Raw genomic sequence first — 112,489 nt, 5'->3', positions numbered from 1 at the left:
CGTGCGTCCCGCGTGGAGCCGTAGACATGGCCGGAGTTTTCCCGGATATTCGCGCGCATGAACACCGCCGCGGCGCGGACCACGGGGTCCGGCGATCGGGCGCCGTCGGCGAACAACCTGGCCGCGTTCGCACCCGAAGCGTCCCCGCAGCCCATGACGCCGAGAAAGCGGGCTCCGCTATTGAGATCGATTGCGGTACTCAGCAATCGACGGATCCGCGCCCGGGTGGTCGCCACCTGACGCAGGCCGCCGCCGAGGTACACCATGTGCATACCGATCTGCAGGTGTGCGAGCATCTGCAGATCGGCGACCGTGCCGCGCACCGGACCGGGTTCCGGTGCCAGGGTGATGATCCGGCTCGCCCAACCGCTCAGCTCCATATGCGCGCCACGCATGACCCACAGCGTTCCCACAACCGGAAAGACCCGGTACACCGTGCGGGCGTCCCTGCGCTCCAGCGCATATCGCAGTACCGTGACCAGATTGTCGAGCTCCGCGCCCACCGAGAGCACGGTGGCCACCTGTGCGTCGGAGAGATAGCGCTGCACGGCCGAGATCGAATAATCACGGGCCCAGCGCGACATTCGATCCATGACCACGGGACGCTCGTCGATCGCGCCCGCAATGCCGGCCGCCGCATCGGATCCGGTGCGCGCGAGTTGTTCCTCGCCGAATTCGCGGACCGTTTCCAGCATGCGGTAGCGGGTTCCGATGAGACTTTCGTCATCGTCGAGGACGGTGAGCAGTGACTGGCTCACCAAACCGTCGACAGCCGTGGCTACGTCGTCGACATCCGGCCCACCGGCCACCACTTCGGCGGCGTCGAGGGTGAACCCGGCCGGAAAGCGGCACAGTCTGCGCAGGGCGATCTGCTGCGGCTCTTCGAGCAGATTCCAACTCCACGCGATCACCGCGTACAAGGTGCGATGCCGTTCCGGCGACGAGCGATCTCCGCTGCGCAGCAAGGCGAAGCGATGTTCGAGCCGGGTTTCGATCTCCTCGACGCTCATGGTCCGCACCCGCGCGGCCGCGAGTTCGATGGCCAGCGGCAGGCCGTCGAGCGTGCGACACAATCGGGCAACGACTTCGGGATCCAGCCCCACCGTCGGCCGCACGGCCCGCGCCCTGGCGTTGAACAGCTCGGTGGCGGGCGATCCGGCCGCGTCGATCGCCAAGGGTGCCAGCGGATATACCGTTTCGGCGGTGATCGCCAGTGGCGCCCGGCTGGTGGTGAGCACGCTGAGCTGGTCACAGCTGCCGACCAGATCGGCGACCACCTCGGCCACCGCATCGATCAGATGCTCACAGTTGTCCAGTATCAATAGCATCGGGCGGGCGGCGAGCGCGTCGCGCAGGCGGCGACCGGCATCGCTGTAGCCGGTGGTGCGCCGCCACGCCGTCTCCCGCACGATCTCGCCGAGGCCGAGTGTCGTGCTGATCGCGGCCTCGATATCGGCACGCGGATCGGCGTCGGCGGCCGGATCGGCCCGCACCGAGGCCAGCTCCACGAGCACCACGGATTCGCTGCGCGCGATCCGGGCACCCAATTCGTTGGCCACCCTGGTCTTTCCGGTGCCGCCAGGGCCCAGGACAGTCGTCACCCGGGAGCGGTTCAGCAGTTGCTCGAGTGCGTCCAGATCCTCGGCACGTCCGAGCAGGGCATTGGGGGCCGCGCGCAAGCCGATCGCGGAGAGGGCACTCGGCGGTGCGGCAGCGGCCGAATCCGAAACTCGTCCAGTCGAATCCCGCGCGATCGAATCGCGCGCAGCGGAATCTCGTGCAGCGGAATCTCGTGCGGGCGAATCGCGTACCGCAACCGATACTGTCGGATCAGCTGTCGTGACCGAATTCACAGCGGGTGTCGCATTCGGCACGACCCCACCATGATCCGTCCGCGGCGCGAATCCGGGCACCGGATCACCGCGCAGGATGGCGGTATTCAACTCCACCAGCGCCGGACCGGGATCCGCGCCGAGTTCCTCGATCAGCCGCCCGCGCATCGATGCGAAAACATCCAAGGCCTCGTTCGGCCGCCCCGCCGCGGCCAGCAACCGCATCAAGGTGCCATGCGCGGCCTCGTCGAGCGGCTTCGCGGCCACAGTTCGGCGTGTGATCGCCACCGCGCCGTCGAGATCGCCGCTCGCGACCCGGGCCGCGACCTCGATCGCCGCCAATTCGGACAACCGGTTTGCCGCCGCGGCGCGCAGTTCCTCGGCGAGTTCGCCCGCGGGGAGGTCGGCCCCCGGCTCACCGCGCCACAGCGCTCTGGCCTGTGCGACCACGGTCAGACAACCGGCGTGATCGCCATCGGCCTGGCTGGCGCGGGCCGCGCGCAGCAGTTCGTCGGCCAAGGTCAAATCGACCTGATCCGCGGTCAAGGTGAGGCGGTACCCGGCCGGGCCGATCTCCAGCGCCGCGTCCGGCAGCGCGGACCGCAGCCGCGACACCTGGGTGTGCAGCGCGTTCATCGGTGCGCGCGGCGGCTGCTCACCCCAGACCTCATCGATCAGCGCCTGGGCGCTGCGGCTGCGACCGGGGCGCAGGGCCAGTGCCGCGAGCAGCAGCCGCGAGCGCGCCCCGGGCAGCGCCGTGAGGGCACCATCCCTGCGTAGCGCGATTTCGCCCAGCAGGGCCACTACGACCGATTCGCCTGCGGGCGTCGTGAGGGTTCGACTCCGGCCGATCGGGCCGCTCTGGTCAGGAAACATTCCGTCGCTATCGTATGCGAGCCGCGGCGTGAGCGACGGGCCCGGAGGCGGTTGCGCAGCATGACTACGCAGGGCCCCGGGAGTGCCGCAATCGAGTGTCCTCTGCTGGGCTGACATGGTTTTTCCCCCTGTTCTGCGCGGGTGCGTCGCTTAGGCTGAGCCCATGGCTGAGTTCGAAATCGTTCGGCAGGCTGTGATCACGGCCGACCCGGCGCGCATTCATGGGCTGATCGATAACTTCCACGAGTGGACCAAGTGGTCGCCCTGGGAGGATGTCGATCCGCAGCTGCGGCGGAAGTACTCCGGCCCGGACGCCGGAGTCGGCGCCCAGTACGCCTGGGACGGCAACCGCAAGGCGGGTCGCGGCAGCATGGAGATCACCTCCAGCGACGACCGGGAGATCGGTATCCGGCTCGCCTTCGAGAAGCCCTTCAAGGCCACCAATAAAACGACCTTCGAGCTGAACCCCGTCGAAGGCGGCACCGAGGTGGTCTGGCGCATGACCGGGCAGCATTCGGGCCTGATGGGAGTGATCGGAAAGGTGTTCCCGATCGACAATATGATCGGCAAGGACTTCGAGAAGGGCCTCGGCCGATTGAAGGCGGCCGCCGAGTCCAACTGAACCGGGCAGGCCAACCGAACCGCCCGAGCAGACTGCACCGCCGCCGCGCACTAGGCTGCGAACATGGCTACTGCAGCGCAATGGATCGAGGGCGCACGGCCCCGCACCCTGCCGAACGCGATCGCCCCTGTCCTGGCCGGAACCGGCGCAGCCGCCTCGATCGATGGCGCGGTGTGGTGGAAGGCCGTTCTGGCGCTGCTGGTTTCGCTTGCCCTGATCATCGGGGTGAATTACGCCAACGACTACTCCGACGGTATCCGCGGCACCGATGACGTGCGCGTCGGCCCGCTGCGGCTGGTCGGGCAGAAGCTCGCCTCCCCCGCCGCGGTCAAGAATGCCGCGATCATCAGCCTGGCCATCGGTGCGGTCTTCGGACTGGTGCTCGTCATCGCGACGGCGTGGTGGTTGCTGCTGGTCGGGGCGGCCTGCCTGGCCGGGGCCTGGTATTACACCGGTGGCAGCAAGCCGTACGGCTACAGCGGTTTCGGCGAGTTGGCGGTCTTCGTATTCTTCGGTCTGATCGGCGTGCTCGGCACCGAATTCGTGCAGGCCGAGCGCATCGAATGGGCGGGACTGGTGCTCGCGGTCGGGGTCGGGGCGTTCTCCAGTGGGGTGCTGGTCGCCAATAATCTGCGCGATATCCCGACCGATACCGAATCCGGGAAGGTCACCCTCGCGGTCAAACTCGGCGATCCGCGCACCCGCACCCTGCACTTGGCGCTGCTCGCGGTGCCGTTCATCGCCACGCTTTTGCTGGTAGTGCGCACGCCGTGGGCACTGGTCGGGCTGGTCGCGGTGCCGCTGGCGGTGCGTGCCAACGCACCGGTGCGCTCCGGTAAGGGTGGGTTGGAATTGATTCCGGCCCTGCGCGATTCGGGGCTGGCACTGCTGGTGTGGTCGGCGGTTACCGCACTGGCGCTCGGTATCGTCGGTTAGGTACTTCGACGCGCCGCACCAGGTTGACGCGGGTGGGGTCGAGCCCGCATTTTCCGGCCGAATCCGGCTATTTCCGCCTCGTTCGCTCGGGGAATGCACGCTCGGCCCCATTCCGCCATCGAACGAGCGGTTGACGCGGCGCGCAGCTGCTAGTCGTCGCCGTCCGGTACCAGGACGCCGAGAATCCAGTTGACCAACGCGACGATGACGCCGCCCCAGAGCGCGGCCCAGAAGCCGTCGACGCGCAGGCCGTAGTCGGTGGTCTCGGTGATCTTCGCGGTGAGCCACAGCATGAGCGCGTTGATCACCAGCAGGAACAGACCGAGGGTCACGATGACCAGCGGTAGCGATAGAAGTTTCACGATCGGCTTGACCAGGGCGTTCACCACGGTGAAGACCACGGCGACGGCCAGGATGACAATGACTTTCGCGCCATTGCCCTTGTCGGCTGGGCTGAGGATTTCGATCTTGTCGACCCAGGCGGCGGCCAGCCAGATGGCCACCGCGTTGATGATCAACCGAATCAGAAGCTGCATGCCACGATGCTAGGCCCGGAGGGCGGGCATGTGCTGCCACAAAACACAAATCCCGTGGCATGCGCATACCCGCCCCTCACGCGGCACAATCGAGCAGCGCGTGCACCTTCGGCCGGAGATCGTCGATCGCCTTCGCGCCGCCGAGGATGCGGGTGGTGTTCGCATTGGGCGCGCGCAGAATGCCGAGCAGCAGGTGACCGGATTCGATGGTCTTCTCCTTGCGGGCCAGCGCTTCTCGCAGTCCCAGTTCCACCACCTTCTTCGCATCCTTGGTGAACGGGATATGACCCCAGTTCCGGTCGCGTCCGAAGGCGGATCTGGATCGCTCCTCGGGGACCGCTCGCTCGAGCGCATCCGCACCGAAGGTCGCCTCCAGACTCTCCCGCACCGCGTCCAGGTCGATGCCGATCGAGCGCAGCGCCGCGGCGTCCTCTTCCCCCAGCGGCTGACCTTTACGTTGTTGGCCAAGGGTTTTCAGTGCGTCCCGATGCGTGACGCCCATCTCTTCGAGCAGCGTCTTCAACTCCGGCTCGCCCTGCGACAACACGCCGAGCAGCACATGCTCCACCTCGATCCTGGGTGAGCGCAGCTCGCGCGCGTCTTCCTGGGCGCTGATGATCGCGATCTTCGCCGCCCTGCTGAACCGTTCGAACATCAGCGGTTCCCGCCTCTCCGGTTGTATTTCTGGTGGACCGCCTGCTTGCTGACCTCGAGCGCCTCCGCGATCGCCTGCCATGACCACCCTTGTTCGCGGGCATTGGTCACCTGGATCGCCTCCAGCCGTTCGAGCAGCCGACGCAGCGCGAGCACCGCACGCAGCCCGACCCTGGGGTCTGGGCTGCCCGCGGCGGCCGCCAGTGTGGTTGCCTCAGTCATGGCGTCAATTTTGGTTGACGCCATCGGGGGTTGTCAACAAAAATTGACGCCGCCGGAGTCAGCTACCGGAGAAAGCGAAAACCCCGCCGCCCCGGCGCTACGGCCGGGATGGCGGGGTTGCGGAACTGCGTGCGGCGACTAGCCGGACCAGATTCCGGTCGCGGTGAACTTGTCCAGGACTGCCGCGGGTTCGGCCAGGCTCATACCCTGCGCCTCGACCCACGCGTCGTCGAAATACGTTCCGGCATAGCGATCTCCGCCGTCGCACAGCAGGGTCACCACACTGCCGGAACGACCGGCGCCGAGCATTTCGGCGATGAGTGCGAAGGCGCCCCACAGATTGGTGCCGGTGGAACCGCCTACCCGGCGGCCGATTACCCGACTCGCGTGCCGCGCGGCCGCGATGGATGCCGCATCGGGGACCTCGATCATCCGGTCCACCACCTGGCCGATGAAGGACGGCTCCACCCGCGGGCGGCCGATTCCCTCGATGCGCGAAGGCATTCCGGTCTCATATCCGGCGTCGGCGGTCTCGTAGCCGCCGAAGAACGCGGAGTTCTCCGGATCGACCACGGCCAGCTTCGACGGGAAGCGGTGGTAGCGGATGTAGCGGCCGATGGTGGCGCTGGTACCGCCGGTGCCCGCGCCGACCACGATCCAGTCCGGCAACGGATGCGTTTCCAATTCCATTTGCTCGAAGATGGATTCGGCGATGTTGTTATTGCCGCGCCAGTCGGTGGCGCGCTCGGCGTGGGTGAACTGGTCCATATAGTGACCACCGCATTCGGCGGCCAGCCGGGCCGCCTCGGTGTACATATCCGGCGGGCGCTGCACGAAATGACAACGGCCGCCCTGGGCCTCGATCAACTCGATCTTCTGCGGCGAGGTGCTCGCCGGCATAACCGCCACGAAATCGAGGCCGAGCAGTTTGGCGAAATATGCCTCGCTGACCGCCGTCGAACCCGAGGACGCCTCCACCACCGTGGTGCCCTCGGTGACCCAGCCATTGCAGATCGCGTACAGGAACAGCGACCGCGCCAGCCGGTGCTTGAGACTGCCGGTGATGTGGGTCGACTCATCCTTCAGATACAGCTGCACGCGCCACGCCGCGGGCAACGGGTACCGGAGCAGGTGGGTGTCGGCGCTGCGCTGGGTATCGGCCTCGATGAGGCGCACGGCATTGTCGACCCAGCCGCGCGGAGTACTGCGGTCGCAGTACTTCACGAAGCCGCCCCGGTCGAGTCGTCATCACCGCGCAGCCGCGCGCGCAGCTGCGCCTTGTCCTGACGGCGCTTGGCGTCGACGAGCGCGATGTCCTCGTTGACCCGCGCGCGCAGCCTCTTGAACACCGTCAGCGACAGCGGCATCGCGATGATCAAGGCGAACAGGGCGGCGACCACCAGCGGGATCTCCACCGAGACGAGCTGGGCGACACCCATGATCGCGGCGGTGATGACGACGACCAAGCCCAGCCTGGCGAGCGTGTACAGCACCAGATTGCGGGCCAGCCGCGCGCCGGTGCCAGCCGTTTGCTGTCTCGGGTCACCTTTCGGTGGAGTTGCGTCACTCACGTCGTCCAGCCTATGCGAAGCTATGGCCCGCGCCTCTTGCCGAGGTAGGGCCCGTATCCCATTTGTCTATTACTTCCCCTTTACCAACTGTAGGTGGTTCGAGTACCTAGGGGTCACAGTGCAACGATGGCGCCATCTGATGAGGGAACTGTCGAGAACGGAGAGGTTTGCTATGACTGCGATCACCGTCGGCGGCCAGGACACCCTGCTGACACCGGGCCAAGTGGCCGCCATGTTCCACGTCGATCCGAAGACCGTCACCCGCTGGGCCCACGCCGGGCGCCTCGGGTCTCTGCGCACACCGGGTGGACACCGCCGGTTCCGCGAGTCCGAAGTACTCCAACTGCTCAGGTCGCTGACCACCGAGGCCACCGCACGCTGATCGTGGCCGATGCGGGCCCGTAGCGATCCCCCGTCTAGGGGCCCGCACCCACCCTGCAGAGTGAATTTCGCATCTGCAGTGTTCGAAGGGTACGCACGGGACTACCCTCGTTAGCAGGAGGTGAGCGACGTGACGTACCTGTTGGCACTCATCGCAGTTGTGGCAGTCGCGGTGTTGTGCTGGAAGGCGTTCGGCCCCGAGAAGTCCGGACCGAGCGCTCGGCCCACCCGTTCACCACAACGCAAACGCATCGTGGGGCCGGACGACGACCCTGAATTCCTCTGGCGCATCTCGCGCCAGCATCGTGATGGCGACGGGCCCACCGAGCGCTGACCGCTCGGCCCCTCGACTCGCCGGGTGGCTCCAGCAGCGCGAATCCCTTGGCCGCGCAACCATATTGACCACGCGGTCTATTAAGGTGTGCGCCGTCCGGATAGCTGGCCGAACGACCGCCGGACAAGCACCACCGACGAACGCAGCCCCCGACGGCGACGCCTCAGGCCCCGCATAAGGAGTGGCTAGCTCGCACAACGTAGAGCCCGTGTGAGGTAGCCACTGGGTATGCGACAACCCTCAGACGATCACGGCTCGCCGTTGATGACCGCCATCATGGCGTCCATGAAGGATTGGCCGCCCATGATGTAGCCGCCGGCGATGGCGCCTACGACGGCGCCGATGGGGCCGGTGATGATGCTGAAGAAGAAGACGCCGACGATGGCGCCGATGATGAGGCCGAGGGCGCCGCCGAGGATGACGCCGACGATGTTCTTGTTGATTTCGTCGGTCAGCCGGGCCATGGAGCTGACCGGCTGCATCTCGCCGATGTTCTTGGCGGTCAGCTTCGGTGTGAGAGCGAGGGTTCGGCCGTTATCGGTGATGGCTTGGTCGACCGCCACATTCGTGCCGGAGAGCTGGTAGGTCAGCGGAACTTCGGCGACCACGTCGCCGGCGTCGGACTTCAGCAGGACCTTGGTGCCGTTGTCGGTGAGTTCGAACTTGCCGCTATCGACGGCGGTGGTCACCACTCGGTGAGTTTCCTTGCGTTCGTCCTTGGTGTCGGAAAGCGCGGTGTGGTAACCGATTCCCTGCTCGACGCCGGAGGCCGACACCTCTTTGGCGACTTCCGCGGGCTTCGCGTGCGCGGTTCCCGCGGCTACTCCGACGGCGGCGACGGACAAGAAAGTGGCGGCGAGCATGCCGAACTTCATCAAGGTTTCCTTCTGACAAGCACCGGCCCCGGTAGCCGATAGACGCGTCTAGCGCCACGTAGCTTGTTGCCCCGCACGGCATTTGGGAAACCCCTGACGGCCATCGTTATTCGATTGTTACCCCAGCAACCGACCCATGATCATTTCACACACGTATCCTTTTTATCCTCAAAAATGGGTAACTCGACGCGCCCGCGTCGAATGGTGTAGGCATGACGTGATCTCTCACCATTGCAACTTTCAACTTCGTATCTCGGCGCGCGAGTTCGAACAGCCCTGGAGGACGTCACAGGTGTCGCGTCAACGTATCCGTGCGGGTCTCACCTTGACGGTCTTCATAGCGGTAACCGCGCTGGCCGCGGCCGTCGTGGCGGTGGCGGCAATGTCGCTGGGCAACGACAAGTCCACCACCAGCAGTCCCTCGCCCGCGGCCCAGAACGATGCCGCGCCGACCACCGCGACGGAACCGTCGTTCCCCGAGCTGCCGCTGGGCACCTCCGAGGCGGCACCGACCACCTCCGCCATCCGCAGCACCTTCGACAAGATCGCGGGTGGCCTGAAGGTGGACGTCGGTGACTGTGTGGAGATCGGCGGCACCGGCGACAGCCCCACCCTCGGCAAGACCGCCTGTGGCGGTGCGAGTTCCACCTACAAGGTCATCGACAAGGCGGCCGAGAACGCCGCCTGCCCCAGTGACGCCGACCGCACCCTCAACGACACCCTGCGCGGCATCAACCGCGCCGCCCTCTGCTTGGACATCGACTGGGTAGTCGGCGGCTGCATGGACCCGAACAAGGACAACCCCAAGCGCATCGACTGCGCCACCAAGGGCGTCCCCAACGGCGTCCGCGTAGTCGAGGTCAAGCAGAACACCACAAACGTCAACGTCTGCTCCGCCAGCGACCGCGGAATCGTCTACCAACAACGCCAATTCGTAGTCTGCGTGCACCGGCTTTAACCAACAAGCCCGCTCTCTCGCTTCGCAGTCTCGGTTGCCCTCCCCGGCACGATAATTCGTCGGTCAGGGCCGAAAATCAGGTGGCGCAACCGATCACGACGCGCCCTGGACAAATTGCATGGATGTGAGACTCGGTCTGATCCGAGCCGTTGGCGTGAATGGTTGTCGAACCCACCCGCCGAAAGAGGTCTCCCGCACACGGCTTATCTACGCGGGTGGGCCGGACCACTACGCGGCAGTCACCACGGCATCCCGTTGCACCCCACCCAGTTGGCGGACAAGGTGCACATCGAGGTGATTCCCAGCAGTTTGAACACATTCACCATGACATCGGCAGATCCTGTGGCCGATCCCGTACCACCGGCCGTGGCAGCCGCCGTCTGTGAGGTGTTCGCCGGGGCCGGTTCCAGCGCAATGCCGGGCGACGCCGCGGCGGAACCCATTGCCGCACCGCCCCCGAGGGCGAACGCCACCACGGCCACACAACCGACAACTGCTCTCTTCATGATCTATCCTGTCATCGAATTTGCTTGTCGCGTAGCACGTTAACTCGGCCCAAAACCGGCGGAAAGCCGGATTTACAGGTGCCATGACTTCTGGGGTCTGCGCATACGTACCGGAAATCCGTGACTATTGAACTCCGGGCTCACATCCCGGATTTCACACACCGAGCCGGTCGGCCCCGGAATCGCGCACCGCGGATGCTTCCAGGCTCGTGCGTGGCGGCAGGGGAAAGGTTATGCGCGACACCGAAAGAACCCGGCGCTGCTCACGAACCGGCACATCAAGAAAATTGTTGCCGAGATCGGCGACCTTCCGCTTGCCGCCGCCCGGCGTACTCCGAACTCGGCTCGAAACTACTGCGTACTCGCTGCGTACCGAGTCCGAAAACTATCGGTTCGGAAGTACCGGAACAATCGGCATTCCTCGAGTAGATCCTGCTAGTTCAGCCCAGCGTACGAGTGCAACCCGCTGATCACGATGTTGATGATGAAAAGGTTGAACAGCATCGCTACGAAACCAGCGACGTTGATATACGCGGCCTTGGTGTCGCGCCACCCCGATGTCGCGCGGGCGTGCAAATACGCGGCGTAGAGGACCCAGGCTATGAAGGAGCAGGTCTCCTTCGGGTCCCAGCCCCAGAAGCGGCCCCAGGCGGCTTCGGCCCAGATGGCGCCGAGGATTACGCCCGCGCCGAAGAGGGGGAAGCCGATGATGGTGGTTTTGTAGGCGAGGCGGTCCAGGGTGCGGGCGTCGGGGAGGCGGCGGGCGATGGTGCCGAGGATATTGGCGGATTCGGCGCCTTCGGGCTGACGCAGGCGGTAGAGGAAGAGCAGGCTGGCGATGCCGGAGACCATGAAGACACCGCTGCCGATGCTGACGATGGTGACGTGGACGGGCAGCCAGAACGACTTCAGCGCTGGCACAACGGGTGCCGCATCGGCGTAGAGCACGGTTCCCGCCAGGAACAGCAGGATCAGGATCGGGACGAGCAGGAATGCCCACATCGACCGGTAGCGCTGTTCGCGCAGGAACACCATGCCGACGACGGCCGCCGCGGCGGTCGCCATGGTGACGAATTCGTACATATTGCCGAGCGGAAAGCGGTGGGTCGCGAAGCCGCGCAATACGATCGAGGTCACGTGCAGGGCGATGGCGACGAACAGCACCGAGAACGCCATATTGCCGGCGCGTTCCGCGAACGGCTTGGCCTGCGGTGTCTCGACCCGCCCCGGCGCCGCGGGACGTTGCGCGCCGCCGCCAGCGGTCACCAGTTCGCGCGCGACGACCCTTTGTGTCCGCGCCGCCGCGTACTGCACGATCAGCAGCACCAGCACCAGCGCGTACACGACGATCGCCGATTTGAAGGCGAGATCGCTGTACTGGGCGATGGTCTCGTCGATCGGCATGGTCACTCTCCCGGTCGGTCCATGGGCGCGGCGGATCGGTCATCGAGCAGGCGCTCGCGCAGGCGATCGAATTCGCCGCCCCAGCCCGCCTGATCGGTTCTGGCCAGCCCACCCATCTCTACTACGGTGTGTCGTTTGTCAACGGTACCGGCTTCGTCGTCGGCCGGGTAGCAGCGGATCCAGATGCGCCGCCGCTTCACCAGCAGTGACACCAGCAGTCCTGCCATCATGGCCAGCGCGCTCACCAGCACCCACTGCTGCGCCGGATCATGCGATACCTGCAGGTTCACGAATTCCTGCGCGCCGTCGAAGGTGACCTTGGTGCCATTGGGCAGGGTGGTCGACTCGCCGGGGCGCAGGTTGACCCTGGCCTCCTTGGTCAGTCGCCCCTGCTTGACCTGCTCGGGATCCAGCGCGAACAGCGACTGCGGCTTACCGGTGTCCAGACCGGTGTCGCCGCGGTAGACGTCCACCGCGACCGCCGGATCGTTCATGGTCGGGAACGACGAGGTCAGCAGGCTGCCATGGAGCAGGGCGGTCGGCGCGAACAGCCCCTCGATCGCGATCTGGTTCTTGCGGCGTTCTTCGTCGGTCGCGTACATGCCGCCGGGCGGATCGATCCGCAGCACACCGCTGGACAGGAAGGTCTGGGCGTTATCGGGCCGCCACTGGACGGTCTCGGTGCGGGTCTGCCCGTTGGGGAAGGTCACCGTGAATGTCGGCGCGAATCCGTGGCCCTGCAGGTACAGCCGATCCCCCGCGACGCGCAGTGGATGGTTCACCTGGATCTGCGCATCGCGCCAGGTATTGCTCTGCAGATCGGCCCCGGCCTGATAGTCGATATTCGAGGTGAACATCTCGGCCTGACCGTTCGTCAGGTAGTCGGCCTTGAAATCCTTGACCCGCACGCACAGCGGCGCCATACCGGTGCCGTCGTTGATATTGCCCGCCTTGAACGAGTCGAAGACCGCGGGCGAGGTGGTGCAGAAGCCGGGACCATTGTTAGCGATGACGATCACGCTGCCCTCGTAGCCGAAGAGCTTGCCGACCGCGATGGCGACGAGCAGGCCGACGAGGGCGAGGTGGAAGACGAGGTTGCCGAGTTCGCGGGTGTAGCCCTTTTCCGCGGAAAGGGTGATCTCACCGTCACGAGTGCCCTCGCGCACCTCGGTGCGCCAGCCGCGCAGTTCTTTTCGCGCGTGCTCGAGCACCGCGTCGGGGGTACCGTCGACCGTCTCGGAGTAATGGTGCGGCAGCCGCGACAGGTTGCGCGGCGCCCGCACCGGCGGCGTGCGCAGTGCGCGGTAGTGGTCCAGGCAGCGCGGCAGAATGCAGCCGACGAGCGAGATGAACAGCAGCGCATAGATCGCCGTGAACCAGAAACTGGAGAACACGTCGAACAGTTGGAACCGGTCCATCCACGGACCGAGCGTCGGGCGGTCGGCGATGTACTGGTCGACCTTGCCCTCGTTGAGATTGCGCTGCGGCAGCAGCGCCCCCGGAATCGCGGCCAAGGCCAGCAGGAACAGCAGCACCAGCGCGGTGCGCATACTGGTGAGCCCGCGCCAGGTATTTCGCATGAGCGCCCACGCGCGACCCGGTAGCGATTGGCGCGGCGGTGTCACCGGCGCCTCGGGTCTATCGATCACGGTCATATCGGCAAGGTCACCTCGGAAACGAACGCATCGCGCACCCACGCGATGAACTGGTCCCATGCCCCGGTGACCAGCGCGATGCCGACCGCGACCAGCAGCATGCCGCCGATGAGCTGAATGGTGCGGGAATTGCGCCGCAGCCAGCCGACACCGCGCAGCGCACTCGCCGAACCGAAGGCCAGGATCACGAAGGGCAGTCCGAGACCGAGGCAGTAGGCGACGATCAGCGCGACACCGCGCACCGCCGTCGTGCCCTCGGTCCCGGCCGAGACCGCCATCACCCCGGACAGCGTCGGCCCGAGACACGGCGTCCAGCCGAGCGCGAAGACCGCGCCCAGCAGCGGAGCGCCCGCGATACTGGTGAGCCGGCGCGGCTCCATCCGGGTATCGCGCTGCAATGCGGGGACCAGACCGATGAACACCAGACCCATCAGGATGGTGACCACGCCGCCGACCCGTTGCAGCAGTTCACGATTTACGTTCAAGGTCTGGATGACGCCGAAAACCGTCGCGGTGGCGAGCACGAACACCACGGTGAATCCGGCGACGAACAAACCGGCCGCACCGGCCACCCGCAGCCGACCTGTACGTGCCGCAGCCCACTCCGAAACCGCCGTACCGCCAAGGCTTTTGGCTTGTGCGGCGGTGGCAGGCGGCGCCTCGGCACCGACCAGCCCGGCGAGATAGGACAGGTAACCCGGCACCAGCGGCACCACACACGGCGAGGCGAACGAGACCAGTCCGGCCAGTAAGCAAGCGCCGAGTGCCAACAACAGCGGCCCGGTCGCCGCCGTCTGCTGGAACGAATCACCAACTGCGGCGAGCACCATCAGTCGGTCTCCACCGGGGGTCGATCGGCGCGCTCGGGCACCGGCGCCGACTCCGGAACGAAGTCCATCATGGAATCGGCTGCGGCGCTGCGCGGTACGGCGGCGACGCCGACCCATCGGTCATCGACAGTCCAGACACCGCGTACCAGACGGGCGGCCTGCCGCGGGCGACAGGCACGCGGGCTACGAGTACGGCGATCGCGATTCACGATTGCACCTTCCTACCGCTCGCTCTCGAGCGGGACGTGATTACGGCGTGGGCCGAACGGCTTGCGCGGTGTCACTGCGAACCTTCCGCGGCAATGCGTTCGACGACTGGTTGGAGGTCTTCCGCCAAGAGCGACCGGAGGAAGACAGCGGCCACCCGATGTTGCCGATCCAGCACCAGCGTGGTGGGAATGACACTGGTCGGGAAGTTGCCGCCGAGCGCGAGCAGGGTGCGCATGGACGGGTCATAGACGGACGGATAACCGACCTTGTTGTCGACGACGAAGTCCTGCGCCTTGTCCTGCTGGAAATCACGGACATTGATGCCGAGAAAGACGACGCCCCTGTCCTTTGTTGCCTCGTAGACCTTTTCGAGCGCGGGTGCCTCGGCGCGGCACGGGCCGCACCACTGCCCCCACAGATTCAGGACGACCACCCTGTCCGGGAAGTCGGCGACCGAGGTGGTCTTGCCCGAGGTCATCAGATCCGGCCCGGCGAGCTTGCCGATGGTGCCACGCGCGGCGGGCGGATCGTAGTAGATATCGGTTTTGCCGCCGGGCGAGACGAATTCGAACGTACCGCCGGAGGCCACCGCATCCTTCCCGGCCGAACAACCCGCGAGCGCGGCGACCAGGGCCACGCACGCGAGCAGGACCGGCGCACAGCGCCGGGCCAACGACCGGGAGGAAGTTCTCATGCGCCGTGCACCGTGGGATCCGAACCGCCAGCGGGTTCGGAGTAGACGATGTCGACGAGGGTGTCGCCCTGGTAGACCAGCGAGGTCAGCGAGGCGAGTGAGCACTGCCGGTGCCGCGGATCGTGCCAGAGCCGCTGGCCCTGCAGGAACCGCCGCAGCGTCCAGACCGGCAGCTGATGCGAGACCAGCACGGCCTCATGTCCGGCCGCCTCGACCCGGGCCTTGTTCACCGCGGCCAGCATGCGGTGCGCGATCTGCAGATACGGCTCGCCCCAGGACGGGGTGAACGGATCGCGCAGCTTCCACCAGTGCCTCGGCTTGCGCAGCGCGCCGTCACCGACCGACACCCGCAGGCCCTCGAAGGTGTTACCGGCCTCGATCAGGTTCTCGTCGGTGCGCACGAGCAGCCCGTGCTGCCTGGCGATCGGTTCGGCGGTCTCCTGCGCGCGCTGCAGCGGCGAGGCGATGACCAGCGCGATGTCGTGGTCGGTCAGCGAACGCGCCACCGCACCGGCCTGCGCGCGTCCGGTCACCGAGAGGCTGAACCCGGGCAGGCGACCGTAGAGAATGCCCTTCGGGTTGTGCACCTCGCCGTGTCGCAGCACGTGCACGATGGTCTCGACGGCGTCGTCATCGGGCGTCTCGACGCCGGGCACGGTGGCCTCGGCGCTCGCGACCGGAGTGTCTGGTAGTTCGCGCTCTTCGGAATCTGGCTGATCGGAACTCACGCGCTGGATCCTTCGGGGGTGGCGGCCGCGGCCGCGTGTGCGGCGGCGGGCAGGGCTGCGGCGATACGGTCGAACGCGTCCTCGTCGAGCGCCGCGGAGACGAACCAGGCCTCGAACGCGCTCGGCGGCGCGTACACGCCGCCATCTAGCAATGCGTGGAAAAAAGCGGGAAAACGCCAGGTCTGGCTGGCTTTGGCGGCATCGTAATCGGTGACCGGACGGTCGGCGAAGAACACGCTCACCATATTGCCCGCGAACTGAACCTGATGCTCGACCCCGGCCGCGTCGAGCGCCTCGGTGAACAGGCCGCCGAGTCGCTGGGCATTGCGATCGAGTGCGGCGTACACCGCGTCATCGGCCGCTCGCAACGAGGCGAGCCCCGCGGCGACCGCGACCGGATTACCGGAGAGGGTGCCAGCCTGATACACCGGGCCGAGCGGCGCGAGGTGGTTCATGATCTCGGCGCGTCCGCCGAAGGCGGCGGCGGGCAGCCCACCGCTCATCACCTTGCCGAAGGTGTAGAGATCACCGGCGACGCCGTCGAGGCCGAACCAGCCGGACCGGCTGACCCGGAATCCGGTCATCACCTCGTCCATGATCAGCAGTGCGCCGTGTTCGGCGGTCAGCTTGCGCAGTCCTTCGTTGAAGCCGGGCAGCGGCGCGACCGCGCCCATATTGCCCGCGGCCGCCTCGGTGATCACGCAGGCGATCGCATCCGGATGTGCGGCGAATGCGGCAGCAACAGCATCGATGTCGTTGTAGGGCAGCACGATGGTGTCACCGGCCTGCGCACCGGTGACACCGGGCGAGGTCGGCAGGCCGAGTGTGGCGACGCCGGACCCGGCGTCGGCCAGCAGGGCGTCCACATGGCCGTGATAGCAACCGGCGAACTTGATGATCTTGGCGCGGCTGGTGTAACCGCGGGCCAGCCGGACCGCGCTCATGGTGGCCTCGGTGCCGGAGTTCACCAGGCGGACCCGGTCCACCGGCGCCACCCGCTCGGCGATCAGCTCGGCGAGTTCGATCTCGGCCTCGGTCGGTGCACCGAACGACAGTCCGCCCACGGCCGCGCGCCGCACGGCCTCGACCACCTCGGGGTGCGCGTGGCCGAGGATCATCGGCCCCCAGGAGCACACCAGGTCGACATATTCGTTGCCGTCGACATCGGTGAGCGTGTAACCGTTGGCCGAGGCGATGAATCGCGGTGTGCCACCGACGGACTTGAACGCCCGCACCGGCGAGTTGACACCACCTGGAATCACCGAAGCAGCCCGGTCGAAGAGCTGAGCCGAGACCGGCACCGATGCCCTGGTCGCGCGCGGAGAAGAACTCACGACGTCCAGTGTCTCAGCCCGATCCGAAGGAGTCGACGACAGGGTGTAGTGGAGGTGATGCAGACCGCAGCCGCACCGGCGTCCCGCATGCAACACGCCGATCGCGGTTCGCGGCGATATCGGTGGCTGAATGATTGCTGGTGCGTAATCTCGGAGCGTCGTCGCACCATCTAGCCCACCGGGAGAGCGCCATGCGGTTTGCCGTCATAAGTGCCACGATCTGCGCCGCGATCGCCGCCGCCGTAACCTTCGGCGCCGGGTCCGCCGCCGCCGCGGATCCGATCGCCCAGCCCGACCGGGTCGGGCTGCATCTGAATCACGCGGAGACCGAGGCACTCGGCGACGGACCGGTGCCCGCATTGATCACCATGGTGGTGCCGCTCAGCCGGATCGGGGCCGGGCTGAAAAGCGACTCCGAGATCTACCACGACGAAAACGGCGGCGTGCACGCCTCACTGCGTCAGGTCATCACGGAGGCGGCCGGCCATCCGGACGGCACCGTTATGCTGTACCTCAACGCGCCGGGCACCCACAGTGGCCGCCTGCTGGACATCTACCAGAACTGGAACTAGGTGTACATGCACGGCACCGAGGCCGAGATGGTGTGCAGCTGGCACATGAAGTTGTTGTAGACACCCGCCGAACCCGAATCGGGCACGAAGATCGGGGCGGGCTGGGCCACCTCGGTCTCGGCGGGCTCGAGCGGCAGTCCCGGTGCGGCCCATGCGGGGGCCGCACCGATCGCGGCCGCCACGGCAACCGCCGCACACACTTTTCCGGCAAAACGAATCACAAGCATTTCTCCCAGTCGACACGGTGCGGATAGCCGGCCGAAAGCATAACGGCCACAACAGTATTCACCGAATGCCGACCGTTGCGACCGAGACACCTCGCGGCGCGGCACTTGCACGTTAACCGAGTCGCGGCACATCCGCTAGGCGTCGCCAAGCGGTGACGCCCACGCAGAACAGCGCGAAACCCTCAGCGCGACCGCGCGGCCCGCACCGTCCGCGCGACGGCATCAATGGCGAGTACGCCGCCCATCATGACCAGAAACGTGGCCAGGACCAACCACGGGCCGCTATAGCGGGTGGCCTGGAAGCCGGGCACCTCGCCCGAGGGGGCGAAGGTGGTGGTGATCAATCCGCTGCGCCAGCTCACCACCGCGAGGACCGCGCAGGCCAGGGCGAGCGTCAGCTCGACCAACGCGGGCAACATGCGGTCACCGAGCACGATCCATCGCTTCAACGATCCGCTCCGTTCTCGCTGTGTTCGGTTTCCTCGGTGTTCGGCGCGGCCCGGTCCACATCCTCGGCCTGGTCGGCCCCACCCAATGCCGTGGTGAGCGCGGCCCGCAGTCCGCGGTGATCCTTCGCCCAGGCCTGCACCAGAGCACCGTCGACCAGTCGCAGCCCGATGGCCTTGCGCCGACGCGGCACCCCATTCAACTCGCCGAGTGAACGCGCCGATTCCCAATCCTCATCGTCCCAGGAATCCTCGTCCCGTTCGGGCAGCACCGCATCGATGGCCGCCAGCGGCACGGTTTCGGTGCCCTCGCGCAGCGCGGTATCGGTCAGCTCCACGCTCACATGCCGCTGCCCCGCGATCACCTGCAGCACAACGAAACCCGCGATCAGCGCGGCACAGAAAATAAGGGCGAACCAGTGCACCTGGGCGGTGGTCACCAATTCGAGAATCAGAACGATCAGACACAGCAGCGGCCCGTAGGCCACCGAACGCCACCGCGCGCCCGGCTCCGCGAACAGGATGGTCGTGCCATCCCCCGTATCGGTCACACCATGCTCCCGGTCCCGCCGAGCGCGGCGCCGGGAGTCGATGTCCCGCCCCGGATCAGCCGACCTTGCCGGGCAACAGCAGCACCGCGACGGTAAGCAAGCCGAAGAGGATCAGCAGACTCAGCACGAGCAGATCTCGTCGAATGCTCTGCGGCTGTTGGATAACCACTCGCATCGATGCCTCCGATCTTCGGGAGCCATCTGGTCGACGTTCTTACGAAACGTAAGTCAACGTGTAACAAATAACTACCGGTTCCCATTTCCGCTGTGACAACCCTCACGATACATGCTGGCGTTTCCTTGACAAATTCGCGGGCGACTCCATACCCCGTTCACCTGCGGTTCATTTGGAAGTATGCGGTCGAGTCGGGACGGTGACTCAGGTACACCGCGCCCGCCGCGAGTACGCCCTGCACGATCGCGGCACCACCGGCCAGCAGCGAGGCCGCGCCGGTCACCGCTTCCAGCGCGAACAGGGTGCCGACCGCGACCAGCACCAGCCAGACGCCGATAGCGGTCAACAGCGTCCGCGCCCACAGCTTTCCGCGCACCAGCTGATGCACGAACAGCAGCGTGAACGCGGCCAGCGCCAAACCGATCACCACACCGACCACGAAAGCCAGCGAAACCATCAGCTGCGCACTGGCCATCGTGAAGTTCGGATCGCTCGCATGCACCTGGTCGTACATCTTCTGCGCATACTCACCGCGCTGCTGCACAGCCGCCAGAATCGACCCGATCAACTGCACGATCCCGAATCCGATAACCCCCCACCACAATTGCCGCGCCGTCCGCACGTCCTCCGGCGGCTCCGGCCGCGGCCCGACAACCGGACCACCCGGGTACCGGCCCGGTACGTAGGGGCCCTGCACATACGGGCCCGGTGGATAGGGGCCCGGTGGATACGGCCCAGGCGGATACGGCCCCGGAGGGTATGCCCCGGGCGAACCCCCGCCCTGCGGATGCGCCCGAGGCGAACTCCCGCCCTGCGGATGCGCCCGAGGCGAACTCCCGCCCTGCGGATGCGCCCAAGGCGAATTCGCTCCCGGCGAGTACGACTCAGCCGAACTCGCTCCTTCCGAACGCGCTCCTTCCGAACGCGATCCCGGCGCATTCGACCAAGGCGAGCCCGGCTCGGACCGCCCCACTCCGCCCGGATGCGATCCCGGCGGACTCACTTCCTGTGGATGCGACCCTGGCGAATTCGGCCCCGACAAGGACGGTTCAGCCGGACTCGCTTCCGCAGAACTCGGACCACACGGATCCGAACCCGGCGACGCCGACATGGCCAACTCCGAGCCCAACGACTCGAGCGAACTCGCTCCCACCGGATACAACCCCGGCGAGAACGGCCGAGACCGATTCTCTTCCTCCGAATACGATCCAGAGGGACTCACTCCCTGCGGATGCGACCCTGGCGAATTCGGCCCCGACAAGGACGGCTCGGCCGAACTCGCCCCGGCCGAACTCGCCCCGGCCGAACTCGCCCCGGCCGAACTCGCCCCGGCCGAACTCGCCCCGGCCGAACTCGCCCCGGTGGAACTCGGACCGTGCGGATCCGAACCCAGCAACGCCGACTCTGATTCCAACGACTTCGGCCCAGACGCTTCCGGTGCCGACGCTTCCGGTGCCGACGACTCCGAATCGGCCGGATTCGGAGCGGGCGTATTCGATCTGGACGAATTCACGACAGCCAGTGTGCGGCCTCGGTCGCCCAGTAGGTGAGCACGATGTCCGCGCCCGCCCGGCGGATGCCGATCAGTGATTCCAGGATGGCGGCGCGCCGGTCGATCCAACCGCGCTGGGCGGCGGCGGTGATCATCGAGTACTCACCCGAGATCTGGTAGGCGGCCACCGGCACGGTCGAATGGTCGGCGACATCGCGCAGGATGTCCAGGTACGACATCGCGGGCTTGACCATCACGATGTCCGCCCCTTCGGCCAGATCCAGCTGCAGCTCCCGGATCGCCTCACGGCGGTTCGCCGGATCCTGCTGGTAGCTGCGCCGATCCCCCTCCAGCGAGGAGGCGACGGCCTCACGGAACGGGCCATAGAACGCCGAGGCATACTTGGCGGCGTAGGCGAGGATGCCGGTATCGGTGCGCCCGACCGCGTCGAGTCCACGCCGGATCGCGCCGACCTGGCCGTCCATCATGCCGCTGGTACCGAGCAGATCCGCACCGGCATCCGCTTGGGCGAGGGCCATCTCCACATAGCGGTGCAGGGTGGCGTCATTGTCGACGGCGCCGTCGGCGGACAGCACGCCGCAGTGCCCGTGATCGGTGAATTCGTCCAGGCAGGTATCGGCCATGACAACTGTCGCATCGCCGACCTCCTCGGCCAGCGCGCGCAGACCGCGGTTGAGGATCCCATCGGGATCGCTGGCCTTGCTGCCGGTGGCGTCCTTGTCCTCGGGCAGCGGCACGCCGAATAGCATCAGCCCGCCGACCCCCGCGGTGACCGCCTCGACCGCCGCCTTGCGCAGGGAATCCATCGAGTGCTGGCGCACCCCCGGCATGGACCCGATCTCACGCGGCTCGTCCAGCCCATCGGCGACGAACATCGGCAACACCAATTGCCGTGACTCGAGACTTGTTTCGGCCACGAGACGGCGCAGGGCGGGAGTACGGCGCAACCGCCGCGGGCGGTCCAATCCGGTCATAATCCGCACGATACGCCCGGTCCGAATGCCCGTTGCACGCGGCGGGTGCACCGAAGGATCAGCGGGCCGGGAACCCGGGCGGCATCTCCGCCGAACGGGCCGCCACCGACCAGCACGGTGGAGCCGTATAGGCGAGATCGTCGCCACACAGCGCGGGGATCGTGCGGGCGATCTCGGCGGGCTCGACCATCCGACCCAGCGCGGATACGTTCAGCGGACCCCACGTGTCCTTGAAGACCGCCCACATCGGATCCGGCAGCCCGGCCGGGCGGATCAGCGAGGTATTCGTGGTGCCCGGGGCGATCGCATCGACCCGGATGCCACGCGGGCCCTACTGCTGCGCCATCGACCAGACCCTCGATTCCGGCCTTCCTCGCGGAGTCGGCGGGCGCGCTCGCCATCAGCGATTTGGAGGCGGCGCACAGGATCACCCCGCCGCCGGAGCGTTCCAGCAGCAGCACTTCATATTTCACCGAGAGGAAGATTCCGCGCAGATTGGTGTCGAGTACGTCGTCCCACTGCTCGACCGAAAGATCCTCGGCCGCACCCTCGATCCTGATCCCCGCATTGTTCGATGCCACATCCAGGCGGCCGAATCGGCGATCGACCAGTCGCTCGACCTCGGCCGGTACGCGAATATCGGTGCGCACGTAATGCGCGGCCCCGCCAATGGATTCGGCAACCCCCTCGCCGAGCTGCTCGCGCCGCGTCCACAGAACACCACCGATGCGCCCCCGGCGGCGAACGCGCGCACGGCGGTCTCGCCGATGCCCGACGTACCGCCGGTCACCAGGACCACCTTTCCGGCGAAGCGGCTACCGGGCGCGGCCGCCGGTAGGGTTCGGTCGGCGGAGCACGCAGCAACGGCGGTACCACAACGACCGTCGTTACCGCGCCCGCGAGGCCGCACGAACGCGCGGCGCGAACGGCTATGGCGCACAGGCGATTCGGCATCCGGCGATTCGGCATCCGGTGTCGATTCCGCAGTCATGCACCGATCATCTCGGCCGACAGATCGGGCCGCTTCCTACCAGCGGCTCGATCGTTCGGCCCACCATGTCATCACGGCGGCGTTAAGGATGTCTCGAGGATTCGATAAGGCCACGGCGCGATACTGCGACCACGCCGCCGGTGGGCGGCAGCACCGGGAATTGTGCGGTGCAGTATCGGGGGGATGATGGTGGTGAGTGGCCGGTCTGGTTCCGGGAGTAGACGATGACCGAATTCACGATTCCGCCGCGACGGACCGATTGGAGTGGTCTGCGGAAACTGGCGCGCGGCGGGGATCCGGGCATCATCGTGCAGTTGGCGCACCGGCTGTACGAGGCGGGCGAGTCGGCCGAGGCCGAACAGTGGTTCCGCCGCGCCGCCGCACAGGGCAGCGGACCGGCCATGGCGGGTCTTGGCGCACTACTCGCCGCCGACGGACGGATCTCGGAGGCCATCCGGTGGCTGGAGTTCGCCATCGCGGCCGACTGTCCCGGGGCCGATCAGCAGCTGGGCACGCTGTATCTGGAGCGCGGGGATCTCGATGCCGCCGAGCTGCGGTTCCTGCCAGCGGCCGAGGACGGGCTGCCGGAGGCGCTGTGCAATATGGGAGTTGTCGCGAATCGCCGCGGCTTCGACAACGAAGCACGGCATTGGTACGAGCGCGCGGTGCGGGCCGGAAGCGCAACGGCCATGCGCACTCTCGGGGTGCGGCTGGCGCAAGAGGGCACGGTGGAGCGGGCGATCACGCTGCTGACCGAGGCCGTTCGGCGCGGCCGCGCCGACGCCATGGCGGTGCTCGGCGTGATCTTCCTCGAACACGGCGACTGGGTCGAGGGTGAACGGTGGCTGCGCCGCGGCGCCGACGCCGGCGATGCCGATTCGATGTTCCACCTGGCGCGATTCCTGCGCGAACAACATGTGCGCGTGGATTTCCCGGACAGTCCGACCGCGGCCGAGGCAAAAGCCCAGGCGTACCAGGACGCGCGCTACTGGTTGGAGCGCGCCGCGACACTGCGCCACCCCGAAGCCATGCGGCTACTGCACGACCTGTGAACCCACGCGCCGGTCGGGGCGCACAGTGGTTGCCGAAACCCCTTGTGAGCGGGCGTTTTTGTCGGTGGGCAGTAGTAAAATCGAAGGCGTGTTCGAGGGAACTCTCCACGGTTCCCGATCGCGACGGGAGGACGCCACAGTGCCCAAAACCGCACCCGAGTCGAAGGTTATCGATCGACCCTATGTCCCGCTGCGCAAGCAGCCGCTGCCCGCCGGGCGGCCGCGCAAGTGGTACATCTCGCACAACCGCCGCCTCAAGGCGATGCGCTTGACCATCGCGCTGCTGGACTCCGGCATCTACCTGCCGAGTCAGGCCAGCAATGAAAGAATCCGGCGGACAGCCGAACTCATCGATATCCGCCCCCCGTCCGACACCACCTGCCGGTTGGTGCGGACCCTGATGCGCTACAGCCGCTGATCAACGGCGCTCGACGGTTGCGGCGGCTCCGGTTGCGCGACGAGGGGCGACGCCTTCGTCGCGCAACCGGGTAGGCCAAAGCTACCGGCTGCGGCGGCTCTTCTTACGTGGCGGCGGCAGCAGCCCCTCGGCACGCAGGCGGGCCGCATGTTCGGCCAGCGCCTCCACCAGCGGGCCGACCTGGGCGACCTCGGGCTGCACATCCACGCGCAGACCGAATTCGATGGCCGTCTCGGCGGTCTTCGGTCCGATGCAGGCAACGATGGTGCGCGCGTGCGGCTTACCCGCGATGCCGACCAGGTTGCGGACCGTGGAGGACGAGGTGAACAGGACCGCGTCGAAGCCGCCGGTCTTGATCATCTCGCGGGTCTCGGCGGGCGGCGGAGAGGCGCGCACCGTGCGGTAGGCCGTGACGTCATCGATCTCCCAGCCGCGGTCGCGCAGACCCTCGGCCAAGGTTTCGGTGGCAATATCCGCGCGCGGCAACAGCACTCGGTTCACCGGGTCGAAAACGTCGTCGTAGGGCGGGAAGTCGGCGAGCAGGCCCTCGGAGGACTGTTCGCCACTGGGCACCAGCTCCGGATTGATGCCGAACGAGCGCACCCTATCCGCGGTGGCCTCGCCGACGCAGGCGATCTTCACACCGGAGAAGGCCCGTGCGTCCAAACCGAATTCGGCGAACTTCTCCCATACCGCGCGCACCGCATTGGTCGAGGTGAACACCACCCACTGGTAGCGGCCATCGACTAGTCCCTTGACCGCGCGCTCCATCTGCGCCGGACTGCGCGGCGGCTCGACCGCGATGGTCGGCACCTCCATCGGGATGGCGCCGTGGGTCACCAGTCGCTCGCTCATCTCGGCGGCCTGATCCTTGGTGCGCGGCACCAGCACGGTCCAGCCGTACAGCGCGCGCGACTCCCACCACGACATCTTCGACCGCTGCGCGACCACCTTGCCGATGGTCACCACCAGTGGGCCGACCAGTTCGGACGCCGCGCTGTTGAGCGTGGCCAGGGTGGCCTCGATGGTGCGCTGCTGGCGGGTGGTGCCACGCACCGTCACCGCGACCGGGGTCTGCGGCGCCATACCGTGTTCGACCAGCGCGCTCGCGGTTTCGGCCAGATGACCCGAGGTCGCCGAGAGCACCAGCGGGCCGGGCGCGGCGGCCAACGCGGCCCAGTCGACCTCGCCGCGCACATCGGCCTCGGTGTGCCCGGAGCCGAGCGCGATACCGGCAAAGCTCGGCACCGCCGAACCATTGGGCAGACCCGGCAGCACCTCGAAGACCATATGCGAACGAGTGACCGCGTTGACCTCGGCGATCACCGAATCGGTCGTCAGCGGATCGCCCGCGACGACCCGGACCACATCGTGGCCGCTGCGCGCCTCGGCGATCAGCGTCTTGGCCACCTCGGCGGGATCGCCGAGCGCGGGCCGCACATCCACCGGACGCTCGCCATCCGCGCCGGGCTCGACCTCGATACCGATCAGCGCGAGCACGCCCTTGTCGACATCGGGATCGGTGAACGCCAGCGTCGCGCGACCGAGCACCTCGCGAGCACGCACTGTCAGCAGTGCCACATCGCCGGGACCCGACCCGACGAACAAGATCCGACCTGGGTGCTTCTTGTGGGCTCGGCTCATGCCAGTACCTCGCTAGCGCTCGGCACTGGCATGCCCGAAGGCGCCGTGCTGATGATTCGCTCGCTGCGCTCGCTCATTGGCTGTTCTCCATTGGGCTGGAATTGATGAAGTCGTCAGAGGCGGGCGGTTTCACCGCCGATGTGGGGGAACCGGCAAACTCCGGTTCCGGCGCGCTGAGCAGCTCGCGGGCGCCCAGTTCGAGCAGTTCCCTGGCCAGCTCGCGGCCCAGTTCCGCGGCACGCTCCGGCGGGCCGACCACGGAGGCGCGCAACACATCGGAACCGTCGACGGCCGCCGCGCAGCCGCGCAGCGAGAGTTCGTCGACGATCTTGCCGTCATCGTCGAGCGATTCGACGACCTCGGCGATGGCGCCGATCGGCGCAGTGCAACCGGCCTCGAGTTCGGCGAGCAGCGACCGCTCGGCAATGACGGCCGCACGGGTGGCGGCGTCGTCGAGTTCGGTAAGCGCCTCGAGCAATTCGGCATCGTCGCAGCGGCATTCGACCGCCAACGCGCCCTGCGCGGGTGCGGGCAACATCTGCACCGGCTCCAGTGCTTCGGTGACCGCGTCGAGCCGCCCGATCCGGGCGAGTCCGGCCCTGGCGACCACCACCGCGTCCAACTCGCCCTCGCTGACCTTGCGCAGGCGGGTGTCGAGGTTGCCGCGCAGCGGCACGATGTCCAGACCGAGTCCGAGTGCGCGCAGCTGGGCCGCGCGGCGCGGCGCGGAGGTGCCGACCTTGGCGCCGGCGGGCAGCTCACCGAGCACCAGACCATCGCGGGCCACCAGCGCGTCGCGCGGATCCTCGCGGGTCGGGATGGCGGCGATGGTGAAGCGCGGATCCTGTGCGGTCGGCAGGTCTTTGTACGAGTGCACCGCGATGTCGATATTTCCGGCGGCCAGTTCGTCACGCAGCGCCGAGGTGAATACGCCGACACCGATCTTCTGCACCGGATCCGAGGACAGGTCGCCCGCGGTCTTGATGACCACCAGCTCCGCATCGTGTCCGGCCGCGATCAGGGTGTCGCGAACCGTGCCCGCCTGGGTGAGGGCGAGCAGACTACCTCTGGTGCCGATCCGCCACGGCACGCGTGTGCTGCCTGCGGTCACGTTTTCCTCTTCCTGCGCAATTGTCATGCCGTCTGCCCCTGTTCCTCGCCGCGGTGTCCGGCGGTGAAGTCGTCGGCAAGCGCGATCTCGCTGTCCCCGGTAAATCGCAGCGCGCCGTGCTCGTCGCCGATCGGACTGATTTCCATCGGTGTCGCAACCGCTTGCGCCGCACCGGGTTTGAGCTCGAACAATTCCCGCAGCGCCTCGGCGTAGGTATCCCCGCCCGGCGTCGAGGCCAACTGCTTGACCCGCACCGTCGGCGCGTGCAGCAGTTTGTCGACGACGCGGCGCACCGTGCGCGCCACCTCGTCACGTTCCGGATCGGCCAGCCCTGGCAACCGGGAATCGAGTCTGAGCAGTTCCGCCTCGACCACCTCGGCCGCGCGCTGACGCAGCGCTGCGACGGTCGGGGTGACCTCCGCCATGCGCTGGCCCGCAAGGTATTTCGCGAGTTCGTCGGCGACGATCGAGCGGGCGGCCGCGGTATCGTCGGCGGCCGCACCGGCCGCCGGATCGCGCTGCAACGTCTCTATATCGATGACGGTCACACCGGGCAGACCGGCGACGGCGTGTTCGACATCGCGCGGCAGACCGAGATCGCAGAACACCAACGGCCGTTCCGCCGAGGCGAATTCGCTGCCGCGCTCACGTTCGGCCAGGGCGCGGTGGGTATCGGCCAGGGTCACCACCGCGCCGACCGCACCGGTACAGGTGATGACGACATCGGCGGCCGCCATCGCCTCGGTCAACCGTGACAGTTCCATCGCGTCGGCCTCGACACCGTGGCTGCGCGCGGTTTCGGCCAGCCGCTTGGCCCGGGCGAGGGTACGGTTCACGACGACGATGCGGCCGATGCCCGCACGCGACAGATGCGCCACCGCGAGTCCGCCCATGGCCCCGGCCCCGACCACCACGGCGGTCCGACCGGCGAGCGGGCCGAGCACCTGCTGCGAGCGATCCAGCGCCACCGAAACCACCGAGGCACCGGCCCGGTCGATACCGGTCTCCGAATGCACCCGCTTGCCCACGCGCAATGCGTGCTGGGCCAGTTCGTGCAGGGTCCGCCCGACCGCCTGCTGGGCATCGGCGGAGGCATAGGCGCCGCGGATCTGGCTGAGCACCTGCTGCTCGCCGATCACCATCGAATCCAGGCCGCTGGCCACCGCGAACAGATGTTCGGCGGCGGCCTCGCTGTAGCGGACGTAGGCGTGCTTGGTCAGATCCGGGAGCGGCAGTCCGGAATGTTTGGTCAATAGTTCGCCGACCTCGGCCAGACCGCCGTGGAAGGCGTCGACAACGGCGTAGACCTCGACGCGGTTGCAGGTCGAGACGATCATCGCCTCGGAGACGTGGCTGGAGGTGAGCATTCGGTCGATCAGCTTCGGCCGGTCCGCGTCGGTGATCGCGACCTTCTCCAGAATCGAGACGGGCGCGCTGCGATGCGAAATCCCGACTAACAGAATGCTCATGGTGTAACCACCGATCCCTTGCTGGATGGCTCCGTTGCCGAATGCGAGGTCGTCGAGTGTTTGAGTGCCGGATGTCCGGCAGCAGTGTGCGCGGGCGCGCGGTGGGCGATGCGGCCGGAGACCGCGTGCGCGACCTCGGGCAGGGGCGGAGCATTGCGCGCGGTCTCGAACGACAGCATCTGCAGCTCGACCGCCAGGTCGACCCGGCGGACCTCCACGGTCTCCGGCGCGGTCAGCTCACACGGGGCAAAGCTCAGGATGGACTGCAGCCCGGAGGCGACCAGTTGGTCGCAGACGTCCTGCGCCGCGTCGTCGGGCACGGTGATCACCGCGATGGTCGGCTTCAACGCATCGATGGCCGGGGCCAGATCCGCGACATCGCGCACCACCAGACCGGCGACGGCTATGCCGATCACCTCGGGATGGCTGTCGAACATGCCGACCACGGTGAACCCACGCCGCCGGAAGCCGCCGTAGCCGACCAGGGCCCGGCCCAGATTTCCGGCGCCGACCAGTACCACCCGATGTCCCTGCGACAGACCGAGCACATCCTCGATCCTGGTGCGCAACTTGGCGACGTCATAGCCGACACCCCGAACGCCATTGGGTCCCAGGAAGGAAAGGTCCTTGCGCAACTTGGCCGAATTGACACCCGCCGCGACAGCCAGTTCCTCACTCGATACGATGGCAACACCGTCGTCGGCCAACATGGCGAGGACCCGGAGATAGGTGGCCAGCCGCGCCACCGTGGCCTGCGGGATGTCCTTCTGCAGAGCCCTGCCGGAGACGCCGCTTGGCGCCTCATGCTGCTCTGTCACGTCGTCGGCTCCTCGTTCCGGCCTCCGGCGAGGTCCGGTTCATCGTTCGACCTCGTGCCCGGGGCGGTCCGGTGCCATGGTCGAAGTATTCGGAATGCTGGGTTCACTACCGCGGTGGATCCGCAGCCTCGGCATGCGGGTCGCGTGCCACCACCGTAACCGCTTGTGCAGCCCTTCACAAAGTCGGTGAATTTGGCCTCATTTTCCGCCGCGACCAGCAGCGCGGCGGAATCGGGCCGGATCAGCTATCGCTCAGCGAGTCAAGTCGGCCCGCAATCGGGGCTCGTCGACATCGAAATAGCTGTGCTCACGGCCGTCGAGCAGCACGACAGGAAGCCGGTCGCCGTACTCCGCGCGCAGGCCAGGGTCGGTGCCGGCGATTTCGTCGACATCGACCGTCGCGGGCTCGATGTCGAATTCGGCACAGATCGCCCGGAGTTGCTCGAGCGCGCTGACGCAGAGCCCGCAGCCCGATCTCGTCAGCAGCGTCACCGAATGTGTGGGATTGGTCATGACCGATATTAAATCCCCTCGCCACGCCCCGATCGGAGCGTGCCGTAGTGCCTTAACTGTCACCGCGGCCAGCTAATGTGGTTGTGGTTCGCGCGACGGGCGGAGGTACTGGTGCCGGAACGATCGAAGGTGGCAAGGGCAGGTTTTATCGCGGGACGATTCGGCGAGTTTCCGGTGCGGTGGAATCAGGGTCGGCTCGGCCAGGGTCTGCAGGACCAACTCGCGCGCATCTCTCGCAGCCCCTTCGGCCCGAGCGAGGAAGAGCTGCGGGCCAATCTGGCCGGTGAGGCAAGCGCCGAGGCGGCGCTGTCGCTGCACGACGCCGAACTCGCCGAGGCCGATGTCGAGGCGACCGGGCCCGAGGTGCCACGTGACCTGACCGCGGCCGCGTTCTTCGATGTCGACAACACCATGGTGCAGGGTGCGTCGATCGTGCATTTCGCCCGCGGTCTGGCCGCGCGCAAATACTTCAAGACCTCCGATCTGGTGGACGTCGCCTGGAAACAGGTGAAGTTCCGGGTCACCGGCAAGGAGAACAGCACCGATATGGCCGCGGGCCGGGAGAAGGCACTCGCGTTCATCGCGGGCCGCCCGACCGCCGAACTGGCCGCCCTCGGCGAGGAGATCTACGACGAGATCATCGCCGACAAGATCTGGCCGGGGACAAGGGCTCTGGCACAGATGCACCTGGATGCGGGGCAGCAGGTGTGGCTGGTTACCGCGACGCCGGTCGAGTTGGCGCAGGTGATCGCCAAGCGGCTCGGGCTGACCGGGGCGCTCGGCACGGTCGCCGAGAGCGTGGACGGGAAATTCACCGGACGGCTGGTCGGCGACATTCTGCACGGGCTCGGCAAGGCCCATGCGGTGCGCACGCTCGCGATCCGAGAAGGCTTGAACCTCAAGCGCTGTACAGCCTACTCCGACAGCCACAACGATGTGCCGATGCTGTCGCTGGTCGGCACCGCGGTGGCGATCAATCCGGATTCGGATCTGCGCGAGGTGGCGAAGAACCGCGGCTGGGAGATCCGCGACTTCCGTACCGGGCGCAAGGCCGCCAAGATCGGCGTGCCGACGGCGCTGGCGCTCGGTGCCGCCGGTGGCGCGGTCGCCGCGGCGGTCACCCGACGCCGCGAGCACTGATCACCCCGCACCGTCGCCCCTGCGAACGCCGGAATCCAGTGCGGTCGAGGGGTTTCCGGACTGGGTCCCGGCGTTCGCCGGGACGACGGGTCAGACGAACGTCCGGATCGTCCGCTAACCCGTGAACGGGTTGCGGCGCTTGGTGAGCAGTTTGTAGAGCGTCTGCTGGATGGTTTCGCGGACCTGGTCGGTGACCTCGAACATGGTCATCGGATCGTCGGCCGCTTCCGCCTCGTAGCCGGTGGTCGGGATGGGCTCACCGAATTCGATGTACCACTTGGACGGCAGCGGCAGCGCGCCGAGCGGGCCCAAATGCGGGAACAGCGGAGTCACCGGGAAGTACGGCAGATTGAGCAGTCGGGCCAGCGGCTTGATATCGGCCAGCTTCGGGTAGATCTCCTCGGAGCCGACGATCGAGCACGGGATGATCGGCGTACCGGTCCGCACCGCCGCGGCGACGAAGCCACCGCGACCGAAGCGCTGCAGCTTGTACCGGTCGGTGAACTGCTTACCGACGCCCTTGAAGCCCTCGGGGAAAACACCGGTCAATTCGCCGGCGCGCAATAGCCTTTCGGCATCCGGACGGCAGGCCAGGGTGTGGCCGGCCTTGCGGGCCAGCACGCCGAGCACCGGCATCTCGAAGATGAGATCGGCGGCCAGCAGCCGCAGTGCGCGTTCCTTCGGATGCCTATCGTGGACCGCCAGTTGCAGCATCAGTCCGTCGAGTGGAACTGTGCCCGCGTGGTTGGCGACGATCAGCGCACCGCCCGCCTCCGGAATGTTCTCGATCCCGTTGACCTGCACCCGGAACCAGAGATCCGAGAGCGGGCGCAGCGTGGGCAGGATGAGCGATTCGAGCAGATGCTCGTCGAAACCGAATTCGTCGACCTGATAGTCACCGGTCATGCGGCGACGCGCGAATTCCGCGGTGCTGCGGATCTGCTTGCCGACCGCGCCGCGCAGCATCTCCGATAGGGACTGTGGCGCGGGCGGTTCGTTCGCGGCCAGACGTTCGGTCAGCGAGGTCACCACCTGGCTCGGCGTTGCCTCGCCGGTCACCGGGTCCGGCCAGCGCCGGGGCGCGGTTCGCTGGCGCGTTTCAATGTTCAGATCGTGGAGTTGGATGACTTTGGCTACGTCATTCATGAATGTGCTCCCGTACCGGCCCCCAGCAGGCCGAGCAGTTTATGTTCTGCGGCATCGATCCAGGCGGGATCGATGACGGGCCGCGACGCTGCGCCCCCGATGAAGTCGTCGAATGCCTGCACCGTTGTCCAGCGCGGGACGAACCCGAGCTCGGTGCGCATGCGGGTGGTGTCCAGGCCACAGCCGAAATGGAAATAGTCGAGCTGTTCACTGGTGAAATCACGCATGATCGGCCCCATGAGCGCGCGACCCGCGGTGCGGAACACAATCCACGGGACCGGCAGCTCGATGCGGCCAGCACGCCGGATGGCCTGCGACAGCGCCAGCGCGCCGTCACCGGCGATGTTGTAGGTGCCGCCGGGTGCGTGCCGGGCGGCGTGCGCCATCGCGGCGATGGCGTCCTCCTCGTGCAGCAACTGCAGCCTGGCGTCGCGGCCGAAGACCGTCGGCGCGACCGGCGAACGCAGATACTGCACACCGCGCCCGGCCAGGCGCGGGCCGACAATGGGCGCCAGACGCAAAATCGCGGTGGCGATATCGGGACGACGCCGACCGAGCCCGCGAACGAATCCCTCGATTTCGATCATGTCCCGAGCAAACCAACCGCTCGGTGGTGTTCGCGCGCTCATTTCCTCGGTGAATTTCGCGGGATCCTTGGCGCTGCATCCGTAGACCGCGGAGGTCGAACGCACCACCACCCGGCGCACCGAAGGCGATTTCTGACAGACCGCGAGCAGCTGCATGGCGCCGAGGACATTGAGATCCTTCATCACCGCCCGGCCACCACCGGCCGGCGGATGCGCGACCATCGACGCGTGTACAACGGTATCGACCTCATTGCCGCCGATTACCTTGCGAATCAAGGGATTTCGAATATCGGCGCGAATGTACTCGGCGCGGCCCATGCGCCGTTGCAGGTCACGACCAGGGGTCATGGTGTCGACGGCCAGGATGCGTTCGATGTTCTGATCCTGGGCCAGCCGTGCGACCACGTTGCCGCCGAAGAATCGGCTGGCACCGGTCACCATCACCACCTTGGGTGTATGTCCATCCCGTACCTCAGAACCCACCGCACCGGATCCCAACTGTGACAGCCCCCCTATTCCATTGACTGCGGTACCAGCGTAACTGGTCGATTCGGATACGCCGGGATTATTAACCAGGTTCTAACGATGACTTCAGTCACCCGATACATGAGCAACTTTCAAAATTCGCTGTTTCAAAAAGAAAAGCCCGCCACCAATCGGTGACGGGCCACTCAGCTAACGCGCGGCTCTTACTTGCCGAGTTTGCGCCGCTGAACACGCGTGCGGCGAAGCAGCTTGCGGTGCTTCTTCTTCGACATGCGCTTGCGGCGCTTCTTGATCACAGAACCCATAGGGTTGTCCTCGCGTTCTCTCTACTCGGCGCGCACGCCAATCACGTACGCCTGTTTCAGCGTCCGCGCCGCCAGCAGGCACCGGACACCACAAAGCGGTGCCGCCAGGCAGGCGCACACGAACCGAGGATCCATCCTACCGGGACACCGACAAGCGGATGAAATCGCCTCATCCAGCGTCGAAGTAGGACGTCTCCAGGTAGTCGTGGACCGCTTTGGCATGCACCCGGAACGAGCGACCGACCCGCACGGCGGGCAACTCACCCGAGTGCACCAGCCGATAGACGGTCATCTTGGATACCCGCATGAGATTCGCAACCTCGGCGACGGTGAGGAACTGGGTACCACCGCCGAGCACCGACTGCGTCGGAGACGTTGAGCCGCCTTGCGTCCGGGAACCAGCCCGGCCGCCCGATGGTCCTGAGCTACCTGGCGACGTCCCTGAGCTATTTGCAGACATCTTGTTAGACATCATTGCACCACTGACCTCCGGCACGTCCGCGCCGCCAGCTTCCCCACCGGCGGAACAGACACGCACGTGCTCCTTGAAGCTTAGCGGGACCAGTGGGATTACTGCGACGGGTGTGAGAAATCAGGTTTACATGCAGGGAACCGACCGGTCACCCTGAATACGCGCTGAGTTTTATTTCGATCGCCCCGTACTACCCCCTAGGGGTTACGCCAGGCTACCGCTTCCGGGCCCTTCGCTCGCCCCCTGCTCCGCCGACCTGTGCTTGGCGGCGTGCAATGCCTCCAAAAAGGCCGAGCGCACCCCGCCCCGCTCCAATTCGCGCACCGCGGCGGCGGTGGTGCCCGCCGGAGAGGTCACGGCCGCGCGTAGCTCGACGGCAGTCTGCCCGGACTCCTCCAGCAGCGCGGCCGACCCGATCATCGTCTGCACCACGAGTTGGGTGGCGACGTCGCGGGTCAGGCCGAGTCCGACGCCCGCATCGATCATGGCCTCGACCACCAGGAAGAAGTACGCGGGTCCGGAGCCCGAGACCGCGGTCACCGCATCCATCTGCGCCTCGGTCACGGTGGCCACCTTGCCGACCGCGGCGAGCAGTTCGGTCACCTGGGCCAGCTGTTCCGAGCGGGCGTAGCGGCCCGGCGCGAGCACACTCATGCCCTGGCCGACCAGCATCGGGGTATTCGCCATCACCCGCACCACCGGGAATCCGGCGGGCAGCTTGTTCTCCAGGCGCGCGGTCGGCACACCCGCAGCCAACGACACCAGGATCTGATCCCGGTCGCTGTCGAGCTCGGCCTTGGCCAGCTGGGTCAGCACGGTATCCACGTCACCCGGTTTGACCGCGATGACCAGGATATCCGCGCCGACGATCGCGTCGGCGATCGAATCGGTCACCCGCACGCCGAGCCGGTCACCGATCAGCTCGGCGCGATCCGGATGCGTCTCCACGACGACCAGATCCCTGGACGCCCGTCCCGATTCCAGCAACCCGGCGATCAACGCCTCCCCGATGCGACCGCCACCGATCACCGCAACTCTCGTCATAGGACTAAAGGCTAATCGCGCGGCAATATCGCCTCGGCGCTGGGGAACCGGTGCCGGTGCGGAAGACCCGTGCTACCGCTGCTGCGGCACCAGCGCGAGCTGACGGCTCTGGGCCACGACCGCACCGGTGGAGTCCAGGACCAGCTGGTCCTCGTCGAACATGCGGCCGCCGACCTCTTGGCTGGTCGCGATGATCCGCAGCCAACCCGGAGCCGGCCGACGGCGCAGGTAGGTGGTCATCTGCACGGTCGGAGCCCAGCCGAAGTGGCCCAGGTTGACCGGAACCGGCGGGCTCATATCGGCCGACATCATCGCGAAGTACATGGCGACATCGGGGTCCTGCTGGTCGCCGTCGAAGGGATGCATCCACAGACGCAGACGCGGTTCCCCCTTCGCGCCGTCGAGGAATGACGCCCAGGAACGGTCGAGGTACAGGTCGGCGCCCTGAGCGACATGGACGAGCTTGCCCATCGACGAGCCCTGGTACCCGATCGCGTCGGCGGGCGGTTCGACCGGCATATCGCCGTGCTGCGGCACGTAGATCGGCTCGGCGTCATCGAGGTGGCCGAAGGTGAAGGCGGTGCGCACCAGCTTGCGTCCCTGCTGAATGAGGTTCACATCGACCAGGCAGATCTGGCGACCCACCTTGCTGATGTGCACCTCGTACTCGACCTCGCCCGGTTCGGGTGCACCGAGGAAATCGGAACTCGCCGCGATGGGGGCCATCGCCACCAGGGCCGGATCGGAGGCGCGCAGCCAGCGGGTAGCGGCCGCGGCGCTGGCCGCGACCATGGTGCCACCGTGCACCTTCGGGCCTATGGTCCAGATCTTATCGATGAAGCCCAGGTAGCGGCCGGTTTCGGGAGCGGCCGACAGCAGTTCGGTCAGGGTGACCACACGGCTGAAGGGTGCATTGCTGGCGACTGCTTGCGGGTTGTTGGCAGCGACACCGCCAGCGGCGGTTCGCTCGAGATCGGCGGTCAGCTCCGGCATCGTCACTCCTGTCGTCGGTCGGCCGCATAAGCGGATCGCGGCGTTCGTACAGCGTAAACGAGTCGGATCGCGGTTCGAATTCCCCTCTGCCGGGAGATCGGTGCGAGATCACAGACCGGCGCCGGATCCGCAGCTCGGCGTCGGATCAAACCCGGTTCGCGTGCCTCGGTGCTGGCGCGGGTGCGGGTGCGTTGAGGTGCTGTCTGGCGAAGGCCAGCGTGCGGTGCAGCATGCCAGCGCGGTCCGGGGTGGTGCGGGCGTTCTGGGTATTGATCTCGGCGATCGCGTGCCCGGCGAAACCGGATCGGACCAAGACCGCGCACAGCTCGGCACACGGCTGGGTGCCCTCGCCGGGTACCAGATGTTCATCGTGCGCCGCGCCGCGGCCGTCGGCGAGATGCAGGTGGGCCAGGCCGTGGCCCATCCGCGCGGCCAGTGCCAGCGGGTCGGCGCCCGCGGTCGCGGTATGGGAAAGGTCGAGGGTGTAGTGCCGGAATCCGGTATCGGTCGGATCGTAGGAGGGACTGAAGGCGGTCAGCCCGGGTCCGGGTCCGCCGCGGCGCTCGAGCCGCTTCGCTGAGCCGGCGCCGCGACCGAAGAGGGTATCCGCGCGCATGGGGAACATGTTCTCCACCGCGACGATGACGTGGCTGTGCTCCTCCAACTCGGCGACCTGGTCGGCGAAGCCCTGCGCATAACGGCGCTGCCAGCGGAACGGCGGATGTACCACCACGGTGCCAGCACCGAGCGCCTCGGCGGTGCGCACGCTGCGCTCGAGTTTGGCCACCGGATCCGAACCCCATACCCGCTGAGAGATCAGCAGGCACGGTGCGTGAATGGCCAGTACCGGCACGTCGTATTTGCGGGAGTAGGCCTGGATCGTTGCGATGCTCTGACTGGCCGGTTCGGCCCAGACCATCAATTCGATTCCGTCGTAACCGATTTCGGCCGCATACCGGAAGGCCGCCTCGGTGTTCTGCGGATACACCGAGGCCGTCGAGAGGCCGACGAGGATCTGCTGCCCACCGGGCCCGCCGAGCGGGTGGGGTTCGGTGTGCACGTCACGATCCGGCGCGGGCCCCCGCACCGCGCTGTCCGCCCTGATGTCGTCCGCCTGCCCGATGTTCCCCACAGCTGCTCCCTGCTCAGTTCGTACTGAGTAGAAAGGCTAGCGGTCCCAGCGTGACGAAGATGCCTACGACGACGGCGATCACCGTACTGAGGATGTCATCGGTGCGTCGCAATATGCGCACCAATGCCACCAGCCCGAGGATCACGATCATCGCCAGGCACAGCGCCACCCAGGGCAGCATTTCCCACATGCGCTCGAAGCCCTTGAACAGCAACATCCCGGCGACCGCCGCGCCGGTGCTCTGACCACCGAGAATCATCCACTGGCGGCGATTGGCGTCGTAGTCCGCCTTCCGTGCTCGCCGCGAGCGGCGCGGAGACGATGTCGCATGCGAATGTTCGAAATCCGAGTCGGCGTCGAAATCGTCGTCGTCGTAATGCGAATCGGCGTCGTGATCGTCGAGGGCATCGCCCGTCGGGAACGGTTCGTACACATCGGTTCGACCGTCATACCCATCAGCCAGATCGGTAGGTGCCGGACCCGCGTCACGTTTCGATCGGCCACGCCGACCACGCCCGTTCGCGCGCTCGGCATCGGCGCGCTCGGCCCGTTCGACGCCGTCGCGCAGCAGATCGCCCGCCACGGTCTGGCCGGAGACGAGCTGTTGATCCTGACTGGCCAGCGACCACGCGGCGGTGGGTATGCCCCCGGATTCGGGTGCATTGTTCTTCGGCGGTACATGTCTTCGCACCGACCACGCGGGCAGTCCGCCGTCGGCCGCTCCGCGCGCACCATCGCGCCGTGCGGATCTTCGCTGCTCCGCTTCGGGATCGACACCGCGATTCGCGGTCCGGTCCGGAGCCTGCGATCTCGACGGACCGTCCGGCAGCGGTAGCGGCGCCGACTCGGGCGCGAAACCATTGGTGGACGGTGACCACCCCGCGGTCGAAGGTCCGGCTTGCGCCTCGGCCTCGGCCTCCGCGGCGCGCCGCCGGGCGGCCCGGCCACCGATTCTCGATCCGTTCTGCTGCGGCTCGGGTGTGGCATCCGCGCGGCGGCCGATATCGTGCAGCGGCCGGACCTCGGTGGTCTCCTCCACCGGTTCGGCGTGCCGGTGTCGACGACCGGTGGAGCCCGCGGCGGGTGTGCCATCCGACAGCGGCGACGCGTACGGGTCCGGCGCCGGGGCATAGAGATCCGACAGCGGCGCGGACAACGGATCCGCGGGCGCCGAGTGCCACGATGGCGCCACGTCCCGGCTCGGCATGTCCCGCCCCGGCATGACCCGGCTGGACCATCCGGGTGCGGGCAGTGGATCGGCTTCCGGAGCGGCATAGGCCGAAAGCGGGTCGTATCTGGTGATCGGCCCCGACATCGGCGAGTAGTTGGGCAGTTCTGGCGCGGGCGGCGCATACGGTTCCGGCGCGGCATACGAAGCCGGTTCCGGCGCGGCATAGGAAACCGGTTCGGGCGCAGGCGTTTCGAACCCGGCGGAGCCATAGCCGCCGGACTCGAATCCGGCGGGCTGGTAGCCGGAAACGTCGTACCCGGTGGATTCGTACGCCGGTGGTTCGTAGGCCGGTTCCTCGTCGGCCTCGGGTGCGGCGTGCGCCGAATGGCCGCCACCGCCGCCGGCCGGAATGGCCGGGAGGTCACCGGTCAGCTCGGCCACCGAGATGCCGCGGCCACCGCGCCGCCGCCGACCACCGCCTCCGGATGAGGCCGCGCCCTGCGCACCGTTGCGTGCCAGCAGCTCGGCAACCGATAGCTGCTTGGAATCCTCACTCATGACGACACCGTTTCGATCGGGCCCGATAGACCGCCGCCGGGTACCGGCTTACCGCTCGCGTCCACGACGGCACCCGGCAATGCCTTGGCCCTCGGTCCGCCGTTCATATCGGTATCCAGTTTGCGCAGGATGAGCCCCTCGCGCAGTGCCCACGGACAAATCTCGAGGGTATCCAGCGATAGTGCCCGCATACTCGCCTCCGCGACCAATGCGCCAGCCACCAATTGCTGTGACCGATCGGAACTTACGCCTTCCAATTCTGCACGGTCCGCCGCCGTCATTCTCGATATGAAGGCAATCAGTTGGCGCAGACCTGAGCTGGTGAGTGTACGGCGCACCCGCAGCCCGGCCGAAGACGGTGCCGCTCCGGTGAGCCGGGCAAGGGACCGGAAGGTCTTCGATGTCCCCACCGCGAGATCCGGTTTACCGGCCTCCAGCAGCTGTTTCGTCGGCGTGACCAGTTCCGCGTCGAGCCAATCGCGCAGCACCGAGACGCGGCGCTTGCCGGGCGGATCCTCGCGCAGCCATTCCCTCGTCAACCGTCCGGCGCCGAGTTGGAGCGAGAGTGCGACATCGGGTTCCTCGTCACCGCCATTGGTCATTTCCAGTGAGCCGCCGCCGATATCGAGGTTCAGGATCCGGCCCGGGCTCCAGCCGTACCAGCGGCGCACGGCCAGGAAGGTCAGCCGGGCCTCGTCGACACCGGTCAGAACCTGCAGATCGACGCCCGTCTCTGCGCGGACCCGGGCGAGTACTTCGTCGGAGTTGGTCGCCTCGCGCAGCGCGGAGGTAGCGAACGGCATCAGCTCGACGCATCTGGATGTCTCGGCGATGCTGGCGAATTCGGCGACCGTCGCGATCAGGCGTTCGGCCCCCTGGACGGTGATGCGGCCCTCGCCGTCCATGTTCTCCGATAGCCGTAGCGTGGCCTTTGTCGAGCTCATGGGCATCGGGTGACCACCACGATGGGCGTCCACCACGAGCAGGTGGACGGTATTGCTTCCGACATCGAGAACCCCAAGCCGCACATGAACACGGTACTGGGTGAACCGGCACTTTAGCCCAGGCGACTGAACTGTTAGCGTCCTGAGGTGTGACGGTAGGCGCAGCGGCAGGCGGCTCCAAGAGGCCCCGACCAGCGGGGAAGATCGATCCGGCGCCGGAGGTCGATCTCGACTTTCCCCGGGAATGGATCGAGTTCGTCGATCCAGCAAACGACGAGCATGTGATCGTCGCCGATTTGACGTGGCTGCTGTCGCGCTGGACATGTGTCTTCGGCACTCCGGCATGCCAGGGAATTCTGAGCGATCGCCCCGATGACGGCTGCTGCTCGCACGGCGCGTTCCTCTCCGATAAGGACGACCGCAAGCGCCTGACCAATGCTGTGAAGATGCTCACACCACGGGACTGGCAGCTGATGGACCAGGCGACCGATGCCGAGGGCAAGATCACCAAGAAGGGCTATCTCGAGCTCGACGAACTGGAGGACGAGCCCGCGCTGCGCACCCGCCGATTCGACGGCGCGTGCATTTTCCTGAACCGGCCCGGCTTCGCGGGCGGCGTCGGCTGCGCACTGCACACCATGGCGCTGCGCAAGGGCATCGAACCGCTCGAGGTGAAGCCCGACGTGTGCTGGCAGCTGCCGATCCGGCGCACCCAGGATTGGGTGGAGCGCCCCGACGGTGTGCAGATCCTCAAGACCACCATCACCGAGTACGACCGGCGCGGCTGGGGTCCGGGCGGTGAGGACCTGGATTGGTACTGCTCCGGCTCCCCCGACGCCCACGTCGGCGCCCGTCCGGTGTGGCAGTCCTATGCCCCCGAACTCAAGGAACTGCTCGGCGTACCCGCCTACGAGGAGCTGGCCAGGCACTGCAAACGCCGCGAGGGCCTCGGACTCATCGCGATCCACCCGGCGACCGTGCACGCCGATCGGATGAAACCCGAAGCGCACATCACAGACCAGTCGGCGTGAGGTTTGCATATCGGGCCATTCACCTACCCGCCATGCGAGCTTCACTCAGATGCGGTTGGATGTGCGGTCATGTTGAAGAAAGCACTCGCCCTGACCACCATCGCGTTCGGTGCCACCGTCGCGCTGACCGGCGCCGCGCACGCGGAACCCAACGGTGACCCGGCCAAATACGCCGATTTCACCGCCGACTTCCTGCCCGCGAACACCCCCGACGCGATCAACGCCCAGGCGAATGGCAAGAACCTGATCATGAGCCCGTACGGCATCAGCCGCACCATCGCCTGCCGCGGCACCAGCGCGGCCGATGTCTACGACTGCATGCAGGAAGACGATCTCGGCTGGATCACCCTGCGCAAGAACGATCTCCCCGGCCTCGGCCCCACCTGGGTTTACCTGCCCTGATTTCTCTCCCGACGTAGCGTGCAGCCGAGGTTGTCGGGGCCTCGGCGGCTGCGCCCGTCATCAATTCGCGGTACTTCGCCGCCGTACGCCGTTCGCCACAGCTTCCCGGGCGGACGATCCGTACGGCGGGCACGCCGCGCTAGCGCCGATCAGGCCTCGAGCTTGTAACCGAGGCCACGCACCGTCACCAAATGCTCCGGCTTGGCCGGATCGCCCTCGATCTTCGAGCGCAGCCGCTTGACGTGCACGTCGAGGGTCTTGGTGTCACCGACATAATCGGCACCCCAGACCCGATCGATCAGCTGGCCACGGGTCAGCACCCGGCCGGAGTTGCGCAGCAGGTACTCGAGCAGATCGAATTCCTTGAGCGGCAGGGTGACCTGCCTGCCGTTGACGTGCACGGTATGGCGGTCGACATCCATGCGCACCGGTCCGGCCTCGAGCACACCGCTCTCATTGCCGCCGTCCAACTCATCGCCAGCGCCGCGGCGCAGCACGGCCCGGATGCGGGCGATCAGTTCGCGTGCCGAGTACGGCTTGGTGACGTAGTCGTCGGCGCCGAGTTCCAGACCGACCACCTTATCGATCTCGCTGTCACGCGCGGTCACCATGATCACCGGGACGCCACTGCGGGTACGCAGCTGTTTGCACACATCGGTGCCGCTCATACCGGGCAGCATCAGGTCGAGCAGCACGATATCGGCACCGGAGCGGTCGAATTCGGCGAGCGCGGACGGTCCATCACCGACCACGGTGACCTCGAAGCCCTCCTTGCGCAGCAGGAACGCGAGCGGATCGGCCAGCGACTCCTCATCTTCGACGATCAGAACACTCGTCATCTGCGTGCCTCCACACCATTTGGTCTACCCGGCCCCGTGGGGCGCGGGTGTGTTTCTCTCATGCTCACCACGGCACCGTCGACCTCTTCCTCGCCGCCGGATTCGTGGTGGGCAGGTATTCGCAGGGTGAACGTCGATCCGGTGCCCAGCTTGCTCCACAAGGTGATCTCACCGTTGTGGTTGGCTGCCACGTGCTTGACGATAGCCAGGCCGAGCCCGGTACCGCCGGTGGCGCGCGAGCGGGCCTTATCGGATCGGAAGAAGCGTTCGAACACCCGCTCCTGGTCTTCCTTGGCGATGCCGATACCGCGATCGGTCACCGCCATCGCGACGTGATCGCCGCGCAGTGAGCGGCTCACCGAAACATGGGAGCCTGTCGGCGAGTACGCGATGGCGTTCTCCACCAGGTTGGACAGCGCGGTAACGAGCAGCGTTTCGTCGCCGAGCACCTCGAGTCCACTCGGACGATCGGTGCTGACGGTGATGCCAGCGGCCTCGGCGGCGGTGCGGGAGCGGTCGACCGCCTGCATCACCACGGTGTCGACGTCCACCACCTCGAGTTCGGGTAGCTTTTCGGCACCCTGTAGCCGCGATAGCGCGATCAGTTCGGTCACCATCTTGCCCAGGCGCCGGGACTCGCCGAGTACCCGCTGACCGAAGTGCCGGACCGCCTCGGGATCCTCCGCCGATTCCAGCATGGCCTCGGCCAGCAGGCTCATCGCGCCGACGGGGGTTTTGAGTTCGTGGCTGACATTGGCGACGAAGTCCCGGCGGGTGGCCTCCATCCGGGCCTGCTCGGAATCGTCGTCGGCGAACAGCACGGTGAAGCTGGTCTCTTCGCGTGATAGCTGCCTGGCCACTCCGCGCACCGCGATCCGGCTGCGGCCGGGCATCGGATTCTTGGCGGTGAGATCGAATTCGGCGGACTCGCCGGTGGCGAGCACCTTCTCCACCGCCGCCCAGGCGCGCTCGTCGAGCAGCCGGTTGCGAACCAGGCCGAGCTCCTCTGCGCGCGGGTTGACCAGCACCACATCGCGGTACTCGTCGACGACGGCGATGCCGCTCTCGGAGGCGAGCACGATCAGGTCGAGGACCTGGGACATGGTGAGGCCGGAATCTGCCTGCCTGCGGGCGGCCTGCCTGGCGTTCACGAACGGGATGAGTAGCCCGCCGACTGCCAGGCCGACGACAGCCGCGAGGACTGCCAGAAGGACGGCCTGGGGAACACTCACCCTTGAATCGTACGGTCGCCGACCGACAACCCAACTCGGGGTACGCGAAGTTTCGCGCAGGTCATGGGTACTTCCAGCCTTGTTAGCCGCTCGTTTACGAGTTGTTCTCCCCCGCCACCCCGAGCATCAGTCGTCTTCGCCCGCCATCGCCGCACCGACCGCGCGACCGTGCTTGTCCACCCATTCACCCAAGGCATAGATCGGGGTCAGCAGGTCGCGTCCGGCTTCGGTGAGTTCGTACTCGACGCGCGGCGGGGCCTCGGCATAGCGGCGACGCTCGATGAGGGTCATGGACTCCATCCGGCGCAGCGTCTGGGTCAGCATCTTCTGACTGATGCCGCCGATGGCCGCGCGGAGCTCGCCGGGGCGCATCGGACCATCGCGCAGCATGTAGACGATGACCGTGAGCCAGCGGTTGCCGAACAGGTCGACACCGAGTCGGGCCGGGCAGTCGGCCTCGTAATCGCCGTAGGGCGCGAATTCCACCGGCTGTGCGGATTCGACGGTCATGACACCAGCCTGCCACCGTCGTTGCGCACCTTCGGGTGCCTATCGGAATCCCTAGCGTCGCTTCCGGATACATCCCGAACTAGGAGTTGATATGCGAATCGGAATCATCGGGGCCGGAGCGATGGCGAAGGCGCTGGGCGGTGGCTGGGCCGCGGCCGGACACGAGGTCGTCATCGGTGCGCGGTCCCGTGTGGCAGCGGACGAGCTGGCGGTAACTATCGGGCACGGGGCCCGCGGCGGAAGTATCGGCGCGGCGGCCGAATTCGGGGCAGTCGTCTTGCTCGCGCTACCGGTAAGTGCCCTTGACGAAGTGCTCGGCGAAATCGGCGGCTCACTCGCCGGACGAACGGTGATCGACTGCACCAATGCGTTCCTGCCGGACGAGGCCGCGCCGGAGGGGGTGCTGGCCTTCGTGCTGTCCGAGGACGCCGTCGCCGCCCGCATTGCGGCGACGGTTCCGGATGCGCACGTGGTGAAGGCGTTCAATGTCTGTGCGGCCGAGGTGTGGGAATCGGAGGCCCGTGTCTTCGACAACAGCAGGCTGGCGGTCCCGATCTGCGGCGACGACGCCGATGCGGTGCGACAGGTTGCCATGCTGGCCGAAGATCTCGAGCTGCAACCGATTTCGGCGGGCGGACTGCATCGCGCCGAATACCTCGAGGCCACCTCGGTATTCACCGTCGGCCTCTGGTTCGCCGGTGCGGACGCCCGCGCGATCTTCCCGCCATTGGCGGCGGCCTTCGCCGTGGCCGACTAGGTTCTGTCCTGTAAGTCATCGGAGCCAGAGGATGATGGCGGCGATGGTGAGTTCGGCCTGGTAGTAGGCGGCGCGTTTGGCGTAGCGGGTGGCTAGGTCCCGGAATTGCTTGAGTCGGTTGAAGCATCGCTCGACCACGTTGCGCTGCTTGTATGCCTCGGTATCGAACACCGGTGGCCGCCCGCCGCGCGAGCCCTTCGCGGCGCGGCGGGCGATCTGGTCGTCACGTTCAGGGCTGACGAACCGGACCCGCCGCCGTCGTAACGCCTGCCGGGTCGAGGGATGCGAGTACGCCCTGTCGGCAATCACCGTCTCGGGCCGCACGCGTGCCCGACCCGGCCCGGTGCGAGCCACGCTGATGCCGTCCAGCAGCGGCAGGATCTGCGGATTGTCACCAGCCTGCCCTCCGGTGAGCAGTACCCGCATCGGCAGGCCGCGCCCATCGACGGCAAGGTGGATCTTGGTGCTCAGCCCGCCGCGGGACCGGCCGAGCGCTTCACCGTCGACCGCGACCTGGACGCCGGACCTGCCGCTGGTGCCCCCTTTTTCCGGGCACCAGCGGCATGCTGGTGAGCCCGGACCACAGTCGAATCCACGCTGAGGATCCATTCGACCTCACCGATCGAGTCGTCCTTGACGATCACCTGGTCCAGGATCCGCTGCCAGGTGCCGTCCGCAGTCCACATCCGCAGCCGCTCATGCGCGGTCTTCCACGGCCCGTACCGCTCCGGCAGGTCGCGCCACGGCGCGCCGGTCCGCAGCTTCCACAGAATCGCGTTGATCACCTGACGGTGATCACGCCACCTGCGGCCCCGACCCGACACCGGCAGCATCGGCTCGATCCGAGCCCACGCCCGGTCCGTCAACTCACCACGACCAACCACGGCATACAGCTAACACCAACCGACACAACGAATTACAGGACAGAACCTAGGCGCCGATCGGCCCAGGTCCGAGCGTGCACAACCGCCCATACCCCGCGGGTTCGAGCATGAATGCGCGCGAAGTGCACGCTCGGGCCGGATTCGGCTTACCAGCCCGGGTTCCCCCGCACCGGGATATTGACGAAACTCGGCGCATTCGGATCCAACTGCACGTGCTGGGGTCGCAGACCCGTATCGATCAGCATCGGCAGTATCGGCAGCCCCTTCGGGAAATTGCCAGCGAAGATATCGACCCGCAGGCGGTGGCCGGGCTGCAGGATCGCCTCGGTGGCGGGCAGTGCTATATCCAGGGTCGTCGGCTCGCCCGGCACGGTGAGTTGTCGCCGGTCCAGCGAGGTGTAGGGCCGCGGATCGGTGTAATCGCCATTGGCCGAACGCGAACTGTTCGCCTCGTCCACCTGACGCAGCGATGCCATCAGTTGTCCGGAGGAGAGCACGGTGGACTGTCCGTCCGGCGCGACGTCGTTCACCGTCACCACCCAGTAGCCGTCAGCGGCGTCCTGAACGGTATTGAGGTGCGCGGCGATTCGGCCGGAGACGGTGGTCGGCTCGGCGACCGGATCGCTGGTGAAGGTCAGCCCGTTCGACTCCGCGACCCGAGAGTCCTTGGCGCAACCATCGATGATCGAGAGGGCGCCCGCGCTACCCTGCGCTGCGTCATTGGAGCACAGGGTGGTCAGACCGGGCGCGACCGAGAGCCGCGCCGAGTCCGGGCTCGCCGCGGCGAGCAGCGATCCGTCGTAGACGCTATCGGCGGTGCCACTTCGGTTGGCGGACAGATACATTCGGCGATATTCGACATCCTGGGTGCGCTCGCGCGGATCGGCGAACGAGTCGGTGGTGATCCAGCCGCCGCCCTGCTGGCGCAGCGTGATCGGGCCGTACTTGTCGATGCCGTTATCGATTCCCTTGAGCCACTTGTCGAACCACGCGCGCTGCAACACATCCAGGCGCGGCGGCAGGCCGGGCTTGCCGTATTCGTTGCCGGAGTTGATGTGATAGGTATTGCCCATCAGCAGCTGCTTCTGGCCCGCCGGCAGCGGAATCTCGTGGTAGATCTTGGATTCCGAGTAGGTGAACAGGTCGTGCCAGCCACCGGTGACGAAGGTCGGCACCTGAATCCTGCTCGGATGGCTGAGCCAGCCTTCGCGCGCCCGCGACGATCCGGTCAGCAGTTCCTTGGCGCGCGGATCCAGATCCTGCATCCGGGTCGTGCTGTAGGCGTTGAGCAGCACATCCATGAAGGTGAACGGATCCTGTGCCCGATCGGCGAGCCACTTCATATCGAACTGTCCGTTCAACATCGACGCGACATCCGGGATGAGCTTGAGGCCGTTGACGGCGGTCAGCCACAGCGGGATGAAGTTGAAACCGAAGCCGCCGCCGGGCGCGAGCACGTCATTGACCAGATCGCTGCCGGGCACCACCGGGAAGATCGCCTGTAGCGCTGGCGGCTGCATCGCGGCCACCTGGATCTGGTTGATGCCCGAATACGAGAGTCCGTTCATCCCGATGCGACCGTTGGACCACGGCTGGCGCGCGGTCCAGTCGATCACCTCGTAGGTGTCCTGCTGTTCGCGCTGGCGCAGCATGTCCCAGGCGCCCTGGGAGAAGCCGGTGCCGCGCACATCGACGACGACCTGGGTGTAGCCGCTCTTGATGAGCTGGCGGTCGACGGCGAAGTTGCGCAGTTCGCCGCCGCCGAAGGATTTGGTCAGATCGGTGATGCCGGAGAGCGGGGTGCCGCTGAGGTCTATCCGGCGGAACAGCTCGATCAGCGCGTCGGACAGGCCGGGGATGGACTGGGCGCTGTCGGCGATATTGGAGACCAGTTTGGTGTACGGGGTCAGATTGACCACCGTTGGCGTCGGGGTGTCGATCGGGCGGCCCGCGACGTCGGCCGGGCGGTACACGTTGCCCTCGAGGACGGTGCCGTCGCTCATGGTGATCGGGACATCCCACTGGATGTTCACATTCGGGTACTGCTGTGGACCGTCCTCGGCCGCGGCCCAGGCGGCACCGGCCGCGCCACCGTCGGGACCGGACGGCTCCGGTGCGGCGATCGCGCTCTGAGTGACGAAAGGAACGAGCACCGCCGTGGCAACCGTCGCCACCGTGGCTCGCAACATTGTTTTCATCAGTGGTGATCCGCCTCTCGGACTGGTCGAACACCCGAGAGCTTACATTACCGACGAGTAAGTTCGAAGTTCCGATGCATTCGAATCGCGGCTCGAATGCCTATTCACATATAGCCGCCAGATCGGGAGAATGCCTGTATAGAGCGGTTCGATCGCGCATCTACCAGCAGAATAGAGACTAACCCCGCGGCTCCGAACACGGCGGGTTCGGTAGGAGCCCGCAGCTCACAGCGACCTGCGCGTCGCCACAGCGATGCATCCAGCGACCGCGCACAGGGCGGCCTTCGGCAACTTTTCGGAAACCGGCCGAGAACGCGGCCGGAAACAGCAACGCGCCGCGACCGATGCCGGTCGCGGCGCGTTGTCGGCCCAAGCCGATGGCGATGCCTATTTGCCGCCCTGGCTGGCGACGGCCGCGGCACCCGCGGCGGCGGCCTCGGGGTCGAGGTATTCGCGCGGGCGAACCGGACGCAGGTTCTCGTCGAGCTCGTAGCGCAGCGGGATGCCGGTGGGGATGTTCAGGCCCGCGATATCGTCATCGGAGATCCGGTCCAGGTGCTTGACCAGTGCGCGCAGCGAGTTGCCATGTGCCGCAACGAGAACGGTCTTACCGGAGAGCAGGTCTTTGGAGATGGTCGACTCCCAGTACGGGACCATCCGGTTCACCACGTCGAGCAGGCATTCGGTCTTCGGGACGTCGATGCCCTGGTAGCGCGGGTCGCCCTCCTGGCTGTACTCGTTCGCCGGGTCGATTGGCGGCGGCGGGGTGTCGTAGCTGCGCCGCCACAGCATGAACTGGTCATCGCCGTACTGGTCGCGGACCTGCGACTTGTTCTTGCCCTGAAGATCGCCGTAGTGACGCTCGTTCAGGCGCCAGTCGCGCACCACCGGGATCCAGTGCCGGTCGGCGGCGTCCAGCGCGATATTCGCGGTGCTGATCGCGCGCCGCAGCACGGAGGTGTAGACGATATCGGGCAGAATGCCGTGTTCGGCCAGCAGTTCCCCGGCGCGCTTCCCCTCGGCCATGCCCTTATCGGTCAGGTGCACATCCACCCAGCCGGTGAACAGGTTCATGGCATTCCATTCGCTCTCGCCGTGGCGCAGCAGCACGAGGGTGTACGTCATGCCCGCCATTCTGGCATGTGTGCGAACCGCGCTCGCACCCGTTCCCGCCGGTCAACCGAGCACTCAGGAGATGGCGTCGGCCGTATCGTGCCCCGCAGCCAGGACGCCGGCACCAACGAGGGTGGCGCCGTTGGTGATTCGGGACGGCACCACCCGCAGGTCATGTAGGAAGTCCAAGCCGGCGTGCCGGGCCAGCGCCGCACGCAGCGGTTCCCAGAGCGGTTCACCCGATTGCGCGAAGCCGCCGCCGATCACCACCCGATCGATATCGAGTGTCGACGCGGCGGAGGCGATGGCCGTGCCGAGCGCCGTTCCGGCCCGGTGCAGCGCGGCGAGCGCGATCTCGTCGCCGGAGTGTGCGGCCTTCGCGAGTCCGGCGCCGGTTTCGCCGCGCCAGCCCTGCTCACGCGCCCAACGCACCGATGACATGCCGCTGGCGATCGCCTCCACACAGCCGACGCCGCCGCATTCGCACGGCACATCCCAGCCCGGCACCACGATATGGCCGACATGCCCGGCATTGCCGGTGCGGCCGAGCACCACGCGGCCATCGGCGATGATGCCGCCGCCGATGCCGGAGGAGACCGTCATCGCCAACCCGTTCGGCACCCCGCGCAGCGCACCGACATGATGTTCGGCCAAGGCCAGGCAGGCGCCGTCGATGGCGAATCGCACCGCGGCGGAAGGAAAGAGCCGTTGCACCTCGGCGACGATCGGAAAGCCCGACTTCCATTCCGGAATGTTGAGCGGACTGGTGACACCGGTCCGCACATCGACCGGTCCGGCCGAACCGATTCCGATCGCCGAGACCGTCGCATCGCCCGCCACCTCGCGCAACAGATCACGGCACGCCGGCCACACCGATTCGCGCGGCACATCGACGCGCCGCACATCGCGCACCTTCCGACCCGCGTAGACCACCCCGACGGCGAACTTCGTGGCACCGATATCCAGAGCAAGAACCATCATCGTCGTGCGGCCTCCTGTACCTCGCGGCCCATTCACACAATGCGCCACAGCGCGATTGTCGCCTACCCCGGACGCGTCGGTGCGCGATCGCTCAGGGCTGGTCCGCGGCTTCGACCAGATGTTCGAAGGCGCGCAGGTTCTTGAGCGATTCACCGCGCGAGACCCGCCACTTCCATTCCTTCCGGATGGATTCGGCGAAGCCGAGTTCGAGCAGGGTGTTGAAGTCGGCGTCCACGGCCTCGAGGACCTGGCCGAAGACCCGGTCCAGTTCGTCGGGGGTGACGGCGTGGGTGGCCATGCGGCCGACCAGGTAGATATCGCCGACGCGGTCCAGGGTGTAGGCCACACCGTAGAGGCGGCGGTTGCGCCGCAGCAGGAATTTGTAGACGCCCTCGAAGTTCTCATCGGGCTTGCGGCAGACGAACGATTCGATCCGAACCCCGTGCTTGCCGACGGTGAGCATGACGGTGGTCTTCAGTTTGCGCTCGCCGGGCAGGATGACGACGAAAGTGTCCTGGTTCGGATGCGTGTACTCGATCTCTCGATCCCGCAGCGTTTCGTCGATCAGCTGCGCGGTCGCGGACGTACTCATCGGTGCGCTCCCGTCCGGCGCCGCCACAGCGCCCGCGATCTGGCCTGACTGCTCTCGCCGAGCAGCACAGCACTGCGTTCACCAGCGAGGCTAGCGCGTTCACCGGGCAGTTCGGCTCGCGCGCTGTCGAGGGCCAGGCTGCGGCGCGCGCTGAAACCCGAGCGGATCGCACGGAAATCGGCCAGTGCCGCGGAGTAACTGGCGAGCAGTCCGTCGGCGGTGTGCTCCCAGGAGAAGTTCGCGGCGTGCTCGACCGCGCGCAGACCCATCCGGCCCAGTCGCCCGGCATCGTCGAGCAGGTGGCCGAGGGCGTCGGCCCAGTCCGGGGTCCGGTGTCCCGGGACCAACAGACCGGTCTCGCCATCGCGCACCGCGGTGCCGAGTCCGCCGACATCGGCCGCGAGCACGGGGGTGCCGCTGGCCTGTGCCTCGATGGCGACCAACCCGAACGATTCGTTGTAACTGGGCACCGCAACCAGATCGGCCGCCTGATACACCTGGACCAGCCGGTCCGGCGGCTGCGGCGGCAGGAAGGTGACGTGGTCGGCGATGCCGAGCGCGGCGGCGAGTTCGATCAGCGCATCCGGACGCTCCAGTCCGCTCCCGGACGGTCCGCCGACGATCAGCACCCGCAGCTTGCGCGCCGGATTCCGGTGCAGCAGTTCCGCGGCGGCCCGGACCAGCACATCGGGCGCCTTGAGCGGCTGGATGCGACCGATGAACGCGACGATCTGCTCGTCGGCGCGCAGGCCCAATTCGGCTCTGGCGGTGGTCTTTTCCCCCGGACGGTAGCGGGTCAGGTCCGCACCGGGCGGTACCACGTCGATGCGCCCGGGATCGGCACCGTACAGCTCGACGAGCTGGCGCGCCTCCTCCGCGGTATTGGCGACCATCCGGTCGGCCTCGGCGATCACCTGCTTCTCGCCGATCTCCCTGGTCGCGGGTTCGGGACAGTCCCCTTCGGCCAGCGCCGCGTTCTTCACCGCGGCCAGCGTATGCGCGGTGTGCACCAGCGGCACCCGCCAGCGGTCGCGCGCCAGCCAGCCGACCTGACCGGAGAGCCAGTAATGCGAATGGACGAGGTCGTAGTGGCCGGGCAGATGTCCGGCCTCTTGGCGCAGCACCTCGGCGGTGAACGGGCACAGCTGCGTCGGCAGGTCGCGCTTGTCCAGTCCCTCGAACGGACCGGCCACCACATTGCGCACCAAGACCCCAGGGGCCGCCTCCTGGACCGGCGGAACGTTCGAGGAGGTGGCCCGGGTGAATATCTCGACCTCGGTGCCGCGTCGGGCCAGCTGAATGGCGGTTTGCAGCACGTAGACGTTCATGCCGCCCGCATCGCCGGTCCCCGGTTGGGCCAGTGGTGAGGTGTGCACCGATAGCACGGCAATCCGATTGGGCCGTAGGTCCGGGCGTTGACTCACACTTCCATAGTGCACGGTGCATCGCCGAACCCAGACGCTGTATCCGAGCCAAGTGACAGCTGTCACAGCGCTCGGTGAGACTTCTCACGCGCCGGTGCGCCTATCCGCCCCGCTCGAGCACGGCACCAAGTCTGTTCGAGCCGGGCGCACGGCGCCAGCGAATTTCGGACGGCTAATTCAGACCGTCGATGAACGCGCCGACCTCGGCGACGAACCGGACGCGGTCCTCGATGAACAGCCCGTGCTGCGCGTCCTCCCAGAACGAGCCGCGGGCATCGGGCACGGCGTCGAGGATGTAGCGCCCGTTCTCGATCGGCACCACCGGATCCTTCGTCCCGTGCAGGACCAGCACCGGAATGTCGAGGGTGCGCAGCGTTTCGGTGTTGTCGACGGTGCGGTAGAAAAGCGCCTTGCGCACCCGAGGCGGCGTGGACAGGCTCGCCCCGAAGATTCGCTGCGCATCGACACCCTTATCCGGGCCCGGCCCGGTATTGGCATTGCCGAAGGCACCGAATGCGCGCAGCGCACGTCCGGCACTGTCCTCGAAGACGCCCGGCATGGCCTCCCGCATGGCCGAACCGGTCTCCGCGCCGGGCGCACGGCCGATATTGGCCATCGATCCCGAGTAGATGACGCCCGCGACCGCACCGGTGCCGTAGGCCGTCAGATAGTCGGTGAGCACGATGCCGCCGTAGGACCAGCCGAGCAGTACCGCACCGGATTCGACACCCTCGGCCGCCAGCACCGCGGCGATATCGGCGGCCCAGTTCTTCGGATCGTCGTAGCCGGACTCCGGTGCGTCGGAGTAGCCGTGACCGCGCAGGTCGACGGCGATCACGCGGAAGCGCTCGGCCAGCTCGTCCGCGGCCGCACCCCAGCACTGCAGGTTGGCCGACCAACCGTGCACCAGCACCAGCGGCCTGCCCGCCGCCGGGCCGCTGACCCGGTAGACGATGTTCGTTCCGTCCGCACTGACCGCATCCCGAATAGCCATGCCACCGAGGCTAGTAGTGCCCGTGCCCGGCGGCGTGATCCGGGCAACAGCCGGGCTGGCCAGCAAATGTGGAGCGCGGCGACTGCTTAGGATCGCACTATGAGCATTCGCACCGCCGTCGTCACCGGAGCCAGCTCGGGAATCGGGGAAGCCACCGCCCGGGAACTCGCCAAGCAGGGTTATCACGTGTACGTCGGTGCGCGCAGGCTCGACCGGCTGCAGGCCCTGGCCGACGAAATCGGCGGCACCGCACTCGAACTCGACGTGACGTCGGATGAGTCCGTGCGCACGTTCACCGATGCGATCGACAGCGCCGATGTGCTCGTCAACAATGCGGGCGGTGCGAAGGGGCTGGCCCCGGTGGCCGAGGCGGATCTGGACGACTGGCGCTGGATGTGGGAAACCAATGTGCTCGGCACGCTACGGGTGACCAAGGCGCTGCTGCCGAAGCTGATCGCCTCCGGCGACGGCCTGATCGTCACCATTACCTCGGTCGCCGCCTTCGAGGCCTACGACAATGGCTCCGGCTACACCTCGGCCAAACATGCCCAGGCGGTGCTGCACCGCACCTTGCGCGGCGAATTGCTCGGCCAGCCGGTGCGGCTCACCGAAATCGCGCCCGGTGCCGTCGAAACCGAATTCTCGCTGGTCCGTTTCGCCGGGGACACCGAGCGCGCCGCCAAGGTCTATGAGGGCATCGACCCGCTGGTCGCCCAGGACATCGCGGAGATCATCGGATTCGTCGCGTCGCGACCGTCACATGTGAATCTGGACCAGATCATCGTCAAGCCCCGTGACCAGGCCGGACCGGGTCGCTTCGCGCGCCGCGGCTGACGGGATCGGCGATACTCCATCTGGATTCGAGCGTTCGCGATAGCTGTGAATCGCTCCGATCCCTGGCGGCGGTCAGCATCGCGAGTTTGAAACATATATAGACCAGATTGGAGTTGTTCGGCTCATGCTCAAGGGTTTCAAAGATTTCCTGATGCGCGGGAACGTTATCGATCTTGCGGTCGCGGTGGTCATGGGCACCGCGTTCACCGCGGTCGTGACCGCGGTGACAAAGGGAATCATCAATCCATTACTCGCGGTGCTGGGCAAGACCAATGAGCTGGGGCTCGGCGTTCAGCTGGTCGCCGATAAACCGGCCACCTTCATCGCGGTCGGGCCGATCATCACCTCGCTCATCGACTTCGTCATGGTCGCCGCGGTCCTGTACTTCGTGCTGATGGTGCCGATGAAGACCCTGAAGAACCGGTTCGGCACCGCAAAGGTGGCCGAGCCGACCGAGGTCGAACTGCTCATCGAGATCCGGGATCTGCTGGTCAAACAGCAGGCGGATTCGATCATCGATGCCGAAACGTTCGGCAAGGACGGCTCGCTCGTCAAGGACGGCTCGCACATCAAGGACGGCGCTGCCCGGTAATCGCCTGGCGTCGAATATGATTCGCCCCCGCCACGATTGCGATCGTGCGGGGGCGAACTCTATCGGCTAGCGCGGCGGTCCCGGGGCCACCGGTGTCGCGGAAATGCTGGCGCCGGAGGTTCCGTCCGAGGCGGACAACGACTTCCACTGATTCCAGTCGATGGTCCAGTCGTAGAGGTCGCCGTCGGCGGCGGACAACTGGATCGATGTACCGGTCACCTCGACCGGATCGCCGTAGAGCGCGGTCGGGAAGAATGCCTGCGCGTCATTGGGGGACAAATTGATGCACCCGTTGGTGACATTCGAGGAGCCCTGTGCCGAAAGCGATTCCGGGTTGGCGTGGATGAATTCGCCATTATTGGAGATGCGTACGGCCCAGCGTTCGCGAACGTTGGTGTAGAACGGCGGATTCGACATCAGGAAGTCTTCGTATTTCTCGGTCACCACGTGCACACCCGAACGGGTGACATTGCGCGCCTGATTGCCCTCGCCGTAGCTGACCGCGAAATCGAAGACGGTCTGTCCATCGCGCACCACCTGCATGCGGTGACTCGGCGCACTGGCCTTGACGATCTGGCTGCGGCCGATGCGGAAATCCGAAGTGAGATCGGAGTATCCGTAGTTTCCGCCGCCGAGATCCAGGCCGTAGAGCTTGGCCGCGACGCGCACGGTGGTGCCGGGCACCCAGTAGTCCTTGGGCCGCCAGTGCGCGCGGGAGCCGCCGTTTTCGTCGGGGAACCAGGCCCACGCGCCCTCGGTCGGCGGGGTGGTGGTGACCGTGAGCGCCTTCTCCACCGCGGCCTTGTTCTGCACAGATCCCTTGAACTGCAGGATGATCGGCGCGGCAATGCCGACCTCCTGGTTGTCGGCGATATTGAGCGTCGCGGGGAAGGTGTTCTTCGGCGCGAGCGTGGTGAAGGCGCCATCGATCGGAACCGGCTTGTGGTCGACGCCGATCGCGGTGCCGGACCAGCTGTATTTGGCGTCGTAGCCGAGCGGTTCGGTGATCTGGTAGCTGCGCTTGTCCGGGGCGAGCTCACCGGTGACCTGCTTGCCACTGGCATTGGTCAGCGCGATCTGGTCGATGGTGCCCTCGGCGACGGTGACCGAAATCGGTGCGGTCGGGTTCACGTTCTTGGCATTGGCGGCCGGTGCCAGCGTGACTTTGGCGACCGGGGTGTTGTCTTTGGCGGCATCGGCTTTGCCGCCTTTCTCGGACGTGCATCCGGCCACCAGCGCGACCACGACGAGCAGCACAGCGGAGACGGCGACGGCCGGTCTATGAAAGCCTGGACGAATGCTCACCGCATCGAATTTACGCGGCGAAAACCGTTCGCTCGGCTAGCGAAGAGTGTGGTGTACGTTGCACCTGTTCAGAGTTCGATCCCGATGGGTACCGGCTCCGGTTCCAGCCGGATACCGAACCGATCGGCCACGCCATCACGGACCGTGCGGGCCAGCTCGACCAGATCGGCCGAGGTCGCGGCACCGCGGTTGGTCAGTGCCAGCGTATGTTTCGTGGACAGCCGGGCCGGGGCATCCGGCCCAGGGAAGCCCTTGGCGAAACCGGCCCGCTCGATGAGCCAGCCCGCGGAGAACTTCACCCCATCGGGCGCGGGATAGGTGGGGATAGTGACATCGCCCACATGAGCGGCGATCGCGGCCTTCACCTCGGCGACGCGGTGGTCCGCGACGACCGGATTGGTGAAGAACGAGCCAGCGCTCCAGGTGTCGTGATCGGCGGGGTCGAGCACCATGCCCTTGCCCGCGCGCAGCTTCAGCACCGCGGCCCGGACCTGATCTGCGGGACGGGTGTCACCATTGGTCGCGCCGAGCGCGTTCGCGAGTTCGCCGTAGCGCAGTGGTGCGCTCGATCCGTCGGAGTTGAGCGCGAACTCCACCGCGAGCACCACAGCGGTATCGCGGTGCTTGAGCGCGCTGGTCCGGTAGCCGAAGCCGAGTTCGGACGGGTCGACCCAGCGGATCTGACCACTCGCGCGATCCAGCAGCCGCACCCGGCGCAGCAGCGTCTCGACCTCGACGCCGTAGGCCCCGACGTTCTGTACCGGTGTCGCACCGGCCGAGCCGGGAATGCCGGACAGGCACTCCAGCCCGCCGAGCCCGGCCTCGACCGTGGCCGCGACCACCGTGTCCCAGTTCGCGCCCGCCTCGACGCGGACGCCGTCGGCATCGATCTCGACGCCATCGTTGGCCACCCGAACCACCACGCCGTCGAAACCGTCGTCGCCGATCAGCAGGTTGGAGCCGCCCGCGAGCAGCAGCAGCGGAATGCCCGTCGCGTCCAGGGCTCGCACCGTCTCGACCAGCGATTCGGTCGTCACGCACTCGGCGACCGTCGCCGGACCGCCGACCCGCAGCGTGGTCAACTCGGCCAGCCGGACCGATTCGCGCATCCGCGCACCGCTATCGGTCAGCAGCTCGCGCAGTTGATCCGACGACACCACCCGTGAAGTTCGCACGCTCCAGACGGTAGCCTGTTCGACCATGGCTACACCGCTGGCGTACACGGCCCGCTACTCGTATCCGGTCGCCGCCGTGCGCGCGGCCTTCGCCGATGAGCGCTACTGGAAGGACCGCATCGCCGAGGTGGGCGGTGACAATGCCCGACTCGATTCGGTGACCGTCAGCGGCGACCAGGTCAAGGTCGAAATGGTGCAGTCCATCTCCGCCGAACTGCTGCCACCCGCGATCACCGCGGTGCGCCCCGGCGATCTGATCATCCCGCGCACCGAGAACTGGACCGGCGATTCGGCCACCTTCACCGCACGCGTCGAGGGTGCGCCCGCCGAGGTCCGCGGGACCATCACCCTCTCGGCCGACGGCTCCGGGTCGGTGGCCCAGGCCGACGCCACCATCGAGGTGAAGGTCCCGCTGTTCGGCGGCAAGATCGAGGCCGCGATCGCCGAGCGGTTGACCGAACTGCTCGCATCCGAGGCAGAGTTCACCAACAACTGGCTCGCCGAGCACTGAGTTCGACGCTGGATCGGCACGCCTCGCATGATGGCGTGCTAGCCGCGAACCTCGTCTGACGAATCGCCGCAGGGCCGCGCACCGCGGGCAGACACCCACCAGCGCAATGCTGCGAGTCCGAGCCCTGAGTTCGATGCCGGACCGCCGCGCCACGCTAACCGCGGGCCGCACCTGACGAACTTGCCCCACGGCCGAGCACGTCCGGAGCGGACGCCCACCAGCGATGTGATGCGAGTCCGGCGAGCAGTGTTCCGATGGCATTGACGAGGACATCGTCGACCGACGAGTGACGGCCGATGCCCAAGGCGAATTGCAGCACCTCCACCGCGCTCGACAGGCATGCGCCGACCAGCAGCAGTCGCCATGGGGCGGCGAACCACGCCCACCGTAGCGGCAGTAGCGCGCCGAGGGCGGCGAATACCAAGAGGTTTCCGCCGAGCTGCTCGATGACTCGGTCGCCGCGCAGCTGATCGGCCAGATCGCGCAGCGGCACCGGATCCAGCGAGCGGCCGCTGCCCGCCGGGGTGAGGAGCATCCACAGCCACGGCGCGGTGCCGACCACCATGCCCACCTCAGCGAGGGCAGTGCGCCATTCGCCGCGCCGCCGCGCCAGCCACCACGCGACCCAACCGGCGAGCGGTAGTGCGGCCACCGACGCCGATATCACCTCGCCCCACGCCGCCCACGTACCACTCATCCCGCAAGTCTGGCCGGACCATGTGGAGATTGCGCGTGCCGCCGGTGTGGGGTTTGTGGCGAGGCCCCGCAGTCAGCGCCGGGCGATGGGCCGGTGAGCGCTGCCGGTAACGTAGACGCTCATGGCTCGTCGACTGGACTATTCAGCCCGCTATCCGCTGCACACCACAAAAGAGCTGTACGCGGCGATGTCGACCCGTGAGTACTGGGAAGACCGGTGCGCGGAGATGTCGAAATACTCGCCGGGCAACGAGATCGCCAGCCTCGCGGTCGGCGACTCCGGCATCGAGGTCGTGCTCAACCACATCCTGCCGCGCGAGATGCTGCCGGAGATCGCGCAGTCGGTCATCCGCAAGGACATGATCATCACCCGCAAGGAGAGCTGGGGACCATTCGACGAGAACGAGACGGTGGGCAAGTTCTCGGCCTCCATTCCGGCCGGACCGGGCAGCCTCGGCGGCGCGATTCGGCTGTTCCCGACCGAGACCGGCTGCACCATGCGGTTCTCCTCCGAGGCCAAGGTGTTCATACCGATGGTCGGCCCGCGGCTCGAACAGTTGATGTTGGTGAACCTGGTCGACCTTTTCCGCGGCGAGGCCGAACAGACCGTGAAGTGGCTGGAAGAGCAAAACCCGACCCGCTGAAACCGGTCGGCACCATCACCAGGGGCACCACCGGTATCAACCGACTTCGACGCAGCGACCGCTGGCTGATCCACGACGAGCTGGTCGCCACGCGCCTGCGCGAAGCCGCAGATCCCCTGATCGTCGACCTCGGCTACGGCGCGAGTCCGTGGACCACGCTGGAGTTGGCGGCCCGGCTGCGCACGGTCCGCCCCGATGTGCGGGTGGTCGGGCTGGAGATCGATCCGGAACGGGTGGTGCCCGGCCGCGACGGCGTCACCTTCGCCCGCGGCGGCTTCGAATTGGCGGGTCTGCGACCGCATCTGGTGCGCGCGTTCAATGTGTTGCGCCAATATCCGGAGGCGGCCGTGCCCGATGCGTGGGCCACCATACTGTCCGGTATCGCCCCGGACGGTCTGCTCGTCGACGGCACCTGCGATGAACTCGGCCGCCGCTGCGCATGGGTCCTGCTCGACCGCACCGGCCCACTGTCGCTGACCCTGGCCTGGGACCCGTTCACCGTCGAGCGCCCGTCCGATATCGCCGAGCGCCTGCCAAAGGTACTGATCCACCGCAATACCCCCGGCGAACCGATCCACGCACTCCTCACCGCCGCCGACCGCGCCTGGGCGCGCGCCGCCCCCCTGGCACCGTTCGGCCCCCGAGTGCGCTGGCGCACCGCCGCCGACTACCTGCGCCAAGCCGGTTTCCCGGTGCGAAGCTATCGCCGCCGCATGCGCGACTGCGTGCTCTCAGTGCCATGGTCCACCGTCGCCCCGAACTAATCGCCCCACAAAGCCCACCCAACCACCTCCCCCTGTCCAACCCACCAGAAATACCCTCCCCCCAGCGCGCCCCTAGACCGGCCACCCGCCCCGTGCCCCAGTCCACACCCCGCCCCCTGACGCAAACTTTCGGTCCCAGTCGCCGGTGAGTCGCGCGGTGTGTCGGTCTGCGGGATGTTCGGAACCCCTGCGGGAACGGCCACACGGCCGGCCGTGGGTCGGATGTCGTTGGGTGGGCTAGTGGGATCCGAAGAGGGATGGGAGGTAGCCGAGGGCGGTTGCTACCGGGAGGATGGAGTTCGGTTCGAACGGCTGACGCCAGAGGCCGCCGTGGGCGGCGCCGGTCGCGAAAATGGCTTCGGGATTGGCGTCGGCGGGGGTGTCCGGCGGGGCGAACAGGTCGGCGACCAGCTTGGCCGCCAGGAGGGTTCGGGCTGTATCGGGGTCGAAGACTTCGATGCCGAAGTGGCGGGCGACGCGGTAGGCGGCGGCGAGGGAGCGTTGTGTGCGTAGGGATCTCGTCCACGCCGGTGGTGCGACGGTGCACGAGACCGTGCGGCCCGCGGTGTACGCGAGGACCGTGCGCCAGCGCAGCAGGCGTTGGGCCAGTGCGTGATTCGGGCCTTGGGACGAGCGCAGCGCATCGGCGACGCTCCACAGCGCGCCGAGCTGATCGGGAGTCGTTGTGCGGTAATTCGGCCGGTACAGAGCCGATGCGGTGAGCGTGCACAGCAGGTGCTGGCCGATGGCACGTGGTCCGCGCGCGGGCAAGCGGGAGTGCGCGGCGGCGATGACGTCCTCAGGGACCGCGTAGCAGTCGGTCGGTGAGCCGAGGTATGCGACGGCCGCGTCGGTGCGGTGGTCGAGCAGATCCGAGACGAGGACATCCATCGCGGCGGCGAGCCGCACCCCTTCCGGTCCGGGACCATTCGCGTACAGACCCAAGACCGGCCGAACATCGGAATCGAGCTGCGCGCGAATCCAGTGCACCAGTGCGGGGAACTGCCTGGTGATATCCGCGCCCGGCCCGGCGGTGACGGGATAGCCGAGCCGACCGGCCCCCGCCTCGGCGGCGGCGCGAATCGCGCGCCATCGACCCGCCTCGGGCAGATCGATCGCGAGCACATCAGCGCCCCAACGCAATAGCGGCCGCAACGGACCGAGTTCGGCCGCCGCCCCGGTGACGATCACCCGGAAACCGGGTAGTGACAACCACTCCGGATGATCGATCACCCGCTCGACCGCGGCCGCGAAGGCGGGTTCGATAATGCCGCGACGCCGCCAGTCGGTCAGCTGCCCCCACAGCGCCTCTTCGGCCAGCAGCGCACCGCGGAACGGGATTTCGAGCCGGGTCACGGGCTGCGCGGTTCCGTCGATCCGGCCGGTATCGAGTGCGTCCGGCGGCGCGATCGCATCCACATCGACGCTCTGCAGCGGCGCGATGGTGTGCCCGGTCACGAAACGCAGTAGCTGGCGCGCGGCCCGCAAACCGTCGGTCGCCATCCCCGCCGACGCCGTGGGTGAACTCGCGGCCAGTGCGGTGAGTCCACGAAAGACGCCGCGGTAGGCACAGTGCCAGTCCCGACAGGTCTCGACCTGTTGTGCGAGGTCCGCGTCATATCTGCGGACGGCGTCGGCGACCACGGCGGTGGCGAACATATCGCCGACGCGCTCGGGCGCTCCGGACGGAAAGACCAGATCCCACCTACTGTGACCTACCGTCCCCATGGTCAGTCACCATGCCATGATTGCGCGCCGGGCAAAACTGGAGACCGCGGGAATTGATAGCTGGAACGGATCACCGAACGGGTCCTCACCGCATCGGTCATGCGCCGGTGAGGGCGCGACGCACCCGGGCCGCCGCCCGCGGCGGCAGACGCACACTCGCGGAACGGATTTCGTCGACATCGCAGCGATGGATGGCGACCGCGTCGCCGACCACCTCGTCCAGCGCGGACTGTCCGATATCGGCCTCGGCCAGATCGAGCACCGTGCGCACGGGTGTCGTCACCAGAAACGGACCCGCCGATTCGAGATCAGTGGGGATCAGCGCGCGCCGCAGCACCACCAGCCGCGGCGTGACCGGCGGTCGGCCCGCGCCGACCGATAGATGCAGGAATCGCGGACGTAGTCGCCCGAGCCCATGTAGATCGGCCGCGCTCTGATGGGATACCGCGGCGGCGCCGTCGAACCAGGCGGCCCACATGGCGTATTCGTCGAGCGGACCAGCGGGCCAATCGGCCAGGCGCAATAGCCCCACCCCGGCCCGCGTCACCGATCCGTCGCCGAGTCCGGCGCGCACTCGCGCCTCACATCCGGTGCGCAACACTTGTCTGGTGGTGAAGAATCCCGCATGGCGTCCCGCCAATCGCCGCAGCACACGCCACCCGTGCTCGGCGGAATCGAGGGCGCGGCCCGCCGCGTCGCCAGCCATGTCGACCAGGCTACGCTCGAATCTTGTGTCACATGTCACAATCGAACCCCTCACAGCGCCCACAGAGCGACCTCAGAAAAGTCCGGAAGAATCGAGCGCATGAGTACGAAGAGCCCATCCACCCTGAAGGTGAACCGGCGTGCCCTGGTGATCGCCCTAGTCGTGGTCGCGATTCTGCTCGCTACCGTGCTGGTCGGCGGGGAGGCGTATGCCAGACATCAAGTTTCGCGTTGCATCAGTACGCAATTCGAGAAGGATATGGGCTCGAAGATCGATGTGAGCTTCGGCCCCAAACCGATGCTGCTCACCTGGATCGACGGCAAGGTCGGCCAGGTGAAGGTGGACAGCGCCGACTCCAAATTCGGCCCCGCCGTCGGCATGGTGGTGCATGCCAGGTTCAACGATCTCGAGATCACCGATAGCGGCCGCACCGGCGGCACGATCGGTAGCTCCTCCGCCGATGTCACCTGGGGCAATGACGGCATCCGGGAGACCCTCGGCGGCCTGGTCAGCGGCGTGTCGTCCTCCGCGTCGAGCGGGATGCTGACCCTGGATGTGCTCGGCGGGCTCGCGCAGTTGCAGGTGAAGCCGCAGGTCAAGAACGGCGTCGTCGAGGTCGAGACGATGTCGGCGGCACTGCTCGGGATCGGGCTGCCGACGGATCTGGTGTCGGGGATCGTCGATACCTTCACCCAGAGTCTGCAGAGCTACCCGCTCGGCCTGAAGGCCACCGAGATCAAGGTCACCGATAGCGGCATCGCGGTGAAGTTGGCTGGCGGTCGCACCGAACTCCCCGCCGACCAGGGCAACAACGCCACCTGCTGATCCGGATCGCGATGCGGTTCATCGCGACCGGCGTGTGTTCGCCAATCCCGAACACCGCCGCGCCGGATGCCCGCTGTCCAGCCGCAGCCCGAGCAGCCCCACACCTTCTCGCCGGATCGGCCGACCCGAAGACCGCCGCCCCGGGAGCTGAGGCGCTGGCCGACGTCGATGGGTGACCGCCTGACAGACAACCGCATTCACGGACGTCGCCCAACGTGCGCCGCGATATCCGATCCAGCGACTTCTGCCAAGGTGGACCACCTAACGGAACAACCACATCCGCCGACAACGCCCAACACGGACCGCCCCACCCGATCCAGCGACTTCTGCCAAGGTGGACCACCTAACGGAACAACCACATCCGCCGAGAGCGCTCAACGCGCACCTTCCGCCCGATCCGGCGACTTCTGCCGCGTTGCGCGAAAAGTGAATGCTCAGCGCGGTATCGATGGATCGGCAGGGAACTTCGGATCAGTCCGAGAAACCGTCGAGCACCGCGCCGGATTTCGAGAGGCCGAGTCGGGTGGCACCCGCGGCGATCAGTTCCGCGGCGGCCTCGCAAGTGCGGATTCCGCCGCTGGCCTTCACACCGAGCCGCCCGCCGACCGTCTCGGCCATCAACCGAACCGCGTGCACGCTCGCCCCACCGGCTGGGTGAAATCCTGTGGAGGTCTTCACAAAATCGGCACCGGCGCGCTCGGCGACTCGACAGACCTCGATGATCGCCTCATCGGGCAGCGCCGCCGATTCGATGATCACCTTGAGCACCGCACGGTCCCCCACGGCCTCACGCACGGTCACGATGTCGGAGAGCACCGCGATGTAATCGCCTGCGAGCGCGGCACCGACGTCGATCACCATATCGACCTCGGCCGCACCCTGTTCGACCGCGAGGCGCGCCTCGGCACCCTTGATCAGTGAATGGTGCTTCCCCGACGGGAAACCGGCGACGGTCGCGACCACCAGACCGGGCGCGCGCACCGGCAACATAGAGGGCGATACGCAGATCGCGAACACACCGAGTTCGCGTGCCTGCGCGACCAACCCGTCCACATCGGCGTCCGTCGCCTCCGGCGCGAGTAGCGTGTGGTCGATCATGGCGGCCACTTCGGCCCTGGTAAGCGACGCGGAATTTGCCACAGGGTGAGAGTCTGGCATACCGGTGGCGAATTCCGTTGCGCGCCTCGGATGCATCGCGCACACTCGATACTGTCGGTAGAGCCGCTGCGACTGCCCTGCCGACAGTTGCGCTGCGGATGGCCCAATTTCGTTCAGGAGGAGACGACACCGTGCTGATCCGTCGCGAACGCGCCGACGATGCCGCCGCGATCGCGGCCGTCCACCGCAGTGCCTTCGGACCGCATTACGCGAAGAGCGATTCCGATCGGCGGGAAATGGCCGAACTCACAGGTGAACTCGCCGATGAGCGTGCCGCTGATCCACCCGAGGTCGATCTCGTCACTCGGCTGCGCAGCGATTCCGGCTGGATCCCCACCCTCTCGATGGTCGCGGTGGAACACGATGCCGTGATCGGCCACGTCTGCCTCACTCGCGCTGGCGTAGGCCCGTTCCCAGTGCTCGCCCTCGGCCCGATCGGCGTCCTCGCCGAACATCAGGGAATCGGCGTCGGCGCGGCCCTCATGCACGCGGCCCTCGGCGCCGCGGACGCCCTCGACGAGCCCCTCGTCGGCCTACTCGGCAGCCTCGACTTCTACCCCCAATTCGGCTTCATCCCCGCCGCCCGCCTCAGCATCACCCCCGACGACCCCTCCTGGATCTCCCACTTCCAGGTCCGCCCCCTCTCCGCCTACGACCCCCAAATCACCGGCGAATTCCACTACGCCGAACCATTTTACGAGCTGTAACCCCCAGTCCCGCCCTCGGAGTCAACCCCAGCAGCCCAATCCTCAGACCCCACAACCCCTCAACCATCAGCCCACCCTCCAGCGATGTTCCATGATCAGAATGCGCTGGTGCAGGCAAACATCGAGAGCGCCACTTCACCAGCGCACCTCGACGAAGTCAGCACGGCTCGCGACATCGGCGGCGCAGCTCACATACCTAGCTCAAGATCAGCATGTGATGGTGCGGGCAAACGTCGAGAGCGACACTGCGCCAGTGCTTTCTCGACGGAGTCGGCTTGGCTGGGGACTTGGGGATGGGGGTTGTGTGCTTAGTTCGCGATTGCCGTGGGGTGGTGCGGGTGGACGTCGGGAGTGGGCTGTGGGAGTGGTTTTTGGGGGTTAGGGGTGGTGGTGCATGGTGTAGACGTAGGAGCGTTCGTGTTTGCGGGAGACCCAGGCGCCTTCCGGGGGGAGGGGGCCTTGGCCGGGGTTGTCGAAGGGGCGGCTGAGGACTTCGCCGGAGTCGGTGCAGATGGACCAGCCGAAGTCGGGGAGGCGGCGGCACCAGAGGTCGTGGTCGACTCGTTTGTAGGAGGGGTAGCCGTAGGCCCAGCCTTCGCGCACGAATTCGTAGGTCAGCCCATCGAGCTGTCGGACGAACTGCACACGCGTCACGGCCGCATCCTCACATCGGGCCCGCGAGCGGTGCGTGGGCCACTCGTTGTTCATTATCCGATGTCGGCGAGCAGCGCGCGAGCAAACCTGTTGCGCGGGCGTCGTGGGCGACCTGGGAGGATGAGGCCATGAGTTCCGCTCCACCCGCTCCGGACGACCGCCGCTTCGTGCTCACCCTCGGTTGCCCGGACCGTCCCGGCATCATCGCGAGGATCACCTCGTTCATCGCCGAGTTCGGCGGGTCCATTGTGGAGGCCGGTTATCACTCCGTCCCGGGCGCGTCCGGCCAGGAAGTGGCAGCTCGCGTCGGCCAGGGAGCGCCGCAATCCGGGACCGCCGCCGATACCGGTTGGTTCTTCACCCGTCAGGCGATCAAGGCGTCGACGGTGCCGTTCGGCATCGCGGAACTGCGCGACCGGTTCGCGGGCGTGGCGGCCGACTTCGGCCCGGAGACGGAGTGGCAGCTGCTCGACTCCGGCGAACGCCGCCGCGCCGTTCTGCTGGTCAGCAAGGACGGCCACTGCCTGCACGACCTGCTCGGCCGGGCCACCAGCGGCGAATTGCCCGCCACCATCGAAGCGGTGATCGGCAACCATCCGGATCTCGCCGGTATGACCGAGGCGCACGGCGTCAAGTTCCACCATGTGCCCTTCCCGAAGGATCCGGCCGAACGCGGCCCGGCGTTCGACGAGGTCCGCGCCCTGGTCGACGCCCACGATCCGCACGCCGTCGTCCTGGCCCGCTTCATGCAGGTGCTGCCCGCAGAACTCTGCGAACACTGGGCGGGCAAGGCGATCAATATCCACCACAGCTTCCTGCCGTCGTTCGTCGGCGCCCGCCCCTACCACCAGGCCTTCGCGCGCGGCGTCAAGCTGATCGGCGCGACCTGCCATTACGTCACCGCCGAACTCGACGCGGGCCCGATCATCGAACAGGACGTCATCCGCATCGACCACGCCGACGAAGTCCGCGATATGGTCCGCCTGGGCCGCGATATCGAACGCGTAGTCCTGGCCCGCGGCCTCCGCTGGCACCTGGAAGGCCGAGTCCTGGTCCACGGCCGCCGCACCGTCGTCTTCTCCTGACCCACCGCATCGGCTCGATACGCCGACGACCACACAACGCGACAGCCAGTCGAGCGAGCTGGCGACTGCGGGCCTACCTCCCGCAATCAAGCAGGTGGGCAACGGTATCCGGTGTGGTCGTATGGCTATGGTTGCGACGCGAGTGGTGCTCGAGCAGCGGCGTCCGGGATGCTCGGGCAGGGCGGGGTGGGGCTCAGCTGACGGCTGCGGCGGGCTGGTGGACGGAGTCGAGGATCAGGGCTAGTTCCTCGTTGAAGCGTTCGAACATCTCGGCATTGCCGAGGTGGCCCTGGGGTAGGACCTCGTATTTGACCAAACTGCCGGTTTCGCTGAGCATTTCGGTGATTCGTTCGGAATGCACCGGCGGTGTCATATCGTCGAGCTCGCCCGCCAGGATCGTTGTCGGCACAGTGAGATTGCGTGCGGATTCGCCGAGATCCAGTTCGGCGAGCAGGATTCCGAATTTCGCACGTACTCGGGCGGGGCAGGAGCGGACGATGGCGAGGCTGTAGTCGACCACATCACCGGTTGAGCGCCGGCTCATGATCTGCCGGGTGAAGGCCCACTTCACGGGTGCGATCGGCGGGAAGACGATCGGGGTGCCGAGGCCGAGGCGGCCGATGAAGTGCGGCAACGGGATTCGCCGCCGCAGCAGCGGGAGCGGTGTGTTGAACAGCGGTACGATCGTGGTCTCGGCGACCAACTGCCCCGGTGCCGTGTTCGTCAGCAGTACCGCGCTGGCCTGCTCGGCGACCCGGTCGGGGTAGCGCCCGGCCCATGCCTGCAGCGTCATGCCGCCGAGGCTGTGGCCGACCAGCACGGCCCGTTCGCTGGGGTGCAGGGTGGCATCGAGCACGGCGGCCAGATCGTCGGCGAGTAGATCGGTGGTCAGCGGGCTGGAGCCCAGCTCACTCGCGCCGTGGCCGCGCACGTCATAGGCGATGACGCGGTATTCCCCGGCGAACGCGTTGATCTGCGCGTTCCAATATTCGATGGCGCAGGTCCAGCCGTGTACCAGCACGATCGCCGGAGCATCGGCCGGTCCGTAGGCGTGCACTCGCAGCCGCGCACCATCGCGGGTGACAACGGGAACGACCTCACACGGCGCCGTCGGCGGGTTCAGTGCCGCGATCGCATAGGTACGCGACCGCAGGTTGGCGCGGTATGTACGGATCAGCCCCCGGACCTGACCAGGGAAGTCCTTATCTGCAGGCGGCATTGCACGCATCGGACACTCCTTTGTGTAACTGCTAGATACAGTAACCCGGAGTGCTAGCTAGTGCAAGCACCAAAAGTTATCCGACGTTCCGCCGCTCACACTCGCGTCCCGCACCACATCGGACCAGCAATCCCCACCCCAACCGGCCCCTGAGTACCGCCCGCACCCTCACAAAGAACACCCCGATTCATACCGAGGCATCCCGGCCCGAAACCCGTCACTGCCAGCGCTGCGCACACTGAATTCACCCGTCTTCAGCCAGATCGACCGAGCAGATGACGGTCACGACGAGCCCAAATCATGGGGGGCACGGTCACGATGATGCAGAAGGCGACAACGGCCGCATCCCTCGATCACGGCGATGAGCAACGCTGCGGCTCCCCTGCCACAACCGAAGCGCCCCGACCCCGAGCGCGCCACTACCTGCTGAATCCCCTCAACAGCGACATCGCCGAGCAGATGACACTCACGACGATCAGGACATGCCCAACCGCCGCATCACCCCAACCCGGAACCAGGGGCGCTTTGGAAGCCCCTACCAGCGCGGCCCGCGCTGAATCTCGTCCACCTTCGGTCGCACATCGGCCAGATACACGCCGGTGGCGATGATGGAGACCAGGGCGAGCAGGCTGGTGACGCTCAGGGACAGGAGCAGGAACAACAGGGCTGCGCCGAGGATCGCGATCCAGATCGGTTTTGTCAGCTTGTCCACTGCTGTGAAGGCGTCGGGGCGTTGGCGGATGGCGTGGATCAGCGCGAAGATTGTCGCGCCGAGCGCCAAGAGCCGCAGCCCGTCCAAAATCCAGCTGGCCAATCCGTGCGCTGTGTCCACCAGCCCATCATAGAAGCAACGGCCCCGCACACGCCGGGTGTGCGGGGCCGTTGCGGCGGGACATGAAGGGCGTCAGGCCTTCTTGGGAGCCGCCTTCTTGGCCGGAGCCTTCTTGGCGGCGACCTTCTTGGCCGGGGCCTTCTTGGCGACACCGTCGGTGGCGGGCTCGGTCTCGGTGGTCACCTCGACGACCTCGGCCTCGACGACCGGGTCGGCCTCTTCCTCGGCCTCTTCCTTGGCCGGACGGCCGATCAGCTCGTTGACCTTGGCGAGCGCATCCTCGGCGCGGCTGGCCGCATCCTTGTAGAGGGTCTCGACCCGCTCGATCTGATCCTCGACCAGGTGGTTGGCGCGCAGCCGATCGACGGTCTCCTCGCCGCGCACGGCCAGGTCCGCGTACAGCTCCACGACCTGGTTGTAGTACTTCTCGGCGAGCGCCCGCAGCTCCTCCGGGGTGAACTTCTCGCGCAGTTCGGCCAGGTCCTCCGGCAGCTCGGAGGGCAGCCCGGACAGCCGCTCGCGCAGCGACTCGAACTGGGCACGCACATCGGCGGGCACATTGGCGAAGCGCTCGCGGGCCTCTTCGACCCGGCCGCTGACATCAGCGGTGGCAGCGCGCTCGCGCACCTGGGTGACGGCGTCGACAACCGCGGTGTACACCGCGTCACCGGCGCCGACGGTCGCGAACAGTGGCTTGATGCTCGAGTTTTCGGTCATTCTTCGTTCTCCTGGCGTGGCGGAGTAGGTGTTGTGCTCGGAACGTCGCTGTCCCATTCAGTCCCCCCTGGTTCGCTTCCTCCGTTTTCCCGGCGAAACGATTCATAGATGTCCAACAGCACCTGCTTCTGCCGTTCGCTGATCGACGTATCGGCAAGCAGGGCATCCCGGACCGGACTGTGCGGCCGCTGCTCGAGATAGCCAGCCCGTACGTACAACACCTCCGAAGAGACCCGCAGCGCCTTGGCGATCTGCGCGAGTACTTCGGCGGACGGATTGCGCAATCCGCGCTCGATCTGGCTGAGGTACGGATTGCTCACTCCCGCCAGGGTGGCGAGCTGACGCAACGAGACTTGCGCGGCTTCTCGTTGTGCCCTGATGAAACCACCGATGTCGTGTGCCGCGTTCGCGACACGCGCCGCCTTTTCGCCGACGCCGCTGGATCTCTCCAGCGATTCGTCGGTGTACTCGGCGGAACCTTCGGGCTGGTCTGCCATCACTCACCTTCTGGCGGTTGTACGTTTCCAATTCTAAAGCAGAGTGCTAACTATTGCAAGCACTCTGCTAGCACCTTTCCAGCAAACATTCGGCGCGCTGTGGTCAGCCGCCGAACAGCACCTGAGAAATCGTGTAGATCGCCAGTCCCGCCAGCGATCCCACGACCGTGCCGTTGATGCGAATGAATTGCAGATCGCGCCCGACCTGCACTTCGATCTTCTTGCTCGCCTCCTCGGCATCCCACCGGGCAACAGTATCGGTCACCAGCGTGGTGATCTCCGCGGCATAGTTTTCCACCAGATACCGCGCGCCGCGGTCGATCCACCCGTCGACTTTGGCGCGCATCTCGGCGTCGTCACGCAACCGCTCGCCGAGCTGCTGCACGTTCTCGGCCACCTTGCGCCGCAGCGTGGAATCCGGATCATCGGCCGATTCCAGGATCAACCGCTTGGCCGCGCGCCAGGTCGCCTGGGCCATTCCGGTGATCTCCTCGCGCCCCATGATCTGCGCCTTGATCCGCTCGGCCTTTTTGATCATCGCGGCGTCGTGCTGGAGGTCGTAGGCGAATTCCTCGAGGAACCGATTCGCCGCGAGCCGAACCTCGTGTTCCGGATCGGCCCGCACCTTCCAGGTGAACTCGACCAGCTCGCGATAGATCTTTTCCGAAAGCAGAATGTTGACGAATTTCGGAGCCCATTGCGGCGCGTCCCGCAAAACGATCCGATCGATCGTCTCCTGTGAGCCGAGCGCCCACTGGTGCGCGCGCTCGGCGAGCATGTCCAGCAGCGGCAGCTGCCGATTGTCGGCCAGCAGTTCGGCGAGCACCCGGCCGATCGGCGGACCCCACAGCGGTTCGGCGATCCGCTTGACGATGGTGTTATCGATCACCTGCTCGACGTCCTCGTCCCGCAGCACCCCGACCACCGCGCGCAGGATCGTCGAACTTTCCTGGGCCACCCGGCCCGCATGTCCGGGATCGGCCATCCAGCGCCCGACCCGCCAGGAGACCTGCGCCGAATTCACTTTCGCCGAAACCACGTCCGGGGCAAGAAAATTCGAGCCGACGAAGGAGCCGAGGCTGGCGCCGAGCTGATCCTTCTTCTTCTTGATGATCGCGGTGTGTGGGATCGGCAGGCCCAGTGGATGCCGGAACAGCGCGGTGACCGCGAACCAGTCGGCGAGCGCGCCGACCATGCCCGCCTCGGACGCGGCCCGCAGGTAGCCGACCCAGTCACCGCCCGACCCGCGCGATTCCAGCCACCGGCAGAACAGATAGATCGTCGTCGCGAACGCCAACAAACCGGTGGCCAGCGCCTTCATCTTGAACAGATCGCGACGCTTGCCCTCGTCGTCGACGAAGGCCGCGAAACTGGCCGGCGACGCCGGCACATCGAGCACCGCGCTGGTGGAGTCGGGCCCTGCGCTGGCCCGCCCGTCGCCCGCCGCCGCCCGCGACGTGCGGTCTTCGGCCGACTGCGCCGGTCCGGCCGCCACCACCTCCGCGCCCGTCGTTCGCGCCGCTGTGTTGCCGGGAGCTCTCTCCATGACACCCATTCTGCTGCGTGTCGCGGACAGACCTCCGGCCCGATCGCAAGCGACATGCAACCGACACCGAACGGTCGGATTGTGTGCAACCTGTCGCAACCACTACCCAAACGCGCATGTTGGTCGTTGCCTGGACCTAAGCTGGTGGTTCCAGGATGCCGAACAACCGAGGGAGTCAAGCTGTCCACCGAAGACCTTGTCGATGTCGGCGAGCTCGCCGAACGACCGGCGGCGGTGCGCACCGGCCGGACGGACGGTCGTAAGCGCCGATGGCGACAGCACAAGATCGACCGCCGCGAAGAGCTGGTCGACGGCACCCTCGCGGCTATCCGCACGCGCGGCAGCAATGCGGGCATGGACGAGATCGCCGCGGAGATCGGCGTCTCCAAGACCGTGCTCTACCGGTACTTCTCCGATAAGAACGACCTGGTCCACGCGACCATGCAGCGATTCATCGAGACCACCCTGATGCCGCGGGTGTACGAGGCGATCAGCCTCGACGCCGACGAATACCACCTGGTGCGTTCGGCGCTGGCCGCCTATGTCGGCACGGTCGACGAGGACCCCGAGGTCTACCGGTTCATCATGGGCAACGGCTCGACCGATCAGTCCTCACTCGCCGAATTCGAGAAGCTCTTCGCCGACGTCGTCACCACGGTCATCATCGATCGCAGCGCCGAGCACGGCTTCGCGACCGAAGGTGCGCGGCTGTGGTCGTATGTGCTGGTCGGCGGCATCCAGTTGGCTACGCACTGGTGGACGACGGATAAGGCGATGGCACGCGAAGAGGTCATCGACTACCTGACCATGATGGCCTGGAGCGCGATCGAGGGAATGGCGCGCGCCGGTGGTTCCCGCGAGATCTTCAACGCCCAGCCGCACATCCTGCCCGAGCCGCCGCAGACCGGTGCCTGACCGCTAGCTCGCGGTCGCCGACGTGATCGATCGCCCGACTTCGAGCCGCTAACAGGCCGCTAGCTGGGGCGCTAGCTGAAATGGTGACGGCGGTCTCGACATTGCCGCGTCGTTGGCTACTCTGAAGCCGAGCGGTGCATGGTGTCGCACATCACCGCCCTCGCTCTGCCTGATGGCGGTCTGCGCGGGTCGCTATGTGGTTACGCAAGCTACCGCTGCGCGCCCGTCGCTCCGACCGCTGGCACCAATGGAGGTACCTCGATGGCGAAGCAAGTGCCGACTTCTCGGCTTGCTCGTGGCACCAAGCTGGGTGCGGTGGCAGCCAGTTCGGTCATCCGAACCCAGCGCACACGGCTATCGATGCGGGGCAGATCGGCGGCCGTGCGCGCGAAGATGGCCGAGGAATCGATGATCCGCACCACCGAACAGGTGGTCATGGTCCTCGGGACCATGAAGGGCGTGGCCATGAAGCTGGGCCAGATGATGTCGGTACTCGATCTCGACCTGGTGCCCGAGAGTCATCGGGAGCGCTTCCAGAAGCGATTGGCCGTGCTGCGCAATGCCGCGCCGACGGTGTCGTTCGAAGCGATGCGTCAGGTGATCGAGGAGGATTTCGGCCAACCGCTGGACGCGGTCTTCGCCGAATTCGAGCCGGAGCCCATTGCCGCTGCCTCGATCGGGCAGGTGTATCTCGGACGGCTGCGCGACGGCCGCCAAGTCGCGGTGAAGGTGCAGTATCCCGGCATCGACGCCGCGGTGCGCGCGGATCTGAAGAATCTGGCCATGTTCCGGCGCGTGCTGCAATCGGCGATGCCCTGGGTGACCCCCGCCGTACTCGACGAGCTGCGGCTGAATATGGAAAGCGAACTCGACTACCACGCCGAGGCCGACACCCAATTGCAGATCGCCGAGCTCTATGCCGGACATCCGTTCATCATGGTGCCGCGCTCACTGCCCGAACTCAGCACGACACGGGTGCTGGTCAGTGAGTATGTGGCGGGCAAGGGATTCGAGGAGATCCGCCAACTGCCCGCGGCCGAGCGCAATCGGATCGGCGAGATCATCTACCGGTTCTATGTCGGTTCGCTGTTCAGCTTCAATGAGTTCTGCGGCGACCCGCATCCCGGAAATGTGCTGCTCGCCGATGACGGCCGGGTCGGCTTCCTCGACTTCGGTCTGTTCAATCGGATGGATCCCGAACATGTGCGATTCGAGACGATCTGCCTGCGCGCGGCGGCCGAGGATCGCGCGGAAGACCTGCGGCAGTTGATGATCGAGCGCGGCGTGATCGACTCACCCGAGGAGATCGGGGCCGAGGAATGCCTGGAATATGTACTCGCGGCCTCGGAATGGTGTCTGGTCGACGAGGAGCTGACCATCACACCGGAGCTGGCCAGCGGTGCGTTTCTGCTGGCGGTGGATCCGCGGGCCAGTGAGTTCGCCGGAATGAAACAGCAGAATCTGCCGCCCGAGCACCTGTTCTCGCGCCGCGCCGACTTCCTCACCTTCGGCATGCTCGGCCAGCTCGAATGCAGTGCGAACTGGCACATGATCGCCCGCGAATGGCTCTACGACGAACCGCCGGTCACCGAATTGGGTAAGGCGCACCGCGAATGGCTGGTCGAGCATCGGCCGACGCCGACCAAGAAGCCGCGGGCCCGCGCGAACAAGTCCACCGCGCGCGGTTCCGGCGCGAAATAAGATCCACGACAGCAGCTATCGAACGGAAGACCATGACTGACAACCGAGAATTCGACCTAGTGCTGTTCGGCGCAACAGGTTTCGTCGGCAAGCTGACCGCGCAGTATCTGCTCGGCGCGGCGCCCGCCGACGCGCGCATCGCGCTGGCGGGACGTTCGCTCGACAAATTGACCAGCGTCCGTGACGAACTCGGCCCGGCCGCGGCGAATTGGGATCTGATCGTCGCGGATTCGACCGATCAGGCCGCACTCGACGCACTGGCCGCGCGGACCACCGTCGTGGTGACCACCGTCGGCCCGTACCTGCGCTACGGCCTCCCGCTGGTGGCCGCGTGCGCCAAGGCCGGAACCCACTACGCCGACCTCACCGGTGAGCCGCTGTTCATCCGCGACGCGATCGACAACTACCACGAGCAGGCCGTTGAAACCGGTGCGAAGATCGTGAATTCCTGTGGCTACGACTCGATTCCGTCCGATCTGAGCGTGTACCAGCTGTACCAGCGCACGGTTGCCGACAACACCGGCGAGCTCGAGGACACCACCCTGATCGCATCGCTCAAGGGCGGGGTCAGCGGCGGCACCATCGACTCGGGCCGGGCCATGATGGAGGCCATCGCCGCCGATCCGTCCAAGGGTTCGGTAATGAGCCACCCGTACTCGCTGAGTCCGGACAAGTCGATGGAACCCGATGTGGGCCGCCAGACCGATCAGGCGCTGCAGCGCGCGAGCACCATCGACCCCAGTCTGGACGGCTGGGTCGGCACCTTCGTCATGGCCGCGCACAACACCAAGATCGTGCGCCGCACCAATGGCCTGCTCGGCTGGGTCTACGGCAAGCACTTCCGCTACCGCGAGGTGATGAATGCGGGCAAGTCGGCCACCGCGCCGCTGGTGGCCGCCGGAATGGCGGGCGGCATCGTCGCGACGATGGCCGCGGGTGCGGTGCTTTCGCGAGTCGCGGTGGGGCGCAAGCTGCTCGACCGCATCGTGCCGAAGCCGGGCACCGGGCCGAGCGAAAAGGCGCGCACCAGTGGGTGGTTCACGATGAAGACCTACGCGCGTACCTCCTCGGGCGCGAGGTATGTCGCCACCTTCTCCGGCACCGGCGATCCCGGATATCAGGCGACCGCGGTAATGCTCGGCCAGGCCGGACTGTGCTTGGCCTTCGATGGTGCGAAGCAGTCCGGGTTGGCCGGCATTCTCACCCCCGCGGCGGCAATGGGCGATGCGCTCACCGATCGGTTGCGGGCGGCGGGGATGACCATCGAGGTCGAGCGCGTCTGAACCTGGCTTGCCGCATCATGAACGCGCCCGCCCGCGCCGCGTAGTCGTCTCTGACCCAGCGGTCGGGTGGGTGGACCACCCCCATCGATCGGATCACGGTGCCGTCGGCCTCGTGCGGCGTCAGCCGATGCCGTGGCGGGGCTCGGCAATTGGAGGGTCGTGCGCCACATCACAATGGCGCACGGCCGGAGCCAAGCCCGGTACACAGGTCCCTACCGAGCGGTAAAGTGCCGACCAGTGCGGTGGGTGGACCGAGCGAAGGGGGCAACCCAGATGGCGGTACCTGATACCGGGCAGCGGATGGCCAGACAGCTGTACGCCGCCGCCACCGGGACCAGCGGCGGCGAACCCTTCGAATTGGCGGCTGATGTCGCCGAAAACCTCGCCACCGCATGCGACAAACTCGTCGAGGATCTGCAAAAGGCCGCTGCCAACGGACATTTCGTGACCGAAGTCAACGGCTTCCCCGACCTGCCGACCGGACGCGGTCTGACAAAGGGCTTCGGCGACAAAGGCACCCAATTCCTCGACACCATCACCGCATTCCTGGAAACCGCCCTGCTGTACAAGGCGGCCTACCTCGCCGCGGGCAAGCGATTCGAGGATGCCGAGGCCGCCCATCGCGCCGCACTGCAAGTGATCACCGACTACCTGGAGTCGGGCGAACCGATCAGCGACGGAAGTCACTGAGCCATGGCAGATTCCGCGACCAAGGCCACCGCCGACGCCATCCGGGCCCAACAGCGCGCCCTCGCCGACTCCGCCGGATCGGCCAGCGGCGGAACCGATCCCGCCTACGCACCCGAGCGCGAACTCTTCGGCGCCTATACCCATCAGGAGATCTGGGAGCTGGTGCACGAGGTCATCGATCCCGTCGCCCTGGGCCGGATCGCCGATGCCTGGCGCGCCAACGCCACCGCGGTCGCCGAGGCATTCCAGGCCTTTTCCGATGCCACCAACCGCGAATTCGCGCACTGGACCGGCCGTTCGGCCGATGCCGCGCTGCGCGCCACCCGCGAATTCGTCCGCGCTGGCGCCGAGGCGCACGACGTCTGCCGCGCGGTGCAGCGCCTGATGGAACTCAATTCCGATGCCGCACAGGCCATCCGAGCGGCGATCTCGCCGCCGTCGCAGTATCGTGCACTGGAAGATCCGGCCGCCGAAGCCATTCACGGCGGACAACGCAGGATGGACCACGACATGGCCGCTGCTACGGCGCAGGCCGATGTCCAGGACACGATGACCTATGTCTATACCCCGACCATGCCCGCCTCCGGTGATCGTGTCCCCCGGTTCACCCCACCACCCGACGGTCCACAGATCGCGCGGCCGAACCCCGGCGGTGGGGGCGGCGCACGGTGAAATGGGTATTCACCCCGGACGAGTTCACCCATGTCTGGGAAAGCGAAACGAGCCTCGACCGCCGACCCTATCCGGTCAATCTGGCGCCCGCCGCCACGGTCCGCACCGAATCCGAGCACGCCGCGCTACGCCTGCCCCAGCGCTTCGCCCGCCAGGCCGACGCGGATCTGGCTGCCGCGCTGATGCTGTGCGCGCGCACCGACGCCACCACCATCACCATCTCCGGTGAATCGGGCGGCAAGCGGATCCTGGTATTCGCCGCGGTGGTGCACAACCACGCGGGCGTCCTGATCGCCGACATCGACAAGGTGACGGTGCGCATGTGCCACGCCCGCAACCTGGGTAAGCAGCTGATCGAGATCATCGGCTCGGCCCAGCCCGGCAAGCTGGCACCGATGCAGGAGCCGCAGGACGCGGTGCTGAACTCCGACGGTGACGCGGCCGCGAGCAACGGCCATCGCCGCGCCGCCCGGTTCCGCCAGACCCTGCGAAAACCGGTGGACGGTCGCGGATTCATCACCGTGACCGTGGAACCCGAGAATCCGATGTCGCCGCCCACTCGCCACCGCAGCTGGCTCGACTTCACCGGCGACGGACGCTATCTGCTCACCACCTCGCACGATCTGACCCTGGCCCCGGTCACCGACGAGGAATTCGCGGATCAATTGCTCCGCCTCGCCCAGATCCGCTGAGCGGGGGCCATACGATATTCGCATGGCGAAGAAATGGTCTCTGCCGCCCATCGAGGCCCTGCGGGCCGATGGATTACGCATCGCTGATCTCGACACCTCCGGCACGCCCGGATTCACCGGCGATAAGTCGCAGGGCCAGGAACTGCTGACCGAACGCACCGCCGTGCTGTCGGATCTGCAGGAAAAGCTCTTCGCCAGCGGCCGCTCCGGCGATACCCGCAGCGTGCTGCTCGTACTGCAGGGCATGGACACCGCGGGCAAGGGCGGCATCGTCCGGCATGTCATCGGTTCGGTGGATCCCCAGGGCGTCGACCACACCTCCTTCGGTGTGCCGACCGAGGAGGAGAGGCGCCACCACTACCTGTGGCGCATTCGCAAGGCGCTGCCGCGCGGCGGACAGCTCGGCGTCTTCGACCGCTCGCACTATGAGGACGTGCTGGTCGTCCGGGTGCACAACCTGGTGCCACCGGAGGTCTGGGAGCCGCGCTACGACGAGATCAACGCCTTCGAACGGGAACTGCTCGACGAGGGCACCGTGCTGGTCAAGGTCGCCATGTTCGTCTCACTCGACGAGCAGAAGAAGCGGCTGCGCGAACGCCTGGACCGACCGGACAAGCACTGGAAGTTCAACCCCGCCGATATCGATGAGCGCGGCTATTGGCCCGCCTACCAAGAGGCCTACCAGGTGATGCTGGACCGCACCTCGACCGACTACGCCCCCTGGCATGTCATCCCGGCCGACCGCAAATGGTTCTCCCGCCTCGCGGTCACCGAATTGCTCATCGACGCACTGGACCGGCTCAAACTCGATTGGCCACCGGCGCGGTTCGATGTCCAGGAGCAGCAGCGCCGCCTCGAACAAGCCTGAACACGCGTTCTGCCGGGGCCAAGGTTCCTCTCAGGTTGACCACGGATGATGTGGGCCGTGCCCGTCCACGCCCTGGGTGAGTTCCGGATCTACCATCGTGGCGGCAGAGAACCGGCAGGCAAGCGAAAGGCGTGGTGAACGCACGGTGAGCAATAAACCGGGTGGTAAGAAGAATCCGCTCTTGGCGGCGGAGCGCGCCGACCGCAACCGCAAGATCTTCATCCAGGTGGGCGTGGCGATCGTACTGGTCGGGCTCATCGCCGCGATCGGCATCGGGATCGCGGTGAAGAATGCCAAGAAGAACGATCTGGGGGCCACCCCGTCCATCGCGGCCACCGCCGCCCAACTGCTCAACGGCGGCACCGCGACGATCACCGATAACGGCGCGATCCGCATCGGCAAGCCGGACGCGAAGGTCACCGTCCGCATCGTCGCCGACCTGCAGTGCCCGGCCTGCAAGGCGTTCGAGGCGGCCAATGCGCAGGTGATCAAGGACGCCGTCGACAAAGGCACCGCCGTCGTCGAGTACAACGTGATCTCCTTCCTCGACAAGGCCTCGACCACCAAGTACTCCTCGCGCGCGGCCAATGCGTCCTACTGCGTCGCCCAGTCGGATCCGTCGAAGTACCTCGGCTGGCTGACCACCATGTTCGAAAAGCAGCCCGCCGAAGGTAGCGCCGGCCTGACCGACGATCAGCTGATCGAGATCGCGACGAGCGCGGGCTACACCGATTCGGCGGTGGCGCAGTGCATCAAGGACAACAGCTATAACAAGTACATCGAGGCCAAGACCAACGATGTATTGAAGAGCGGAATCCAGTCGACCCCGTCGGTCTTCGTCAATGGCAAGCAGATCCAGTCCAGCCAGGAGCTGATGACACCCGGCGGCCTCGCACCCGCGATTGCCGCCGCAGCGGGCCAGTGAACAACGCCTCGGCCAGATCCGCCTGGGTGCTGCTGATCGGCGGGCTGGCCGGCTGGCTCGCCTCGGTCACCCTGACCATCGAGCGGTTCAAGCTGTTCACCGATCCCGGCTACACCCCCTCGTGCAGCATCAACCCGATCCTGTCCTGCGGGAATGTGATGACCACCGAACAGGCCGCCCGGTTCGGATTCCCCAATCCGATCATCGGCATCGTCGGCTTCTCGGTGGTGGTCACCCTCGCGGTACTCGCCGTCTCCGGTGTGCGCTTTCCGCGCTGGATCTGGGGCGGGCTGTGGGTGGGCACCGTGCTCGGCACGATCTTCATCTGCTGGCTGATCTTCCAGAGCCTGTACCGGATCGGTGCGCTGTGCCCGTACTGCATGGTGGTGTGGGCGATCATCACCCCGCTGCTGGCGGTGGCCACCGAACGGGTGTGGGGTGATTCGCGCGGCCCGCTCGGGGTGGTTGTCGAATGGCGCTGGACTTTTGTGGCGCTGTTCTACGCGGTGGTGCTGCTGCTGGTCTTCCTGAAGTTCCAGGATTACTGGCTGTCGCTGGTCTAGGCGAGATCAGTTCGGTGTGCCCGGTCAGTTCGGTGCGCCCAGTGCGAGCACCACGCTGACCGTCCGCTGCGCACCGCCTACTCCGGTGACGCCGAGCAGCACGGTGTCATCCGGCTTGCGCACATTGATGGCGGCCCGCAATGCCTTCGCATTGGTGATGTCACGGCCATCGATCGAGGTGATCACATCCCCGTCGATGACTCCCGCCGCGTATGCCGGTAAGCCGTACAGCGCGACGTCGACCCGGGCCCCACCGGATTTCGCATCCGAGATCAGCACGCCGAGCGTCGCGGTGGGCCCGATGTGCACGGTCTCGGTGGGCGTACCGGAACGGATCTGGTACACCACCCGCATGGCCGCATCGATCGGCACCGCATAGCCGTTCGGTGTGCGCCCGACCTCACGCGCGGTCTCCCCCGATGCGGCGGTGATGACACCGACCACCGTGGCACCGGGATCGGCGAGCGCGCCACCGGACTGTCCCGCACTGACCGGCGCGGCGATCTCGACCATTCCGGTCAGTGATTTGCGGGTCAGATCCGAGGCGTTGAGCGCGACGATCGTGCTGTTCAGATCGGTGATATTGCCCTGGACCGAGGTCGGGGTGCCGCCGGTGCCGCCCGCATTTCCAATGGCCAGCACCTCCTCGTGGATGCGCAGATCGGCGGAGCTGCCGACGCGCGCGATCATCAGGTCGGCGGCGCCGGACAGTTCCAGTAGCGCGATATCCGCGCTGGAGTCGTAACCGAGCACCTTCGCGTCGTAGACAGCGCCGTTGCCGACATCGGTGACGGTCACCGTATCGGCGCCCTTCACCACGTGGTGGCTGGTCAGCACCTGGCCGTCAGTGGTGAGCACGATCCCGGATCCGGCGGCACCGAGCCCGAGCGGGCGCGCTGAGGTGCTGATATTCACCAGTGCCGGTTGGACGGCCTGCGCGACCGCCGCCGGATCCAGCGGCGGCAGCGGTTCGAGCAGGGCGGGTGCGGAGTCGTCCGCGCCCGACGGCGAGGTCCATTCCGACAGCTCACCGCGGAAGCCGAAGAAGGCCGCGACCGCGAGCACGACCGCGAACAGCAGCGCGAGCACGCGCCCACCGCCGTCGACGCGCTGCCCCTCGGGCGCACGGTGCCGTTCGTCGTCCATCGTCTCCCGCCTCCGGCTGGGCCTTTGACCAATTCCATTGTGGCCAGGAGATGTACAACAGGCGCTGCGTTTGGCAAACCTGCGCATGCGACGGTAGGCATGTACGCATGAGCGTTGCAGCCGCGTATGCGATGTCCGCGCCCGATGGGCAGTTCGAGAGGGTCGTCATCGAGCGGCGCGAGCTCGGGCCGCGCGATGTGCTGATAGATGTCAAGTACGCGGGCATCTGCCACTCCGATATCCACACCGCCCGCGACGAATGGGGTGGGGCGAAGTATCCCTGTATCCCCGGCCACGAGATCGCCGGCATTGTCGCCGCGGTCGGTTCCGAGGTGACCAGACATCGGGTCGGCGACCGGGTCGGCGTCGGATGCATGGTCGACTCCTGCGGCGTCTGCGGTCCATGTCTGGCGAATGAAGAGCAGTACTGCGACAACGGCGCCACGATGACCTACAACACCCCGGTGGACCCGTCCGTCCAGCCCGGCGGTCACACCATGGGCGGCTACTCGACCCAGGTCGTGGTGACCGAGAACTTCGTGCTGTCCATTCCCGACGGCATCGGACTCGATGTGGCGGCGCCGCTGCTGTGCGCGGGCATCACGCTGTTCTCCCCGCTGCGGCACTGGAACGCGGGACCGGGCAAACAGGTCGCGATCATCGGCATGGGCGGACTCGGACACGTCGGGGTGAAGATCGCCGCGGCGATGGGGGCCGAGGTCACGGTGCTGAGCCATTCGCTGGGCAAGCAGGACGACGGCAAGCGCTTCGGTGCCCAGCACTACTACGCGACCGGTGACAAGCAGACCTTCCGCGACCTACGCAACCGATTCGACCTCATCCTCAATACCGTCTCGGCCGACCTGCCGATCGACAACTACCTGCGCCTGCTGCGACTGGACGGCGCCCTGGTGATCCTCGGCATGCCCGAAAACCCGTTGAGCGTCAGCCCTTTCACCATCGCCGGGTACCGCCGCGCGCTGGCGGGCTCGATGATCGGCGGTATCGCACAGACCCAGGAGATGCTGAACTTCTGCGCCGAACACGGAATCGGCGCGGAGATCGAACTGATCTCGGCCGATGAGATCGACGGGGCATACGACCGGGTTGTCGCCAGTGATGTGCGGTACCGGTTCGTGATCGACGCGTCGACGATCTAGTACAGGCGCGCCGGGGCGTATTCGGTGCGCGCGACCGAGTCGAGTCGCGCGGCGGGCGCGCATGTCGTTGCGCGAATTCGTGTCCGGTTCAGTAGCTTGGCGGTGTGCCTGCGGATGAGAATCGAACGCCGCCCGCCGAAACGGCGGTGGTCACTGCCGATGTGACGGCGGGTCCGCCGCCATGGCTGTTGCGGGCGTTCCTGCTCGCCGCGGCGACGGTGGCCGGGCTGGTATTCGGCTTCTGGGTGCTGCAGAAGTTGCAGGGCTTTCTGCGGGTTCTGCTGGTTTCGCTGTTCCTGGCATTCGCCATCGAGCCCGCGGTGAATTGGCTTGCCGCGCGCGGGGTACGGCGCGGGCTGGCGACCGGAATCGTCTTCCTGCTGCTCACCGCGGCGACCGTCGCATTCGTGTGGACGCTCGGCGCGCTGCTCGTCGACCAGGTCACCACATTGGTCAAAAACGCGCCAGACAATGCGGATCAGGCCATCGACTGGGTCAATCGCACCTTCAAAACCCATCTGTCCAGCGACGATGTCCAGAAGTATCTCGGTGAGTGGAGTTCCACCATCGACCGCTATCTGGTCGGACTGGCCGGCAATGCCTGGGGCGTGGGCACCGCTGCGATCGGTGCGATCTTCCAGGCCCTCGGCGTGCTGTTGTTCACCTACTACTTCGCCGCCGACGGACCGCGCTTCCGCAATGCGGTCAGCTCAGTGCTGCCGCCGCACCGCCAGCGACAGGTGTTGCGCGCCTGGGATATCGCCGTCGAAAAGACCGGCGGCTACATCTATTCGCGTGGGCTGCTCGCACTGTGCTCCACGATCGCGCACTATGTCGCACTGCGCGTGCTCGATGTGCCGTCCGCCTTCGCGCTGGCATTGTGGGTCGGCGTTGTCTCGCAGTTCATCCCGACCGTGGGCACCTACCTCGCCGGTGCGTTGCCGGTGCTCGTCGCGCTGGTCCACAACCCATCCAGCGCGCTGTGGATTCTCGGCTTCATCCTGGTGTACCAGCAGTTCGAAAATTATGTCCTGCAACCGAGAATCACCGCGACCACACTGGATATGCATCCGGCCGTCGCATTCGGCGCGGTCATCGCGGGTGCCGCGATCCTCGGGCCGACCGGTGCGCTGCTGGCGATTCCGGTCACCGCGACGGTGCAGGCGTTCGCCAGCGCCTACATCCGTCGCTACGAGGTCGAGGCGGATACCGATGCCGATAAGACCGAGCGGCCGCCGAAGAAGCAACGAAAGTGGACCCGACAGCTGACCATTCGTCTCACCGGCAGTCGGCGGCCGCCGACCGAATAACACCCGGCTAGGCGCCGCTGATGCCTTGGAGTGCGGCGATCAGCGCCAGACTCACCTTGCCCAGCTGCGCTCGGCTGTGGTGCGCGGTGTCGTATTCGACCTGAACAGTGAGCCGTTCGCCGACCGTGAATATGGTCAGCTTGGGTGGCATACCGGGACCCATCGCATACACATCGTCGCGAATGATCCGGATGCCATCGGGTGTCGAATGCGCTGGCAGGCGACCGATATTGGAGATCGCGAGGGTCGGCGCGGCCGACAGCATCGCGGCGGTCGACGCGTCCAGGACGCGTTGCGCGGCAAGTAGGAAGACCGCGGCTGCGCGCTGCTCCTGCGCGGCGCGCATACCCGCGGCCACTTGGTGCGCGACCTCGATCGGGCTCGTATCGTGCGAGACCATCGCGGGGGTACCCACGCCGGATGCGCAGTTGAGCATGGTGCTCGCGGGCAGATGCACCTCGGACCGCACGTCAACGGCGTGTCCGCAGAACATCGGCAGCGGTCCGGTGGCTGGCTCGAGCTGGGAGCGGAATGCGATCAGGCCCGCGCCGCCGAGCAGGCTGTTGACCGAAAGGCCGTGTGTGCGAGCCGCATCGACGAGCGCACGGGTTTCCTCGGCGTCCAGTTCGATGCGCTGTACCGCGAAACGACCGAGCGGATCCGCACCGCCGCCGTCCTGCGGCAGGGTGCGCGGTGCGGATTCCGGCCCCATGGTCGCGGCGCCGGCCCGGAGCTCGTCGAGCCAATCGGCGACCTCGGCGTCCGAGATGACCGCGGCGAGTTGGTCATCGATGGCCTCGGGCAGCCCCTGATCCGATTCCGGTTGCGGCAATGCCGTTCTGGTCGCGTGCGCGGTGTAGCGCTGCCACATCTGCGCCAGCAACGCGAAAGCCGATCTGCCGTCGGAGATGCCGTGATGAACGACCAGGACGATCTGATCCCGATCACGGTCGCGCAGTAGATGGGCGCGGAACAGACCGTCGCGCCAATCCCGTGGCCCGTTCACCAGATTCAGATATTCGGCTTCGCCGCCATCGCCGACCTCGAGGCGCGGTCGGTAAGCGTCGTCTCGAACGAAGTGCAGCACATTGTCCGCGTCGGTCACCGGCTTACTGCGCAGCAGCGGATGCGCGGCCGACAGTTCATCGAGGACGCGGCGCAGGATCTCGATATCGAGCGAACCGTGCACGGTGGAGCCGATGAACAGCGGCATATCGCCGGTCGGCACGCTGCCGAGCTTGCTGCCGGAGTCGAAGTAGGTCGTCTCGAAGGGGGAAATCGGTCGCTGCGTGGTCATCTCGTACCTCCTGTATCGGAGCGGGCGGTGCCCTCAACATACAACTGTTTCAAACGCTTGTCACAGACGTGTGTTTGAAACGTTCGTCACAAACAGATGTATGCCGGACTGATAGGGTGCGACCGTGGGAACCCGAGAAGATCTGCTCGCCGCGGCCAAACAATGCCTGGCCGAACGCGGTTACGCGCGCACCACCGTGCGCGATATCGTGGCCGCCTCCGGCAGCAATCTGGCCGCCATCAACTACCACTTCGGCACCCGCGACAAGCTGCTCAATCAGGCGATGATGGAGTCGAGCGCGGCCGCGGTGCAGCAGATACTCGAGTCACTGCCCGACCGCGCCGCCGCCGATCCGGCCGCCCGCCTGCTTGACTTCCTCGAGCGGCTGATCACTTCGTTCACCGAGAATTCCGCGCTGTGGTCGGCCAATGTCGAAAGCCTCGCCCAGGCGCTGCACTCCCCCGAACTGCGCGCCGAGTTCGGCTCCGCGCAGGCCTCGGCGCGCGCAGGCCTCGCCGACCTGTTCGGCCCGGCCGAGCCGGACTCTCGACTCGGCGACGTGCTGCAGACCATGATCGGCGGCCTGCTGGCCCAACATCTGGTGGACCCCCAACACGCCCCCACCGCCGCCGATATCACCGCCGGTCTGCGCGCCCTCGCCGCGCTCGTTTCGCCGACTTAGTCGCAGGCCCGCGCCCATAGCAGCAGGCGAATGCCCACCAACGTGATGCCCGGCCGCAGGCGCATGACCGGCGAGTAATGCCTAGCCACAGGCCCACAACCCGCGAACGCAATGCCTAGCCACAGGCGCATGGCCCGCGAACGTAATGCCTAGCCACAGGCCCACAACCCGCGAACGCAATGCCCAGCCACAGGCCCACGCCGCAGGCGAATGCCCCACGAACTTGATGCCAGGTTGTCAGGCGCATGCCCGGCGAACGTGAATGCCCAGGCTGCCCACGAACACGCAGGACGGATATCGCATTGTGCTGCGGATCGGTGGCAGATGCTGGACCGATGGCGATTCTGCTTGCGCTGGTTTCGATGTGCTCGACGCTGGTCGGCGGGCTGGTGGCGGTTCGGATCGGCGACCGCAGGCATCTGGTACTCGGGTTGGCGGCGGGCGTCATGTTGGGGGTCGTGTTCTTCGACCTGCTGCCCGAGGCATTGGCGCAGCAGGGACACAGCGCACTCGGGGTTCCGGCGGCGCTCATCGCGACTGTCGTCGGCTTCGTGACCATCCACGTGATCGAACGCGCGGTCGCCATCCATACCGGTCACGAACGCGAATTCGGCACGCACAAGCACGGTTTCGAATCCGTCGGACTACTCGCGGCGGCCGGGCTGATCTTCCACAGCACCCTCGACGGCCTCGGCATCGGTCTGGGTTTCCAGGCGGGGGCCACCGTCGGCGTCGCGGTCGCCATCGCCGTCATCTGTCACGACTTCGCCGACGGCTTCAACACTTTCACCATCACCACCCTCTACGGCAGCGCCCGCAAGCGCGCCATCATCCTGCTCACCCTCGACGCGATCGCACCGGTCGTCGGCGCGGTCATCGGCACCGTCATCCGCGTTCCCGCCGAAACCGCCGGCCTCTACCTCGGCTACTTCGCCGGTTTCCTGCTCTACCTGGCCACCGCCGATATCCTCCCCGAGGCACACGCCGAACACCCCTCCCGCCTGACCCTCGCCTGCACCGTCACCGGCGCTGCCCTCATGCTCGCGGTCGCCGCCCTGAGCCACTGAACCGGCGTCGAACACGCAACGGGATCAGCGCTTTTCGAGTTGGGGCAGCACCTCTTGGGCGATCCAACTCATCGCGTCGGCGAATGCGGGAGCCGGTACCGGCAGCCAGATCGAGCAGGCGTCGAGTCCGGCGTCGGCCAGCGCGCCGAGTTCGTCGGCAATGCTCGCGGCCGATGGCCCGGGGCCGCCGAGCAATCGCCCGGGATCATGGTCGATGGCATCGAATCCCGGTGGGACCACGAACGCCACCGAGGTCATTCGCAGCGGTTTCGCTTCGATGTCCGATGCCTCGGCGAGTTCGGTGAGCCGGTGTCGGATTCGATGCAGTTCGGCGGGATCGGCGACCGAACCGTGCCACGCGCTGCCGAAGCGCACAGTTCGGCGCATCGCGGCATCGCTGCGTCCGCCGACCCACACCGGTGGTCCACCGGCTGTGTACGGCGCTACGCCGATGCGCGGCTCGGACTCACCGCGCCACAACGCGGTGATCGACTCCAACTGCTCGTCGGTTCGGCGTCCGCGCGTACCGAACGCCACCCCGACCGCATCGAATTCGGTACGATCCCAACCCGTCCCGATACCGAGCGTGAACCGGCCACGCGACAGCCGGTCGAGCGTCGCGGTTTGATGTGCCAGCACGACCGGGTTGTACAACGGCAGGATCAGCACACTGGTCGCGATGCCGATGCGCGAGGTCGCACCGGCGATCGCCGACAGCATGATCAGCGGATCGTGCGTGACCCCGAGCTCACCCGCGAGCACATGACTACCCGCAATAATATGGTCGAAGCCCAATTGTTCTGCGGTACGGGCGGTTTTGACGATGTCATCCAGATCGTCGGCATCATCGGGCCACAACCGGTGCGGTGCGATGCCGAGCCGGAGGGTTCTCGCGTCAGCCAGTGCTCCTGAGGACATACTGTTGGGCTCCCGATGGCAGTGTTGCGACAGAGGTCACCGGATCAACACCGGGAACCGGGCGGTTCATCCCGCCCGCTGCGGTTGGGCACCGGTCAGCGGACGATCGCGCGGAGCACGGCGTCGACCGACTGGTCGGCGAGGTGGTCGGTCAGCGGTAGGTGACCGAAGAGGGCTCGGTAGTAGATCGGGGAGACGACGGCATCCAGGACGAAATCCAGGTCGGTATTCGGATCGATTTCGCCACGGCGGATCGCCGATCGCAGTGCGATCGCGGTGCTGTGCCTGCGCGGTTCGAACACCGTGGCCAGGAAATGCGCACGGAGGTCCTGGTCATTGGCGAGATCGGCGACCAGCGCGGGCAATACCCGGCTGAGTGAGGTATCGCGCAGTGCCGCAACCAGATTCCGCATTGCGACGGTCAGGTCGGCGCGCAGGTCACCGGTGTCCGGCGTGGGTTGCAGACCGAGCAGGTCGGCCACGACATCGACCACCAGGTGCCGTTTCGATGGCCAGCGGCGGTAGATCGCGGGCCGGTGCAGACCGGCTCTGGCCGCTACCCCGCCGATGGATAATTCGGCATAGCCGTTCTCGTCCAATAGCTCTCGGGCCGCCGCGAGGATCGCGATATCGATTCGGTCTTCGCGGGCGCGGCCGGGCATCAGAACACCGGACGTGGCATCAGCACAACGCGCCAACCATCCGGATCAGGGAAGGTCAGGCCGCCGTTGGCGGCCCAATACGGATTCTCGGCGGGAACGGGCTCAACGCCGAATTCGCCGAGTCGCTGTGCCACGTCGAACATCTGTGACTCGTTCGAGAAGTACAGCACCAGTAGGTTTTCCGCACTGGGCGCCGTGCCCGGGCTGCCGTCCACATGCGTGGTGAACTCCAGGTGATACCCGGTCCCTGGCAGTCCGAGCATTACTCCGTCATAGCCCGCGTGGTTTTCGAATCGGTAGAGCTCGCGCAGTCCTAACCCCTCGACGTAGAACCGCACGACCTCCGCTAGCCGATCGGTGGGCCGGGCAATACGAACCTGCGCCACCGGCAACGACTCGGGCCAAGCCTGATCAGCCATACCCGAATATTACGGTACGAACCGTACCGAATTGAATATGCCGTCGATCACGCCCAGCGAAAGGCCGCCTCCACATCGTGAGATGTGAAGGCGGCCTGCTGCTTCGGTGCTTACTCCGCCGCGGCCGCCCGCCGCCGGACCCGGCGCGCCGCCGCGACCATATTGCGCAGCGAGGGCTCCAGCTGCCAGTAGTGGCGGGTCTTCAAACCGCCGTCCGGATTCGCCCACAACCGTTCCGGCGTCACGGCTGCCGCCGCGGCGGTGAGCAATTCGTCGAGCTCATCGATGTCCGGGATGCGCGCCGAACGGCTTTCGTAGACACCGGGACCAACACCGTGGCTCAGGCCGTGGCCCGAGGCGGAGTCTTCCTTGAGCGCCTTCAGCACCCATTCGATCGAGCGGGTGGCCACGATCGCGGTGACATCGGCATCGAGTTCCTCGATCGCGTCGACCACCTCGGTGCGCCCGGAATAGCCGATATGCGTATGGATCTGGGTCTCCGGCCCGACTCCGGAGGTCGCCAAGCGGAAGGCCGCGACCGCCCAGCGCAGGTATTCGGCGCGCCCCGTCGGGCGCATGGGTAGCAGCTCGCGAATGGCGGGCTCGTCGACCTGGATGATCGAAATACCCGCACGTTCGAGATCGACGACCTCATCGCGAATGGCCAGCGCGACCTGGTCGGCGGTTTCGTAGAGCGGCTGGTCCTGGCGCACGAACGAACGCGCGATCATGGTGACCGGACCGGTGACCATGCCCTTGACCGGCCGATCGGTCAGCGACTGGGCGTAGCTGATCCACTCGACCGACATCGGCGCGGGCCGCGAGACATCGCCGTAGATGATCGGCGGTCGCACACAACGCGATCCGTACACCTGCACCCAGCCGAAGTGCGTGGTCGCGAAGCCGTCGAGCAGCTCGGCGAAGTACTGGATCATGTCATTGCGCTCGTGTTCGCCGTGCACGAGCACATCGAGGCCGATGTCCTCCTGCAGACGGATCGTGGCCTCGATCTCGGCCTCGATCTTCTTGCGGTATTCGTCATAGGACAGTTTGCCCTGACCGAGGTCGTAGCGGGCCTGGCGAATCTTGGCGGTCTGCGGGAACGAGCCCAGCGTGGTGGCGGGCACCAATGGAAGATTCAGCTTGCGCTGCTGGGCTTCGCGACGCACCTCATAGGGTTCGCGGGTACGCATATCGGGCGTGATCGCGTAAACCCGTTGCCGCACCGCGTGTTTCTGCTTGAAGTGCACCTCGGTCGGCCGTTTGCGCCACTTGTCCGACGGGCCCTCGGTCAGCGCCTTGGCGAGCGAAACCACCTCGCCCACCTTCTGCTGCGCGAAGGCGAGGCGATCGGCGACATGGCCCTCGATGTCGTATTCTGCGAGCACGTCATAGGGCACGTGCAGCAGCGTCGTGCCGGTGGACACCACCAGATCGGGGCAGACCTCGGCCAACTCGTTGAGGTATTCGAGCGTCACGTAGCGATCTGCGCGCCAGACATTGAGGCCGCTGATCACGCCCGCGTACAGGCGCTTACGTCGAATGCCGGGAATTTCGGCGAGCTCTTCGGGCTGGATCCGATAGCTGGCCAGATCCACTCCGATGGCCTCGACATTGGTCTCGGCCAGAATCCGCAGCGCCTCACCGAAATCGCCGTACTGCCCGGTGACGAGCATGCGCGGGCGCAGCGCCGCCGTCGAAAGCCGGTGGTAGGCACGCTCGAATGCGGCCAATTCGGCCGGGGTGCGCTCACTGGTGAAGCACGGCTCGTCCAACTGCACACAGGTGGACCCGCGCTTGGCGAGGATTTCGAACAGCTCCTCGTACACCGGAAGCAGCTTGTCGAGCAGGCTCAGCGTGTCGAAACCGCCTGCTTCACCGGGGATATGGCCCGCCTTGGACAGCAGCAGCAGCGACACCGGACCGACCACCACCGGGCGCAGTTCGATATCGCGCGCCTTCGCGCGATCCCATTCGTCGAGCAAAGCCTCCGGGTGCAGCGAGAATTCGGTGTTCTCATCGAGTTCGGGCTGGCGGTAGTGGTAGTTGGTGCCGAAGAACCGCACCAGCTCCAGCGGCGGCAGATCCGGGCGACCGCGCGCCATCAGGAAGTAGAAGTCCAGCGGGTGCAGTTCGTCCTGGAACGGCTTGAACCGCGCGGGCACCGCACCGAACAGCAGCGCATTGTCGAGGATGTGGTCGTAGAAGGAGAAGGTGTTGCCCGGGACCTGGGTCAGACCGGTGGCGGCGAGACCGTTGTACTGCCGCTCCTGGATGTCGCGACCGACCGCGAGCAATTCGTCACGGGAGATCCCGCCGTGCCAATAGCCCTCGAGTGCCCGCTTGAGTTCGCGATGCGGCCCGATCCTCGGGTAGCCGAGGATGCTCGACCCGTATCCGTCCTGAACGTTGACCATGAGCGGGGTACTCCCTTTCGATCACCTGCGCGGTGTCCACGACCCAGACCCCGCAACAGCGCTGCGCTCTCGGTTTTCGGCCGAGCCGCTAGCCAAGACCCGACCTTCTTGCAGCCTATGCCGAGAACGGCATCGGCTCTGTCCGATTTGCGGCGCCTGCGGCGCCGCGTGTTCGCGGCCCCCGGTATCTCGCGACCGAGCGGTCGAGACTCGTGACTACGTCGAGTCGTTTCGACCGCTCCGGCCGCGAGACGGGCCAACGTCGCTCGTAAGGCTCACTCGTCGGGGGTTGCGAGGCAACCACCAGCACGGTGCCGAGACCAGGAGCGACGCGATCAGATCAGACCTTGTACTGGTAGAAGCCCGCACCGGTCTTCTTGCCGAGCAGTCCGGCCTCGACCATGCGCATCAGCAGCGGCGGCGCCGAGTACAGCGGCTCCTTGAACTCCTGGTACATGGAGTCGGCGATGGACTTCACGGTGTCGAGGCCGACCAGGTCGGTCAGTGCCAGCGGTCCCATCGGGTGGGCACAGCCGAGCACCATCGCCTTGTCGACGTCTTCCTTGGTGGCGAAGCCGGATTCGACCATCCGGATGGCCGAGAGCAGGTACGGCACCAGCAGCGCGTTCACCACGAAGCCGGAGCGGTCGGCCGAGCGCACGATCTGCTTGCCGAGCACATCGCTGGCGAAGGCCTCGGCGCGCGCGGACACCGCCTCGCTGGTCTTCAGCGTGGTGACCAGCTCGACCAGCGGCAGCACCGGCACCGGGTTGAAGAAGTGCATGCCGACAACGCGCTCCGGATTGGCGGTGGCGACGGCGATCTTCATGATCGGAATGGAGGAGGTGTTGGAGGCCAGTACGGCGTCCGGATCGGTGACGACCTTGTCGAGTTCGGCGAAGATGGCGGTCTTCACCTTCTCGTCCTCGAGCACCGCCTCGACCACCAGTTGGCGGTCGGCGAAATCGCCGAGGTCGGAGGTGAACCGCAGGCGCCACGCGGCCTGTTCGCGTTCGCGCTCGGTGATCTTGCCACTGCTCACGCCACGGTCCAGCGAGCGCAGGATGCGAGCGCGGCCCGCCGCGGCTAGTTCCCGAGTCTGTTCGTAGACGAGCACGTCGATATGCGCCCTCGCGCAGACCTCCGCGATTCCCGCACCCATCTGTCCGGCACCGATGATGCCGACGCGCTGAATCTTCTCGCTGCTCACGTCCCGCTCCTGCTGGTTTTGTCTGGCTGTCGGGTGGCTGGTGGCGAAGGACGCTCGGATGTGAGCGAGACCTTCGATGGTCCAAGGTATAGGGATGCCCTCCCCGCTGGGGCTGTTCAGCGGGGAGGGCGGTACACCCCTATAGGGGGCTATCGGCCTGCATTACTGCGGGCTGGTCGAGCTCAGTGGAACTGGCCCTCTTCGGTGGAACCCTTCAGGGCCGCCGTCGAGGTGTTCGGGTCCACGGTGGTGGCGATGGTGTCGAAGTAACCGGCACCGACCTCACGCTGGTGCTTGATGGCGGTGAAGCCACGCTCGGCGGCGGCCTTGAACTCGCGCTCCTGCAGGTCGACGAAGGCGGTCATACCCTCGCGGGCGTAGCCGTAGGCCAGGTCGAACATGCCGTAGTTGAGCGAGTGGAAGCCCGCCAGGGTGATGAACTGGAACTTGAAGCCCATGGCACCCAGCTCACGCTGGAACTTCGCGATGGTCGCGTCGTCCAGGTGCGCCTTCCAGTTGAAGGACGGCGAGCAGTTGTAGGCCAGCAGCTGGTCCGGGAACTCGCCGCGGACGGACTCGGCGAACTTGCGGGCGACCTCGAGGTCCGGCACACCGGTCTCCATCCAGATGAGGTCGGCGTAGGGGGCGTAGGCCTTGGCACGCGCGATGCAGGGCTCGATGCCGTTCTGCACACCGAAGAAGCCCTCGGCGGTGCGGGTGCCGTCCAGGAACTCACGGTCGCGCTCGTCCACGTCCGAGGTGATCAGGGTGGCGGCCTCGGCGTCGGTGCGGGCGATGATCACCGACGGCACGTCGGCGACGTCGGCGGCCAGACGCGCGGAGGTCAGGGTGCGGATGTGCTGCTGGGTCGGGATCAGCACCTTGCCGCCCAGGTGGCCACACTTCTTCTCGGAGGCCAGCTGGTCCTCCCAGTGCACACCGGCGGCACCGGCGGCGATCATGGCCTTCTGCAGTTCGTAGGCGTTCAGCGCGCCACCGAAGCCGGCCTCGGCGTCGGCGACGATGGGGGCCAGCCAGTTCTGGACGGAGGTGTCGCCCTCGACCTTGGCGATCTCGTCGGCGCGCAGCAGCGCGTTGTTGATGCGGCGGACCACGGACGGCACCGAGTTGGCCGGGTACAGCGACTGGTCCGGGTAGGTGTGACCGGACAGGTTCGCGTCACCGGCGACCTGCCAACCGGACAGGTAGATGGCCTTCAGGCCGGCACGGACCTGCTGGACCGCCTGGTTACCGGTGAGGGCGCCGAGGGAGTTGATGTAGTCCTCGTTGTTGACGAGGTCCCAGAGGATCTCCGAGCCACGACGGGCGAGGGTGGCCTCTTCGACGACAGTGCCCTGCAGCTTCGACACCTGCTCGGCGGTGTAGTTGCGGGTGATGCCCTTCCAGCGCGGGTTGGTGTCCCAATCCTGCTGGATCTCGGCAGCGGTCTTCGGGGTGCCGACGTTCGACATCTCTGACTCCACTTCTTCGTTTCGGTGCCCCACGGTCGAGCATCGCTCGAACTGCTGTGGCGGCAATTTGCAGGCTTGCTAGGCCCATGGGGTGTACTTCCACACGATGGCACACCAGGAAATAGCCGTCTACCTGTTGCAAGTGTGAATCCGAGCTAGGTTTCGACTGGTCATTGCTAACTTTGCGAAATTAGCCTGCAAATTGCACGCGTGAAACCTACCCGCTGGTAGCGCTGACATGCGGTTTTAGCGTAACGCTCGTACTGTTAGCGACCGCACCGGGTACGGCCATCCGACGCGCCCGGCATTCCGCGCTGTGAGGACGTTCACACGCACTCGTGTGGCCTCCGCCACCTCCGAGCGAGTGACCGGGCACACGATCGGGCAGACTGGTGCGACATTCGACCCCTCGGGCGGGCGGCCAGTTCACCGTGGACGCCCGATAGGAGCGCTATGCGGAAACTGTGGTTCACCACGGCGATCGCCGTCGCATGCGGCGCGAGCCTGCTGCGACTGCCCGCGGCGGGCGCCGACCAGGCCGGTCCCGGCACCGTCGTATCCGTCGCACCACTTGCCGCAGTTGCCACGCTGCCGGGTTCGGTGGACTCCAGCCGCCTCTTGTACTCGACCACCACCGTGAACGACGCGCCGACGGTGGCCAGCGCCGCGGTCTACTTCCCGCCCGGTCCGGCCCCCGAGGGCGGCTGGCCGGTGATCGCGTGGGCGCATGGCACGGTCGGGCTCGGCGACAACTGCGCCTACAGCATCGCCGGGCCCAGCGCCGTCGAACGGGACTGGGCGTATCTGGGGACCTGGCTGGCGCAGGGCTACGCGATCGTGGCTGCGGACTACGCCGGACTCGGTACGTCCGGCGAACATCCCTACCTCGACGGACGCGTGGCGGCGCACAACGTCGTCGACGCGGTCGAGGCCGCCACCGGGCAGTACTCGTCGCTGGCGAAGAAATGGGTGGTCGTCGGACAGTCACAGGGCGGTGGCGCGGCGGTGTCCACCGCGCGGTACGCGACCGAATTCGGCGGGCCGGAGCTCGACTATCGCGGTGCGGTCGGCACCGGCGTGCCCGCGTATATCGAGGATGTTCTGCAGCTGCTCGGGCCGGGTGTGCCGCCGATCAAGCTGAACCCGTACAGCACCGCGTACGTGCTCTACATCCTGAACGGATTGCGCACGACCTACCCCGAGCTGGACATCGAGTCCTTGCTGACCGACTCCGGACGCGCATGGCTCGCCCGGGCGCGCGATGTGTGCGTCACCCCGCTGCACAATGAGCTCGGCGCCAGCGGCGTCCTGATCGGCGATCTGTTCGCACGGCCGCTCGCGCAGATTCCGAACGTGCACACACTGCTGCACGAATACCTGGGCCTGCCCGAATCCGGTTACGACAAGCCGCTGTTCCTCGGGCAGGGCCTACGCGATACGGATGTGATCACGCCGGAAACGCTGCGATTCGCGGCGGTGCTCATGGTCAACCGGCAGCCGGTCACATTGCACACCTATTTCGAGGATCACGACGGGACGGTCAATGCGTCGCTGCCGGATTCGCTGCCGTTCGTGCGCGGTCTGTTCGCCTGACACGGCTGCGCCGAATGGCCCCGGCGCCCGTTCCTGATTCCGCGGCATTCGTTGGCGCTCGGACCAGGGTCAGTTGGTGCCCACCGGCGGGTGAGTGTGGCGCCAGTGCTCGGCTATGTCTATGCGGCGGGTGATCCAGACGTCATTGTGGGATTGGACGTGGTCCAAGAAGTGCTCGAGGGCAGCGATGCGGGCCGGACGGCCGACAATTCGGCAGTGCAGGCCGATCGAGAGCATTTTCGGGCTGCCCTCGGCACCTTCGCGGTAGAGGGTGTCGAAGGCGTCGCGGAGGTGGGCGAAGAATTGGTCGCCGCTGGGAAAGCCCGCGGGTGAGGCGAAGCGCATGTCGTTGGTATCGAGGGTGTAGGGGACCACCAGGTGGTTGCGGCCGTGCACGGTCACCCAGTACGGGAGGTCATCGGCGTAGGAGTCGGAGTCGTAGACGAATCCGCCGTGTTCGACCACCAGTTCCCTGGTGTGCGGGGAGTCGCGGCCGGTGTACCAGCCGAGCGGGGCCGAACCGGTCAGCTCGGTGAGGATGCGCACGGCCTCGGCCATATGCGCGCGCTCGGTGTCGCGGTCGGTGAGTTGGTAGGACCGCCAGCGCAGGCCGTGGCTGGCGATTTCGTGGCCGAGTTCCTGAAAAGCGGCCACCGCCTCCGGATTTCGCTGCATGGCACGGGCGACGGCGAAAATGGTCAGCGGCAGATCGCGGCGTTCGAAGGCACGCAGGACCCGCCACAGTCCGGCGCGGGAGCCGTACTCATAGAGCGATTCCATGCTCCTGTGACGGTTCGGAAAGGCCTGTGCCGGAGTCATTTCCGAGAGAAAGGTCTCCGAATGCGGGTCGCCGTCCAGCACGCTGTTCTCCGCACCCTCTTCGTAATTGAGGACGAATTGAACGGCGATCTTCGCATCGCCCGGCCATTGCGGATCCGGCGGTGTCGGTCCGTATCCGATGAAGTCTCGCTGATTCATGTCGGTGTCGCTCATCCCCCGAGTTCTCCATAGAGGCGCAGCCGCGCGAGACCGCCGTCGGGATAGATATCCAGTCGGACCTCCTCCACCGAGGCCGCCATCGGCGCGATCGCGAATCGGTGCCTGGTATCGGGCAGCAGTTCGGTGCGCGGCAGCAATTCGAGTTCGGTGCCGTCATTGGTGTGTCCGGTGAGCCGGGCGGAGCCGGGGCTATTGCCGAGGAAGTACGACGTATCGATCTCGGCGAGCCGGATGAGGCCGGGACCGGCGAGCCGGATACGCACCCAGTCATTGCCGTCGTCGCGGCGGCGGGCGGTTTCCCAGCCATCACCCATCTTCCTGGCCAGTCCCGGATAGAGCAGCTGGTTCGGCGAACTGTAGAAGCGGTTGGAGCAGTCCAGGACCAGAGCACCGTTCTCCAGCGCGGCCAGGTCGAGCGGGCCGAGGCCGAGCAGCCTCGGATCGGGCCTGCCCTCGCCGTGCACGCGCAGCCGGGCCACACCGCCGTCCGGATGCATGGTGAGCTTCACATGGGTCCAGCGCTTTTCGTTCTCGATGACGAAGGGATTGCGGCTGTCACCGGATACCGGGGCATGGTCGATCAGGGTCACCCAATCATCGCGGTCGGCAATGGCTTGCGCGGGCGGATAGCCCTCGATCTCGAGTGCGGAGACCGAAATCGCTGGCGGATAGTTGCCTTTGAACCAGGCGGTGTCCACCACGATGCCGCGGATCACGCCGGGCACGCCGAGGCGCACGATGGCGGAGTCGTCGCCGGGGCGGCCGCGGTGCCTGCGGGTTTCCCAGCCGTCGTAGATCTGGCCCTTGTGTCCGAAGGTCGACGGCCGGTATTCCGACGGGCCCGGATTGATCAAATTCTCCTTCTCCGCGAAGAATTCATCGTTGGCCCAGATCACCGCTGCGCCGAGCGGGCGGACCGCCAGATCTGGCAGTAGCGTGAAATCGTCTACCTCGACCGGGTCGTGCCCACCCGTCACCCGACCATCGCCCCGCATCGAATCGCTTCGCGATACCGCACTCATCGCACCTCCTGTTTCGCGCGGGAATCCCGCATCCGGTTCGGGCCGCGCGTGACGTGACACCGACTGCCGCGCGTGACGAGGTTCCGATTGCCGCGAGCCGCCGAATGTTCGGTACCGCGCGAGGTCACCGCGTGGCCCACCAATAGCCGATCGTCGTATGGCCGCATTTCACGCCGGTTCCTGCGGAATCGGCGCACGTGCGACCAGCGCACCCAATACCTCCGGGGTCAATGCCGGTGCGAGCGAACGCAATTCGTCGGCGCTACGAGCACCGCAGTGTAGACCGCGCAAAACGGTGGCGGCCAAGGCCTCCGCGGTCGCGGGCTCGTCCAGCACGCCGCCGGAACGTCGATCGAGATAGGCCACCAGGCGTGGTACCGCGACATCGATGGCCTGCCGGAAGAACTCGTAGGTGGCCAGCCAGCGGGTGATCAGATGGCCGGGGTGCATATCCCAGCCCTGGTAGTAACCGAGGCGCAGGGCCCGGCTGACCAGCCGATGGTGGTTGCGCAGTGCGGCTTCCGGTTCGCCGTCCGGCACGATCTGGGTGGAGCCGTCGCAGACCCACACGCCCGTTTGGGCCGCGGCGACCTGCATGACCGACTTCGCATAGTCCGCGGCGGGGTGGTCGAGCGCCTGATCGGGTGCGGCGATCCCGCATGCCGCGGTGTAGTCATAGGTGCCGAAATGCAGTGCGCTGCAGCGTCCCTCGGACAGACCGATCATCCTGGCGATCGGGGCGCTGCCATCGGCGGCGATGATCGCCTGCGGGCTCTCGATCTGCAGTTCGAACCGCAACGTGCCCGCATCGAGTCCGAAACCGCGCTCGAATCCTTCGCACAGCGCCACCAGTGCCGAAGCCTGTTCCACCGCACGGATTTTCGGCACGGTGAAAACGAAACCCGCTGGTACACCGCCCGCCGCAGCCAATACGAGCTCGAGGGTGCGCAGCGCGCGGGCGCGTTCGGAGCCGGCCAGACCCTTCATCCGGATACCCAGACTCGTCGGCCCACCGGGCAGCTTCGCCCATTCCGCGAGCACCGTGCCCGCATTTGTCGCGGCCTTGTCCTCCTCGGTATCGGCCCGGAATCCGTAGCCGTCCTCGAAGTCGATGCGCAGATCCTGGATCGGGTGCCGTTCGAGTTGTGCGCGCACGGTGGGCAGGGCGTCGGTGTGGTCGAGTTCGGCGAGCAGATCGTAGTGGCGATCAAGAAGTTCGGTCGCCACCGCACCCCATTCGGCGGGGGTGTCGGCCGTGGCGCGGTCGGCGGGCACATAGGCGGTATGAATCGGCTGGACCCGGCCGTCGGGGCCCGGATAGCGGGTGCGCAGATCGGCGTCGACCGCGTCGAGCATCGCGTCGATACCCGCGCGGACGTTCTCGGGTAGCTGTGTTGGATTTGCGCCGCTCCCGGGCCCTCCATGGTTACGCACGCTGCCTCCTCCGGGCCTGACGCTCGCGTCGCGGGGAAATCACCCGTGATCTCCTTCCTGAAGTGCTCGCCAGATCCGGTCGGCCGTCATCGGCAAACGGGTCTGGCGTACCCCGACAGCATCGCGGATGGCATTCGCCAACGCGGGGGCGACCGGGTTGTACGGCGATTCACTCATCGACTTGGCGCCGAGGGGGCCCAGGTCATCGACGGTTTCGGCGAAGTAGACCGCGGTGCGCGGCAGGTCGGCGAGCTGCGGGATGTGGTAGTGCCGCAGCGTCTGCGTCGTCACCACGCCCTGGTCGGAGCGCATGTCCTCGTAGAGCGCGGTGCCGATGGCCTGCGCGACCCCGCCCTCCACCTGGCCGCGACACTGCACCGGGTTGAGCACCGTGCCCGCATCGGCGGCCTGGACCGAGTGCAGGATGCGCACCTCCCCGGTCGCCGGCCGCACGGCGACCCGGAATGCCTGCACATTGAAGCTGACCGAACGCGGGCTGCCCGCGTGTTCGCCGTGTCCGGACAACTCGCCGTCGGCCAGTAGTTCGGCGACACCGACCAGCCGGTCGCCGCAGCGGACACCCGCCGGTTCGAGGACGCATTCCGCCTCGGAGCGATCGGTCAGTTTCGCCGCCCGGACCAGGATGTGTTCGCGCAAGGCCACGGCCGCGGCGTAGCAGGCCTTGCCGGCGACCGTGATGCCGGTCGAGCCGAAGGCTCCGGTGTCGTGGCCGACGACATCGGTGTCGGACTGGCGAATCACGATGCGGCGCACATCGGTATGCAATGCCGTCGCCGCGAGCTGGGCGTGCACTGTTGTCGTGCCGCTGCCGAATTCCACTGTGCCGATGCGGATCTCGTAGCGTCCGTCGGGCAGCAGCGTGGCGGTGGCCTCGCCTCGGTGGCCGCGCGGCGGGATGGTGGCGATCATGGCCAGTGCCATGCCGGTGCCGACCCGCCAGTCCGGGCCGGGTGTGGGAACTCCATTGCCGCGCAGTATGGCTCGCTCGGCCAGGTCGAGGCATTGATCGAGGCCGTAGCTGCCGAATGCCAGATCACCCCGGTCGACTTCGGCGCCGACGAACTCATCGCCGGGCACCACCACATTGCGTCGGCGGAATTCGAACGGGTCGATGCCGAGTGCGCGCGCCAGTTCGTCCATGGCCGATTCGATGCCGAAGATGATCTGCCCGAGGCCGTAGCCGCGAAAGGCGCCGGAGGGAACGTTGTTGGTGTAGACCGCTTTTGCCCGGACGCGCTTATTGGCGCAGCGATAGACCTCGACGGATTCGCCGACACCGTGGAACATGACGCCCGCACTGTGATTGCCGTAGGCACCGGCATCGGCGAGCACGTCGATCGAGAGCGCGGTCAGCACACCGTCGGCATCCGCGCCCGCGGTGACCGCGACCCGCATCGGATGACGGCACGTGGCGCTGGTGAATTCGTCGGACCGGGTGAATTCGTACTGGACGGGTCGCCCGGTGCGCAGCACGGCCAGCGCGATCAGATCCTCGGCCAGCATCTCCTGCTTGGCCCCGAACCCGCCGCCGACCCGCTTGGCGAAGACCCGCACGCGATCCCGCGGCAGCCCGAACAGGTGGCACAGCTCGTCGCGAACCAGGAACGGCACCTGGGTGCTGCACCGGATGACCAGCCTGCCGTCCTCGTCCAACCAGCCGATGCCCCCGTGGGTTTCCAGATGTACGTGCTGGCCGCGCGGCGAATGCCAGACACCGCTGACCACCTGCGCCGCCGCGGCCAGACCCGCCGCCACATCGCCGACCTCGCCGTCCACCTCGGCGATCAGATTCCGCTCGGTATCGGCAATGCGAGCCGAATCCGGCTTTCCCCGATGCAGTTTCGGTGCTTCCGCAAGCAATGCCTCGGCCGGATCGAAAACCGCGGGCAGAATCTCGTACTCGACCGCCAGCGCACGGCAGCCCGCACGGGCGATCTCCATGCTCTCCGCCACCACGGCGGCAACCCGCTGGCCGACGAATCGCAGCGTGCGATCGAGCACGTAGGTGTCGTCGGGATCGTCGGCGCGAAGTTCATGGCGGCCGGTCGAGAACGCGATATCCGGCGCATCGGCGTAGCTGAGCACCGCGTGCACGCCGGGCAGTGCCTCGGCCGCGGTGGTATCGATGGAGACGATCCGCGCGTGTGGATGTGGGCTCGGTAGGACCGCGATATGCAGGGGTGCAATGGGCGGGGCATCCGTGGTGGTCGGTGCGTCCTGTGGCGAGACGTCGAAGGTGAACGGTTCATTGCCCGTGACGATCCGAGGTCCAGCAGGTGCGCCGACGCCGGTGCCCGCTCGTCCGAAGGCGGTGTGCTCGACTGCCGTGGCATCGCCCGCCGCGACCCGGCCGACCGCCGCGACGGTGTCCGCGGTCGCATCACCGACGACGGCGGTATCGATCCGCGACTCGGCCGTGCCGCCGCGCATTCGCCTGCCCGCCGAGACCGCATCCTGATCGAGGCCGACGGTGGTGTCGGCAGCCAGACCGGTCAGCGCATCGGCGATCGGGCGATAGCCGGTGCAGCGGCACAGGTTGCCCTTCATCAGCTCGGGCAGCGCGCCCGCATCCGGGGCCGCCGGTCCGCCGCAGCCGAGGCCCGCGGCGGTGACCACCATGCCAGCGGTGCAGAAGCCGCATTGGAAGGCGGCCGAGTTCACGAATCGCTGTTGCACCGGATGTGGCTCCTCGACGCTGCCGAGGCCGGCGGCGGTGGTGATGCTGCGATCGGCGGCGCGGTAGGCGGGAATGATGCAGGAGTGCACCGGCACACCGTCGAGCGCAACGGTGCAGGCACCGCAGTCCCCCGCGTCGCAGCCCTTCTTCACCGCGAAGACGCCCTGCTCGCGCAGCAGCGTGCGCAGGCATTGGCCCGGTCGCGGATCAGCCCGCACAGTCTTGCCGTCGACCTCGAATTTCATTGCGCATCACCGGCTTCGCCGCGTAGCTCGGCGGCCACCTCCCGCGCCAGCACACCGCTGACGTGACAGCGCCAGTCCGGTGCGCCGTGCGGATCGTCGAACCACAGCGTCGGATCGATGGCCTCGATCGCGGCCGACACTTCGCTATCACCAGGTGTCGCAACGAAATCCAGCACAACCGGTCGACCGGTGGCGGCGGTGATGGTGACCGCGCACCGGCCGTCCACCTCGCGACGCCCCATGACGACCGCGCCCGAACGACCGAGCGGAGCCAGCGCGATCTTCCGGAAAGCGGTGCGCGCGTGCAGGCTTCGCATCGGGACGGTGATCGATCGCAACACCTCACCGGAGGTGAGTGCGTTACGTCCCGGCCCGAGCGTGAACTCTCGCAAGGGAATCCGCCGATCGCTGCCATCTGGCGACCACACCAGCGCAACGCCGTCCAACGCCACCAGGGCACCCGATACCGCGCCCGCGGGCAAGGACAAACACACATTCCCACCAACCGTCGCGGTCCGCCAGATCTTGTGCGATGCGACCAATGCCCGGCACGCTCGCGCGAACAATCCCGTCCCCGGCCAGTCCGCCCGCAACAACTCCACCCCCAACTCCCGTCCCGGCACCGCCCCGGCAAACTCCGCCAACGTGCAGGTAGCCGCGATCTCCAACCCCTCGTCCGTCGCCGTCAACGCGGGCCACCCGAACCCGGTGATATCGACCAGCCGATCCAACCCCTCCTGCGGCTCGGAGTACAGAAACGTCCCCCCGGCGAGCACCCCACTGGCCCCATCCACAAAAGCCAGGTCAGCCCGCTCTCGAGCCGTTATCACATCCCGAATCGTATCCAGATCCACGCCACACCTCGCTCCACTACCGCTCTCGCCACAGTAGAAGCCGCGGGTTGCCGCGATATTGCGCGACACCCGCCCCAGGTTGCGCGGCCGTTACCCCGCCGAATCGAGCACCCGCGCCCTCCACGCCAAGCCGCGCAGTCCGAGACGTCTCTGTTCCAGTATCCAGCAATACCGTCTGATCAGGACATTCGCCTTAGCTGCGGCAACTAGCCGGACCCATCGGATCAGCACTCGGCCCGAGACCGATCCGGCCTGATCCGCACCCGACGGATCGGGAGGCGACCGAGCAGATTCTGGCCGAGTTGGCGCGATCCGGATCGCCGGATGGTATCGGCAAGCTCGGCGACCGGATCCTGGCCCATCTGAACCCCGATGGCCGGCTCACCGATGCCAACCACCGGGCTCGCATGCGCGGGATCACGGTGGGTCGGCAACAGCCGGACGGGATGTCACCGGTCCGTGGCGAGATCGATCCGGTGCTGCTGTAGCGACACCGGTGAGAAGCGATTTCGACGCCGCAAGCGCGAACCGACGACCATCTACGCTTCACGTGCGCCGCTTCCCAGCCGCTACTCGCGAAGCGCATCCGGTGTCCACACTTGTGTGGAATCGGTACCGCCGCGCTGCTTATTGCCCGCCCGGTCCATGATCACGAACACGACGGTCACGCAGACGACGAGGTACATCGCCGCGGTCAGGGTGATTCCGACCGGGCCGAAGAGCACGGCCCACACGCCTTCTCCGCGCGCCCAGTAGCCGATGTCGTTCAGGATGTACACGACCGGCAGCACGATCGCACAGAGCACACCCAGCGCGCGCACGTAGTCGGGGTACGTTTCCGGGCCGATGAGCACGGCAGCCCGATCCGCATACAGTGTCGCGCGACGCGCGGGATGGCCCAGATCTGCGAGTGTCGCGTATTCGGCTTGGTCCGGGACCTCACCGAGTGCGACACGAGCTTCGGTGTTAACAGCGATCGTCGCGCGTAACTTCTGCTCGACAGCACGACGATGCTGATCGGATACCCGGCGGACGACGGCGGCAACGTAGCGGTCGGTCAAGGTGGTGGTCACGATTCTCGTCCCTTTGACTCGGCGCCCGGCACGGCAATGGCATTCGACTGGGTCGGTGTGCCGTCGCGCCAATGGCTCGGACTGTGTCCAATGTTCAGGTGACGCAGATGGTTTCGGCCCCGCTCAGCTGACCTGGGTCCCACCGAAGCCGAACGCGAAGCTGTGGCCCTTGGACCGGCAGCTGAGTTCGGCACGGGAGCCGGAACCGACACAGGTGGCTCCGCCGTAGCTGATGGTGGCGTTGCCGGGATACGGGTTGGTGGAGGTCGGCGGATCGAGAGCCAAACCCGGGCTGCCCGCCATACCGTGCTGACCGAACGTCGGATGCGCGGGCAGGAACGGCAGATCGATGGCCAAATCGGTAACCGGCAGAATGCCGAACCAGCGCGCCGTGTTGGGCTGTATGTCGCACCCGACATCGCCATTCGGGTGCATCGCGCAGCTCGCCATATTTCCGTAGCTGAAATAGACCGTGTCACCGACCAGATACGGCGCGGGGTCGAGATCGGCGGCCGAGGCGACACCGCCGCTCGCCAGTGAAACCGTCGCAACGGCGACCGCGGCCCCGACAAAATAGCGCGCCTTCATTCTTCCTCCACGCAGGTATCGACTTCAGTGACGTCAGAAATACTCGAAATTGCCGATAGCACAGGCACTCTCGACGCAGCACGGAGCATGGCGTCGCGCTCGCTACCGGACACACCAGCTCAGACTTTCAGCCCTTTTCTGGTGACGTAGACGGTGTGGAACGTCCATAGCCCGGCAAGGACTACCAGCCATTGCAGGCTGCTCACCAGCGGCACCGAATCGATCGGCAGCGTGTAGGCGAGCGCGACACGCAGCAGCGCGTCCCCGGTGAAGGTGGCACCCCAGACCGCGGTCAGCACCCGCAGCTGGCTACGGAATTCGGCGTCGTCGTGCCAGCGGGCATCCCACTGCCGGTAGCCTTCCTCGCCGATCTTCACGGTGACGATCGCGCGGGAAGTGGTGCGGATGAAGGGCTGCTGGGTGCACAGAGTGGCCAAGATCCATAGGCCCAGCACGCCGAAGATCCAGCTGTCACGCACCATCAGGGTGCGGGGATCGCCGGTCACCAGCGACATCACCGCGCCCACCACGATCATGGTGAGAGTGAACAGCGCAACCGTGTCGACGCGACGCTGCCGGATCGCCTGGTAGGCGAGGAATGGCACGGTGAGCGCGGCGGGCGCGATCAGCGCCAGCCACGGATTCACCCCGGCCGCGCGCAACCCGTAGTAGCCGCCGATCGGCAGCACCAGTTCGACAATCAGCTGCCGGGCGATGAGGCGGCGCACAGCGGCGTTCTTCTGCCGCGACGTGCGATCCACCGCAGTCGATCGGTGCTGGTTCGTCTCGGCTCCGGTCGTGATCACGATTGCCTCCGTGTGGCGTAATCGAACAGGTCGGCCAGTTCGCGGGCACAGGCCTCGGTATCGAAGTCGGGGTCGACACCGGCTCGGGCAATGGCCGCCTCCCGCGCGCCCCGGATCGCCAGCACCATGAAGGTGGGATCGAAGTCGCGAAATGCCCCGGCCCGCTGGGCTTCTCGCATCCACTTCTCCTCGAACCGGGTGATCTCGGCGAGATGCCCGACCAGGCCGAACTTCTGCGGGTCGTCGGGACGGATGTTGGCGATGATGCTCGCCAGCGCCCGCTGATGTCGGGGGTACTCGCCGAGCAGTGCCAGGTTGGCCGTGAACCAGGCGCGTAGCCGAGCGGTATACCCGGTCTCGGCGTCGAGCTTGGCGACGACGAATTCCGTATTCACGCGCACGATCTCGGTGGCCACCTCGCGGATCAGATCATCCTTGCCCTCGAAGTGGTAGGAGATCATGCCGGTACTGCTCAGCCCCGCTTGCTTGGCGATCTTCGCAAACGATGCGTTCGGATACCCGACCTCGGCGATCACCTCGATCGCGGCCTCCACGATCTGCGCGCGGCGCGCGGTCTCGGTGAAGGTCCGTCCGCTTTGCTTATCCAAGCCATCAATTGCTCGCACAAGCAAAACCATAGCGCGCCTTGCTCAACCGAGCAAGAGCCGATATGGGTGAGCAAACCGCCGGGTGATGGATCAGGCTCGCTCGATACGAACGCGACCGCCCGTGCGGGCGCTACCCCGCCTTCGCGACGAGCGCCGCCTGGGCCCGAGCGACCTCGCCGCCGACCTTCTCCTCGTCGACAGTGCGCACCTCGCCATCGCGAACGACCGTGCGCCCGTTGACGATCAACGCGGCAAGCGGCGGCGCGGAGCCGAGGATCAATGCGGTCACCGGATCGTCGATGCCCGCGTGTGCGGGCGTATCGAGCCGCCACAGCGCGAGATCGGCGAGCTTACCCGGTTCGATCGAACCGATCTCGGCAGCGCGCCCGAGTAGCCGGGCCCCGCCAATGGTGGCCAGTTCCAAGGCCTTTCGCGTACTGATCGCACGTGGCCCGCCCCTGGCGCGGGCGTACAGCAGCGCGTTGCGCGGCTCCTCGATCATCGAACTGGATTCATTGCTCGCCGAACCGTCCACACCGAGTCCGACCGGCACCCCGGCCGCGACCAGATCCGCGGTGCGCGCGATACCGGCACCGATGCGGGCGTTCGAAGTGGGGCAATGTGCCACTCCGGTACCGGTTTTCGCCATGGTGGCGATGGCTTCATCATCGAGGTGGATGCCGTGCGCGTACCAGACATCCGAACCGAGCCAGCCCAGCCGCTCCAGGTACTGCGCCGGTGTGCAGCCGAATTTCGCCGCGCAGAACTCCTGCTCGTCGAGCGTCTCGGCCAGATGGGTATGCAGGCGCACTCCGAGATCGCGTGCCAGCAAAGCGGATTCACGCAATAACTCGGTCGTCACCGAGAACGGCGAACAGGGTGCGAGCGCGATCCGCAGCATCGAGTCGAACGACGGATCATGCCAGCGCGCAACGGCATCCGCGCTCGCGGCGAGAATCGCGTCGAGGGTTTCCACCACCTGCTCGGGTGGCAGCCCACCCGAGCTCTGCCCGAGATCCATCGAGCCGCGGCACGGCTGGAACCGCAATCCGACCTCGGCGGCCGCGGCGATCTCCGCGCCCAGCAGGTCGCCGCCCGCGTGCGGGAAGACGTAGTGGTGGTCGGTGGTCGTGGTGCACCCGGTGCGCGCCAGCGTCGCGAGCGCACCGGTCGCGGCGACGCGCACCGCATCCTCATCGATGCCCGCCCAGATCGGGTAGAGCGTGGTGAGCCATTCGAACAGGGTGTTGTCCGCCGCCAGACCCCGGGTGATCCATTGGTAGAGATGGTGGTGGGTATTGACCAGGCCCGGCGTGAGCAGGCAGCCACGGCCATCGATCCGGTGCACATCCGCGCCGAGATCGGGCGCGTCGCCCGCGCCTACCGCGGTGATCCGGTTGCCGAGCACCGTCACATGGCCGCGCCGGTATTCGGTGCCGTTCGGGTCGACAGTTGCCACGGCGCACCCGTCGATGACCGTCGTTGTCGTCATGCGCCTACGGTATCCATGCCGGTCCGGCTTCCGGAGCATCTTCGCGTCGCACGGTGGCGTGGATGAGTCCGTAGGGCCGATCATCGGCATGGTAGACCTCGCCGTGGTTCTCGATACCGAATCGGCCCAGGTCATAGTCGAAGTGATGCTTATTGGGTGCGGCCAGCCGGATCTCGGCCAGCACCGGATACGCCGCCAGCGCGGCCTTGCCCATCTCGAACAGCGTCTGCTGCAGGGCCTTGGAGTGCAGCGTCGCGAAGACCTCGACCATGCGCTGCCGAACTCCCGCGTACACCGCATCCCAGTCCACCCCGGTACTGTCGGCGAAGCGCCACTGCGCGACCAAGGAGGTCGCGAGCATCCGGTCGCGGGTCGGCGCCAGCACGGTGAATTCGTCGGTGAGGAAGTCGGCGAACTCCGAACCGGTCGACTTGAGGATCACCAGATCCTTCACCCCACCGATGACCCAGGCCCGCTGCTGGTCGCCCTTACCCGCGACGGTGACCGCCGCGGTCCGCACCTCGGGGCCTTGCCGCACCCAGGTGTGGTCGTGCTCGCCGCCATCGACGGTGACCCGCTGCCAGGCATATTCGTCGACCTCGATGCGCGCACTGCGCACCGGATCGATCTCATCGACGAAATGCGCGGCCAGCGCCAGTGCGTAATCCTCGATCGGCTGCAGCCCAGGCTTTTTCGCGTACGCGTACGCGGTCTGCTTCTGGGTATCGGTCGGCAGCACCTTCGACTGGTCACCGGCGACATAGGCGTCGGCGAAATCACCGCGCAGCACGGTGGATATGTTCACATCGCGGATCTCGTGGCGCGCGCCGTCCCGGTAGATCCGGACGATTCGGTTCTCCGCCTTGCCGTATCGGTTGTCCGACAGCACGATCGGCCCGGTCAGCTCCATGGCTCAGCTCCCTCGATAGGTGGAAAAGGCGAAGGGCGACAACAACAACGGGACGTGGTAGTGCCGCTCCTCGATGACAACGAAGGTGACGCAGACCTCCGGATAGAACGATTCGATCCGGCGCTGCGCGAAGTAGGAGCCGGTGTCGAACACCAGCCGATAGGTGCCGGGCGACAATTCCGCGCCGAGCGCTGCGATGCGGCCGTCGTCATCGGTGGTTCCCGAACCGAGCACCTCGGCGTCGCGATGGAGCACCACCGCGATACCGGCCGCGGGCACACCCGCGACGGCATCGAGCACATGCGTACTCAGCGTGCTCATGGCTCCACCTCGCTAGCGCTCGGTTCCGCCGCGACCGTGCCCATGGTTGGCTCGCTCACGCCGACTCCCCCAGCAGTCGGCCGAGCCTGATCCGGTTGATCTTCGCCAATTCCGTTCGCATAACCCGCCTTTCGGTCTCCGGATCATTGCCGAGCCGGGCGGTGAGCAATTCGAGCAGCTCCGCACCGGACTTACCGGCCGCGCACACCAGGTAGATGTGGCCGAACTTCTCCTCATAGGCCAGATTGCCCTCGGCGAGCCCGGCCCGCACCGCGTCCTCGGCCTCGGCCACTCCGGCCTGCTCGCGCGCCGACGCCGCGGTATCGGGCCGGGCGCCGATGCGCGGATGTCCGTCGAGCGCGCGATCGATCTCGTCCTCGGACAATTCCGCGAGCACCGCATCGGCCGCGTCGCAGACCGCGTCGATATCGGCATACGGCCGCGCGGCGACCAGCGACCGCGCCCAGACCGGCGACGAGCAACACCCGAGCACGGCCGCCACGGCCGCCGACTCCGGCAGCCCATTGAACTCCGCGAGGCCGACTCGGTCCTCTGTCATCGGACCAGCATCGAATACGACCACCCCGGTCGCCAGTCGAACGAGATAGATCACCTCCGGCGTGTCGTTTACCCGCGACCGTCGATGTCACACCATCTTTCCGTAACCCACCGGCTACACGGCCGGACTACCGTCTCGATCATGGTGGTATCCGACGGCACGGCGCCCGATCCGGTCTGCGCTGGCATCGTCCTGGCCGCGGGCGCCGGGACGCGGTACGGGATGCCCAAGGCACTGGCCGAGGGCGGCGCGTGGCTGCGGTCGGCGGTGGCGGCGCTGCGCGATGGCGGCTGCGATCCGGTGATCGTGGTACTCGGCGCGACCGGACCGGCCCCGACGGCCGTCGACCTACCCGATGGCACCGATTATGTGTGGGCCGCGGACTGGGCGACCGGCCTCGGCGCCTCCCTGCGCGCGGGCCTGCGGGCGGCCGCGGGCACGCCCGCCGATTACATCGCGATCATGCCGGTGGATACCCCCGATGTCGGCGCGGATGTCGTCGCCCGGGTCACCGCCGCCGCCTTCGCCGCGCCGACCGGCCTTGCCCGCGCTGTGTTCCACGCCACACCAGGACACCCCGTTGTCATATCCCACAAGCATTGGACCTCGGTTTATCAAGCAGCCGTAAGAGATTCCGGCGCCCGGACCTATTTGGCCGGTAATAACGATATGGTGTGCGTCACGTGCGACGATTTGGCGACAGGCGATGATCGTGACTTCCCGGCCACGCCGCACGCGTGAGCGGAGCTGAACAGATGCGCGACATCGTCGACGACCTATTGCGGGTATGGCATTCCGGCCGGACCGGCGGACTGGCCACCATCGTGCGCACTGTGGGTTCCGGACCGTTGCCGGTGGGCACATCGATCCTGATAGATGCCAATGGCGCGGTCTACGGCTCGGTATTGGGCGGCACCGTCGAGGCGACCGTGATCACTGCGGCCACCGAGGCCGCGCGCACCGGTAGACGCGGATTGCAGCGCTTCGGGGTGCCACCGGGCGAGCCGGGGCTGGACTCCGGCGGGATGGTCGATGTTTTCGTGGAGCCGTTCTCCCGCCGCGACTTTCCGGAATTCCCCACCATCGCCGCGGAAATCGCCGCGCACCGCCGGGTCACGGTATTCACCGTGGTGTGGAATCCGGACCCGGATCTGATCGGACAGCACCTGGTCACCCCGAAACGGCATGCGACCGAACTCCTCGCACTACCGGAATCCGATGTATTCGTCGCCTCGTTCCCGCCGCCGCCGCGAATGATCATCTTCGGTGCCAATGCCTTCGCCGCGGCACTCACCGTGCAGGCCAAATTGCTCGGCTACCGCGTCACCATTTGCGACTCCCGCGACACCTTCGCAACCCCCGATGCCTTTCCCGGCGCCGAGGTGGTCGTCGACTGGCCGCACCGGTATCTGAACACGCTCGCGGCGGCCGGCGAGATCGATAACAGCACCGCGATCGTCGTACTCGGACACGATCCGAAATTCGAGATCCCACTGCTCACCGTGGCGCTGCGACTACCCGAGCTGGGTTATCTGGCCGCCAACGGATCGTGGTCGGCACACACCCGGCGCATCGAAGACCTGAAGGCAGGCGGCTTCGACGACGCGACACTCGCCCGCCTGCACTCCCCCGCCGGTCTCGATATCGGGGCGCGCACCGCCGCCGAGGTCGCCGTGTCCATCACCGCCGAACTGCTTGCCGCCCGGTCTTATGAGACCGGGCAGCAGGCCACCGAAAAAGCCGATGCCATACCGGAATTCGGCGCATATTCGGCCAATGCCTCGATAGCGCTCTAGCCGCGGAGCACTACTTCAGACCGGGATTCTCCGCATACACCTCGCGCAACACCGACAGGTCGAACAGCTGGTCGGCCTTGATATCGATCTTGGCAGTGCGCAGCGCGGCGATATTCTGCTCGATCAGCTGATCGGTCATGGTCAGCAGACCATTGGCGGTCGAATCCGCCGACACCACCAGGCCGTTCTGCGCGGTCGCCTCCTTGGTCTGCTCGGAGAGATCGAGCTTCTGATCCTTGCCGTACACCTCGACCGCGAGCCGGGCGGATTCGGCCGGATTCGCGACCGCGTCCTTCCAGCCCTTGATCTCGGCGATCAGGAAGGCCTTCAGCTTGTCCCGTTCCTTATCGATGGTGGACTGCTTGACCGTCAGGGTCTCGGCGACCAGCGGCAGGTTGTAGTCGGCGAACAGGAAGTTCGTATTCTCGAATCCCTTGGCGGTCAAGGTGATCGGCTCATTGGTGACATAGCTGACCCAGCCGTCGACCTCGCCGTTGGCCAGCGGTGTCGGATCGTATTGCGCGGGCACGATGGTGACATCGCCGGGCTTCATACCGTTGGCGGTCAGCAGGGCGTTGAAGATCAGCTGGTTGGTGTCCTGCACACCGATCTTGCGGCCCTTCATGTCCTGCGGGGTCTTGATCGGCTTGGCGGCGGAGCTGACGATGCAGAACGGGTTCTTCTGATAGGTGGTCGCGACGATCTTGGCGGGCAGGCCCTCCAGGATGGCGGGCGCGGTGGTCTGCGGCGCGGAGGTGCCGAGCCAGACCTTGCCGGTGTCCAGGCCCGCCTCGACCGAGGTGCTCGCGGCGCCACCGGCGATCAGATTCACCGAGCCGAATCCGGCCTCCTTGTAGTAGCCCTTGGAATCGGCGAAGTACTCGCCCGCGAATTCGATGTTCTTCAGCCAGGACAGCTGGATCGCGACGGAACCGTACTTGGATCCGTCCGCCACCGACCCGCCGGACGAGTCTTTCGAATCATCGCCACATGCGGCCAATAGGCTCGCACCGCCTAATGCGGCGCCAGCCCGCGCGGAGTAACGAAACAGGGATCGCCGGTTCAGGTTCGGCCCGAACGAAGAGCGTTGCACGGGTGTCATGGGCCGAATCTAGGGGGATTCCGTTTCAATTTCTTTACTTTGACGTTCCGAGCGCTGATTTGCGAAAAACTAACCGGTCAGCGGCGGCCCGCCTCGGGGCCGAACCGGGCCAGGACCAGATTTTCGATGACGCCGACGATCGCGTACAACAGCACCGAGACGATGGTCACGATCACGATCGAGGCCCACAGTTTGTTGTATTGGAATGTCGGGATGGCGCGAATCAGGCTGGCCCCCAACCCGGTTCCGCTACCGAGCCACTCCCCGAGCAGCGCGCCGATCAGCGCGCCCGGTACCGAGATCCGCGCGGCCGCGAAGACCGAAGGCAATGCGGCGGGGACGGCGACCATGCGCAGTCCGGTCCAGCGGGACCCGCCGTAGGCCGCCACCAGATCCATGGCCTGACGCGGTGCGTTGCGCAGTCCGGCCATGATCATCACCAGCGCCGGGAAGAACACGACGATCGCCGCGAGCACCGTCACACCGGCCAGCCCGCGCCCGAATACCAGCACGATGATCGGCGTCAGCGCCACCAGGGGCACCGACCGCAGCAGCATGGCGACCGGCATGAACGTCTGCTCGACCACCGAGAACGAGACGAACAGCGCGGCGACCACGAGCGCCGCCAGCATGCCGACGCCGAATCCGATGGCCGCATCGCGCAGGGTGATCTGCAGATCGTCGAAGATCGCCTGCCGGGCGGCATGTGCGCCCGAGGAGTTGAACAGGTACTTCCATACGTCGGTCGGCGTCTTGCCGACCCGGCGCCCGACCTGCGGGAAGGCCTTCAGGAAGACGTACCAGATCACCAGCATCAGCAGCAGCGCGGTGATGAGGGGAAACAGGAAGCGCCCGAGACGACTCAGCACGTCGAACGTCCCGGCGGCGGCACTGCGTTGGGGCCGCGGGCTCTGCGCAACGGCCGTGGTCACTTTGTCCATCGGCGCAAGTTCGTCAGCCATGGCACTCCTCCGAACGGGCCCCGCAGCGGAGCGTGGTCTCGCACTGTGCCGCCCGTCGCGCACCCACTGGCCCGACGCGCGCCAGCTCACCGCCCGAATTCATCGTGCGACCGCCGAGCGCCAATTGTGCGCGGCTCATCTCGCCTCCTGCGCGGTCCACGGGGTGACCAATCGGGCGACCGCCGCGACGATCGCGTAGCCGAGCCCCGCGAGTGCGGCGGCGGCCAATGCCATCCCCCAGGTGCGCGGCACGTTATACGCGGTTTGGGCGGCGGTCAGTGCGACGCCGATGCCGCTGTCCACGCCGCCCAGGTACTCACCGATGATCGCGCCCAGCACGGCCGAGGGCGCGGCAATCTTCAACGCCGCGAACATATTCGGCAGCGCCGCGATCGCCTGCACCCGGTAGAGCTGTTGCCAACGACCGCCGCCATAAGCCCGCACCAGATCGAGGCTGGCGACATCGGCCGAGCGCAGTCCGGTGACGGTTCCGACCATGGTGGTGAAGAAGCAGTACATCGCCGCGAGGAAGACCGTCGGAGTGCGCCCGCCGAAGACCACCAGGATGATCGGACCGAGCGCGAGCAACGGGATGC

Annotated in this window: 119 protein-coding genes and 1 pseudogene (2 of these 120 only partly in view); 38 read left to right on the top strand and 82 right to left on the bottom strand. The window is 66.8% G+C overall.

What is annotated here, in order from left to right; genetic code table 11:
* Window positions 1-2,708 carry the 5' portion of an AfsR/SARP family transcriptional regulator gene (locus tag ACQP0C_RS04860; RefSeq protein WP_433730944.1) on the bottom strand. 865 nt of this gene lie to the left of the window's left edge, so the window shows 2,708 of its 3,573 coding nt (coding positions 1-2,708); its start codon is at window positions 2,706-2,708; its stop codon lies off the left edge, out of view.
* Window positions 2,709-2,871: 163 nt separating this feature from the next.
* On the opposite strand from ACQP0C_RS04860, the gene ACQP0C_RS04855 reads away from it, so the two are divergent.
* A complete protein-coding gene (locus tag ACQP0C_RS04855) occupies window positions 2,872-3,330 on the top strand; it encodes an SRPBCC family protein (protein ID WP_433730942.1) in 459 nt (152 codons plus the stop codon).
* A 63-nt stretch (window positions 3,331-3,393) separates the two neighbouring features.
* Window positions 3,394-4,266, top strand: coding sequence for a 1,4-dihydroxy-2-naphthoate polyprenyltransferase (locus ACQP0C_RS04850; RefSeq protein ID WP_433730940.1), 873 nt, complete (start codon window positions 3,394-3,396; stop codon window positions 4,264-4,266).
* Window positions 4,267-4,415: 149 nt separating this feature from the next.
* Here the strand turns inward: ACQP0C_RS04850 and ACQP0C_RS04845 are convergent, their stop codons facing one another.
* The 5 genes from ACQP0C_RS04845 to ACQP0C_RS04825 form a co-directional block, all read right to left on the bottom strand.
* Complete coding sequence (locus tag ACQP0C_RS04845) at window positions 4,416-4,802, bottom strand: phage holin family protein (RefSeq protein ID WP_433730938.1); 387 nt, start codon at window positions 4,800-4,802, stop codon at window positions 4,416-4,418.
* 76 nt (window positions 4,803-4,878) lie between these two features.
* Window positions 4,879-5,457, bottom strand: coding sequence for a Clp protease N-terminal domain-containing protein (locus tag ACQP0C_RS04840; protein ID WP_433730936.1), 579 nt, complete (start codon window positions 5,455-5,457; stop codon window positions 4,879-4,881).
* A complete protein-coding gene (locus ACQP0C_RS04835; RefSeq protein ID WP_354959891.1) occupies window positions 5,457-5,678 on the bottom strand; it encodes a helix-turn-helix domain-containing protein in 222 nt (73 codons plus the stop codon). Before ACQP0C_RS04835 ends, ACQP0C_RS04840 begins: the two co-directional genes overlap by 1 nt.
* Window positions 5,679-5,816: 138 nt before the next feature.
* The gene (locus ACQP0C_RS04830; RefSeq protein ID WP_433730934.1) at window positions 5,817-6,902 is read right to left on the bottom strand and encodes a PLP-dependent cysteine synthase family protein; all 1,086 of its coding nucleotides are present in this window, start codon (window positions 6,900-6,902) and stop codon (window positions 5,817-5,819) included.
* Window positions 6,899-7,249 (bottom strand): DUF4229 domain-containing protein, encoded by a 351-nt coding sequence (locus ACQP0C_RS04825; protein WP_433730932.1) that lies wholly within the window; start codon window positions 7,247-7,249, stop codon window positions 6,899-6,901. Before ACQP0C_RS04825 ends, ACQP0C_RS04830 begins: the two co-directional genes overlap by 4 nt.
* A gap of 172 nt (window positions 7,250-7,421) precedes the next feature.
* On the opposite strand from ACQP0C_RS04825, the gene ACQP0C_RS04820 reads away from it, so the two are divergent.
* Together ACQP0C_RS04820 and ACQP0C_RS04815 are read left to right on the top strand one after the other, a co-directional pair.
* Window positions 7,422-7,631, top strand: coding sequence for a BldC family transcriptional regulator (locus ACQP0C_RS04820; RefSeq protein ID WP_330250627.1), 210 nt, complete (start codon window positions 7,422-7,424; stop codon window positions 7,629-7,631).
* Window positions 7,632-7,760: 129 nt separating this feature from the next.
* Window positions 7,761-7,964 carry a hypothetical protein gene (locus ACQP0C_RS04815; RefSeq protein WP_433730930.1) on the top strand — a complete coding sequence of 68 codons (204 nt, stop codon included), beginning with the start codon at window positions 7,761-7,763 and terminating at the stop codon, window positions 7,962-7,964.
* Window positions 7,965-8,212: 248 nt separating this feature from the next.
* Here the strand turns inward: ACQP0C_RS04815 and ACQP0C_RS04810 are convergent, their stop codons facing one another.
* Window positions 8,213-8,839: a DUF456 domain-containing protein gene (locus ACQP0C_RS04810; protein ID WP_433730928.1), complete on the bottom strand. Its 627-nt coding sequence runs from the start codon at window positions 8,837-8,839 to the stop codon at window positions 8,213-8,215.
* A 292-nt stretch (window positions 8,840-9,131) separates the two neighbouring features.
* On the opposite strand from ACQP0C_RS04810, the gene lppU reads away from it, so the two are divergent.
* Entirely contained in the window at window positions 9,132-9,797 is a 666-nt protein-coding gene (lppU, locus tag ACQP0C_RS04805) for an LppU family putative lipoprotein (protein WP_433730926.1), read from the top strand.
* 239 nt (window positions 9,798-10,036) lie between these two features.
* On the opposite strand, the gene ACQP0C_RS04800 is transcribed toward lppU, so the two are convergent.
* The 8 genes from ACQP0C_RS04800 to hemL form a co-directional block, all read right to left on the bottom strand.
* A complete protein-coding gene (locus ACQP0C_RS04800; RefSeq protein ID WP_433730924.1) occupies window positions 10,037-10,303 on the bottom strand; it encodes a hypothetical protein in 267 nt (88 codons plus the stop codon).
* A gap of 435 nt (window positions 10,304-10,738) precedes the next feature.
* Window positions 10,739-11,707, bottom strand: coding sequence for a c-type cytochrome biogenesis protein CcsB (gene ccsB / locus ACQP0C_RS04795; RefSeq protein WP_433730922.1), 969 nt, complete (start codon window positions 11,705-11,707; stop codon window positions 10,739-10,741).
* 2 nt (window positions 11,708-11,709) lie between these two features.
* Window positions 11,710-13,362, bottom strand: coding sequence for a cytochrome c biogenesis protein ResB (resB, locus tag ACQP0C_RS04790; RefSeq protein WP_433730920.1), 1,653 nt, complete (start codon window positions 13,360-13,362; stop codon window positions 11,710-11,712).
* Window positions 13,359-14,192 carry a cytochrome c biogenesis CcdA family protein gene (locus ACQP0C_RS04785; protein WP_433730918.1) on the bottom strand — a complete coding sequence of 278 codons (834 nt, stop codon included), beginning with the start codon at window positions 14,190-14,192 and terminating at the stop codon, window positions 13,359-13,361. The genes resB and ACQP0C_RS04785 overlap by 4 nt, the downstream gene beginning before the upstream one ends.
* A complete protein-coding gene (locus tag ACQP0C_RS04780) occupies window positions 14,192-14,401 on the bottom strand; it encodes a hypothetical protein (protein WP_397050502.1) in 210 nt (69 codons plus the stop codon). The genes ACQP0C_RS04785 and ACQP0C_RS04780 overlap by 1 nt, the downstream gene beginning before the upstream one ends.
* A 71-nt stretch (window positions 14,402-14,472) precedes the next feature.
* Complete coding sequence (locus ACQP0C_RS04775; protein WP_433730916.1) at window positions 14,473-15,096, bottom strand: TlpA disulfide reductase family protein; 624 nt, start codon at window positions 15,094-15,096, stop codon at window positions 14,473-14,475.
* Window positions 15,093-15,752, bottom strand: a complete 660-nt coding sequence (locus tag ACQP0C_RS04770) for a histidine phosphatase family protein (protein ID WP_433734438.1) — start codon at window positions 15,750-15,752, stop codon at window positions 15,093-15,095. The genes ACQP0C_RS04775 and ACQP0C_RS04770 overlap by 4 nt, the downstream gene beginning before the upstream one ends.
* Window positions 15,753-15,820: 68 nt before the next feature.
* Window positions 15,821-17,158, bottom strand: coding sequence for a glutamate-1-semialdehyde 2,1-aminomutase (gene hemL, locus ACQP0C_RS04765; protein ID WP_433730914.1), 1,338 nt, complete (start codon window positions 17,156-17,158; stop codon window positions 15,821-15,823).
* Window positions 17,159-17,349: 191 nt separating this feature from the next.
* On the opposite strand from hemL, the gene ACQP0C_RS04760 reads away from it, so the two are divergent.
* Window positions 17,350-17,730, top strand: coding sequence for a hypothetical protein (locus tag ACQP0C_RS04760; protein ID WP_433730912.1), 381 nt, complete (start codon window positions 17,350-17,352; stop codon window positions 17,728-17,730).
* On the opposite strand, the gene ACQP0C_RS04755 is transcribed toward ACQP0C_RS04760, so the two are convergent.
* The 4 genes from ACQP0C_RS04755 to ACQP0C_RS04740 all read right to left on the bottom strand — a co-directional run bounded on the left by ACQP0C_RS04755 (window position 17,727) and on the right by ACQP0C_RS04740 (window position 19,703).
* On the bottom strand, window positions 17,727-17,957 hold the full coding sequence (locus tag ACQP0C_RS04755; RefSeq protein WP_433730910.1) for a hypothetical protein: 231 nt from the start codon (window positions 17,955-17,957) through the stop codon (window positions 17,727-17,729). The genes ACQP0C_RS04760 and ACQP0C_RS04755 overlap by 4 nt on opposite strands.
* Before the next feature lie 182 nt (window positions 17,958-18,139).
* Window positions 18,140-18,406 (bottom strand): hypothetical protein, encoded by a 267-nt coding sequence (locus ACQP0C_RS04750; protein WP_433730908.1) that lies wholly within the window; start codon window positions 18,404-18,406, stop codon window positions 18,140-18,142.
* Window positions 18,403-18,954, bottom strand: coding sequence for a hypothetical protein (locus ACQP0C_RS04745; protein WP_433730906.1), 552 nt, complete (start codon window positions 18,952-18,954; stop codon window positions 18,403-18,405). Before ACQP0C_RS04745 ends, ACQP0C_RS04750 begins: the two co-directional genes overlap by 4 nt.
* Before the next feature lie 332 nt (window positions 18,955-19,286).
* Window positions 19,287-19,703 carry a hypothetical protein gene (locus ACQP0C_RS04740; protein WP_433730904.1) on the bottom strand — a complete coding sequence of 139 codons (417 nt, stop codon included), beginning with the start codon at window positions 19,701-19,703 and terminating at the stop codon, window positions 19,287-19,289.
* Window positions 19,704-20,238: 535 nt separating this feature from the next.
* On the opposite strand from ACQP0C_RS04740, the gene ACQP0C_RS04735 reads away from it, so the two are divergent.
* Window positions 20,239-20,679, top strand: a complete 441-nt coding sequence (locus ACQP0C_RS04735) for a hypothetical protein (protein ID WP_433730902.1) — start codon at window positions 20,239-20,241, stop codon at window positions 20,677-20,679.
* Here the strand turns inward: ACQP0C_RS04735 and hemB are convergent.
* From hemB to ACQP0C_RS04720, 3 genes and pseudogenes are all read right to left on the bottom strand, one after another.
* Window positions 20,639-21,616 (bottom strand): porphobilinogen synthase, encoded by a 978-nt coding sequence (hemB, locus tag ACQP0C_RS04730; protein ID WP_433730900.1) that lies wholly within the window; start codon window positions 21,614-21,616, stop codon window positions 20,639-20,641. The two genes, ACQP0C_RS04735 and hemB, sit on opposite strands and share 41 nt — an antisense overlap.
* Window positions 21,613-22,332, bottom strand: a complete 720-nt coding sequence (locus tag ACQP0C_RS04725; RefSeq protein ID WP_433734437.1) for an SDR family NAD(P)-dependent oxidoreductase — start codon at window positions 22,330-22,332, stop codon at window positions 21,613-21,615. The genes hemB and ACQP0C_RS04725 overlap by 4 nt, the downstream gene beginning before the upstream one ends.
* Before the next feature lie 8 nt (window positions 22,333-22,340).
* Window positions 22,341-22,607: pseudogene (locus ACQP0C_RS04720) on the bottom strand (hypothetical protein); the annotation flags it as partial.
* 224 nt (window positions 22,608-22,831) lie between these two features.
* Between ACQP0C_RS04720 and ACQP0C_RS04715 the strand changes: the two are divergent.
* Window positions 22,832-23,659: a tetratricopeptide repeat protein gene (locus tag ACQP0C_RS04715; RefSeq protein ID WP_433730898.1), complete on the top strand. Its 828-nt coding sequence runs from the start codon at window positions 22,832-22,834 to the stop codon at window positions 23,657-23,659.
* Window positions 23,660-23,798: 139 nt separating this feature from the next.
* Window positions 23,799-24,077, top strand: a complete 279-nt coding sequence (locus tag ACQP0C_RS04710; protein ID WP_433682444.1) for a hypothetical protein — start codon at window positions 23,799-23,801, stop codon at window positions 24,075-24,077.
* Between the two features lie 81 nt (window positions 24,078-24,158).
* Here ACQP0C_RS04710 and ACQP0C_RS04705 read toward each other — a convergent pair whose 3' ends face one another.
* From ACQP0C_RS04705 to ACQP0C_RS04685, 5 genes are all read right to left on the bottom strand, one after another.
* Window positions 24,159-25,721, bottom strand: a complete 1,563-nt coding sequence (locus tag ACQP0C_RS04705) for a uroporphyrinogen-III synthase (RefSeq protein ID WP_433730896.1) — start codon at window positions 25,719-25,721, stop codon at window positions 24,159-24,161.
* Window positions 25,722-25,794: 73 nt separating this feature from the next.
* Complete coding sequence (hemC, locus tag ACQP0C_RS04700) at window positions 25,795-26,859, bottom strand: hydroxymethylbilane synthase (RefSeq protein WP_433730894.1); 1,065 nt, start codon at window positions 26,857-26,859, stop codon at window positions 25,795-25,797.
* Entirely contained in the window at window positions 26,856-28,301 is a 1,446-nt protein-coding gene (locus ACQP0C_RS04695; protein ID WP_433730892.1) for a glutamyl-tRNA reductase, read from the bottom strand. The genes hemC and ACQP0C_RS04695 overlap by 4 nt, the downstream gene beginning before the upstream one ends.
* Window positions 28,298-29,119 (bottom strand): redox-sensing transcriptional repressor Rex, encoded by an 822-nt coding sequence (locus ACQP0C_RS04690; RefSeq protein ID WP_433730890.1) that lies wholly within the window; start codon window positions 29,117-29,119, stop codon window positions 28,298-28,300. The genes ACQP0C_RS04695 and ACQP0C_RS04690 overlap by 4 nt, the downstream gene beginning before the upstream one ends.
* A 252-nt stretch (window positions 29,120-29,371) precedes the next feature.
* A complete protein-coding gene (locus ACQP0C_RS04685; RefSeq protein ID WP_433730888.1) occupies window positions 29,372-29,632 on the bottom strand; it encodes a glutaredoxin family protein in 261 nt (86 codons plus the stop codon).
* A gap of 129 nt (window positions 29,633-29,761) precedes the next feature.
* Between ACQP0C_RS04685 and ACQP0C_RS04680 the strand changes: the two genes are divergently transcribed.
* The gene (locus ACQP0C_RS04680; RefSeq protein WP_433734436.1) at window positions 29,762-30,772 is read left to right on the top strand and encodes an HAD family hydrolase; all 1,011 of its coding nucleotides are present in this window, start codon (window positions 29,762-29,764) and stop codon (window positions 30,770-30,772) included.
* A gap of 114 nt (window positions 30,773-30,886) precedes the next feature.
* On the opposite strand, the gene ACQP0C_RS04675 is transcribed toward ACQP0C_RS04680, so the two are convergent.
* The 9 genes from ACQP0C_RS04675 to ACQP0C_RS04635 all read right to left on the bottom strand — a co-directional run bounded on the left by ACQP0C_RS04675 (window position 30,887) and on the right by ACQP0C_RS04635 (window position 39,694).
* Window positions 30,887-31,918: a lysophospholipid acyltransferase family protein gene (locus ACQP0C_RS04675; RefSeq protein ID WP_433730886.1), complete on the bottom strand. Its 1,032-nt coding sequence runs from the start codon at window positions 31,916-31,918 to the stop codon at window positions 30,887-30,889.
* Window positions 31,915-32,946: an NAD-dependent epimerase/dehydratase family protein gene (locus tag ACQP0C_RS04670; RefSeq protein WP_433734435.1), complete on the bottom strand. Its 1,032-nt coding sequence runs from the start codon at window positions 32,944-32,946 to the stop codon at window positions 31,915-31,917. Before ACQP0C_RS04670 ends, ACQP0C_RS04675 begins: the two co-directional genes overlap by 4 nt.
* A 248-nt stretch (window positions 32,947-33,194) precedes the next feature.
* Window positions 33,195-33,296, bottom strand: coding sequence for a 30S ribosomal protein bS22 (locus ACQP0C_RS04665; protein WP_003402602.1), 102 nt, complete (start codon window positions 33,294-33,296; stop codon window positions 33,195-33,197).
* Between the two features lie 169 nt (window positions 33,297-33,465).
* Window positions 33,466-33,756 (bottom strand): helix-turn-helix domain-containing protein, encoded by a 291-nt coding sequence (locus ACQP0C_RS04660; RefSeq protein WP_433682437.1) that lies wholly within the window; start codon window positions 33,754-33,756, stop codon window positions 33,466-33,468.
* 216 nt (window positions 33,757-33,972) lie between these two features.
* Window positions 33,973-34,812: a pyrroline-5-carboxylate reductase gene (gene proC, locus ACQP0C_RS04655; protein WP_433730884.1), complete on the bottom strand. Its 840-nt coding sequence runs from the start codon at window positions 34,810-34,812 to the stop codon at window positions 33,973-33,975.
* A gap of 72 nt (window positions 34,813-34,884) precedes the next feature.
* The gene (locus ACQP0C_RS04650) at window positions 34,885-35,796 is read right to left on the bottom strand and encodes a thioesterase family protein (protein WP_433734434.1); all 912 of its coding nucleotides are present in this window, start codon (window positions 35,794-35,796) and stop codon (window positions 34,885-34,887) included.
* 154 nt (window positions 35,797-35,950) lie between these two features.
* Window positions 35,951-36,865, bottom strand: a complete 915-nt coding sequence (locus ACQP0C_RS04645) for a sugar phosphate isomerase/epimerase family protein (protein WP_433734433.1) — start codon at window positions 36,863-36,865, stop codon at window positions 35,951-35,953.
* Between the two features lie 85 nt (window positions 36,866-36,950).
* Complete coding sequence (locus ACQP0C_RS04640) at window positions 36,951-38,666, bottom strand: hypothetical protein (RefSeq protein WP_433730882.1); 1,716 nt, start codon at window positions 38,664-38,666, stop codon at window positions 36,951-36,953.
* Window positions 38,663-39,694, bottom strand: a complete 1,032-nt coding sequence (locus ACQP0C_RS04635) for a hypothetical protein (protein ID WP_433730880.1) — start codon at window positions 39,692-39,694, stop codon at window positions 38,663-38,665. The genes ACQP0C_RS04640 and ACQP0C_RS04635 overlap by 4 nt, the downstream gene beginning before the upstream one ends.
* 65 nt (window positions 39,695-39,759) lie before the next feature.
* Between ACQP0C_RS04635 and ACQP0C_RS04630 the strand changes: the two genes are divergently transcribed.
* Window positions 39,760-40,641: a hypothetical protein gene (locus tag ACQP0C_RS04630; protein WP_433730878.1), complete on the top strand. Its 882-nt coding sequence runs from the start codon at window positions 39,760-39,762 to the stop codon at window positions 40,639-40,641.
* Between the two features lie 69 nt (window positions 40,642-40,710).
* Window positions 40,711-41,043: a hypothetical protein gene (locus tag ACQP0C_RS04625; RefSeq protein ID WP_433730876.1), complete on the top strand. Its 333-nt coding sequence runs from the start codon at window positions 40,711-40,713 to the stop codon at window positions 41,041-41,043.
* Window positions 41,044-41,192: 149 nt separating this feature from the next.
* Here the strand turns inward: ACQP0C_RS04625 and ACQP0C_RS04620 are convergent, their stop codons facing one another.
* From ACQP0C_RS04620 to ACQP0C_RS04610, 3 genes are all read right to left on the bottom strand, one after another.
* Complete coding sequence (locus ACQP0C_RS04620; RefSeq protein ID WP_040696229.1) at window positions 41,193-41,882, bottom strand: response regulator transcription factor; 690 nt, start codon at window positions 41,880-41,882, stop codon at window positions 41,193-41,195.
* Window positions 41,879-43,114: a sensor histidine kinase gene (locus tag ACQP0C_RS04615; protein ID WP_433682431.1), complete on the bottom strand. Its 1,236-nt coding sequence runs from the start codon at window positions 43,112-43,114 to the stop codon at window positions 41,879-41,881. The genes ACQP0C_RS04620 and ACQP0C_RS04615 overlap by 4 nt, the downstream gene beginning before the upstream one ends.
* 126 nt (window positions 43,115-43,240) lie before the next feature.
* The gene (locus ACQP0C_RS04610; RefSeq protein ID WP_433730874.1) at window positions 43,241-43,624 is read right to left on the bottom strand and encodes a winged helix-turn-helix transcriptional regulator; all 384 of its coding nucleotides are present in this window, start codon (window positions 43,622-43,624) and stop codon (window positions 43,241-43,243) included.
* A 91-nt stretch (window positions 43,625-43,715) separates the two neighbouring features.
* Between ACQP0C_RS04610 and ACQP0C_RS04605 the strand changes: the two genes are divergently transcribed.
* Window positions 43,716-44,381: an NADPH-dependent F420 reductase gene (locus ACQP0C_RS04605; RefSeq protein WP_433730872.1), complete on the top strand. Its 666-nt coding sequence runs from the start codon at window positions 43,716-43,718 to the stop codon at window positions 44,379-44,381.
* A gap of 15 nt (window positions 44,382-44,396) precedes the next feature.
* Here the strand turns inward: ACQP0C_RS04605 and ACQP0C_RS04600 are convergent.
* From ACQP0C_RS04600 to ACQP0C_RS04570, 7 genes are all read right to left on the bottom strand, one after another.
* Window positions 44,397-45,214 (bottom strand): IS5 family transposase gene (locus tag ACQP0C_RS04600; protein ID WP_433734432.1). Its coding sequence is split into 2 segments (ribosomal slippage): window positions 44,397-44,917 and window positions 44,917-45,214, totalling 819 coding nucleotides; the frame shifts between segments, so codons are not numbered across the junction.
* A gap of 197 nt (window positions 45,215-45,411) precedes the next feature.
* Window positions 45,412-47,463 (bottom strand): CocE/NonD family hydrolase, encoded by a 2,052-nt coding sequence (locus ACQP0C_RS04595; RefSeq protein ID WP_433730870.1) that lies wholly within the window; start codon window positions 47,461-47,463, stop codon window positions 45,412-45,414.
* Window positions 47,464-47,850: 387 nt separating this feature from the next.
* Window positions 47,851-48,597 (bottom strand): phosphoglyceromutase, encoded by a 747-nt coding sequence (locus ACQP0C_RS04590; RefSeq protein ID WP_433730868.1) that lies wholly within the window; start codon window positions 48,595-48,597, stop codon window positions 47,851-47,853.
* Between the two features lie 54 nt (window positions 48,598-48,651).
* Entirely contained in the window at window positions 48,652-49,557 is a 906-nt protein-coding gene (locus ACQP0C_RS04585; protein WP_433730866.1) for an ROK family protein, read from the bottom strand.
* A gap of 91 nt (window positions 49,558-49,648) precedes the next feature.
* Entirely contained in the window at window positions 49,649-50,149 is a 501-nt protein-coding gene (locus tag ACQP0C_RS04580) for a YbjN domain-containing protein (RefSeq protein ID WP_433730864.1), read from the bottom strand.
* Window positions 50,146-51,573, bottom strand: coding sequence for a D-inositol-3-phosphate glycosyltransferase (mshA, locus tag ACQP0C_RS04575; RefSeq protein ID WP_433730862.1), 1,428 nt, complete (start codon window positions 51,571-51,573; stop codon window positions 50,146-50,148). Before mshA ends, ACQP0C_RS04580 begins: the two co-directional genes overlap by 4 nt.
* A gap of 172 nt (window positions 51,574-51,745) precedes the next feature.
* Window positions 51,746-52,567, bottom strand: coding sequence for an alpha/beta fold hydrolase (locus ACQP0C_RS04570; RefSeq protein ID WP_433730860.1), 822 nt, complete (start codon window positions 52,565-52,567; stop codon window positions 51,746-51,748).
* 99 nt (window positions 52,568-52,666) lie between these two features.
* On the opposite strand from ACQP0C_RS04570, the gene ACQP0C_RS04565 reads away from it, so the two are divergent.
* Window positions 52,667-53,401, top strand: a complete 735-nt coding sequence (locus ACQP0C_RS04565) for an SDR family NAD(P)-dependent oxidoreductase (protein WP_433730858.1) — start codon at window positions 52,667-52,669, stop codon at window positions 53,399-53,401.
* Window positions 53,402-53,525: 124 nt separating this feature from the next.
* The gene (gene mscL, locus ACQP0C_RS04560; RefSeq protein WP_433730856.1) at window positions 53,526-53,993 is read left to right on the top strand and encodes a large conductance mechanosensitive channel protein MscL; all 468 of its coding nucleotides are present in this window, start codon (window positions 53,526-53,528) and stop codon (window positions 53,991-53,993) included.
* A gap of 66 nt (window positions 53,994-54,059) precedes the next feature.
* Here mscL and ACQP0C_RS04555 read toward each other — a convergent pair whose 3' ends face one another.
* Window positions 54,060-55,298 carry a L,D-transpeptidase gene (locus tag ACQP0C_RS04555; RefSeq protein ID WP_433730854.1) on the bottom strand — a complete coding sequence of 413 codons (1,239 nt, stop codon included), beginning with the start codon at window positions 55,296-55,298 and terminating at the stop codon, window positions 54,060-54,062.
* A gap of 68 nt (window positions 55,299-55,366) precedes the next feature.
* Window positions 55,367-56,455 (bottom strand): UDP-N-acetylmuramate dehydrogenase, encoded by a 1,089-nt coding sequence (locus ACQP0C_RS04550; protein ID WP_433734431.1) that lies wholly within the window; start codon window positions 56,453-56,455, stop codon window positions 55,367-55,369.
* 43 nt (window positions 56,456-56,498) lie between these two features.
* Between ACQP0C_RS04550 and ACQP0C_RS04545 the strand changes: the two genes are divergently transcribed.
* A complete protein-coding gene (locus ACQP0C_RS04545) occupies window positions 56,499-56,984 on the top strand; it encodes a DUF2505 domain-containing protein (protein WP_433730852.1) in 486 nt (161 codons plus the stop codon).
* Window positions 56,985-57,138: 154 nt separating this feature from the next.
* On the opposite strand, the gene ACQP0C_RS04540 is transcribed toward ACQP0C_RS04545, so the two are convergent.
* Window positions 57,139-57,681 carry a VanZ family protein gene (locus tag ACQP0C_RS04540; RefSeq protein WP_433730850.1) on the bottom strand — a complete coding sequence of 181 codons (543 nt, stop codon included), beginning with the start codon at window positions 57,679-57,681 and terminating at the stop codon, window positions 57,139-57,141.
* A gap of 121 nt (window positions 57,682-57,802) precedes the next feature.
* Between ACQP0C_RS04540 and ACQP0C_RS04535 the strand changes: the two genes are divergently transcribed.
* Both ACQP0C_RS04535 and ACQP0C_RS04530 read left to right on the top strand, forming a co-directional pair.
* Entirely contained in the window at window positions 57,803-58,324 is a 522-nt protein-coding gene (locus ACQP0C_RS04535) for a DUF2505 domain-containing protein (protein WP_433730848.1), read from the top strand.
* Entirely contained in the window at window positions 58,294-59,088 is a 795-nt protein-coding gene (locus ACQP0C_RS04530; protein ID WP_433730846.1) for a class I SAM-dependent methyltransferase, read from the top strand. Before ACQP0C_RS04535 ends, ACQP0C_RS04530 begins: the two co-directional genes overlap by 31 nt.
* Before the next feature lie 237 nt (window positions 59,089-59,325).
* On the opposite strand, the gene ACQP0C_RS04525 is transcribed toward ACQP0C_RS04530, so the two are convergent.
* Together ACQP0C_RS04525 and ACQP0C_RS04520 are read right to left on the bottom strand one after the other, a co-directional pair.
* Window positions 59,326-60,816, bottom strand: coding sequence for a hypothetical protein (locus ACQP0C_RS04525; RefSeq protein ID WP_433730844.1), 1,491 nt, complete (start codon window positions 60,814-60,816; stop codon window positions 59,326-59,328).
* Between the two features lie 97 nt (window positions 60,817-60,913).
* Window positions 60,914-61,522, bottom strand: a complete 609-nt coding sequence (locus tag ACQP0C_RS04520) for a hypothetical protein (protein WP_433682416.1) — start codon at window positions 61,520-61,522, stop codon at window positions 60,914-60,916.
* A 99-nt stretch (window positions 61,523-61,621) separates the two neighbouring features.
* Between ACQP0C_RS04520 and ACQP0C_RS04515 the strand changes: the two genes are divergently transcribed.
* Window positions 61,622-62,347, top strand: coding sequence for an LmeA family phospholipid-binding protein (locus ACQP0C_RS04515; RefSeq protein WP_433730842.1), 726 nt, complete (start codon window positions 61,622-61,624; stop codon window positions 62,345-62,347).
* A 471-nt stretch (window positions 62,348-62,818) separates the two neighbouring features.
* Here the strand turns inward: ACQP0C_RS04515 and deoC are convergent, their stop codons facing one another.
* Complete coding sequence (gene deoC / locus ACQP0C_RS04510; RefSeq protein WP_433730840.1) at window positions 62,819-63,505, bottom strand: deoxyribose-phosphate aldolase; 687 nt, start codon at window positions 63,503-63,505, stop codon at window positions 62,819-62,821.
* A gap of 131 nt (window positions 63,506-63,636) precedes the next feature.
* On the opposite strand from deoC, the gene ACQP0C_RS04505 reads away from it, so the two are divergent.
* Window positions 63,637-64,212, top strand: coding sequence for a GNAT family N-acetyltransferase (locus ACQP0C_RS04505; protein ID WP_433730838.1), 576 nt, complete (start codon window positions 63,637-63,639; stop codon window positions 64,210-64,212).
* A 378-nt stretch (window positions 64,213-64,590) separates the two neighbouring features.
* Here ACQP0C_RS04505 and ACQP0C_RS04500 read toward each other — a convergent pair whose 3' ends face one another.
* On the bottom strand, window positions 64,591-64,866 hold the full coding sequence (locus tag ACQP0C_RS04500; RefSeq protein WP_433730836.1) for a hypothetical protein: 276 nt from the start codon (window positions 64,864-64,866) through the stop codon (window positions 64,591-64,593).
* 128 nt (window positions 64,867-64,994) lie between these two features.
* Here ACQP0C_RS04500 and ACQP0C_RS04495 point away from each other — a divergent pair, with 128 nt between their 5' ends.
* A complete protein-coding gene (locus tag ACQP0C_RS04495; RefSeq protein ID WP_433730834.1) occupies window positions 64,995-65,951 on the top strand; it encodes a formyltetrahydrofolate deformylase in 957 nt (318 codons plus the stop codon).
* Between the two features lie 193 nt (window positions 65,952-66,144).
* Here ACQP0C_RS04495 and ACQP0C_RS04490 read toward each other — a convergent pair whose 3' ends face one another.
* From ACQP0C_RS04490 to ACQP0C_RS04470, 5 genes are all read right to left on the bottom strand, one after another.
* Window positions 66,145-67,179 (bottom strand): alpha/beta fold hydrolase, encoded by a 1,035-nt coding sequence (locus tag ACQP0C_RS04490; protein ID WP_433730832.1) that lies wholly within the window; start codon window positions 67,177-67,179, stop codon window positions 66,145-66,147.
* Window positions 67,180-67,705: 526 nt separating this feature from the next.
* Entirely contained in the window at window positions 67,706-68,002 is a 297-nt protein-coding gene (locus ACQP0C_RS04485) for a DUF2516 family protein (protein ID WP_354956879.1), read from the bottom strand.
* A 72-nt stretch (window positions 68,003-68,074) separates the two neighbouring features.
* Window positions 68,075-68,719: a heparin-binding hemagglutinin gene (locus ACQP0C_RS04480; protein ID WP_433730830.1), complete on the bottom strand. Its 645-nt coding sequence runs from the start codon at window positions 68,717-68,719 to the stop codon at window positions 68,075-68,077.
* Window positions 68,716-69,216 carry a helix-turn-helix domain-containing protein gene (locus ACQP0C_RS04475; RefSeq protein ID WP_433730828.1) on the bottom strand — a complete coding sequence of 167 codons (501 nt, stop codon included), beginning with the start codon at window positions 69,214-69,216 and terminating at the stop codon, window positions 68,716-68,718. Before ACQP0C_RS04475 ends, ACQP0C_RS04480 begins: the two co-directional genes overlap by 4 nt.
* A 103-nt stretch (window positions 69,217-69,319) precedes the next feature.
* Window positions 69,320-70,762, bottom strand: a complete 1,443-nt coding sequence (locus ACQP0C_RS04470) for a DUF445 domain-containing protein (protein ID WP_433730826.1) — start codon at window positions 70,760-70,762, stop codon at window positions 69,320-69,322.
* Between the two features lie 234 nt (window positions 70,763-70,996).
* On the opposite strand from ACQP0C_RS04470, the gene ACQP0C_RS04465 reads away from it, so the two are divergent.
* The 9 genes from ACQP0C_RS04465 (at window position 70,997) to ACQP0C_RS04425 (ending at window position 79,071) form a co-directional block, all read left to right on the top strand.
* Window positions 70,997-71,677, top strand: a complete 681-nt coding sequence (locus tag ACQP0C_RS04465) for a TetR/AcrR family transcriptional regulator (RefSeq protein WP_433734430.1) — start codon at window positions 70,997-70,999, stop codon at window positions 71,675-71,677.
* A 261-nt stretch (window positions 71,678-71,938) separates the two neighbouring features.
* A complete protein-coding gene (locus ACQP0C_RS04460) occupies window positions 71,939-73,378 on the top strand; it encodes an AarF/UbiB family protein (RefSeq protein ID WP_433730824.1) in 1,440 nt (479 codons plus the stop codon).
* 32 nt (window positions 73,379-73,410) lie between these two features.
* Window positions 73,411-74,661, top strand: coding sequence for a saccharopine dehydrogenase family protein (locus ACQP0C_RS04455; RefSeq protein WP_433730822.1), 1,251 nt, complete (start codon window positions 73,411-73,413; stop codon window positions 74,659-74,661).
* 273 nt (window positions 74,662-74,934) lie between these two features.
* Window positions 74,935-75,351, top strand: coding sequence for a hypothetical protein (locus ACQP0C_RS04450; RefSeq protein ID WP_433730820.1), 417 nt, complete (start codon window positions 74,935-74,937; stop codon window positions 75,349-75,351).
* A 3-nt stretch (window positions 75,352-75,354) separates the two neighbouring features.
* Window positions 75,355-76,023: a hypothetical protein gene (locus ACQP0C_RS04445; RefSeq protein WP_433730818.1), complete on the top strand. Its 669-nt coding sequence runs from the start codon at window positions 75,355-75,357 to the stop codon at window positions 76,021-76,023.
* Window positions 76,020-76,715: an ESX secretion-associated protein EspG gene (locus ACQP0C_RS04440; protein WP_433730816.1), complete on the top strand. Its 696-nt coding sequence runs from the start codon at window positions 76,020-76,022 to the stop codon at window positions 76,713-76,715. The genes ACQP0C_RS04445 and ACQP0C_RS04440 overlap by 4 nt, the downstream gene beginning before the upstream one ends.
* 22 nt (window positions 76,716-76,737) lie before the next feature.
* The gene (locus tag ACQP0C_RS04435) at window positions 76,738-77,583 is read left to right on the top strand and encodes a polyphosphate kinase 2 family protein (protein ID WP_433730814.1); all 846 of its coding nucleotides are present in this window, start codon (window positions 76,738-76,740) and stop codon (window positions 77,581-77,583) included.
* A gap of 145 nt (window positions 77,584-77,728) precedes the next feature.
* Entirely contained in the window at window positions 77,729-78,508 is a 780-nt protein-coding gene (locus ACQP0C_RS04430) for a DsbA family protein (protein ID WP_433730812.1), read from the top strand.
* The gene (locus ACQP0C_RS04425) at window positions 78,505-79,071 is read left to right on the top strand and encodes a vitamin K epoxide reductase family protein (protein WP_433730810.1); all 567 of its coding nucleotides are present in this window, start codon (window positions 78,505-78,507) and stop codon (window positions 79,069-79,071) included. The genes ACQP0C_RS04430 and ACQP0C_RS04425 overlap by 4 nt, the downstream gene beginning before the upstream one ends.
* Before the next feature lie 24 nt (window positions 79,072-79,095).
* Here ACQP0C_RS04425 and ACQP0C_RS04420 read toward each other — a convergent pair whose 3' ends face one another.
* Window positions 79,096-80,217 (bottom strand): S1C family serine protease, encoded by a 1,122-nt coding sequence (locus ACQP0C_RS04420; protein WP_433730808.1) that lies wholly within the window; start codon window positions 80,215-80,217, stop codon window positions 79,096-79,098.
* Between the two features lie 107 nt (window positions 80,218-80,324).
* Between ACQP0C_RS04420 and ACQP0C_RS04415 the strand changes: the two genes are divergently transcribed.
* Together ACQP0C_RS04415 and ACQP0C_RS04410 are read left to right on the top strand one after the other, a co-directional pair.
* Window positions 80,325-81,377 carry an NAD(P)-dependent alcohol dehydrogenase gene (locus ACQP0C_RS04415; protein ID WP_433730806.1) on the top strand — a complete coding sequence of 351 codons (1,053 nt, stop codon included), beginning with the start codon at window positions 80,325-80,327 and terminating at the stop codon, window positions 81,375-81,377.
* A 104-nt stretch (window positions 81,378-81,481) separates the two neighbouring features.
* Window positions 81,482-82,687, top strand: coding sequence for an AI-2E family transporter (locus ACQP0C_RS04410; RefSeq protein ID WP_433730804.1), 1,206 nt, complete (start codon window positions 81,482-81,484; stop codon window positions 82,685-82,687).
* Between the two features lie 7 nt (window positions 82,688-82,694).
* Here ACQP0C_RS04410 and ACQP0C_RS04405 read toward each other — a convergent pair whose 3' ends face one another.
* Complete coding sequence (locus tag ACQP0C_RS04405) at window positions 82,695-83,984, bottom strand: phthiocerol/phthiodiolone dimycocerosyl transferase family protein (protein ID WP_433730802.1); 1,290 nt, start codon at window positions 83,982-83,984, stop codon at window positions 82,695-82,697.
* A 124-nt stretch (window positions 83,985-84,108) separates the two neighbouring features.
* Here ACQP0C_RS04405 and ACQP0C_RS04400 point away from each other — a divergent pair, with 124 nt between their 5' ends.
* Together ACQP0C_RS04400 and ACQP0C_RS04395 are read left to right on the top strand one after the other, a co-directional pair.
* A complete protein-coding gene (locus ACQP0C_RS04400; protein WP_433730800.1) occupies window positions 84,109-84,666 on the top strand; it encodes a TetR/AcrR family transcriptional regulator in 558 nt (185 codons plus the stop codon).
* A gap of 335 nt (window positions 84,667-85,001) precedes the next feature.
* Window positions 85,002-85,733, top strand: coding sequence for a ZIP family metal transporter (locus ACQP0C_RS04395; protein WP_433730798.1), 732 nt, complete (start codon window positions 85,002-85,004; stop codon window positions 85,731-85,733).
* 24 nt (window positions 85,734-85,757) lie between these two features.
* Here the strand turns inward: ACQP0C_RS04395 and ACQP0C_RS04390 are convergent, their stop codons facing one another.
* The 6 genes from ACQP0C_RS04390 to aceA form a co-directional block, all read right to left on the bottom strand.
* On the bottom strand, window positions 85,758-86,651 hold the full coding sequence (locus ACQP0C_RS04390; RefSeq protein ID WP_433730796.1) for an LLM class flavin-dependent oxidoreductase: 894 nt from the start codon (window positions 86,649-86,651) through the stop codon (window positions 85,758-85,760).
* A gap of 95 nt (window positions 86,652-86,746) precedes the next feature.
* The gene (locus ACQP0C_RS04385; RefSeq protein WP_433730794.1) at window positions 86,747-87,313 is read right to left on the bottom strand and encodes a TetR/AcrR family transcriptional regulator; all 567 of its coding nucleotides are present in this window, start codon (window positions 87,311-87,313) and stop codon (window positions 86,747-86,749) included.
* A complete protein-coding gene (locus ACQP0C_RS04380) occupies window positions 87,313-87,732 on the bottom strand; it encodes a VOC family protein (RefSeq protein ID WP_433682391.1) in 420 nt (139 codons plus the stop codon). The genes ACQP0C_RS04385 and ACQP0C_RS04380 overlap by 1 nt, the downstream gene beginning before the upstream one ends.
* 110 nt (window positions 87,733-87,842) lie before the next feature.
* Window positions 87,843-90,149, bottom strand: coding sequence for a 5-methyltetrahydropteroyltriglutamate--homocysteine S-methyltransferase (metE, locus tag ACQP0C_RS04375; protein ID WP_433730792.1), 2,307 nt, complete (start codon window positions 90,147-90,149; stop codon window positions 87,843-87,845).
* 340 nt (window positions 90,150-90,489) lie between these two features.
* Window positions 90,490-91,359, bottom strand: coding sequence for a 3-hydroxybutyryl-CoA dehydrogenase (locus ACQP0C_RS04370; protein WP_433730790.1), 870 nt, complete (start codon window positions 91,357-91,359; stop codon window positions 90,490-90,492).
* 182 nt (window positions 91,360-91,541) lie between these two features.
* Window positions 91,542-92,831, bottom strand: a complete 1,290-nt coding sequence (gene aceA, locus ACQP0C_RS04365) for an isocitrate lyase (RefSeq protein ID WP_355179415.1) — start codon at window positions 92,829-92,831, stop codon at window positions 91,542-91,544.
* Window positions 92,832-93,284: 453 nt separating this feature from the next.
* On the opposite strand from aceA, the gene ACQP0C_RS04360 reads away from it, so the two are divergent.
* On the top strand, window positions 93,285-94,424 hold the full coding sequence (locus tag ACQP0C_RS04360; RefSeq protein WP_433730788.1) for a lipase family protein: 1,140 nt from the start codon (window positions 93,285-93,287) through the stop codon (window positions 94,422-94,424).
* Between the two features lie 69 nt (window positions 94,425-94,493).
* On the opposite strand, the gene puuE is transcribed toward ACQP0C_RS04360, so the two are convergent.
* The 5 genes from puuE to ACQP0C_RS04335 all read right to left on the bottom strand — a co-directional run bounded on the left by puuE (window position 94,494) and on the right by ACQP0C_RS04335 (window position 101,652).
* Window positions 94,494-95,417: an allantoinase PuuE gene (gene puuE / locus ACQP0C_RS04355; protein ID WP_433730785.1), complete on the bottom strand. Its 924-nt coding sequence runs from the start codon at window positions 95,415-95,417 to the stop codon at window positions 94,494-94,496.
* The gene (gene alc, locus ACQP0C_RS04350) at window positions 95,414-96,418 is read right to left on the bottom strand and encodes an allantoicase (RefSeq protein WP_433734429.1); all 1,005 of its coding nucleotides are present in this window, start codon (window positions 96,416-96,418) and stop codon (window positions 95,414-95,416) included. Before alc ends, puuE begins: the two co-directional genes overlap by 4 nt.
* Window positions 96,419-96,613: 195 nt before the next feature.
* Window positions 96,614-97,801, bottom strand: a complete 1,188-nt coding sequence (locus ACQP0C_RS04345; RefSeq protein WP_433734428.1) for a DUF6986 family protein — start codon at window positions 97,799-97,801, stop codon at window positions 96,614-96,616.
* 117 nt (window positions 97,802-97,918) lie between these two features.
* Entirely contained in the window at window positions 97,919-100,822 is a 2,904-nt protein-coding gene (locus ACQP0C_RS04340; protein ID WP_433730783.1) for a molybdopterin-dependent oxidoreductase, read from the bottom strand.
* Entirely contained in the window at window positions 100,819-101,652 is an 834-nt protein-coding gene (locus ACQP0C_RS04335) for an FAD binding domain-containing protein (protein WP_433730781.1), read from the bottom strand. The genes ACQP0C_RS04340 and ACQP0C_RS04335 overlap by 4 nt, the downstream gene beginning before the upstream one ends.
* Window positions 101,653-101,873: 221 nt before the next feature.
* On the opposite strand from ACQP0C_RS04335, the gene ACQP0C_RS04330 reads away from it, so the two are divergent.
* A complete protein-coding gene (locus ACQP0C_RS04330) occupies window positions 101,874-102,164 on the top strand; it encodes a DUF222 domain-containing protein (RefSeq protein WP_433734427.1) in 291 nt (96 codons plus the stop codon).
* Between the two features lie 81 nt (window positions 102,165-102,245).
* Here the strand turns inward: ACQP0C_RS04330 and ACQP0C_RS04325 are convergent, their stop codons facing one another.
* The 8 genes from ACQP0C_RS04325 to uraD form a co-directional block, all read right to left on the bottom strand.
* On the bottom strand, window positions 102,246-102,749 hold the full coding sequence (locus ACQP0C_RS04325; protein ID WP_433730779.1) for a hypothetical protein: 504 nt from the start codon (window positions 102,747-102,749) through the stop codon (window positions 102,246-102,248).
* A 123-nt stretch (window positions 102,750-102,872) separates the two neighbouring features.
* On the bottom strand, window positions 102,873-103,337 hold the full coding sequence (locus ACQP0C_RS04320) for a hypothetical protein (RefSeq protein ID WP_433730777.1): 465 nt from the start codon (window positions 103,335-103,337) through the stop codon (window positions 102,873-102,875).
* 119 nt (window positions 103,338-103,456) lie between these two features.
* Complete coding sequence (locus ACQP0C_RS04315) at window positions 103,457-104,143, bottom strand: VC0807 family protein (RefSeq protein WP_433730775.1); 687 nt, start codon at window positions 104,141-104,143, stop codon at window positions 103,457-103,459.
* Window positions 104,140-104,769 carry a TetR family transcriptional regulator gene (locus ACQP0C_RS04310; RefSeq protein WP_433730773.1) on the bottom strand — a complete coding sequence of 210 codons (630 nt, stop codon included), beginning with the start codon at window positions 104,767-104,769 and terminating at the stop codon, window positions 104,140-104,142. The genes ACQP0C_RS04315 and ACQP0C_RS04310 overlap by 4 nt, the downstream gene beginning before the upstream one ends.
* A gap of 112 nt (window positions 104,770-104,881) precedes the next feature.
* Window positions 104,882-106,243: an 8-oxoguanine deaminase gene (locus ACQP0C_RS04305; protein ID WP_433730771.1), complete on the bottom strand. Its 1,362-nt coding sequence runs from the start codon at window positions 106,241-106,243 to the stop codon at window positions 104,882-104,884.
* A gap of 4 nt (window positions 106,244-106,247) precedes the next feature.
* Entirely contained in the window at window positions 106,248-107,153 is a 906-nt protein-coding gene (pucL, locus tag ACQP0C_RS04300; RefSeq protein ID WP_433730769.1) for a factor-independent urate hydroxylase, read from the bottom strand.
* A gap of 3 nt (window positions 107,154-107,156) precedes the next feature.
* Window positions 107,157-107,474, bottom strand: coding sequence for a hydroxyisourate hydrolase (gene uraH / locus ACQP0C_RS04295; protein WP_433730767.1), 318 nt, complete (start codon window positions 107,472-107,474; stop codon window positions 107,157-107,159).
* Between the two features lie 55 nt (window positions 107,475-107,529).
* On the bottom strand, window positions 107,530-108,033 hold the full coding sequence (gene uraD, locus ACQP0C_RS04290) for a 2-oxo-4-hydroxy-4-carboxy-5-ureidoimidazoline decarboxylase (protein WP_433730765.1): 504 nt from the start codon (window positions 108,031-108,033) through the stop codon (window positions 107,530-107,532).
* A 141-nt stretch (window positions 108,034-108,174) separates the two neighbouring features.
* Between uraD and ACQP0C_RS04285 the strand changes: the two genes are divergently transcribed.
* A complete protein-coding gene (locus tag ACQP0C_RS04285) occupies window positions 108,175-108,774 on the top strand; it encodes a nucleotidyltransferase family protein (RefSeq protein WP_433730763.1) in 600 nt (199 codons plus the stop codon).
* 14 nt (window positions 108,775-108,788) lie between these two features.
* Window positions 108,789-109,829 (top strand): XdhC family protein, encoded by a 1,041-nt coding sequence (locus ACQP0C_RS04280; RefSeq protein ID WP_433730761.1) that lies wholly within the window; start codon window positions 108,789-108,791, stop codon window positions 109,827-109,829.
* A gap of 10 nt (window positions 109,830-109,839) precedes the next feature.
* Here the strand turns inward: ACQP0C_RS04280 and ACQP0C_RS04275 are convergent, their stop codons facing one another.
* From ACQP0C_RS04275 to ACQP0C_RS04265, 3 genes are all read right to left on the bottom strand, one after another.
* Window positions 109,840-110,931 (bottom strand): ABC transporter substrate-binding protein, encoded by a 1,092-nt coding sequence (locus tag ACQP0C_RS04275; protein WP_433730759.1) that lies wholly within the window; start codon window positions 110,929-110,931, stop codon window positions 109,840-109,842.
* A 77-nt stretch (window positions 110,932-111,008) separates the two neighbouring features.
* The gene (locus ACQP0C_RS04270) at window positions 111,009-111,746 is read right to left on the bottom strand and encodes an ABC transporter permease (protein ID WP_433734426.1); all 738 of its coding nucleotides are present in this window, start codon (window positions 111,744-111,746) and stop codon (window positions 111,009-111,011) included.
* Between the two features lie 282 nt (window positions 111,747-112,028).
* On the bottom strand, window positions 112,029-112,489 hold the 3' portion of the coding sequence (locus ACQP0C_RS04265; protein WP_433682371.1) for an ABC transporter permease. 286 nt of this gene lie beyond the right edge of the window; only the last 461 of its 747 coding nucleotides appear in the window; its start codon lies beyond the right edge, outside the window; it ends in the stop codon at window positions 112,029-112,031.

The organism is Nocardia sp. CA-129566, assembly GCF_050956075.1.
Classification (GTDB): domain Bacteria; phylum Actinomycetota; class Actinomycetes; order Mycobacteriales; family Mycobacteriaceae; genus Nocardia.
This window is presented reverse-complemented; position numbering and strand designations above follow the sequence as displayed.

Bases quoted from the DNA above. Each gene is read 5' to 3' on its own strand.
- ACQP0C_RS04570 (WP_433730860.1), bottom strand. From the start codon at position 52,567: ATGGCTATTCGGGATGCGGTCAGTGCGGACGGAACGAACATCGTCTAC.
- ACQP0C_RS04390 (WP_433730796.1), bottom strand. From the start codon at position 86,651: ATGTCCTCAGGAGCACTGGCTGACGCGAGAACCCTCCGGCTCGGCATC.
- ACQP0C_RS04670 (WP_433734435.1), bottom strand. From the start codon at position 32,946: ATGGTGACCGGTGCCAGCCGATTCTTCGGCGGCAACGTGGTCGCACGG.
- ACQP0C_RS04685 (WP_433730888.1), bottom strand. From the start codon at position 29,632: ATGACCAATCCCACACATTCGGTGACGCTGCTGACGAGATCGGGCTGC.
- ACQP0C_RS04520 (WP_433682416.1), bottom strand. From the start codon at position 61,522: ATGGCTGGCGACGCGGCGGGCCGCGCCCTCGATTCCGCCGAGCACGGG.
- aceA (WP_355179415.1), bottom strand. From the start codon at position 92,831: ATGTCGAACGTCGGCACCCCGAAGACCGCTGCCGAGATCCAGCAGGAT.
- ACQP0C_RS04855 (WP_433730942.1), top strand. From the start codon at position 2,872: ATGGCTGAGTTCGAAATCGTTCGGCAGGCTGTGATCACGGCCGACCCG.
- ACQP0C_RS04565 (WP_433730858.1), top strand. From the start codon at position 52,667: ATGAGCATTCGCACCGCCGTCGTCACCGGAGCCAGCTCGGGAATCGGG.
- resB (WP_433730920.1), bottom strand. From the start codon at position 13,362: ATGACCGTGATCGATAGACCCGAGGCGCCGGTGACACCGCCGCGCCAA.
- ACQP0C_RS04270 (WP_433734426.1), bottom strand. From the start codon at position 111,746: ATGCTGGTGATCTGGTACGTCTTCCTGAAGGCCTTCCCGCAGGTCGGG.
- ACQP0C_RS04675 (WP_433730886.1), bottom strand. From the start codon at position 31,918: ATGAATGACGTAGCCAAAGTCATCCAACTCCACGATCTGAACATTGAA.
- ACQP0C_RS04800 (WP_433730924.1), bottom strand. From the start codon at position 10,303: ATGAAGAGAGCAGTTGTCGGTTGTGTGGCCGTGGTGGCGTTCGCCCTC.
- mscL (WP_433730856.1), top strand. From the start codon at position 53,526: ATGCTCAAGGGTTTCAAAGATTTCCTGATGCGCGGGAACGTTATCGAT.
- ACQP0C_RS04540 (WP_433730850.1), bottom strand. From the start codon at position 57,681: ATGAGTGGTACGTGGGCGGCGTGGGGCGAGGTGATATCGGCGTCGGTG.
- ACQP0C_RS04395 (WP_433730798.1), top strand. From the start codon at position 85,002: ATGGCGATTCTGCTTGCGCTGGTTTCGATGTGCTCGACGCTGGTCGGC.
- ACQP0C_RS04320 (WP_433730777.1), bottom strand. From the start codon at position 103,337: ATGAAGGCGCGCTATTTTGTCGGGGCCGCGGTCGCCGTTGCGACGGTT.
- uraH (WP_433730767.1), bottom strand. From the start codon at position 107,474: ATGAGCACGCTGAGTACGCATGTGCTCGATGCCGTCGCGGGTGTGCCC.
- ACQP0C_RS04620 (WP_040696229.1), bottom strand. From the start codon at position 41,882: ATGACGAGTGTTCTGATCGTCGAAGATGAGGAGTCGCTGGCCGATCCG.
- ACQP0C_RS04585 (WP_433730866.1), bottom strand. From the start codon at position 49,557: ATGATGGTTCTTGCTCTGGATATCGGTGCCACGAAGTTCGCCGTCGGG.
- metE (WP_433730792.1), bottom strand. From the start codon at position 90,149: ATGGTCAACGTTCAGGACGGATACGGGTCGAGCATCCTCGGCTACCCG.
- alc (WP_433734429.1), bottom strand. From the start codon at position 96,418: ATGCGGGGCGATGGTCGGGTGACGGGTGGGCACGACCCGGTCGAGGTA.
- puuE (WP_433730785.1), bottom strand. From the start codon at position 95,417: ATGAGCGACACCGACATGAATCAGCGAGACTTCATCGGATACGGACCG.
- ACQP0C_RS04665 (WP_003402602.1), bottom strand. From the start codon at position 33,296: ATGGGTTCTGTGATCAAGAAGCGCCGCAAGCGCATGTCGAAGAAGAAG.
- ACQP0C_RS04275 (WP_433730759.1), bottom strand. From the start codon at position 110,931: ATGACACCCGTGCAACGCTCTTCGTTCGGGCCGAACCTGAACCGGCGA.
- ACQP0C_RS04605 (WP_433730872.1), top strand. From the start codon at position 43,716: ATGCGAATCGGAATCATCGGGGCCGGAGCGATGGCGAAGGCGCTGGGC.
- ACQP0C_RS04785 (WP_433730918.1), bottom strand. From the start codon at position 14,192: ATGGTGCTCGCCGCAGTTGGTGATTCGTTCCAGCAGACGGCGGCGACC.
- ACQP0C_RS04535 (WP_433730848.1), top strand. From the start codon at position 57,803: ATGGCTCGTCGACTGGACTATTCAGCCCGCTATCCGCTGCACACCACA.
- ACQP0C_RS04545 (WP_433730852.1), top strand. From the start codon at position 56,499: ATGGCTACACCGCTGGCGTACACGGCCCGCTACTCGTATCCGGTCGCC.
- hemC (WP_433730894.1), bottom strand. From the start codon at position 26,859: ATGACAATTGCGCAGGAAGAGGAAAACGTGACCGCAGGCAGCACACGC.
- ACQP0C_RS04735 (WP_433730902.1), top strand. From the start codon at position 20,239: ATGGCCAACTCCGAGCCCAACGACTCGAGCGAACTCGCTCCCACCGGA.
- ACQP0C_RS04385 (WP_433730794.1), bottom strand. From the start codon at position 87,313: ATGCCCGGCCGCGCCCGCGAAGACCGAATCGATATCGCGATCCTCGCG.
- ACQP0C_RS04625 (WP_433730876.1), top strand. From the start codon at position 40,711: ATGTTGAAGAAAGCACTCGCCCTGACCACCATCGCGTTCGGTGCCACC.
- ACQP0C_RS04285 (WP_433730763.1), top strand. From the start codon at position 108,175: ATGGTGGTATCCGACGGCACGGCGCCCGATCCGGTCTGCGCTGGCATC.
- ACQP0C_RS04445 (WP_433730818.1), top strand. From the start codon at position 75,355: ATGGCAGATTCCGCGACCAAGGCCACCGCCGACGCCATCCGGGCCCAA.
- ACQP0C_RS04595 (WP_433730870.1), bottom strand. From the start codon at position 47,463: ATGAAAACAATGTTGCGAGCCACGGTGGCGACGGTTGCCACGGCGGTG.
- proC (WP_433730884.1), bottom strand. From the start codon at position 34,812: ATGACGAGAGTTGCGGTGATCGGTGGCGGTCGCATCGGGGAGGCGTTG.
- ACQP0C_RS04420 (WP_433730808.1), bottom strand. From the start codon at position 80,217: ATGGACGACGAACGGCACCGTGCGCCCGAGGGGCAGCGCGTCGACGGC.
- ACQP0C_RS04280 (WP_433730761.1), top strand. From the start codon at position 108,789: ATGCGCGACATCGTCGACGACCTATTGCGGGTATGGCATTCCGGCCGG.
- ACQP0C_RS04715 (WP_433730898.1), top strand. From the start codon at position 22,832: ATGACCGAATTCACGATTCCGCCGCGACGGACCGATTGGAGTGGTCTG.
- ACQP0C_RS04775 (WP_433730916.1), bottom strand. From the start codon at position 15,096: ATGAGAACTTCCTCCCGGTCGTTGGCCCGGCGCTGTGCGCCGGTCCTG.
- ACQP0C_RS04760 (WP_433730912.1), top strand. From the start codon at position 17,350: ATGCGGTTTGCCGTCATAAGTGCCACGATCTGCGCCGCGATCGCCGCC.
- hemB (WP_433730900.1), bottom strand. From the start codon at position 21,616: ATGACCGGATTGGACCGCCCGCGGCGGTTGCGCCGTACTCCCGCCCTG.
- ACQP0C_RS04840 (WP_433730936.1), bottom strand. From the start codon at position 5,457: ATGTTCGAACGGTTCAGCAGGGCGGCGAAGATCGCGATCATCAGCGCC.
- ACQP0C_RS04340 (WP_433730783.1), bottom strand. From the start codon at position 100,822: ATGAAATTCGAGGTCGACGGCAAGACTGTGCGGGCTGATCCGCGACCG.
- ACQP0C_RS04660 (WP_433682437.1), bottom strand. From the start codon at position 33,756: ATGTCTGCAAATAGCTCAGGGACGTCGCCAGGTAGCTCAGGACCATCG.
- ACQP0C_RS04850 (WP_433730940.1), top strand. From the start codon at position 3,394: ATGGCTACTGCAGCGCAATGGATCGAGGGCGCACGGCCCCGCACCCTG.
- ACQP0C_RS04515 (WP_433730842.1), top strand. From the start codon at position 61,622: ATGAGTACGAAGAGCCCATCCACCCTGAAGGTGAACCGGCGTGCCCTG.
- ACQP0C_RS04810 (WP_433730928.1), bottom strand. From the start codon at position 8,839: ATGAAGTTCGGCATGCTCGCCGCCACTTTCTTGTCCGTCGCCGCCGTC.
- ACQP0C_RS04455 (WP_433730822.1), top strand. From the start codon at position 73,411: ATGACTGACAACCGAGAATTCGACCTAGTGCTGTTCGGCGCAACAGGT.
- ACQP0C_RS04590 (WP_433730868.1), bottom strand. From the start codon at position 48,597: ATGGCGGGCATGACGTACACCCTCGTGCTGCTGCGCCACGGCGAGAGC.
- ACQP0C_RS04415 (WP_433730806.1), top strand. From the start codon at position 80,325: ATGAGCGTTGCAGCCGCGTATGCGATGTCCGCGCCCGATGGGCAGTTC.
- ACQP0C_RS04435 (WP_433730814.1), top strand. From the start codon at position 76,738: ATGGCGAAGAAATGGTCTCTGCCGCCCATCGAGGCCCTGCGGGCCGAT.
- deoC (WP_433730840.1), bottom strand. From the start codon at position 63,505: ATGCCAGACTCTCACCCTGTGGCAAATTCCGCGTCGCTTACCAGGGCC.
- ACQP0C_RS04380 (WP_433682391.1), bottom strand. From the start codon at position 87,732: ATGGCTGATCAGGCTTGGCCCGAGTCGTTGCCGGTGGCGCAGGTTCGT.
- ACQP0C_RS04480 (WP_433730830.1), bottom strand. From the start codon at position 68,719: ATGACCGAAAACTCGAGCATCAAGCCACTGTTCGCGACCGTCGGCGCC.
- ACQP0C_RS04820 (WP_330250627.1), top strand. From the start codon at position 7,422: ATGACTGCGATCACCGTCGGCGGCCAGGACACCCTGCTGACACCGGGC.
- ACQP0C_RS04845 (WP_433730938.1), bottom strand. From the start codon at position 4,802: ATGCAGCTTCTGATTCGGTTGATCATCAACGCGGTGGCCATCTGGCTG.
- uraD (WP_433730765.1), bottom strand. From the start codon at position 108,033: ATGACAGAGGACCGAGTCGGCCTCGCGGAGTTCAATGGGCTGCCGGAG.
- ACQP0C_RS04580 (WP_433730864.1), bottom strand. From the start codon at position 50,149: ATGAGTACGTCCGCGACCGCGCAGCTGATCGACGAAACGCTGCGGGAT.
- ACQP0C_RS04450 (WP_433730820.1), top strand. From the start codon at position 74,935: ATGGCGGTACCTGATACCGGGCAGCGGATGGCCAGACAGCTGTACGCC.
- ACQP0C_RS04495 (WP_433730834.1), top strand. From the start codon at position 64,995: ATGAGTTCCGCTCCACCCGCTCCGGACGACCGCCGCTTCGTGCTCACC.
- ACQP0C_RS04835 (WP_354959891.1), bottom strand. From the start codon at position 5,678: ATGACTGAGGCAACCACACTGGCGGCCGCCGCGGGCAGCCCAGACCCC.
- ccsB (WP_433730922.1), bottom strand. From the start codon at position 11,707: ATGCCGATCGACGAGACCATCGCCCAGTACAGCGATCTCGCCTTCAAA.
- ACQP0C_RS04610 (WP_433730874.1), bottom strand. From the start codon at position 43,624: ATGACCGTCGAATCCGCACAGCCGGTGGAATTCGCGCCCTACGGCGAT.
- ACQP0C_RS04360 (WP_433730788.1), top strand. From the start codon at position 93,285: ATGCGGAAACTGTGGTTCACCACGGCGATCGCCGTCGCATGCGGCGCG.
- ACQP0C_RS04640 (WP_433730882.1), bottom strand. From the start codon at position 38,666: ATGAGTGAGGATTCCAAGCAGCTATCGGTTGCCGAGCTGCTGGCACGC.
- ACQP0C_RS04460 (WP_433730824.1), top strand. From the start codon at position 71,939: ATGGCGAAGCAAGTGCCGACTTCTCGGCTTGCTCGTGGCACCAAGCTG.
- ACQP0C_RS04755 (WP_433730910.1), bottom strand. From the start codon at position 17,957: ATGCTTGTGATTCGTTTTGCCGGAAAAGTGTGTGCGGCGGTTGCCGTG.
- pucL (WP_433730769.1), bottom strand. From the start codon at position 107,153: ATGGAGCTGACCGGGCCGATCGTGCTGTCGGACAACCGATACGGCAAG.
- ACQP0C_RS04470 (WP_433730826.1), bottom strand. From the start codon at position 70,762: ATGGAGAGAGCTCCCGGCAACACAGCGGCGCGAACGACGGGCGCGGAG.
- ACQP0C_RS04305 (WP_433730771.1), bottom strand. From the start codon at position 106,243: ATGACGACAACGACGGTCATCGACGGGTGCGCCGTGGCAACTGTCGAC.
- ACQP0C_RS04405 (WP_433730802.1), bottom strand. From the start codon at position 83,984: ATGACCACGCAGCGACCGATTTCCCCCTTCGAGACGACCTACTTCGAC.
- ACQP0C_RS04345 (WP_433734428.1), bottom strand. From the start codon at position 97,801: ATGCTCGACGCGGTCGACGCCGATCTGCGCACCCGCTATCCGGGCCCC.
- ACQP0C_RS04695 (WP_433730892.1), bottom strand. From the start codon at position 28,301: ATGAGCATTCTGTTAGTCGGGATTTCGCATCGCAGCGCGCCCGTCTCG.
- ACQP0C_RS04475 (WP_433730828.1), bottom strand. From the start codon at position 69,216: ATGGCAGACCAGCCCGAAGGTTCCGCCGAGTACACCGACGAATCGCTG.
- ACQP0C_RS04705 (WP_433730896.1), bottom strand. From the start codon at position 25,721: ATGAGCCGAGCCCACAAGAAGCACCCAGGTCGGATCTTGTTCGTCGGG.
- ACQP0C_RS04490 (WP_433730832.1), bottom strand. From the start codon at position 67,179: ATGCGTGCAATGCCGCCTGCAGATAAGGACTTCCCTGGTCAGGTCCGG.
- ACQP0C_RS04525 (WP_433730844.1), bottom strand. From the start codon at position 60,816: ATGGGGACGGTAGGTCACAGTAGGTGGGATCTGGTCTTTCCGTCCGGA.